The organism is Stutzerimonas sp. NM35 (genome assembly GCF_054604355.1).
This window is the reverse complement of sequence record NZ_CM137728.1, coordinates 3,645,498-3,758,575: the sequence shown is the minus strand read 5'-3', so window position 1 is coordinate 3,758,575 and position 113,078 is coordinate 3,645,498. Positions and strand designations below refer to the sequence as shown.

General features: G+C 63.5%; 107 protein-coding genes and 1 pseudogene (2 of these 108 cut by a window edge). 47 read left to right on the top strand and 61 right to left on the bottom strand.

The window, feature by feature from the left end; all coding sequences use genetic code 11:
- The 6 genes from ACYCFC_RS17375 to ACYCFC_RS17350 form a co-directional block, all read left to right on the top strand.
- Positions 1–1,058, top strand: the 3' portion of a protein-coding gene (locus ACYCFC_RS17375) for an ABC transporter substrate-binding protein (RefSeq protein WP_459652363.1). Its footprint begins 10 nt before the window's first position; only the last 1,058 of its 1,068 coding nucleotides appear in the window; the start codon falls outside the window, past its left edge; its stop codon occupies positions 1,056–1,058.
- Positions 1,059–1,065: 7 nt separating this feature from the next.
- On the top strand, positions 1,066–2,277 hold the full coding sequence (locus tag ACYCFC_RS17370) for an MFS transporter (protein ID WP_459652362.1): 1,212 nt from the start codon (positions 1,066–1,068) through the stop codon (positions 2,275–2,277).
- Positions 2,274–3,107, top strand: coding sequence for an ABC transporter permease (locus ACYCFC_RS17365; protein ID WP_459652361.1), 834 nt, complete (start codon positions 2,274–2,276; stop codon positions 3,105–3,107). Before ACYCFC_RS17370 ends, ACYCFC_RS17365 begins: the two co-directional genes overlap by 4 nt.
- 12 nt (positions 3,108–3,119) lie before the next feature.
- Complete coding sequence (locus ACYCFC_RS17360) at positions 3,120–3,908, top strand: ABC transporter permease (RefSeq protein WP_459652360.1); 789 nt, start codon at positions 3,120–3,122, stop codon at positions 3,906–3,908.
- Between the two features lie 13 nt (positions 3,909–3,921).
- Positions 3,922–4,743 carry an ABC transporter ATP-binding protein gene (locus tag ACYCFC_RS17355; protein WP_459652359.1) on the top strand — a complete coding sequence of 274 codons (822 nt, stop codon included), beginning with the start codon at positions 3,922–3,924 and terminating at the stop codon, positions 4,741–4,743.
- Positions 4,744–4,920: 177 nt separating this feature from the next.
- Complete coding sequence (locus ACYCFC_RS17350) at positions 4,921–5,307, top strand: hypothetical protein (RefSeq protein ID WP_459652358.1); 387 nt, start codon at positions 4,921–4,923, stop codon at positions 5,305–5,307.
- Between the two features lie 119 nt (positions 5,308–5,426).
- Here the strand turns inward: ACYCFC_RS17350 and hemP are convergent, their stop codons facing one another.
- Genes hemP through ACYCFC_RS17325 form a run of 5 tightly spaced genes read right to left on the bottom strand, consistent with a single transcriptional unit; the run spans position 5,427 to position 12,423 of the window.
- Entirely contained in the window at positions 5,427–5,618 is a 192-nt protein-coding gene (gene hemP, locus ACYCFC_RS17345; RefSeq protein WP_459652357.1) for a hemin uptake protein HemP, read from the bottom strand.
- Between the two features lie 14 nt (positions 5,619–5,632).
- Positions 5,633–5,941, bottom strand: coding sequence for a DUF2149 domain-containing protein (locus ACYCFC_RS17340; RefSeq protein WP_202947594.1), 309 nt, complete (start codon positions 5,939–5,941; stop codon positions 5,633–5,635).
- Positions 5,942–5,946: 5 nt separating this feature from the next.
- Entirely contained in the window at positions 5,947–6,480 is a 534-nt protein-coding gene (locus ACYCFC_RS17335; RefSeq protein ID WP_058077657.1) for a MotA/TolQ/ExbB proton channel family protein, read from the bottom strand.
- A gap of 37 nt (positions 6,481–6,517) precedes the next feature.
- Positions 6,518–10,507: a cobaltochelatase subunit CobN gene (cobN, locus tag ACYCFC_RS17330; protein ID WP_459652356.1), complete on the bottom strand. Its 3,990-nt coding sequence runs from the start codon at positions 10,505–10,507 to the stop codon at positions 6,518–6,520.
- The gene (locus ACYCFC_RS17325) at positions 10,507–12,423 is read right to left on the bottom strand and encodes a TonB-dependent receptor plug domain-containing protein (RefSeq protein ID WP_459652355.1); all 1,917 of its coding nucleotides are present in this window, start codon (positions 12,421–12,423) and stop codon (positions 10,507–10,509) included. Before ACYCFC_RS17325 ends, cobN begins: the two co-directional genes overlap by 1 nt.
- 304 nt (positions 12,424–12,727) lie before the next feature.
- Between ACYCFC_RS17325 and ACYCFC_RS17320 the strand changes: the two genes are divergently transcribed.
- The 7 genes from ACYCFC_RS17320 (at position 12,728) to ACYCFC_RS17290 (ending at position 18,527) form a co-directional block, all read left to right on the top strand.
- On the top strand, positions 12,728–13,366 hold the full coding sequence (locus tag ACYCFC_RS17320; protein ID WP_312255733.1) for a peroxiredoxin: 639 nt from the start codon (positions 12,728–12,730) through the stop codon (positions 13,364–13,366).
- Between the two features lie 21 nt (positions 13,367–13,387).
- Positions 13,388–13,981: an NADPH-dependent FMN reductase gene (gene ssuE, locus ACYCFC_RS17315; protein WP_459652354.1), complete on the top strand. Its 594-nt coding sequence runs from the start codon at positions 13,388–13,390 to the stop codon at positions 13,979–13,981.
- A 159-nt stretch (positions 13,982–14,140) separates the two neighbouring features.
- Positions 14,141–15,109 (top strand): sulfonate ABC transporter substrate-binding protein, encoded by a 969-nt coding sequence (locus ACYCFC_RS17310; protein ID WP_459652353.1) that lies wholly within the window; start codon positions 14,141–14,143, stop codon positions 15,107–15,109.
- Between the two features lie 84 nt (positions 15,110–15,193).
- Positions 15,194–16,342 (top strand): FMNH2-dependent alkanesulfonate monooxygenase, encoded by a 1,149-nt coding sequence (gene ssuD, locus ACYCFC_RS17305; protein ID WP_459652352.1) that lies wholly within the window; start codon positions 15,194–15,196, stop codon positions 16,340–16,342.
- A gap of 271 nt (positions 16,343–16,613) precedes the next feature.
- Complete coding sequence (gene ssuC / locus ACYCFC_RS17300) at positions 16,614–17,405, top strand: aliphatic sulfonate ABC transporter permease SsuC (protein WP_459652351.1); 792 nt, start codon at positions 16,614–16,616, stop codon at positions 17,403–17,405.
- Positions 17,402–18,202, top strand: a complete 801-nt coding sequence (ssuB, locus tag ACYCFC_RS17295) for an aliphatic sulfonates ABC transporter ATP-binding protein (RefSeq protein WP_459652350.1) — start codon at positions 17,402–17,404, stop codon at positions 18,200–18,202. The genes ssuC and ssuB overlap by 4 nt, the downstream gene beginning before the upstream one ends.
- Positions 18,203–18,311: 109 nt before the next feature.
- A complete protein-coding gene (locus ACYCFC_RS17290; protein ID WP_181086546.1) occupies positions 18,312–18,527 on the top strand; it encodes a TOBE domain-containing protein in 216 nt (71 codons plus the stop codon).
- Positions 18,528–18,625: 98 nt separating this feature from the next.
- Here the strand turns inward: ACYCFC_RS17290 and ACYCFC_RS17285 are convergent, their stop codons facing one another.
- The 3 genes from ACYCFC_RS17285 to ACYCFC_RS17275 are packed head-to-tail and all read right to left on the bottom strand — an operon-like array spanning position 18,626 to position 24,350.
- Positions 18,626–20,023, bottom strand: coding sequence for an efflux transporter outer membrane subunit (locus ACYCFC_RS17285; protein WP_459652349.1), 1,398 nt, complete (start codon positions 20,021–20,023; stop codon positions 18,626–18,628).
- A gap of 5 nt (positions 20,024–20,028) precedes the next feature.
- Complete coding sequence (locus tag ACYCFC_RS17280) at positions 20,029–23,172, bottom strand: multidrug efflux RND transporter permease subunit (RefSeq protein WP_459652348.1); 3,144 nt, start codon at positions 23,170–23,172, stop codon at positions 20,029–20,031.
- Between the two features lie 20 nt (positions 23,173–23,192).
- The gene (locus ACYCFC_RS17275; protein ID WP_459654021.1) at positions 23,193–24,350 is read right to left on the bottom strand and encodes an efflux RND transporter periplasmic adaptor subunit; all 1,158 of its coding nucleotides are present in this window, start codon (positions 24,348–24,350) and stop codon (positions 23,193–23,195) included.
- 189 nt (positions 24,351–24,539) lie between these two features.
- On the opposite strand from ACYCFC_RS17275, the pseudogene ACYCFC_RS17270 reads away from it, so the two are divergent.
- A pseudogene (locus ACYCFC_RS17270) lies at positions 24,540–25,093 on the top strand (TetR/AcrR family transcriptional regulator).
- Between the two features lie 138 nt (positions 25,094–25,231).
- On the opposite strand, the gene glmS reads toward ACYCFC_RS17270, so the two are convergent.
- From glmS to rpmH, 21 genes are all read right to left on the bottom strand, one after another.
- Complete coding sequence (gene glmS / locus ACYCFC_RS17265; protein ID WP_459652347.1) at positions 25,232–27,082, bottom strand: glutamine--fructose-6-phosphate transaminase (isomerizing); 1,851 nt, start codon at positions 27,080–27,082, stop codon at positions 25,232–25,234.
- Positions 27,083–27,084: 2 nt separating this feature from the next.
- Positions 27,085–27,867, bottom strand: coding sequence for a DeoR/GlpR family DNA-binding transcription regulator (locus tag ACYCFC_RS17260; protein WP_459652346.1), 783 nt, complete (start codon positions 27,865–27,867; stop codon positions 27,085–27,087).
- Positions 27,868–28,023: 156 nt separating this feature from the next.
- Positions 28,024–29,388, bottom strand: coding sequence for a bifunctional UDP-N-acetylglucosamine diphosphorylase/glucosamine-1-phosphate N-acetyltransferase GlmU (glmU, locus tag ACYCFC_RS17255; RefSeq protein ID WP_459652345.1), 1,365 nt, complete (start codon positions 29,386–29,388; stop codon positions 28,024–28,026).
- A gap of 131 nt (positions 29,389–29,519) precedes the next feature.
- Positions 29,520–29,948: a F0F1 ATP synthase subunit epsilon gene (locus tag ACYCFC_RS17250; RefSeq protein WP_181086552.1), complete on the bottom strand. Its 429-nt coding sequence runs from the start codon at positions 29,946–29,948 to the stop codon at positions 29,520–29,522.
- 80 nt (positions 29,949–30,028) lie between these two features.
- The gene (atpD, locus tag ACYCFC_RS17245; protein WP_181086553.1) at positions 30,029–31,405 is read right to left on the bottom strand and encodes a F0F1 ATP synthase subunit beta; all 1,377 of its coding nucleotides are present in this window, start codon (positions 31,403–31,405) and stop codon (positions 30,029–30,031) included.
- 47 nt (positions 31,406–31,452) lie between these two features.
- Entirely contained in the window at positions 31,453–32,319 is an 867-nt protein-coding gene (atpG, locus tag ACYCFC_RS17240; RefSeq protein ID WP_181086554.1) for a F0F1 ATP synthase subunit gamma, read from the bottom strand.
- A gap of 50 nt (positions 32,320–32,369) precedes the next feature.
- Positions 32,370–33,914: a F0F1 ATP synthase subunit alpha gene (gene atpA, locus ACYCFC_RS17235; RefSeq protein ID WP_181086555.1), complete on the bottom strand. Its 1,545-nt coding sequence runs from the start codon at positions 33,912–33,914 to the stop codon at positions 32,370–32,372.
- Between the two features lie 15 nt (positions 33,915–33,929).
- Positions 33,930–34,466 (bottom strand): F0F1 ATP synthase subunit delta, encoded by a 537-nt coding sequence (locus ACYCFC_RS17230; protein ID WP_181086556.1) that lies wholly within the window; start codon positions 34,464–34,466, stop codon positions 33,930–33,932.
- A 12-nt stretch (positions 34,467–34,478) separates the two neighbouring features.
- Entirely contained in the window at positions 34,479–34,949 is a 471-nt protein-coding gene (locus tag ACYCFC_RS17225; protein ID WP_181086557.1) for a F0F1 ATP synthase subunit B, read from the bottom strand.
- Positions 34,950–35,042: 93 nt separating this feature from the next.
- Positions 35,043–35,270: a F0F1 ATP synthase subunit C gene (atpE, locus tag ACYCFC_RS17220; protein WP_003290909.1), complete on the bottom strand. Its 228-nt coding sequence runs from the start codon at positions 35,268–35,270 to the stop codon at positions 35,043–35,045.
- A 70-nt stretch (positions 35,271–35,340) separates the two neighbouring features.
- A complete protein-coding gene (gene atpB / locus ACYCFC_RS17215; protein ID WP_181086558.1) occupies positions 35,341–36,210 on the bottom strand; it encodes a F0F1 ATP synthase subunit A in 870 nt (289 codons plus the stop codon).
- A gap of 14 nt (positions 36,211–36,224) precedes the next feature.
- The gene (locus tag ACYCFC_RS17210) at positions 36,225–36,623 is read right to left on the bottom strand and encodes a F0F1 ATP synthase subunit I (RefSeq protein ID WP_336509730.1); all 399 of its coding nucleotides are present in this window, start codon (positions 36,621–36,623) and stop codon (positions 36,225–36,227) included.
- A gap of 134 nt (positions 36,624–36,757) precedes the next feature.
- The gene (locus tag ACYCFC_RS17205; RefSeq protein ID WP_459652344.1) at positions 36,758–37,630 is read right to left on the bottom strand and encodes a ParB/RepB/Spo0J family partition protein; all 873 of its coding nucleotides are present in this window, start codon (positions 37,628–37,630) and stop codon (positions 36,758–36,760) included.
- Between the two features lie 9 nt (positions 37,631–37,639).
- Positions 37,640–38,428 carry a ParA family protein gene (locus tag ACYCFC_RS17200; RefSeq protein ID WP_181086561.1) on the bottom strand — a complete coding sequence of 263 codons (789 nt, stop codon included), beginning with the start codon at positions 38,426–38,428 and terminating at the stop codon, positions 37,640–37,642.
- Between the two features lie 19 nt (positions 38,429–38,447).
- A complete protein-coding gene (gene rsmG, locus ACYCFC_RS17195; RefSeq protein ID WP_459652343.1) occupies positions 38,448–39,095 on the bottom strand; it encodes a 16S rRNA (guanine(527)-N(7))-methyltransferase RsmG in 648 nt (215 codons plus the stop codon).
- Positions 39,095–40,987 carry a tRNA uridine-5-carboxymethylaminomethyl(34) synthesis enzyme MnmG gene (mnmG, locus tag ACYCFC_RS17190; protein ID WP_459652342.1) on the bottom strand — a complete coding sequence of 631 codons (1,893 nt, stop codon included), beginning with the start codon at positions 40,985–40,987 and terminating at the stop codon, positions 39,095–39,097. The genes rsmG and mnmG overlap by 1 nt, the downstream gene beginning before the upstream one ends.
- A 511-nt stretch (positions 40,988–41,498) precedes the next feature.
- Complete coding sequence (gene mnmE, locus ACYCFC_RS17185) at positions 41,499–42,866, bottom strand: tRNA uridine-5-carboxymethylaminomethyl(34) synthesis GTPase MnmE (protein ID WP_459652341.1); 1,368 nt, start codon at positions 42,864–42,866, stop codon at positions 41,499–41,501.
- A 65-nt stretch (positions 42,867–42,931) separates the two neighbouring features.
- Positions 42,932–44,608 (bottom strand): membrane protein insertase YidC, encoded by a 1,677-nt coding sequence (gene yidC, locus ACYCFC_RS17180; RefSeq protein ID WP_459652340.1) that lies wholly within the window; start codon positions 44,606–44,608, stop codon positions 42,932–42,934.
- Between the two features lie 2 nt (positions 44,609–44,610).
- On the bottom strand, positions 44,611–44,856 hold the full coding sequence (yidD, locus tag ACYCFC_RS17175) for a membrane protein insertion efficiency factor YidD (protein ID WP_181086566.1): 246 nt from the start codon (positions 44,854–44,856) through the stop codon (positions 44,611–44,613).
- Positions 44,849–45,244 (bottom strand): ribonuclease P protein component, encoded by a 396-nt coding sequence (gene rnpA, locus ACYCFC_RS17170; protein ID WP_181086567.1) that lies wholly within the window; start codon positions 45,242–45,244, stop codon positions 44,849–44,851. The genes yidD and rnpA overlap by 8 nt, the downstream gene beginning before the upstream one ends.
- A gap of 17 nt (positions 45,245–45,261) precedes the next feature.
- The gene (gene rpmH / locus ACYCFC_RS17165) at positions 45,262–45,396 is read right to left on the bottom strand and encodes a 50S ribosomal protein L34 (RefSeq protein ID WP_002551315.1); all 135 of its coding nucleotides are present in this window, start codon (positions 45,394–45,396) and stop codon (positions 45,262–45,264) included.
- A gap of 511 nt (positions 45,397–45,907) precedes the next feature.
- Between rpmH and dnaA the strand changes: the two genes are divergently transcribed.
- The 5 genes from dnaA (at position 45,908) to ahpF (ending at position 53,834) form a co-directional block, all read left to right on the top strand.
- Positions 45,908–47,356, top strand: a complete 1,449-nt coding sequence (gene dnaA, locus ACYCFC_RS17160) for a chromosomal replication initiator protein DnaA (RefSeq protein ID WP_181086568.1) — start codon at positions 45,908–45,910, stop codon at positions 47,354–47,356.
- 37 nt (positions 47,357–47,393) lie between these two features.
- Positions 47,394–48,497 (top strand): DNA polymerase III subunit beta, encoded by a 1,104-nt coding sequence (dnaN, locus tag ACYCFC_RS17155; protein ID WP_181086569.1) that lies wholly within the window; start codon positions 47,394–47,396, stop codon positions 48,495–48,497.
- A 10-nt stretch (positions 48,498–48,507) separates the two neighbouring features.
- Complete coding sequence (recF, locus tag ACYCFC_RS17150; RefSeq protein ID WP_459652339.1) at positions 48,508–49,620, top strand: DNA replication/repair protein RecF; 1,113 nt, start codon at positions 48,508–48,510, stop codon at positions 49,618–49,620.
- The gene (gene gyrB / locus ACYCFC_RS17145; RefSeq protein WP_459652338.1) at positions 49,617–52,031 is read left to right on the top strand and encodes a DNA topoisomerase (ATP-hydrolyzing) subunit B; all 2,415 of its coding nucleotides are present in this window, start codon (positions 49,617–49,619) and stop codon (positions 52,029–52,031) included. Before recF ends, gyrB begins: the two co-directional genes overlap by 4 nt.
- A 237-nt stretch (positions 52,032–52,268) precedes the next feature.
- The gene (ahpF, locus tag ACYCFC_RS17140; RefSeq protein ID WP_459652337.1) at positions 52,269–53,834 is read left to right on the top strand and encodes an alkyl hydroperoxide reductase subunit F; all 1,566 of its coding nucleotides are present in this window, start codon (positions 52,269–52,271) and stop codon (positions 53,832–53,834) included.
- 76 nt (positions 53,835–53,910) lie between these two features.
- Here ahpF and ACYCFC_RS17135 read toward each other — a convergent pair whose 3' ends face one another.
- From ACYCFC_RS17135 to glyQ, 5 genes are all read right to left on the bottom strand, one after another.
- The gene (locus ACYCFC_RS17135) at positions 53,911–55,281 is read right to left on the bottom strand and encodes a diguanylate cyclase (protein WP_459652336.1); all 1,371 of its coding nucleotides are present in this window, start codon (positions 55,279–55,281) and stop codon (positions 53,911–53,913) included.
- A gap of 61 nt (positions 55,282–55,342) precedes the next feature.
- The gene (locus ACYCFC_RS17130; protein WP_181085269.1) at positions 55,343–56,092 is read right to left on the bottom strand and encodes a lysophospholipid acyltransferase family protein; all 750 of its coding nucleotides are present in this window, start codon (positions 56,090–56,092) and stop codon (positions 55,343–55,345) included.
- Positions 56,089–56,631 carry a D-glycero-beta-D-manno-heptose 1,7-bisphosphate 7-phosphatase gene (gene gmhB, locus ACYCFC_RS17125; protein WP_181085267.1) on the bottom strand — a complete coding sequence of 181 codons (543 nt, stop codon included), beginning with the start codon at positions 56,629–56,631 and terminating at the stop codon, positions 56,089–56,091. Before gmhB ends, ACYCFC_RS17130 begins: the two co-directional genes overlap by 4 nt.
- Before the next feature lie 4 nt (positions 56,632–56,635).
- The gene (gene glyS, locus ACYCFC_RS17120; protein ID WP_459652335.1) at positions 56,636–58,690 is read right to left on the bottom strand and encodes a glycine--tRNA ligase subunit beta; all 2,055 of its coding nucleotides are present in this window, start codon (positions 58,688–58,690) and stop codon (positions 56,636–56,638) included.
- A complete protein-coding gene (gene glyQ / locus ACYCFC_RS17115) occupies positions 58,687–59,634 on the bottom strand; it encodes a glycine--tRNA ligase subunit alpha (protein WP_459652334.1) in 948 nt (315 codons plus the stop codon). The genes glyS and glyQ overlap by 4 nt, the downstream gene beginning before the upstream one ends.
- 128 nt (positions 59,635–59,762) lie before the next feature.
- Here glyQ and ACYCFC_RS17110 point away from each other — a divergent pair, with 128 nt between their 5' ends.
- Positions 59,763–60,329 carry a DNA-3-methyladenine glycosylase I gene (locus ACYCFC_RS17110; RefSeq protein WP_181085261.1) on the top strand — a complete coding sequence of 189 codons (567 nt, stop codon included), beginning with the start codon at positions 59,763–59,765 and terminating at the stop codon, positions 60,327–60,329.
- A gap of 27 nt (positions 60,330–60,356) precedes the next feature.
- Here the strand turns inward: ACYCFC_RS17110 and ACYCFC_RS17105 are convergent, their stop codons facing one another.
- Positions 60,357–61,952 carry a methyl-accepting chemotaxis protein gene (locus ACYCFC_RS17105; protein ID WP_459654020.1) on the bottom strand — a complete coding sequence of 532 codons (1,596 nt, stop codon included), beginning with the start codon at positions 61,950–61,952 and terminating at the stop codon, positions 60,357–60,359.
- Between the two features lie 518 nt (positions 61,953–62,470).
- Here ACYCFC_RS17105 and ACYCFC_RS17100 point away from each other — a divergent pair.
- Positions 62,471–63,358, top strand: coding sequence for a lysophospholipid acyltransferase (locus ACYCFC_RS17100; protein ID WP_181085257.1), 888 nt, complete (start codon positions 62,471–62,473; stop codon positions 63,356–63,358).
- Positions 63,359–63,374: 16 nt separating this feature from the next.
- Entirely contained in the window at positions 63,375–63,641 is a 267-nt protein-coding gene (locus ACYCFC_RS17095; RefSeq protein WP_181085256.1) for a PilZ domain-containing protein, read from the top strand.
- A 92-nt stretch (positions 63,642–63,733) separates the two neighbouring features.
- On the opposite strand, the gene ACYCFC_RS17090 is transcribed toward ACYCFC_RS17095, so the two are convergent.
- Genes ACYCFC_RS17090 through def form a run of 5 tightly spaced genes read right to left on the bottom strand, consistent with a single transcriptional unit; the run spans position 63,734 to position 68,337 of the window.
- Entirely contained in the window at positions 63,734–64,051 is a 318-nt protein-coding gene (locus ACYCFC_RS17090) for a hypothetical protein (RefSeq protein ID WP_459652333.1), read from the bottom strand.
- Positions 64,052–64,110: 59 nt separating this feature from the next.
- The gene (gene trkA, locus ACYCFC_RS17085) at positions 64,111–65,484 is read right to left on the bottom strand and encodes a Trk system potassium transporter TrkA (RefSeq protein WP_181085252.1); all 1,374 of its coding nucleotides are present in this window, start codon (positions 65,482–65,484) and stop codon (positions 64,111–64,113) included.
- A gap of 31 nt (positions 65,485–65,515) precedes the next feature.
- A complete protein-coding gene (rsmB, locus tag ACYCFC_RS17080; protein ID WP_459654019.1) occupies positions 65,516–66,838 on the bottom strand; it encodes a 16S rRNA (cytosine(967)-C(5))-methyltransferase RsmB in 1,323 nt (440 codons plus the stop codon).
- Positions 66,839–66,843: 5 nt separating this feature from the next.
- The gene (fmt, locus tag ACYCFC_RS17075; RefSeq protein WP_459652332.1) at positions 66,844–67,773 is read right to left on the bottom strand and encodes a methionyl-tRNA formyltransferase; all 930 of its coding nucleotides are present in this window, start codon (positions 67,771–67,773) and stop codon (positions 66,844–66,846) included.
- Positions 67,774–67,830: 57 nt separating this feature from the next.
- Positions 67,831–68,337 (bottom strand): peptide deformylase, encoded by a 507-nt coding sequence (gene def, locus ACYCFC_RS17070; protein WP_181085248.1) that lies wholly within the window; start codon positions 68,335–68,337, stop codon positions 67,831–67,833.
- 148 nt (positions 68,338–68,485) lie between these two features.
- On the opposite strand from def, the gene ACYCFC_RS17065 reads away from it, so the two are divergent.
- From ACYCFC_RS17065 to ACYCFC_RS17055, 3 genes are all read left to right on the top strand, one after another.
- Positions 68,486–69,511 (top strand): LysM peptidoglycan-binding domain-containing protein, encoded by a 1,026-nt coding sequence (locus tag ACYCFC_RS17065; protein WP_181085246.1) that lies wholly within the window; start codon positions 68,486–68,488, stop codon positions 69,509–69,511.
- Positions 69,512–69,594: 83 nt separating this feature from the next.
- Entirely contained in the window at positions 69,595–70,692 is a 1,098-nt protein-coding gene (gene dprA / locus ACYCFC_RS17060) for a DNA-processing protein DprA (RefSeq protein WP_181085244.1), read from the top strand.
- Between the two features lie 49 nt (positions 70,693–70,741).
- Positions 70,742–71,299, top strand: a complete 558-nt coding sequence (locus ACYCFC_RS17055) for an L-threonylcarbamoyladenylate synthase (RefSeq protein ID WP_459652331.1) — start codon at positions 70,742–70,744, stop codon at positions 71,297–71,299.
- Positions 71,300–71,378: 79 nt separating this feature from the next.
- Here the strand turns inward: ACYCFC_RS17055 and ACYCFC_RS17050 are convergent, their stop codons facing one another.
- Entirely contained in the window at positions 71,379–72,356 is a 978-nt protein-coding gene (locus tag ACYCFC_RS17050) for a quinone oxidoreductase family protein (protein WP_459652330.1), read from the bottom strand.
- A 122-nt stretch (positions 72,357–72,478) separates the two neighbouring features.
- On the opposite strand from ACYCFC_RS17050, the gene hemF reads away from it, so the two are divergent.
- Together hemF and aroE are read left to right on the top strand one after the other, a co-directional pair.
- Positions 72,479–73,396: an oxygen-dependent coproporphyrinogen oxidase gene (gene hemF / locus ACYCFC_RS17045; protein WP_459652329.1), complete on the top strand. Its 918-nt coding sequence runs from the start codon at positions 72,479–72,481 to the stop codon at positions 73,394–73,396.
- Between the two features lie 77 nt (positions 73,397–73,473).
- Positions 73,474–74,292, top strand: coding sequence for a shikimate dehydrogenase (gene aroE / locus ACYCFC_RS17040; RefSeq protein WP_459652328.1), 819 nt, complete (start codon positions 73,474–73,476; stop codon positions 74,290–74,292).
- 76 nt (positions 74,293–74,368) lie between these two features.
- On the opposite strand, the gene ACYCFC_RS17035 is transcribed toward aroE, so the two are convergent.
- From ACYCFC_RS17035 to ACYCFC_RS17025, 3 genes are all read right to left on the bottom strand, one after another.
- A complete protein-coding gene (locus ACYCFC_RS17035; protein WP_181085234.1) occupies positions 74,369–74,935 on the bottom strand; it encodes a c-type cytochrome in 567 nt (188 codons plus the stop codon).
- Positions 74,936–75,254: 319 nt separating this feature from the next.
- The gene (locus ACYCFC_RS17030; RefSeq protein WP_181085233.1) at positions 75,255–75,866 is read right to left on the bottom strand and encodes an NAD(P)-dependent oxidoreductase; all 612 of its coding nucleotides are present in this window, start codon (positions 75,864–75,866) and stop codon (positions 75,255–75,257) included.
- 13 nt (positions 75,867–75,879) lie between these two features.
- Complete coding sequence (locus tag ACYCFC_RS17025; RefSeq protein ID WP_181085231.1) at positions 75,880–76,191, bottom strand: DUF883 family protein; 312 nt, start codon at positions 76,189–76,191, stop codon at positions 75,880–75,882.
- A gap of 167 nt (positions 76,192–76,358) precedes the next feature.
- Here ACYCFC_RS17025 and pbpG point away from each other — a divergent pair, with 167 nt between their 5' ends.
- Together pbpG and treS are read left to right on the top strand one after the other, a co-directional pair.
- A complete protein-coding gene (gene pbpG / locus ACYCFC_RS17020) occupies positions 76,359–77,300 on the top strand; it encodes a D-alanyl-D-alanine endopeptidase (protein WP_459652327.1) in 942 nt (313 codons plus the stop codon).
- A 102-nt stretch (positions 77,301–77,402) separates the two neighbouring features.
- Positions 77,403–79,472, top strand: coding sequence for a maltose alpha-D-glucosyltransferase (gene treS / locus ACYCFC_RS17015; protein ID WP_459652326.1), 2,070 nt, complete (start codon positions 77,403–77,405; stop codon positions 79,470–79,472).
- A gap of 76 nt (positions 79,473–79,548) precedes the next feature.
- On the opposite strand, the gene ACYCFC_RS17010 is transcribed toward treS, so the two are convergent.
- Positions 79,549–81,177, bottom strand: coding sequence for a hybrid sensor histidine kinase/response regulator (locus ACYCFC_RS17010; RefSeq protein WP_459652325.1), 1,629 nt, complete (start codon positions 81,175–81,177; stop codon positions 79,549–79,551).
- Between the two features lie 30 nt (positions 81,178–81,207).
- Positions 81,208–81,852 (bottom strand): MEDS domain-containing protein, encoded by a 645-nt coding sequence (locus ACYCFC_RS17005; RefSeq protein ID WP_459652324.1) that lies wholly within the window; start codon positions 81,850–81,852, stop codon positions 81,208–81,210.
- Positions 81,853–82,140: 288 nt separating this feature from the next.
- On the opposite strand from ACYCFC_RS17005, the gene ACYCFC_RS17000 reads away from it, so the two are divergent.
- From ACYCFC_RS17000 to ACYCFC_RS16975, 6 genes are all read left to right on the top strand, one after another.
- Complete coding sequence (locus tag ACYCFC_RS17000) at positions 82,141–82,584, top strand: NfeD family protein (RefSeq protein WP_181085221.1); 444 nt, start codon at positions 82,141–82,143, stop codon at positions 82,582–82,584.
- Positions 82,585–82,599: 15 nt separating this feature from the next.
- A complete protein-coding gene (locus ACYCFC_RS16995) occupies positions 82,600–83,463 on the top strand; it encodes an SPFH domain-containing protein (protein ID WP_459652323.1) in 864 nt (287 codons plus the stop codon).
- A gap of 91 nt (positions 83,464–83,554) precedes the next feature.
- A complete protein-coding gene (locus ACYCFC_RS16990; RefSeq protein WP_181085217.1) occupies positions 83,555–83,866 on the top strand; it encodes an ArsR/SmtB family transcription factor in 312 nt (103 codons plus the stop codon).
- A gap of 27 nt (positions 83,867–83,893) precedes the next feature.
- On the top strand, positions 83,894–84,436 hold the full coding sequence (locus tag ACYCFC_RS16985; protein ID WP_459652322.1) for a rhodanese-like domain-containing protein: 543 nt from the start codon (positions 83,894–83,896) through the stop codon (positions 84,434–84,436).
- 28 nt (positions 84,437–84,464) lie between these two features.
- Complete coding sequence (locus tag ACYCFC_RS16980) at positions 84,465–84,881, top strand: DsrE family protein (RefSeq protein ID WP_181085214.1); 417 nt, start codon at positions 84,465–84,467, stop codon at positions 84,879–84,881.
- Between the two features lie 220 nt (positions 84,882–85,101).
- Positions 85,102–85,602: a DUF4126 family protein gene (locus ACYCFC_RS16975; RefSeq protein WP_459652321.1), complete on the top strand. Its 501-nt coding sequence runs from the start codon at positions 85,102–85,104 to the stop codon at positions 85,600–85,602.
- Positions 85,603–85,618: 16 nt separating this feature from the next.
- On the opposite strand, the gene ACYCFC_RS16970 is transcribed toward ACYCFC_RS16975, so the two are convergent.
- From ACYCFC_RS16970 to ACYCFC_RS16940, 7 genes are all read right to left on the bottom strand, one after another.
- Complete coding sequence (locus ACYCFC_RS16970) at positions 85,619–86,002, bottom strand: hypothetical protein (RefSeq protein WP_459652320.1); 384 nt, start codon at positions 86,000–86,002, stop codon at positions 85,619–85,621.
- A 258-nt stretch (positions 86,003–86,260) separates the two neighbouring features.
- Positions 86,261–87,052 (bottom strand): hypothetical protein, encoded by a 792-nt coding sequence (locus ACYCFC_RS16965; protein WP_459652319.1) that lies wholly within the window; start codon positions 87,050–87,052, stop codon positions 86,261–86,263.
- Positions 87,053–87,310: 258 nt separating this feature from the next.
- The gene (yghU, locus tag ACYCFC_RS16960) at positions 87,311–88,153 is read right to left on the bottom strand and encodes a glutathione-dependent disulfide-bond oxidoreductase (protein WP_459652318.1); all 843 of its coding nucleotides are present in this window, start codon (positions 88,151–88,153) and stop codon (positions 87,311–87,313) included.
- A 177-nt stretch (positions 88,154–88,330) separates the two neighbouring features.
- Positions 88,331–89,248, bottom strand: coding sequence for an amidohydrolase family protein (locus ACYCFC_RS16955; protein WP_181085203.1), 918 nt, complete (start codon positions 89,246–89,248; stop codon positions 88,331–88,333).
- A gap of 10 nt (positions 89,249–89,258) precedes the next feature.
- Positions 89,259–90,539 (bottom strand): TRAP transporter large permease, encoded by a 1,281-nt coding sequence (locus tag ACYCFC_RS16950; RefSeq protein WP_065985908.1) that lies wholly within the window; start codon positions 90,537–90,539, stop codon positions 89,259–89,261.
- Positions 90,536–91,030, bottom strand: a complete 495-nt coding sequence (locus ACYCFC_RS16945) for a TRAP transporter small permease (RefSeq protein WP_065985909.1) — start codon at positions 91,028–91,030, stop codon at positions 90,536–90,538. Before ACYCFC_RS16945 ends, ACYCFC_RS16950 begins: the two co-directional genes overlap by 4 nt.
- A gap of 28 nt (positions 91,031–91,058) precedes the next feature.
- Positions 91,059–92,063: a TRAP transporter substrate-binding protein gene (locus tag ACYCFC_RS16940; protein ID WP_459652317.1), complete on the bottom strand. Its 1,005-nt coding sequence runs from the start codon at positions 92,061–92,063 to the stop codon at positions 91,059–91,061.
- 254 nt (positions 92,064–92,317) lie between these two features.
- Between ACYCFC_RS16940 and ACYCFC_RS16935 the strand changes: the two genes are divergently transcribed.
- Complete coding sequence (locus ACYCFC_RS16935) at positions 92,318–93,928, top strand: amidohydrolase family protein (RefSeq protein ID WP_459652316.1); 1,611 nt, start codon at positions 92,318–92,320, stop codon at positions 93,926–93,928.
- 95 nt (positions 93,929–94,023) lie between these two features.
- Here the strand turns inward: ACYCFC_RS16935 and galE are convergent, their stop codons facing one another.
- On the bottom strand, positions 94,024–95,076 hold the full coding sequence (gene galE, locus ACYCFC_RS16930; protein ID WP_459652315.1) for a UDP-glucose 4-epimerase GalE: 1,053 nt from the start codon (positions 95,074–95,076) through the stop codon (positions 94,024–94,026).
- A 413-nt stretch (positions 95,077–95,489) separates the two neighbouring features.
- On the opposite strand from galE, the gene ACYCFC_RS16925 reads away from it, so the two are divergent.
- The 5 genes from ACYCFC_RS16925 to ACYCFC_RS16905 all read left to right on the top strand — a co-directional run bounded on the left by ACYCFC_RS16925 (position 95,490) and on the right by ACYCFC_RS16905 (position 101,164).
- Positions 95,490–96,674, top strand: coding sequence for a glycosyltransferase family 1 protein (locus ACYCFC_RS16925; protein ID WP_459652314.1), 1,185 nt, complete (start codon positions 95,490–95,492; stop codon positions 96,672–96,674).
- Positions 96,662–97,900 (top strand): UDP-galactopyranose mutase, encoded by a 1,239-nt coding sequence (gene glf, locus ACYCFC_RS16920; RefSeq protein ID WP_181085193.1) that lies wholly within the window; start codon positions 96,662–96,664, stop codon positions 97,898–97,900. Before ACYCFC_RS16925 ends, glf begins: the two co-directional genes overlap by 13 nt.
- A 28-nt stretch (positions 97,901–97,928) precedes the next feature.
- A complete protein-coding gene (locus ACYCFC_RS16915) occupies positions 97,929–99,080 on the top strand; it encodes a beta-glucosidase (RefSeq protein WP_459652313.1) in 1,152 nt (383 codons plus the stop codon).
- Positions 99,077–100,852 (top strand): ABC transporter ATP-binding protein, encoded by a 1,776-nt coding sequence (locus ACYCFC_RS16910; RefSeq protein ID WP_459652312.1) that lies wholly within the window; start codon positions 99,077–99,079, stop codon positions 100,850–100,852. The genes ACYCFC_RS16915 and ACYCFC_RS16910 overlap by 4 nt, the downstream gene beginning before the upstream one ends.
- A 96-nt stretch (positions 100,853–100,948) precedes the next feature.
- Positions 100,949–101,164: a dodecin gene (locus ACYCFC_RS16905; protein ID WP_459652311.1), complete on the top strand. Its 216-nt coding sequence runs from the start codon at positions 100,949–100,951 to the stop codon at positions 101,162–101,164.
- A gap of 156 nt (positions 101,165–101,320) precedes the next feature.
- Here ACYCFC_RS16905 and ACYCFC_RS16900 read toward each other — a convergent pair whose 3' ends face one another.
- The 3 genes from ACYCFC_RS16900 to ACYCFC_RS16890 all read right to left on the bottom strand — a co-directional run bounded on the left by ACYCFC_RS16900 (position 101,321) and on the right by ACYCFC_RS16890 (position 103,301).
- A complete protein-coding gene (locus tag ACYCFC_RS16900; RefSeq protein ID WP_459652310.1) occupies positions 101,321–102,316 on the bottom strand; it encodes an LLM class flavin-dependent oxidoreductase in 996 nt (331 codons plus the stop codon).
- Between the two features lie 15 nt (positions 102,317–102,331).
- Positions 102,332–102,742: a PA0061/PA0062 family lipoprotein gene (locus tag ACYCFC_RS16895; RefSeq protein WP_459654018.1), complete on the bottom strand. Its 411-nt coding sequence runs from the start codon at positions 102,740–102,742 to the stop codon at positions 102,332–102,334.
- A 133-nt stretch (positions 102,743–102,875) separates the two neighbouring features.
- Positions 102,876–103,301, bottom strand: a complete 426-nt coding sequence (locus tag ACYCFC_RS16890; protein WP_181085184.1) for a PA0061/PA0062 family lipoprotein — start codon at positions 103,299–103,301, stop codon at positions 102,876–102,878.
- A 95-nt stretch (positions 103,302–103,396) separates the two neighbouring features.
- Here ACYCFC_RS16890 and ACYCFC_RS16885 point away from each other — a divergent pair, with 95 nt between their 5' ends.
- The gene (locus ACYCFC_RS16885; protein WP_459652309.1) at positions 103,397–104,467 is read left to right on the top strand and encodes an aminopeptidase; all 1,071 of its coding nucleotides are present in this window, start codon (positions 103,397–103,399) and stop codon (positions 104,465–104,467) included.
- A gap of 16 nt (positions 104,468–104,483) precedes the next feature.
- On the opposite strand, the gene ACYCFC_RS16880 is transcribed toward ACYCFC_RS16885, so the two are convergent.
- From ACYCFC_RS16880 to ACYCFC_RS16870, 3 genes are all read right to left on the bottom strand, one after another.
- Positions 104,484–105,128: an HAD family hydrolase gene (locus ACYCFC_RS16880; RefSeq protein WP_181085180.1), complete on the bottom strand. Its 645-nt coding sequence runs from the start codon at positions 105,126–105,128 to the stop codon at positions 104,484–104,486.
- Positions 105,129–105,232: 104 nt separating this feature from the next.
- On the bottom strand, positions 105,233–105,772 hold the full coding sequence (locus tag ACYCFC_RS16875) for a gamma carbonic anhydrase family protein (RefSeq protein WP_459652308.1): 540 nt from the start codon (positions 105,770–105,772) through the stop codon (positions 105,233–105,235).
- Positions 105,773–105,829: 57 nt separating this feature from the next.
- Positions 105,830–106,642, bottom strand: coding sequence for an AraC family ligand binding domain-containing protein (locus tag ACYCFC_RS16870; protein ID WP_459652307.1), 813 nt, complete (start codon positions 106,640–106,642; stop codon positions 105,830–105,832).
- Between the two features lie 85 nt (positions 106,643–106,727).
- On the opposite strand from ACYCFC_RS16870, the gene ACYCFC_RS16865 reads away from it, so the two are divergent.
- The 4 genes from ACYCFC_RS16865 to ACYCFC_RS16850 all read left to right on the top strand — a co-directional run bounded on the left by ACYCFC_RS16865 (position 106,728) and on the right by ACYCFC_RS16850 (position 110,870).
- Entirely contained in the window at positions 106,728–107,726 is a 999-nt protein-coding gene (locus ACYCFC_RS16865) for a bile acid:sodium symporter family protein (RefSeq protein WP_459652306.1), read from the top strand.
- Positions 107,727–107,955: 229 nt separating this feature from the next.
- On the top strand, positions 107,956–108,390 hold the full coding sequence (locus ACYCFC_RS16860) for a hypothetical protein (protein WP_459652305.1): 435 nt from the start codon (positions 107,956–107,958) through the stop codon (positions 108,388–108,390).
- A 159-nt stretch (positions 108,391–108,549) separates the two neighbouring features.
- Positions 108,550–110,598, top strand: a complete 2,049-nt coding sequence (gene prlC / locus ACYCFC_RS16855) for an oligopeptidase A (RefSeq protein WP_459652304.1) — start codon at positions 108,550–108,552, stop codon at positions 110,596–110,598.
- The gene (locus ACYCFC_RS16850) at positions 110,595–110,870 is read left to right on the top strand and encodes a YheV family putative zinc ribbon protein (protein WP_181085169.1); all 276 of its coding nucleotides are present in this window, start codon (positions 110,595–110,597) and stop codon (positions 110,868–110,870) included. Before prlC ends, ACYCFC_RS16850 begins: the two co-directional genes overlap by 4 nt.
- Before the next feature lie 30 nt (positions 110,871–110,900).
- On the opposite strand, the gene ACYCFC_RS16845 is transcribed toward ACYCFC_RS16850, so the two are convergent.
- Positions 110,901–111,971 (bottom strand): acyltransferase family protein, encoded by a 1,071-nt coding sequence (locus ACYCFC_RS16845; RefSeq protein ID WP_181085167.1) that lies wholly within the window; start codon positions 111,969–111,971, stop codon positions 110,901–110,903.
- Positions 111,972–112,175: 204 nt separating this feature from the next.
- Between ACYCFC_RS16845 and ACYCFC_RS16840 the strand changes: the two genes are divergently transcribed.
- Positions 112,176–113,078: the 5' portion of a PA0069 family radical SAM protein gene (locus ACYCFC_RS16840; protein ID WP_459652303.1), read on the top strand. It continues 159 nt past the right edge of the window; only the first 903 of its 1,062 coding nucleotides appear in the window; the start codon lies at positions 112,176–112,178; the stop codon falls past the right edge of the window.

The window sequence follows — 113,078 nt, the reverse complement described above, 5'->3', positions numbered from 1 at the left end:
AGCTGCTTCTCCCCCTCGTCGCCGCCCTCGCCGGCAGCTGGATCGGCATCACCAGCGCCGCCGATCAGCCCGAAGTGATCCGCTTCGGGCTGGCCACCGTCGGCAAGGGTGGCATCCCCTTCGCATCCTCCAGCGTCACCAGCCTGGCCCACCAGCGCCAGGCCATCGAGGAGGAACTCCAGGCCGAGGGCATCAAGGTCGAGTGGACCTACTTCAAGGGCGCCGGCCCGGCAGTCAACGAAGCATTGGCCAACAAGCAGCTGGACTTCGCCTGGCAGGGCGACCTGCCGGCTGCCGTCGGCAAGGCCGGTGGCCTCAACACCCGGCTGATCGCCGCCGACGGCCTGTTGTCCGCCAACTATCTGGTGGTGCCGAGCGATTCTCAGGCCACCACCCTCGAAGACCTCAAGGGCAAGAAAGTGGCGCTGTTCAAGGGCACCAACCTGCAGTTGGCCACCGCCCGCACCCTGAAACAGGCCGGCCTGGGTGATCGCGACTTCCGCACCATCAACATGGACTTTCCCACCGCCGCCGCCGCGCTGGCCTCGAAGGATATCGACGGCGCCTGGCTGGCTTCCTCGGCCTTCGACCTGCAGGCCAACGGCATCGGTCGGATCATCTACGACACCCGCGCGGTGGATGCCCGCCTGACCCGCCAGACCCATGTGCTGGTACGTGGCGAGTTCGAGCAGCAGCACCCGGAGATCGTGCAGAAGGTGGTCAACGGCCTGGTGAAGACCGCCGCCTGGGTGTCGGCGCCGGAAAACGAGGACGCCGCCTTCGAGCTGTGGGCCAAATCCGGCACGCCGGTCGATTCGCTGCGCGCCGAACAGGGCGACCTGCCGCTGGCGCGTCGCTACTCGCCGCGCCTCGACGAGTTCTTCATCGACCGCTACCGCGCCACGGCCAGGGAGTCGAAGGAACTCGGTCTGATCCGTGGCGACATCGACGTCGCCCAGTGGGTCGAACCCAAGTACGTGAACAGCGCCATCGAGCAGCTCGGCCTGCAGTCGCTGTGGCCGCAATACGACACCACCAACCAGCCGCTGGCACGGTAAGCCGCACATGACGCAGAGCAACGCCGGACTGGCGAACGGACGCAACCTGGGCAGCTTCGTCCTGCTGGCCACCCTGGCCGGCATCGGCGTGGGCCTGGCCAAGGTGACCACCGCGCTCTATGCCATCAGCCTGCAGGCCACACCGCTGCAACTGGGGCTGATCGCCGCGGCGCAAACCGCCGGCCTGCTGCTCACCAGCCTGCCGTGCGGCGTGCTGGTCGAGCGCCTGGGGCCGCTGCGCCTGTTCGTCCTCGGCAGCCTGCTGGCCGGAGCCCTGTTCCAGCTGGTGCCACTGGTGCCACATCCGCTGTACCTGCTGGCGCTGACCCTGTTGATCGGGCTGTGCATGCCGTGCCGCTTCGTCTCGCTGAACACGGTGTTCATGCACCAGCTGGTGCAGATGGGCGAGACGCGCGCCGGCTGGTTCCGCGGCTCGCAGATGATCGGCCTGCTACTGATCGGTCCGACCCTGGCGGCACTGCTGGTCGACTGGCGCGGACCCGCCGGCGGCTGGAGCCTGATCGGCCTGGCCTTCGCCGTGCCGATCCTGCTGGCGCCGCTGGTGCTGCGCAGCTACCCGGCACAGCGCCAGGTGGTCGAACGCCTCGGCCTGGCCATGGTCGCGCGCCAACTGGGCCTGCTGCGCGAGGACGCCGAACTGCGCGGCAACTGCCTGCTGGACTTCTGCGTGCAGGCGGTGGCGATGTTCTTCGCCTTCTTCATCGTCGCCATCACCGTGCAGGACTACGGCTGGTCGGCGCGACAGGCCGCCGCCCTGCTCAGTGGCCACGGCCTGGCGTTCATCCTTGCGCTGTTCTTCCTCGGTCGGCGTTTCGGCGCTCGCAAGCAGGCCGGCTTCGCCATCAGCCTGCTGCTGTCCGCCGCAGCCCTGCTGGCGCTGGGCCTGGCTCATCAGGCGCTGCTGCTATGGGTCGGCGGCCTGCTGCTGGGCATCAGCCTGGGCATGCTGCAGGTCACCACCCTGTCCAGCTATGCCCGTCACGGCCAGCGTCTCGGCCACGGGCGTATTGCCGGGCTGGCGGCGCTGATCGGTCCGGCCGGCAGCATGAGCGGTTGTCTGCTCGGCGGCCTGCTCGGTGCATCGCTGGGCCTGCAGACGCTGTTCCTGCTGTTCATTCCGCTGCTGCTCGCCTTCCTGCTGGTGCCGCTGGCGCGCAGCCGTTTTCCCGCCCTGTCCGCCCGGAGGACTTCTCCATGAGTACGACCCAAGCCGCGGGCGTCGCACGTCCGCTTTCGATCCATCCCTGGCCAAGCCTGGTTCAGCCCCTGGGCTGGCTGGGTGGCAAGGCCGTTGCCCTGCTGCTGCCACTGGTCCTGCTGCTGCTCTGGCACACCGCTGTCAGCCGGCAGTGGGTGTCGGCGCTGATCCTGCCGCCGCCGGACCTGGTGCTGCGGACCTTCCTCGATCTCACGCGCAGCGGCGACCTGTGGTTCGAGCTGTCGATCAGCCTGCAGCGGGTACTGATCGGTTCGCTGATCGGCGGCCTGATCGGTCTGGCGCTCGGCCTGCTGATGGGCCTGTCGCGCCAGGTCGAGGCCTATCTGTGGCCGCTGTTCCAGGCCATCGCCCAGGTGCCGGTGCTCGGCTGGATTCCGCTGCTGATGATGCTGGTCGGCATCGACGAGACGCTCAAGTACCTGGTGATCGCCAAGGCGGTGCTGGTGCCGATGACCATCAACACCTTCGCCGGCATCCGCAACATCCCGCAGAGCTACCTGGAAGTGGCACAGGTGTACCGCTTCAACCTGTTGCAGCGCCTGCGCCGGGTGATCCTGCCGGCGGCACTGCCGAGCATCTTCACCGGCCTGCGCTTCGCCCTGACCAAGGGTTGGATCGCTCTGGTCACCGTCGAGCTGCTGGCCTCCAGCGAAGGCATCGGCTACCTGATGGTCGATGGCCGGCAGATGTTCCAGCTTGACCTGGTGATCGTCTCGATGCTGGTGATCGGCCTGGTCGGCCTGCTGCTGGACAAGGGTCTGGCGCTGATCGAAACCCGCTTGCAGCGCTGGCAACGCCAGGCATTCTGAGGAGAAAACAATATGACTGACCTTGCGAAACCTTTATCCAGGCGCCGCTGGCCCGATCTGCGCGGCTGGGTGGTGCCGATCGGCCTGCTACTGCTGTGGTGGCTGGCCACCGCGCTGCAGTGGGTGGACGGTCGAATCGTCGCCAGCCCGCTGGCGGTGCTCGAAGCCTTCTGGCAGGCCGCCGTCAGCGGCGAGCTGTGGCACAACCTCAGCGCCAGCCTGCGGCGCAACCTCTCCGGCTTCGCTCTCGGCGGACTGATCGGCCTGGCGTTCGGCAGCGCCCTGGGGCTGTCGCGCCTGGCCGAGCGGCTGGTCGGCCCGACCTTCCACGCCGCCAAGCAGATCGCCCTGTTCGCCTGGATTCCGCTGCTGTCGGCCTGGTTCGGCTTCGGCGAGCCGGCCAAGGTGACGTTCATCGCCCTCGCGGTGTTCTACCCGGTGGCGCTGAACAGCTTCGAGGGCATCCGCACCACCCGCGCCGAGCTGTACGAAGTGGCCCGCGTGCTCGGCCTGTCGCGCACCCAGCGGCTGTTCAAGCTGGTGCTGCCGTCCGCCGCGCCGGCGATCTTCACCGGCCTGCACCTGGGGCTGATCTACGCCTGGCTGGCGACCATCGGCGCCGAATACTTCTTCTCCGCCGGTCCCGGCATCGGCAACAGCATGATCGACGGTCGCGAGCATTTCGAGATGGACCAGGTGCTCTACGGCCTGGTGGTGGTCGGCGCCGTCGGCCTGCTGCTCAACCGCCTGGCCGCCTGGGTCGAAACCCGCAGCCTGGCCTGGCGCGTGCGCCCTCACTGATTAAGGAAAGACCATGAGCAAGACCGATTTCCTGACCCTCAACGGGGTCGACAAACGCTTCGCGGTCAAGGACGGCGAACTCAGCGTGCTGGAGAACATCTCGCTGAACATCCGCCAGGGCGAGTTCATCAGCATCGTCGGCGGCAGCGGCTGCGGCAAGTCCACCCTGCTGCGCCTGTTGGTCGGTCTCGAGGAGGCCAGCGCCGGCAACCTGCTGCTCGACGGCGTGCCGATTCGCGGCACCGGTCCCGAGCGCGGCATCGTCTTCCAGGACCATCGCCTGTATCCCTGGCTGAACGTGGAGGACAACGTGCTGCTGGCACTGGCCAACTCGTCGCTGAGCAAGGCCGAACGGCTGGACACCGTGCATCGCCACCTCGAACTGGTCGGCCTGCAGAATTTCACCCAGGCCTATCCGGCGCAGCTGTCCGGCGGCATGAGCCAGCGCGTGGCGATCGCTCGCGGGCTGGTCAACCGACCGAAGATCCTCCTGCTCGACGAACCCTTCGGCGCCCTCGACGCCCTCACCCGCGCCCAGCTGCAGGAAGAGCTGGCGCGCATCTGGCTGGCCGAGGGCATCACCACCGTACTGGTCACCCACGACGTCGACGAGGCGGTGTTCCTCGGCGACCGGGTGGTGGTGATGGAACCGCGCCCCGGGCGGATCAAGCGCATCGTCGAGGTCGACCTGCCGCACCCGAGGAGCCGCGACGACTATCGCCTGAACGATCTGCGCAACGACATCCTGCGGGACTTCAGCCATCACCAGGCCTCGCCACTGCTGCATCCGCCGCTTGAGCCACGGGCCTTCCGCAGCTATGCCATAGCCTGGTAAGGACGGTCTGCGCGACGAAGCGCTGACCGGACTCACACATGCTGTAACCCTACTCCTCAAGGGTGACTCCTTTTCCGGGCCAATTGGCCCGGTTTTTTTGGTTATATAACCGCTACCCGTTACACCCTACCCTTCGCACCGCGACCACCCCCTTGGATCGCAACAGGAGATTGCCCCATGTATGAGTTGTTCAATCACGGCCACAAGGGCCTGGCCCTGCTGTCCCTGCTGCTGACGCTCGGCTGGGCCGCCGTGGTGCTGTTCGCGCCGCGCCCCAGCGCCGGTCTGGGAGGGCTGCAACGGCTGTTCTACATCGGCGCGATGGCCGTGACGGGGCTGGCGGGGGTCAGCGGGCTGGTGCTGGTCGCGCTGGCGGTGGGCGCATGGCTGGCGCTGCTGTTTCCCTGGCTGGGTCTGGTGGCTGTCGCCGGCCATGGTTTCGCCGGCGTGCGCAGCCGCAAGGCGTTGGTGGCAGGCAACAAGTCAACGGCAGTGGTGGCGGTGGTGGTGCAGATCCTGCTGCTGGTCGCCGCCTACGGGCTGATGACGGTCAAGCCGTTCTGAGCCCATTGCTCATGGGGCGGCTGGGCTCGCCGTAGGGTCGAACTTGTTCGACCGCTGGGTGCAGCTGGCCGAATGAATTCGGCCCTACGGTCGGGTCCGCACAGGCCCACACCCATACGTCATTTGGTCAGGATCAGCTTGTTCTGCCGGGTCAGGCGCAACACGTATTCGCAGCCTTCATGCAGGATGACCAGCTCGCGAGCGCCCTCGAGCAGCTGTTCGCTGGGCATGGTCCGGCGCGGCGCGGTGGTATCGCTGCGTCCGCTTTCTTCGGCCTCCGGCACCGGCCCGTATCCTTGTTGCAGCTCCATGATCGCGATTCCTCTCATTCCGGCACGTACACCATCGAACCATCCTTGAGCCGATAGGCCACGCCGGCCTTGGCGCCTTCGCCCTGGCCGATGTCGCCGGTCGAGGTGTAGTGCTCCATCGTCTTGCCCTCCTTGACGAAGATTTCCATGTTCGGCTTGCCGGCGTTCTTGATCACCGTGACGTCCTCGTCGCTGGCAAACGGATTGACCGGGTTGTTGGCCACCGCGATCAGCAGCGCGGCGATGATCACCAGAAACACGTCGATCAGGTTGACCACAGAGAGGATCGGGTCGTCGGCATCGGCTTCTTCCAGCAGGCGCAGGCTCATCAGACGGTCTCCACGGTCAACTCGTGGGCAATGCTGGCCGCCGCGCTGTGGCCGTTGCGCTGTTCGTGCTCGATCTGCACCAGTTCTTCGGCGTACCAGCGGCGACGCACGTTGACCACCCAGTAGGTCAGCGAGGCGGCCAGCAGCGAGAGAATCACCGCCGAGAAGGCCACGGTGAGGTTGTCGCTGACCTGGTCGAGCTGGCCGCTGGACAGCCCCTTGAGCGCCGGCCCCATCGGGATCATGGTGGCCACCAGGCCGAGCATGGGCGTGACGCGGGTGACGATACGCGGCACCTCCAGGCGCTTGAAGGCCAGGGTTTCCAGCTCCACCGCGCTCATGCCCGGCGCCTGCCGCCAGCTGTGCAGCAGGTCGAAGCCGCGCGCATCGCCCTGGCGACGCTGGCGCGACTGCCAGAGAAAACCGCCGACCGCATAGAAGGCATAGAGAAACATCAGGATCACCGCCAGCAGCACCGGCAGCATGAACAGTTGGCTGGCGCTGTAGAGCGCCGATTCGACGAGGTATTGCATGGAATCTCCCTGAGTGGCTCAAACTGTAGGGCCGAATTCATTCGGCCGTTTGCGAGTGGCCGAACGAGTTCGGCCCTACGAAGGCGGTTCCTGCCCGGCGCCGGCCCTGTTGATATATACCGGCCAGCAGCGCCAGCGCGATCAGCAGCAGCGCCACCAGTGGCAGCCAGTCGAAGGGCTGCGGCTGGGCCTGCTGTTTCTCCAGTTTCTGGCCCTGCACCTGCTGCATCGGCGCATTGCTCGCCTCACTCTGGGCTTCGGCGGCGTCGCTGACGGGTGCGGCCAGGCCGAAACCGCTGGCCGCCTGTTCGACGTATTCGTTGAACTTCGCGTTGTCGCTGACCACGTCATGCCGCTCGGCCAGGTCCTGCCAGCGCTGCGCCAGTTGCTGCAGGGTCTGGGCGTCGGTGTCCCAGTATTCCTTGCGCGCGGCTTCCAGCAGGCGTTCGATCAGCTGTGCCTGGGCCTGCGGGTGGTGCTGCTCGAACCATTGATTGATGTCCAGATCGAGCTTGTCGTCGACGTAGACGGCCTTGAACTCGTCCCACTGGTCGCTGCGCACGGTCTCCGGCGCGGTGACCTGCCAGCCCCAGAGGTTGTTGGCGGTGCCCAGCACTTCCAGCGCGCCGCTGTAGCCTTCGGCCTGGATCGATTTGATCCAGCCGGGGTGGAAGTAGCGGGCGCGCAGGTCGCGGGCGAGAAAGCCCGCGGCGGTTTCGCTGCGCGGGTTGTCGGCGTCGCGCAGGTTGCTGATGTACAGCTCCGGCGACTGGCCATCCAGATGACGCACCGCCAGGCCCAGGCCGCCCAGGTACTGGAAGGGATCGTCGGTGGTGAGCATGCCGTAGAGGTTGGAGGAGCGCGACAGCACCGCGCCCTGCACGCCGCGCAACTGCTCGGCATAGAGGTTCACCGTGGCTTTCTCGCCCCAGCGCTGGCTGTCCGGGCCGTAGGCGAACTGCATCCGCTCCAGGTACAGCTCGGCCAGCTTTTCCTCGCCGGCGGCGCGGTCCTGGCCACCGTCGCCGGCTTCGCCGAAGCTGTCGCTGGCCAGCGTGGCGTCCTCCAGGCCGGTGCTGTAGGCGCCGGATTCGGAGGAGAAGATCCGCGTGCGCGCCGCCAGCGAGGCCTCTGCGGCGGGCAATCCGCGTTGCAGCAGCGCCTGCTCGATGCGCCGGCTGTTGGCGGCAATCACATTGTCCGGTTCGTCCAGCGTGCTGGCCTGGTCGGCGGCCTGGGCCAGCCAGTGCATGACGTTGGGAAACTGGTCGCGGTAGAGGCCGGTGGCGGAGATCACCGCGTCGATCCGCGGACGGCCCAGCTCGGCGGCGGGAATCGCCTCGATGCCGATCACCCGCCCGGCGGCATCCCACTGCGGCTTGAAGCCCATCACCGCCAGCACCTGAGCTTCGAGCATGCCGAAGTGGCGCATGGTTTCCACCGACCAGAGGGTGAAGGCCAGCTTGCCCGGGTATTCGCCGTGGCCCTCGCGGTGCTGCTCGATCAGCCGCTCGGCGGCGAGCTTGCCGGCTTCCCAGGCTTCGCGGGTGGGGATGCGCGAGGGATCGAAGCCGTACAGGTTGCGCCCGGTGGGCAGGCTCTCGGGATTCTTGATCGGGTCGCCACCGTAGGAACTGGGCACATGGCGGCCCTGCAACGCGGCGAAGTAGCCATCCAGCTCGCTGTCGTTGCCCAGCTTCTGCCAATGGTCGCGGCCGCGCTCCAGCAACTCGCCGATAGCCGCATCGCCCGTCCAGGCCCGGTTCTGCCGGATATGGCTGTCGAGCAGCGACCACACCGGGGTGGCGCGGATTTCTTCATAGTCCACCAGCAGCAGTTCCTCCGGGTCCTCCGGCGCCAGCGCGGCCAGCAGCGGCTTGCCGAGCATCTGCTGCACGGTGAGCAGGCGCAGGTCACTGTCCGCCGGCACGCCGAAGCGGGCCAGGCCCAGCGGCTGCTGTTCCAGCGCCAGGTCGTGCAGTTGCACGTGCAGGGACTCGACGAAGGCGCTGAAGTCGCTGTCGATGGCGGCGGTGTCGATGGCCATGTCCTTGTCGATCTTCAACTCCGTGGTCAGCGCGCGGATGCGCGCGGCGGTGGCGCTGCGCACCTCGCCCTCGGTCATGCTCAGCCATTGGTGCAGCAGATCGTGCAGTTCGTTGAGCGGGCCATGTAGCCCCGCCGGGCCGAACGAGGGCGTGTTGTGGCTGATGGTCACCGCGCGGCCACGGCGCTTGGTTTGCAGCGCTTCGCCGATGTTGTCGACGATATAGGGGTAGATCACCGGCAGATCGCCGAGCACCAGGTAGGGCGCCTCCAGCACGTCCAGGCCGCGCTCCTTGCCAGGCTGCCATTCGGCCGTGCCATGGGTGCCGAAGTGCACCAGCGCATCGACGCCGAAGCCTTCGCGCAGCCAGAGGTAGGCCGCCAGGTAGCTGTGCGATGGCGGCACCTTGGTGTCGTGGTAGAGCGCCTTTTCGCGGTCGCCGGAGCGCTCGCCACGCGCCGGCTGCGGCATGATGACCTGCTTGCCCAGCTGCAGCCGCGGAATGGCGAAAGCACCGGCCTCGGCCAGGTACAGTCCGGCCTGTTGCGGTTCGCCCCAGCGCTCGAGAATTGGCTGGCGCACGTTGTCGGGCAGGTCGTCGAACCAGGCCTGGTAGCTTTCCAGCGGCAGGCGCGCGGCGCGGTCGTTGGCCAGCAGTTCCTCCAGTTTGCCGTCGCGGTAGAAGGGCGCCAGCAGACCGCTCAGCTCCTCGATCAGCCGCTGCTCGTCGGCCTGCTCCACGTCGTAGCCGCGTTCGGCATAGGCGCCGAGCAGGCGCTCCAGGCTGCGCGGCACGTTGAGGAAGGAGGCACCGAGGTTCTTTTCGCCGGGCGGGTAGTTGTAGAACTGGATGACCGTCTTCACTTCCTCGTGGGGCAGCCGTTGCAGGCGCGCCAGGCGCAGGGCCTTGTCGATCACCGCCTGCAGCTGGCGGTCGATGGAGACGATGTCGCCGTCGGTCTTGCGCGTGGCGGCGGCGAACAGCGGGTCGATCAGCCCGGCGAACTCCGGCTGCGCCAGGTAGAAGGGAATGTCCTGCGGATCGAGGCCCTTGGGATCGGCCTCCCAGTCCGCCTGCTCGCCGCCCCGGTAGGGCATGGCCTGCAGCACCGGGATGCCGAGCTGCTCGAACTCGGCCTTGCGTCCGGCGCCGTTGAGCATGATCTGCATGTTGATCAGCGCGTCGGCGCGCGGCTGGCCGGCACTGCTCAGCAGCGTGGTGATCTCGCCGTTGCCCATCGCCGTGGTGTACAGCGGCACGGCGACGGCACCGGCGGCCTCGATGCGCCGCAGCGTATCGTCGACGAAGCCGGTCAGCCCCGAGTCCATGTAGGCCTTGTGGAACAGCACGCCGATCAGCGGCACTTCGCGGCGCAACTCGACGCCCTTCCAGGCGAGGAAATCGTCCAGGCGGGTGAAGATTCGCCCGTTGGCCTGGGGATGATAGATGCCGGCTTGCGGATGGATATCCGGCGCGGGGCAGGCCGCGCCGTCTTCACCGGCGAACTGCGCCTGGAGGCGACAGAAGAAGCCATTGAAGTTGGCCACGCCGCCGTTGCTGTAATACAGATCCAGATCGGCGATCAACGCATCGGGCACCTGCCGGCCACGGCTGCCGTCGCGGCGCAGCCACAGCCAGGGCGCCTGCACGGCATCGAGCAGCGGCCCCAGGCTCATCTGCACGGTGCCCAGCGCGGCGCCATAGGGCGCGTCGATTACCAGCAGATCGTGGGCGTTCAGTTCGGCCATGCTCGGGCTGCCGCTGGCGCCATCGAGCATGCGGTAGTCGAGGGCGAAACCGGCGGCGCTGGCCAGCGGTTTCAGACGCTCGAACTTGCCCGCCTGCACCGGCGCGGCAGCGATGAACAGCAGGCGCTTCGGCGGCTCGGTCTGCGCCTGGATGCGCATGGACAGGCTCATCACCAGCAGACCGCAGGCGAGCAGCATCAGCGTTTTGCCAAGCAGGGCGAGTTCACGCATCAGAAACTGGCCTCCACCGCCAGCCAGCCGGTACGGCCCTGTTCGACGTAGCCGAACAGTTCGGATTTGTCTTCCAGGCGCAGGTCGCTGATGTTCTGCACGCCGCCGCGCAGCATCAGATTTTCCTGCAGCCGGTAGCCGAGGCTGGCATTGACCAGGTTGTAGCCCGGCGCGCGTTCCTGGCCGGTCGCGCCTTCCAGGTACTGCTTGCCGATGTATTCCCATTGCAGCAGGGCATTCCATTTGCCGGTGTTCCACTCCAGCGCCGGCGTGGCGGTGAACTCGGGGCGACCGTTGAGCTTGGCGTCGGTTTTGGCGTCGCGCGCATCCATCCAGTTCAGCGTGGCATTGATCGTCAGTCCGTAGCCCAGCGCCCTGCTCGCGGAGAGCTCCAGCCCCTCGATACGGGCCTCCTCGATATTGTCGTACTGGTAGACGGTGCGCGGCGGGATGCCCGGCTCCATGCGCAAGCGCCGGTAATAGATCAGGTCGTCGATCTCGTTGCGGTAGAGATTGGCGGTGTAGACGCTGTGCTCGTCGTGCCAGTCCACGCCCAGCTCGAAGGAACGGCTGGTTTCCGGCTGGATATCGGCGTTGCCGAGGAAGGTATGCGGGCCTTCGGCGCCGACATAGTTGGGCGAAATCTGCTTCAGGGTCGGCGCGCGGAAGGCCTCGCCGTAGCCGGCCTTGAAGGTCAGCTCCGGCGTGGCGCGCCAGACCAGCCAGGCGCGCGGACTGGTTTCGCGGCCGAAGATCTCGTGATCGTCCAGGCGCGCGCCGAGGGTCAGCGCCCAGTCCTGGCCCAAGGCGATTTCGTCCTGGATGAACACCGCCTGGTGCACCGCCGAATCGGAGCCGCCGATCAGGCCGGCGTTCTCCAGGCGTTCGTCACGATGCTCGCCACCGACCGTCAGCGCATGGCTGTCGCCGAGATGGAAGTTCAGGCTGGCGTCCCAGACGTCGTCACGAATCGACTGCGGGCGGGTCGGCGCGAGATTCTGGGTGCGCGTGTTGGTCACGTCGAACTCCGAGCGGGTGAAGCGCAACTGCGACTGCAGCGCGCCCCAGTCGGCGTTCCAGGCCAGCGAATCCTGGCGCCGATCCAGCTCGTAGGTGTCCAGGTAATAGGGTCGCGCATAGTAGGCGTACTGCTGCTCGCGGTCGCGGGTTTCGTCGCTGCGCAGCATGTCCAGCTTCAGCGTCTGGCCCTGGATCGGGCTGTAGCTCAGCCCGAGGCTGCCGGTCTGGCGGTCCTGGCCTTCCACTTCGGACACGCGCGAGTCCTGCTCCCAGGGCGTCGATTCGCGGCGCACTTCCTCGACGCTCAGCGCCAGGCTCAAACCTTCGGCCAACGGGCCGGATGCCCGTGCGGCCAACCGGTGGCCATTGCCGGTGTCGCCATCGCCCACTTCGCCGCGCAGGGTCACGCCGCCGTGCCATTCGGGCTGTGCCTGGCGGGTGATGATGTTGATCACCCCGCCGATGGCTTCCGAGCCGTACAGCGCGGACATCGGCCCACGCACCACCTCGATGCGCTCGATCTGCTCGATGCCGACCCAGCCGTACTGGTAGTCGGAGTGGCCAATGGTGTCGTCGGTGGAGGAAATGCGCCGACCGTCGATCAGCACCAGGGTGTGACGATCCTCGGCGCCGCGAATGCTGAGGGTCTTGCGACCGCCGACCTGCCGGCCGTTGAGGCTGATGCCGGGCGTGCCGCGCAGGGCTTCGAGCAGGTTGGTGGCGCCGCGCGCCTTGATCTGCTCGGCGGTGATGACGGTCATCGCCGCCGGGGCATCGGCTAGGGACTGCGAGCTGCGGGTGGCAGTGACCACCATCGGGTTGAGTTCGGTCGTGCCAGCGGCCAGCGCCGCCGGAGAAACCATGATGCATGCCATTGCCAGCGCGTGCCTGCGCATGTTCACCCCCAGGAAAGAATGAGACTGGCTGGCTCGGGCATCGCACCCTGGCTGGCTGAAAAGTCGTTGGATTGGTCAGGCGAAGGATATTAATGAGAATTATTAACAAATGCAATTTATGATCATCGCGGACAGAACGCCTTACCAATGTCCTGCCGCCATACCGCTGCTCGGCTTTGACGATGATCAAGGTTTGGCGCGCTTTATATTCGCTATAGTTATAAATTAATTGTTATTTATTCTTTTTAATTTAGATCGTTTCTGAACATAGTGATCGCCGACAACCCTCTCAAGGAGCACCACCATGAGCATCCGTCTCGGCGACATCGCCCCCGACTTCGAACAGGATTCCAGCGAAGGCCGCATCCGTTTCCACGAATGGCTCGGCGACAGCTGGGGCGTGCTGTTCTCCCATCCCGCCGACTTCACCCCTGTGTGCACTACGGAGCTGGGCTTCACCGCCAAGCTCAAGGACCAGTTCGCCCAGCGCAACGTCAAGGCCATCGCCCTGTCGGTGGACCCGGTGGATTCGCACATCAAGTGGATCGACGACATCAACGAGACGCAGAGCACCGCGGTGAATTTCCCGATCCTGGCCGATGCCGATCGCAAGGTCTCAGAGCTGTACGACCTGATCCACCCCAACGCCAACGACACCCTGACCGTGCGTTCGCTGTTCGTCATCGACCCGAACAAGAAGGTGCGCCTGACCATTACCTACCCGGCCAGCACCGGGCGCAACTTCAACGAGATCCTGCGGGTGATCGATTCGCTGCAGCTGACCGACGAGCACAAGGTCGCCACCCCGGCCAACTGGCAGGACGGCGACGAAGTGGTGATCGTGCCGTCGCTCAAGGACGAGGACGAGATCAAGCGGCGCTTCCCCAAGGGCTACCGTGCGGTGAAGCCGTACCTGCGCCTGACGCCGCAGCCCAACCGTTGAGCGAGCAGAAGGATAGCGCCCATGTTGGTCGTCTCTCTCGCCGGTAGTCCCAGCCAGCGCTCGCGCTCCGGCGTGCTGCTGGATGTCGCCGGCGACTGGCTGCGCCAGCGCGGTATCGAAGTGGTGAACTACCAGGTTCGCGATTTCGATGCGCAGGACCTGCTGCATGCCCGTTTCGACAGTCCGCTGGTGCGGCAACTGATCGAGCACGTCAGCCTGGCCGACGGTCTGCTGATCGCCACGCCGGTGTACAAGGCGTCGTTTTCCGGCGTGCTGAAGGCGCTGCTGGACCTGCTGCCCGAGCGCGCCCTGGCGCACAAGGTAGTGCTGCCGATTGCTTCCGGCGGCAGCGTGGCGCACATGCTGGCGGTGGATTACGCCCTGAAGCCGGTGCTCGCCGCGCTCAAGGCTCAGGAAATGCTGCATGGCGTGTACGCCGTCGATGCGCAGATCAGCTATGCCGACGCGGAGCGCCCGGCCAGCCTTGCGCCCGAACTGCGAGAGCGCTTGGAAGAGTCGCTGCAGCAGCTGCATGCGGCGCTGGCGCGACGCCCGCAACCGCTCGACCCGAAGTTGCTGCATGCAAGCCTGACCCGCGCGCGCTGGAGCATTTAGAAGCAGCTTCAAGCTACAAGCTGCAAGTTAAAAGCCCCGCCGAGTCTCAGCTTTGACTTGTGGCTTGCAGCTTGAAGCTTGCCGCTAAGAAAAGCCTTACTCGCCCGCCAACGGGAAAGCAGGTCGTAAACCCAATTTCAGACTGTCAAGGAGAGTGCCATGCGCACCATTACCTTGCGTCGAGGACTGGTCGCCCTGTTTGCCGCGGCCATTTCCTTCGGCGCCATCACCCAGGCACAAGCCGAGACACTGCGTATCGGCTATCAGAAATACGGCACGCTGGTGCTGCTCAAGGCCCGCGGCACGCTGGAAACACGCCTGGCCGATCAGGGCTTCGAGGTGCGCTGGACCGAATTCCCCGGCGGCCCGCAGCTACTGGAAGGGCTCAACGTCGGCTCCATCGACTTCGGCGTGACCGGCGAGACGCCGCCGGTGTTCGCCCAGGCCGCCGGCGCCGACCTGCTCTACGTGGCGCATGAGCCGCCGGCACCTTCCGGCGAGGCGATCCTGCTGCCGAAGGATTCGCCGATCCGCTCGTTGGCCGAGCTCAAGGGCAAGAAGATCGCGCTGAACAAGGGCTCCAACGTGCATTACCTGCTGGTGCGCGCGCTGGAATCGGCCGGGCTGGAGTACAGCGATATCCAGCCGGTCTACCTGCCGCCGGCCGATGCGCGCGCCGCGTTCGAGCGCGGCAGCGTCGATGCCTGGGTGATCTGGGACCCCTTCCAGGCCGCCGCCGAAGAGCAGCTGCAGGCCCGTACCCTGCGCGACGGCCAGGGCCTGGTCAGCAATCACCAGTTCTACCTGGCGGCACGGCCCTTCGCCGAAAACCACCCGCGGGTGATCACCACCCTCATCGACGAGATCCGCGATATCGGCACCTGGGTCGAAGCCAACCCGGACGAGGCCACGGCCCAGGTGGCACCGCTGCTGGGCCTGTCCAGCGCGATCACCCGCAAGGCGGTGATTCGCCAGGGCTACGGCGCCAGGCCGATCACCCCGGCGGTGGTGCGCGCCCAGCAGGACATCGCCGACACCTTCACCGCGCTCAGGCTGATTCCGAAGAAGCTCGCCATCGGTGACGTGATCTGGACGCCGCCCAAGACCATCGCCCAGCACCCCGAATAACCCGTACCCCGAGTAAGCGACAGCGACTTCCCCGGCGCGGCGGACACCCGTCTGCCGCGCTGCACCGCACACGGAGCATTTTTCATGAGTCTGAATATTTTCTGGTTCCTGCCCACCCACGGCGACGGCAAATACCTGGGCACCGCCGAAGGCGCCCGCGCCGTCGACCACGGCTACCTCACGCAGATCGCCCAGGCCGCCGACCGCCTCGGTTTCGGCGGCGTGCTGATCCCCACCGGCCGTTCCTGCGAGGACTCCTGGCTGGTGGCCGCCTCGCTGATCCCGCTGACGCAGCAACTGAAATTCCTCGTCGCCCTGCGTCCGGGCATCATCTCGCCCACCGTGGCGGCGCGCCAGGCGGCGACGCTGGACCGGCTGTCCAACGGTCGCGCGCTGTTCAACCTGGTCACCGGCGGCGACCCGGACGAACTGGCGGCCGACGGCCTCAATCTGAGCCATGCCGAACGCTACGAAGCCGCCGTCGAATTCACCCGCATCTGGCGCCGGGTGCTGGAGGGCGAGACGGTGGATTACGCCGGCAAGCACATCCAGGTCAAGGGCGCCAAACTGCTCTACCCGCCAGTGCAGCAGCCGCGCCCGCCGCTGTATTTCGGCGGCTCGTCGGAAGCCGCCCATGAGCTGGCCGCCGAACAGGTGGAGCTGTACCTGACTTGGGGTGAGCCGCTGGAAGCCGTGGCCGAGAAGATCGCCGACGTGCGCACCCGCGCTGCCAGGCAGGGCCGCACAGTGCGCTTCGGCATCCGTCTGCGTGTGATCGTGCGCGAAACCAACGAAGAAGCCTGGGCCGCCGCCGACCGCCTGATCAGCCACCTGGACGACGACACCATCGCCAAGGCCCAGGCTTCGCTGGCGCGCTTCGACTCGGTCGGCCAGCAGCGCATGGCTGCGCTGCATGGCGGACGCCGCGACAAGCTCGTCGTCGCCCCCAACCTCTGGGCCGGGGTCGGTCTGGTGCGCGGCGGCGCCGGCACCGCGCTGGTCGGCGACGGCCCGACGGTGGCGGCGCGGATCAGGGAATACGCCGATCTCGGCATCGATACCTTCGTCTTCTCCGGCTACCCGCACTTGGAAGAGAGCTATCGCGTCGCCGAGCTGCTGTTCCCGCACCTGGACGTCGCCCAGCCGCAACGCCCGGAAAGCCGCGGCTACGTCAGCCCGTTCGGCGAAATGATCTCCAGCGACATCCTGCCGAAGGCGGTCGCCGCCGGATGACGCTCCACGTGGAACATCCGGCCAGACGTAGGGTGGATGGCCGAAGCCATCCACGCGCAGAAGCGCCGGGACTGACACGGAGTCGATGCCCAGTACGCGTGGAAAATCGTTGCGCGAGTTTTCCACCCTACGGACGGGAAAGTCGGGTTGTGCAGGGAACGCGCGTAAACGCAGGAGCGCACGAGGCCGCAGGGATGTGGCCACTTATCGAGGAAGGCAGGCACCGATTGGTGTCCTGTCCGGTAGGCCAAACGATGATTCGAGGTAGGGCATGAACATCACGATCAAACACCTGGCCCTGCGCCTGGCGCCCTGGGCCTTGCCAGTGGCGCTGCTGCTGGCCTGGCAGAGCGCGGTGGCCTTCGGGCTGTTGTCCACGCGCATCCTGCCGGCGCCCAGCGCGGTAATCGATGCCGGTTGGGAACTGCTGCGCAGCGGCGAAATATGGAGCCACCTGGCCATCAGCGGCTGGCGCGCCGGCGTCGGCTTCGCCATCGGCGGCGGCCTCGGCCTGCTGCTGGGCTTTATCACCGGCCTGTCGAAATGGGGCGAGCGCCTGCTCGACAGTTCGGTACAGATGATCCGCAACGTGCCGCACCTGGCGCTGATCCCGCTGGTGATCCTCTGGTTCGGCATCGACGAGAGCGCGAAGATCTTCCTGGTCGCCCTCGGCACGCTGTTCCCGATCTATCTGAATACCTACCACGGCATCCGCAACGTCGATCCGGCGCTGGTGGAGATGGCGCGCAGCTATGGGCTGTCCGGCTTCGCCCTGTTCCGTCAGGTGATCCTGCCCGGCGCGCTGCCGTCGATCTTGGTCGGCGTGCGTTTCGCCCTGGGCTTTATGTGGCTGACGCTGATCGTCGCCGAAACCATTTCCGCCAGCTCCGGCATCGGCTACCTGGCGATGAACGCCCGCGAATTCCTGCAGACCGACGTGGTGGTGCTGGCAATCCTGCTCTACGCCGTGCTCGGCAAGCTGGCCGACGTCGCCGCCCGTGGGCTGGAACGTGCCTGGCTGCGCTGGCACCCGGCCTACCAGATCAAGGGAGGTGCGCAATGACCGCGCTGCACAGCATCCGTCAGGGCATCCCTTTGGCCATCGAAGGCATCGGCAAGGCCTTCGGCGAATGCGAGGTGCTTCAGGGCATCGACCTGAACATCCCGGCGGGCCAGTTCGTCGCCGTGGTCGGTCGCAGCGGCTGCGGCAAGAGCACCCTGCTGCGCCTGCTGGCCGGGCTTGACCGACCGAGCCGGGGCACCATCGACAGCGCCGGCGAGCGCCTGGCGGACAACCGCGACGAGGTGCGGCTGATGTTCCAAGATGCGCGCCTGCTGCCCTGGAAGCGCGTGATCGAAAACGTCGGCCTGGGCCTTGTCGGCGACTGGCGGCCACGGGCCGAACAGGCGCTGGCCGAGGTCGGCCTGGCCGAACGCGCCAACGAGTGGCCGGCGGCCTTGTCCGGCGGGCAGAAGCAGCGCGTGGCGCTGGCTCGCGCGTTGATCCACCAGCCGCGCCTGTTGCTGCTGGACGAACCTCTGGGTGCGCTGGATGCGCTGACCCGCATCGAGATGCAACAACTGATCGAGCGGCTCTGGCTGCAGCATGGCTTCACCGTGTTGCTGGTCACTCACGACGTCAGCGAAGCGGTGGCCGTGGCCGACCGGGTGATCCTCATCGAGGACGGCGCCATCGGCCTCGACCTCGCCGTGGACCTGCCGCGCCCGCGCAACCGTGGCTCGGCCACATTGGCCGCACTGGAAGCCCGGGTACTCGACCGCGTGCTGCAACGCCCGCCGCTCGCCGAACGCCCCGAACCCATCAACCCCTTGCCCACGCAGTTGCGTTGGGCGCTTTAAAAAGCAGCGGCAAGCTGCAAGCCACAAGCTTCAAGCAAGAGCAGCGCGCTGCTACTTGTAGCTTGCAGCTTGAGGCTTGCAGCTCATTTCGACCCCAGGAGAAATACCAATGACCATCAAAGCCATCAACGTACGCAACCAGTTCAAGGGCACCATCAAGGAAATCGTTCTCGGCGACGTGCTGTCGGAGATCGACGTGCAGACCGCCGCCGGCATCGTCACTTCGGTGATCACCACCCGCTCGGTGAAAGAGCTGGAGCTGGGTGTCGGCAGTGAAGTGATCGCCTTCGTCAAATCCACCGAGGTATCCATCGCCAAGCTCTGACGGAGTGCCGCGGCGGCGGCGACCGACTGGTTCGCCACCGCCGCTGCTGCCGATGCAACCGGGCCTGTTGCAGAGAATCTACCCGCTACGGACAAGGCTCACTCCCGTATCCAACCCCCTCCCAACGCCTTGAACAGATCGACCAGGGCAATCTGCCGCTCGGTGCTGATCTGGATCAGCGTGGACCCATCGGTAAAGGTGCTGCGCTGAGCGTCGAGATAGCGCAGATGATCATCCACACCGCCCTCGTAACGAGCCTTGGCCAAGGCCATGGCCGCCTGGCTGGAATCGGCCAGGGCACGGCGCGCGACTTCCTCACGGCGCAGGGTATCGGTGGCGGCCAGGGCGTCGGCGACTTCGCGGAAGGCGCCTTGAATGGTGCCCTCGTACTCGGCCACTGCGGCGTCCTTGCGTACCTCGGCCAGATCGAGGTTGGCGCGGTTGCGTCCACCGGCAAAGATCGGCAGCGACAGGCTCGGGGCGAACGACCAGGCCCGCGAGCCGCCATCGAACAGCCCGGACAGTTCGGTGCTGGAACTGCCGAGCGAACCGGTCAACGACAGCCGCGGGAAGAACGCCGCGCGGGCCGCGCCGATATCGGCATTGCGCGCCTTGAGGCGGTGTTCGCTGGCGAGGATGTCCGGACGCCGCTCGATCAGCGTCGAGGAGGTGCCGGGGGCGATGTCCTGGAGCACCAGCAGCGAGTCGCGGGGGGCGACCGGCAGCAGTCGTTGCGCATCGGGCGTGCCGATCAGCAGGGCGAGGGCGTTGTCCGCCCGGCGCAGTTGGCGTTCGGTGCTCTCGCGTTCGGCCCTGGCCTGCTCGGTCAGTCCCAGCGCCTCCTGATAATCCAGCGCGGTGGCGGTGCCCGCCTGACGCCGCCGATTAACCAGTTCCAGCGAGTCCTGGCGGCTGTCCAGGGTCTGTTCGACCAGCGCCAGGCGGCGTTGCGCACCGTCGCGGGTCAGGTAGGCCTGGATCACTTCGGCGATCAGGCTGATCTGCGTGGCGCGGGTGGCTTCGGCGGTGGCCAGGTAGCTTTCCAGCGCCGACTCGGAGAGGTTGCGCACCCGCCCGAACAGGTCGAGTTCGTACTCGGTCAGGCCGAGGCCGACCTGATAGGTGCTGGCCACTTCCGAGCGCCCGCTCAGCGACTGGTCGCTCGGCAGGCGCTGGCGGTTGCCACTGGCATTGGCGTTGATCGACGGCAGGCGGTCGGCGCGCTGTACACGGTACTGGGCGCGTGCGGCCTCGATGTCGAGCAGCGCCTGGCGCAGGTTGCGGTTGTTGCCCAGGGCGGCTTCCACCACCTGGCGCAGTTCCGGGTCGAGGATAAAGGTCTGCCAGTCCAGCGCCTCGGCGGTGGCGCCGGCTGGCGTGTTCCAGCTCGCGGCCACGGGCGCCTCAGGGCGCTGGTAGCTGGGTGCCAGGGAGCAGCCGGCAAGGGTCATGGCCAGTACCAGCAGCGCCGGGCGAAACAGAAGGGTCGGTTGCATGCTGATCATTCCTCGATCCGTCCGATGGGGGCATTCTGCGCGGACGATGGCTGCGGCGTGCTGCGCAGCAGCGACAGCACCCAGACGAAGAAGACCGGCACGAAGATCACCCCGAGCAGCGTGGCGCTGAACATGCCGCCGATCACCCCGGTGCCGATGGCGCGCTGGCTGGCCGCACCGGCGCCGCTGGCGATCACCAGCGGCACCACGCCGAGCATGAAAGCCATCGAGGTCATGATGATCGGACGGAAACGCAGGCGCGCCGCTTCGATGGCCGCATCGCGCAGGGAATAACCCTGCCCCCACAGGTCCTTGGCGAACTCGACGATAAGGATGGCGTTCTTCGCCGCCAGGCCGATGATGGTGATCAGGCCGACCTTGAAGTACACGTCGTTGGGCAGCCCCACTGCCGTGACCGCCAGCACCGCGCCGAGGGCGCCAACCGGCACGATCAGCATCACCGCCAGGGGAATCGCCCAGCTCTCGTAGAGCGCCACCAGCAGCAGGAACACCACGACGAAGGCGAGGGCGAAAAGCATCAGCGCCTGACCGCTGGCGACGCGCTCCTGATAGGACAATCCCGTCCATTCGTAGCCGATACCCTCCGGCAGCTCGGCGGCGATGCGTTCCATCTCGGCCATGGCCTCGCCGGTGCTCACGCCGGGCGCGGCATCGCCGGAGATGCGGATCGACGGGTAACCGTTGTAGCGGGCGATCTGCACCGCACCTTCTTCCCATTGCGTGGTGACGAAAGCGCTCAGCGGAACCTGGGCGCCACTGTCATTGGGCACGTGCAGCTTGAGCACGCTTTCCGGGGTCATCCGCTCGGCCTGTTCGGCCTGCACCACCACCCGTTGCTGGCGCCCGGCGTTGGCGAAGTCGTTGATCACCGCCGAGCCGAAGGCGGTGGACAGGGCGCTGCTGATCGACTCGAAACTCACGCCGAGCGCACGCGCCTTGTCGCGGTCGATGAGCAGGCGCAGCTGTGGCGCCTCACCCAGACCTTCCATCATCGCGTAGAGGATTTTCGGGTTGCCGTTGGCCTTGCCCAGCACCTCGTCGCGGGCGGCGAGCAAGGCCTCGCGCCCGAGGTTGGCGCGATCCTGCAGACGCAGGGCGAAACCGCCAGAGTTACCCAGGCCTTCGATCGGTGGGGGCGATACGGCCATGATCGCGCCGTCATCGAGGTTGGCGAAGCGCTGGTTGACCGCGGCGATTTCATCATCCGCCGACTGGCCCTTGCCGCGCACCGACCAGTCCTTGAGCACGGGGAAGGCCAGCGCCGCGTTCTCACCCATGCCGGAGAAGCTGAACCCCAGCACCAGGAACGAGGTGTCCACACTCTCGCGCGACATCAGGAACGCTTCCAGCTCCGCGCCGGTGGCCGAGGTGCGCGCACGGGTGGCGCCCGGCGGCAACTGCACGTCGACGATCATGTAGCCCTGGTCTTCCACCGGCACGAATGATTCCGGCAGGCGCAGGTAGAAGAAGCCCATCAGCACGACGATGCCCAGGTAGATCAACATGACGCGCCCCGCGCGTGGCACCAGCTTGCCGTTGAGCGCGCTGTAGCGCTGGGTCAGGCGGGTGAACAGGCGGTTGAAGGCGCCGAAGAAGCCACGCTTCTCATGATGCCCCTGGGCAATCGGCTTGAGCAGGGTGGCGCACAGCGCCGGGGTGAAGGTCAGGGCGAGGAAACCCGAGAACAGGATCGACACCGCCAGCGACAGGGAGAACTGCTGGTAGATCACCCCCACGGAACCGGCCATGAACGCCAGCGGCAGAAACACCGCCGACAGCACCAGGGTGATGCCGAGGATCGCCCCGGACACCTGACCCATGGCCTTGACCGTGGCCTGGGCTGGCGGCAGGCCTTCCTCGGCCATGATCCGCTCGACGTTCTCCACCACCACGATGGCGTCGTCCACCAGGATGCCGATGGCCAGCACCATGCCGAACATGGTCATCATGTTCACCGAGAAACCCAGCAGGTACATGAAGGTCAGGGTGCCGAGCAGGCACACCGGCACCACGATGCTCGGGATCAGGGTGTAGCGCACGTTCTGCAGGAACAGGAACATCACCAGGAACACCAGCACCATGGCTTCGATCAGGGTGTAGATGACCTTGTCGATGGCCACGTCGACGAAGCGCGAGGTGTCGTAGGGCACCGAGACCTCGACGTTGTCCGGGAAGTTGACCGACAGCTCCGCAAGGCGCTCCTTCACCGCCCTGGCCGTCTGGATCGCGTTGGCCCCCGGCGACAGCTGCACGGCGGCGGCCACCGCCGGCTTGCCGTTCTGCCGCGAGGCGAAGTTGTAGTCCTGGCTGCCCACCTCGATGCGCGCCACCTCGCCGAGGGTCACGCTGGAACCGTCCGGGTTGGCACGCAGCACGATACGCGCGAACTCATCGACATTGTCCAGGGTGCCCTTGACCGCCAGGGTCGCGGTCAGCTCCTGTTCGGTCGAGCCCGGTGTGCTGCCGAAAGCACCGGCTGGCACCTGCACGTTCTGGCCGCGAATGGCCGCATTGACGTCATCGATCGACAGGCCGTAACCGACCAGCTTCTGCGGGTCGATCCAGACGCGCATGGCCGCTTCGGAGGCGAAGAACTGCAGCTTGCCGACACCGGGGATGCGGCGGATCTCGTTGTTGAGGTTGCGCGCGGCGTAATCCGCCAGCGCCGTGGTGTCCTCGTTGCCGCTATTGTCCTTGTAGCTGAGGGCATAGATCAGCAGAAAGCCGGCGTTGGCCTGCTCGGTCTGGATACCCAGGTTGAGCACCGCCTGTGGCATGCGCGCCTCGGCTTTCTTCAGGCGGTTCTGCACATCCACCTGGGCCAGTTCCGGGTTGATGCCCGGCTCGAAGGTCACGGTAATTTCGGCGATGCCGTTGGCATTGCTGGTGGACTCGAAATAGAGCATGCCCCTGGCACCGTTGAGCTCTTCTTCGATGACACTGGTGACCGAGTCGACCAGCACCCTGGCCGAAGCGCCCGGGTAGGTGGCGGTCACGCTGATCTGCGGCGGCGCCACGCTGGGGTACTGGGCCACCGGCAGATAGGGAATGGCCAGCAACCCGGCCATGGAGATGAACAGGGCGACGACCCAGGCGAAGTTGGGGCGTCTGATGAAGAACAGAGACATGGTATTTCCTCGGCTACCGCTTACTGCGCCTGGGACTGCTGATCGGCTTGCGCCTCGGCAGCGGCTTGTCTGGGAACGACCTTGTCGCCTGGGCTGACAGCGCCCAGCGAACTGACGATGACCCGCTCGCCGACCTCCAGGCCTTCGCTGATCTGCCAGCGTGAACCCTGCATGGCGCCGGTCTTGACCGGGCGACTCTCGGCCCTGTCGTCGGCACCGAGCAGCAGCACGCTGGCCTGGCCATCAGCCGCACGCCGCACCGCGCGCTGCGGCAGCAGAATGGCGTCCTGATCCAGCCCCTGGGGTGTGCGAACGCGTACATACATACCCGGCAGCAGCACGCCCTCGGGATTGTCGAAACGTCCGCGCAGGGCGATCTGGCCGGTGCTGCGATCCACCGCTACATCGGTGAACAGCAGGGTGCCGTGGCTTTCGATATCGGTGCCCTCGACCCGCAATGACAGCGCCTTGTCCTCATCGCCGGAGACCCGACCGGCGGCGATGGCAGCACGCAGACGCAGGGCATCGGCAGCCGGCTGGGTGAAATCGGCGTACACCGGGTCGAGTTGCTGGATGCGCGCCAGCAGGGTGGTTTCGCCCTGGCCGACCAGCGCACCTTCGGTGACCTGGGCACGACCGATACGCCCGGCAATCGGCGCACGCACTGCGGCATAGTCGATATCCAGCTGGGCGGTTTCCACATTGGCCTGGGCCGAGCGCCTGTCCGCCTGGGCGGTCTGCAGGGCGGCTTTGGCCGCATCGAAATCCTGCTGGCTGACCGCCTCGATCTTCACCAGCGGCTCATAGCGCCGGACCGTGGCCTGGGCCTGGAACAGTTGCGCCTCGGCCCTGGCCAGTTCGGCCTGGGCGCGCGACAGCGCCGCCTTGAACGGTGCCGGATCGATCTGGAACAGCAGGTCGCCAGCCTTGACGTCGGTGCCTTCCTCGAACTTGCGGCTGAGCACGATGCCAGCCACCCGCGCACGCACTTCGGCCACCCGTACCGGCTCGATGCGACCTGGCAGCTCCGCCACCACGGTGAAGGGTTCGGTCTTGATCGTCAGGATATCGACTTCACGCGGAGCGGCTTCCTCCCAGCCCTGCTCCGGCTTGTCGCAGCCCGCCAGGCTCAAGATGACCAGCAATGAAATCGCCGGAAAAACCAACCGCTCGCGCATCGTACTCATGTGTCACCTGGGCCGAGCCCATCCTGTTCGAAAGGCGCACATGATCCTTGTTTATATTCAAATGAGTCAATATTGACTCATTTGAATCTTTTGTGGACAAAACAGGCAATTCCTTTTAGAAAGTGTGCTTTTTTATGCAGAATGCCCACCACGTTATCCCTGCCGATGAAGAGCGCCCCGATGGATTTACCCGCTGCCGAAGAAAAGCTGCTGAAGGCCCTGGCGATCGCCATCGTTGATCACCCACGCGGCACCTTCAGGAAATCGCCCAGGCCGCCGGAATCAGCAAGGCGACCCTGAACCGCTATTGCGGCACACGCGACAACCTCATCGAGATGCTGCTCAACCATGGCTCGGTGGTGATGGCGCAGATCATCGAGAGTGCCCAGCTGGAACAGGCGCCGCCTCTGGAAGCGCTGCGCCGTCTGGTCAACGACCACCTCACGCACCGCGAGATGCTGGTCTTCCTGACGTTCCAATACCGGCCCGATAGCCTCGATGTGGATGCCGGTGGAAGCCGCTGGCTGCCCTATTCGGAAGCGCTGGACGCGTTCTTCCTGCGTGGGCAGCGGGAAGGCGTGTTCCGCATCGACATCGCCGCGCCGGTGCTGGCGGAGATATTCATTTCATTGGTCTTCGGCGTGGTGGATGCACAGCGGCGGGGCCGTGTGGCACCCTCGGGCATGGCGGCGTTGATCGAGCAATTCTTTCTTCAAGGCGCAGAACGTCGATAACGGCCAATAGAAAAAGCTATCCGCACCGCGACTATCGGAAAGCAACAGGCAGGCTGACAACGGTCAGCCTTGCACGAGCCGGCGCCGGCTCGTACAGGCTTCATTGCTGGAGATCAGCAACTGCCGAGGCGGACAGGCTTATTCCACGGTGACGGATTTCGCCAGGTTGCGTGGCTGGTCCACGTCGGTGCCGCGCAGCACGGCAACGTAATACGAGAGCAGCTGCAACGGCAGGGTGTAGAGAATCGGCGCCAGTGCGTCGTGGATATGCGGCATGTTCACCACAAAGGTTCCCTCGCCGTTTTCCATGGCGGCGGCGCCATCGGCGAAGACGATCAGCTCGCCACCACGGGCGCGGACTTCCTGCAGATTGGACTTGAGCTTTTCCAGCAGCTCGTTGTTCGGCGCCACCGTGACCACCGGCATGTCGGCATCCACCAGCGCCAGCGGGCCGTGCTTGAGTTCACCGGCGGGATAGGCTTCGGCGTGGATATAGGAAATTTCCTTGAGTTTGAGCGCACCCTCCATCGCCACCGGATACTGCGCGCCGCGCCCGAGGAACAGGGTGTGGTGCTTCTCGGCGAAATGCTCGGCGATCTTCTCCACCGTGGTATCCATCGCCAGCGCCTCGCCCAGGCGGGTCGGCAGGCGACGCAGTTCGGCCACCAGTTCGGCTTCCTTGTCTGCCGACAGAGTGCCGCGCACCTGGCCCAGCGCCAGGGTCAGCAGCATCAGCCCGACCAGCTGGGTGGTGAAGGCCTTGGTCGAAGCGACGCCGATTTCCGGGCCGGCCTGGGTCAGCAGGCAAAGGTCGGATTCGCGCACCAGCGAACTGATGCCGACATTGCAGATCGCCAGGCTGGCCAGATAGCCGCCCTCTTGCGCCGAAAGCACCTTGGCATTGCGTAGCGCGGCCAAGGTGTCGGCAGTCTCGCCGGACTGGGAAATGGTGACGAACAGGCTGTCGGGCTGCACCACCACCTTGCGGTAGCGGAACTCGCTGGCCACCTCGACCTGGCAGGGAATACCGGCCAGTTCTTCCAGCCAGTAACGCGCGACCATGCCGGCGTGATAACTGGTGCCGCAAGCGACGATCTGCACGTTGCGCACCCGGGCGAACAGCTCGGCGGCCTGCGGACCGAAGGCCTGCACCAGCACCTGCCTGTCGCCCAGGCGGCCTTCGAGGGTGCGCTGCACGACCTTGGGCTGCTCGTGGATTTCCTTGAGCATGAAGTGACGGTATTCACCCTTGTCCGCCGCCTCCGCGCCTTCGTGGTACTGCACAGCCTCGCGCTGCACCGGCTGGCCGTCGGCATCCCAGATCTGCACGCTGTCGCGGCGGATCTCGGCGATATCGCCTTCTTCCAGGTACATGAAGCGGTCGGTGACCTGACGCAGCGCCAACTGGTCGGAAGCCAGGAAGTTCTCGCCCAGCCCCAGGCCGATCACCAGTGGGCTGCCGCTGCGGGCCGCGAGCAAACGGTCAGGCTGACGGGCCGAAACCACCGCCAGGCCATAGGCGCCATGCAGTTCCTTGACCGCAGCCTTGAGCGCGACGGTGAGATCGCCGAACTCGTCGAGCTTGTGGCTCAGCAGATGCACGATGACTTCGGTATCGGTATCAGAACGGAATTCGTAGCCCATGCCCTTGAGCTGGCTGCGCAGCGCTTCGTGGTTCTCGATGATGCCGTTGTGCACCACCGCCAGGTCATCGCCGGAAACATGCGGGTGGGCATTGCGCTCGCACGGCGCGCCGTGAGTGGCCCAGCGGGTGTGGGCAATACCCAGACGCCCGGTCAGTTCTTCGGCCTGCTGCGCGCTTTCCAGCTCGGCGACCTTGCCCGCGCGGCGAAGCCGTTTCAGCTGGCCGGCGGCATCCAGTACGGCGATACCGGCGCTGTCGTAACCGCGGTATTCGAGGCGTTTGAGGCCTTCGAGAAGGATTGCGCTGATATTGCGCTCGGCGACGGCGCCAACGATGCCACACATGTTCAGTTCTCCAGATCGTTTTCGATGGCCGCGCAGATCAGTCTGACACCACGGGCCTGAATGCTGTTACGCGCCTCGCTGGCGAGGCGTTCATCGGTAATCAAGGTATGGATGCCGCTCCAGGGCAGCTCCAGATTGGGAATGCGCCGACCGATCTTGTCCGATTCGACCATGACGATCACTTCCCGCGCGACCTCGGCCATCACCCGCGACAGGCCCAGCAACTCGTTGAAGGTAGTGGTGCCGCGCTGCAGGTCGATGCCATCGGCACCGATGAACAACTGGTCGAAATCATAGGAGCGCAGCACCTGTTCGGCCACCTGGCCCTGGAAGGATTCCGAGTGCGGGTCCCAGGTGCCGCCGGTCATCAGCAACACCGGTTCGTGTTCCAGCTCGCGCAGGGCGTTGGCCACGTTCAGCGAATTGGTCATCACCACCAGGCCCGGCTTGTGACCCAGCTCGGGAATCATCGCCGCGGTGGTGGTGCCGCTGTCGATGATGATCCGTGCATGCTCGCGAATGCAGCCCACCGCCGCACGGGCAATGGCCTGCTTGGCGGGAGAAACCGGCTGGGTGGTATCGCCAATCAACTCCTGCGGCAGGGACACCGCACCGCCATACCGGCGCAGCAGCAGGCCGTTCTTCTCCAGTGCGGCAAGGTCCTTGCGGATGGTGACTTCGGAGGTCTCGAAGTGCCTGGATAACGCATCGACGCTGACCTCGCCCTGCTCGTTGAGCAACGCAAGGATAGCGTGACGACGTTGTGGCGTGTTGCGCTTGGACATACGCAATGTTTCGATTCGAAAGTTAAGGGTGCGAATCAAAACATAAGCACCCACAGGGTGCAAGCTGGCGTAGAGTGGATGTCGCTTTTTACATCCACCTGGCTCCGCTCGTCGGCTCGGTAAAGCGTGAGCCGACCTACAGCTTTTGCTTCAAGCTTATGACTTCTTTTTCACCGGCCTTTGCCAACCTTCGATATTGCGCTGCCGTCCGCGCCCAAGCGCGAGGTTGTGTGCCGGTATGTCTTCGGTGATCACCGAGCCGGCCCCCGTGGTCGCGCCGTCACCAAGATTCAGCGGCGCCACCAGCGAGCTGTTGGAACCGATGAAGACGTCTTCGCCCATTACCGTTCTGAACTTGTTGGCGCCGTCGTAATTGCAGGTGATGGTGCCGGCGCCGATGTTGGTTCGCGCGCCGATCTCGGCGTCGCCCAGGTAACTCAGGTGACCGGCCTTGGCACCCTCGGCCAGGGTCGCGTTCTTCAGTTCGACGAAGTTGCCCACATGCGCCCTGGCGCCGAGCACGCTGCCGGGACGCAGACGGGCGAAGGGGCCGCAATCGGCGCCTTCGCCGACTTCCGCGCCTTCCAGATGGGAATTGGCCTTGATGATCGCGCCCTTGCGCAGGGTACTGTTGCTGATCACGCAATTTGGCCCGATCTGTACGTCATCCTCGATCACCACGTGGCCTTCGAGAACCACGTTGATGTCGATCAGCACATCGCGCCCCACCGAAACCTCACCGCGAAGATCGAAACGCGCCGGATCACGCAGCGTCACGCCTTGCGCCATCAAGCGCCGCGCCGCACGCAGCTGATAGTGGCGCTCCAGCTCAGCCAGCTGGATACGGTCATTGGCGCCCTGCACTTCCATGGCGTCCCGGGAGTGTTCCGTAGCGACACGCAAGCCGTCGGCCACTGCCATGGCGATCACGTCCGTCAGGTAGTACTCACCCTGGGCGTTGCTGTTGGACAGGCGCCCCAGCCACTCGCCGATGCGATTGCCCGGCACCGCCAGGATGCCGGTATTGCCTTCGCGAATCGACCGCTGCGCGTCACTGGCATCCTTGTGCTCGACGATGGCCTGCACCTCGCTGCGTTCATCACGGACGATACGGCCATAGCCGCTGGGGTCGTCGAGCATCACGGTGAGCAGCGCCAGTTGCTCGGGGCCGACCTTGTGCAGCAGCCGCTGCAGGGTATCGGCTTCGATCAGCGGTACATCACCATAGAGAATCAGCACCCGCTCAGCCGAGAAGTTCGGCAATGCCTGCGCCACGGCATGGCCGGTGCCGAGCTGCTCGGCCTGAACCACCCAGGTCAGATCCTCACCCGCCAGGCGCTCGCGCACCTGCTCGGCGCCGTGGCCGATCACCACCTGAATGCTCTGGGGTTGCAGGGCGCGTGCCGTATCGATGACGTGACCGAGCATCGATTTGCCAGCCACCGGATGCAGGACCTTGGGCAGGGCGGAACGCATGCGGGTGCCTTGGCCGGCGGCGAGAATGACGATATCGAGTGACATGGGTGCTGATCCTGAACGGTATGGGTCGAAGGTAGCGGTGGTTCGACTGTGCCGGCACCGAAAAATTACAGACAAGAAAAAGGGTAGCCAAGGCTACCCTTTTACTCGTGCGCGATGAAGTCGCTGGTCGATCAGTGCCGACCGTACTTCTTGCGCAACTGCTCGATGGTACGCAGCTGGGCTGCGGCCTCGGCCAGACGAGCGGCGGCGGAGCCGTAGTCGAAATCCACGCCTTTCTCGTGCAGTGCCTTTTCGGCAGCCTTGACGGCGGCCTGAGCGGCAGCCTCGTCAATGTCCTTGGCGCGAGTAGCGGTATCGGCAAGCACCTTCACCATGTTCGGCTGCACTTCGATGAAGCCGCCGGAGATGTAGAAGATTTCTTCCTCGCCACCCTGCTTGATCACGCGCACCGGACCGGGCTTGAGATCGCTCAGCAGCGGCGCGTGGCCCGGCAGGATACCGATGTCACCCAGGTTGCCATGGGCGACGACCATTTCCACCAGCCCCGAGAACAGCTCTTCTTCCGCACTGACGATGTCGCAATGGACTGTCATAGCCATACTTATGCCTCGGTAATCTTCCCCTGAGCCGGTCAGCGCCGGTCAGGGGCGGGATCGGCGCCCGCAAGCGGGCGCGCCAGTTACAGTTTGTTGGCCTTCTCGATGGCTTCGTCGATGGTACCAACCATGTAGAACGCCTGCTCCGGCAGGTGATCGTAATCACCATTGAGAATGCCCTGGAAGCCACGGATGGTTTCCTTCAGGGACACGTACTTGCCTGGAGCGCCGGTGAAGACCTCGGCCACATGGAACGGCTGGGACAGGAAGCGCTGGATCTTACGAGCACGTGCGACCAGCTGCTTGTCGGTCTCGGACAGTTCGTCCATACCCAGGATGGCGATGATGTCCTTCAGTTCCTTGTAGCGCTGCAGCACGTACTGCACACCACGGGTGCACTCGTAGTGCTCCTGGCCAACCACCAGCGGGTCCAGCGAACGGCTGGTGGAATCCAGCGGGTCGACGGCCGGGTAGATACCCAGGGAAGCGATGTCACGCGACAGAACGACGGTGGCGTCCAAGTGGGCGAAGGTGGTCGCCGGGCTCGGGTCGGTCAGGTCGTCCGCGGGAACGTATACGGCCTGGATCGAGGTGATCGAACCGGTCTTGGTGGAGGTGATGCGCTCCTGCAGAACGCCCATTTCCTCGGCCAGAGTCGGCTGATAACCCACCGCGGACGGCATACGACCCAGCAGCGCGGATACTTCGGTACCGGCCAGGGTGTAACGGTAGATGTTGTCGATGAACAACAGAACGTCCTTGCCTTCCTCGCGGAACTTCTCGGCCATGGTCAGGCCGGTCAGTGCCACGCGCAGACGGTTTCCTGGCGGCTCGTTCATCTGACCGTAGACCATCGCTACCTTGTCGAGAACGTTGGAGTCCTTCATCTCGTGGTAGAAGTCGTTACCCTCGCGAGTACGCTCACCCACACCGGCGAACACGGACAGACCGCTGTGCGCCTTGGCGATGTTGTTGATCAGTTCCATCATGTTGACGGTCTTGCCCACCCCGGCGCCGCCGAACAGGCCGACCTTGCCGCCCTTGGCGAACGGGCAGACCAAATCGATGACCTTGATGCCGGTTTCCAGCAGGTCGTTGCCGCCTGCCTGTTCGGCATAGCTCGGCGCCGCACGGTGGATGCCCCACTGCTCGTCGCAGGCAACCGGACCGGCTTCGTCGATGGGCTCGCCCAGGACGTTCATGATACGACCCAGGGTGCCGGCACCCACCGGTACCTGGATGGCCTTGCCGCTGTTGTTGACGTCCAGGCCACGCTTGAGGCCCTCGGTCGAACCCATGGCGATGGTACGGACAACGCCGTCGCCCAGCTGCTGCTGGACTTCCAGGGTGGTCTCGGCGCCTTGAACTTTCAGCGCGTCATAGACGTTCGGCACCTGATCGCGTGGAAATTCCACGTCGATGACGGCGCCGATGATTTGAACGATACGTCCGCTACTCATGTTTGGTTCCTCTGACTTTTCAGCCATTGTTAACAGTTGAACCGTTCTTAAACCGCGGCAGCGCCGCCGACGATTTCCGAAATTTCCTGAGTGATCGCAGCCTGACGGGCCTTGTTGTAGACCAGTTGCAGGTCACCAATCAGCTCCCCGGCGTTGTCGGTTGCACTCTTCATGGCAATCATCCGTGCGGCCTGTTCGGCTGCACCGTTCTCAACCACCGCCTGATAGGTCTGGGACTCGATGAAACGAACCAGCAGCGCATCCAGCAGTTGCTGGGCGTCCGGCTCGTAGAGGTAGTCCCACTGACCTTTCTTGACCGGTTCGGCATTCGCTGCCGCCGCCAGGGGCAGCAGCTGGTCGACCGTCGGTTTCTGGGTCATGGTGTTGATGAACTTGTTGGATACCAGGTACAAGCGATCCACCCGGCCTTCCTGGAAGGCATCGAGCATGACCTTGACGCTGCCGATCAGGTCATTGATCGACGGCGCTTCACCGATGTTGCCGATGGCTGCAACCACGTTGCCGCCAAAACTGCGGAAGAAGCTTGCGCCCTTGTTGCCGATCACGCACAGGTCAGCCTCGACCTTCTGATCGTGCCATTCCTTCATGTGCTTGATCAGCGCCTTGAACAGGTTGGTGTTCAGGCCACCGCACAGACCACGATCGGTCGACACAACGATATAACCGACACGCTTGACCGGACGCTCCACCATGAACGGGTGGCGGTATTCCGGGTTGGCACTGGCCAGATGGCCAATCACCTGCCGGATCCGCTCCGCGTAGGGACGGCTGGCAGCCATGCGCTGTTGTGCCTTGCGCATCTTGCTGACCGCCACCTTCTCCATGGCGCTGGTGATCTTCTGCGTGCTTTTGATGCTCGCAATCTTGCTGCGAATCTCTTTTGCGCCTGCCATTTGACACCTATCGGGTTAGCAGGCGGGAACCTTGCGGCTCCCGCTGCGGCTTACCAGCTTTGCGTGGCCTTGAACTTCTCGATACCGGCTTTCAGGCCAGCGTCGATCTCGTCGTTGAAGTCACCCTTCACGTTGATCTTCGCCATCAGGTCGGCGAATTCGTGGTTGAAGAAGGCGATCAGGGCCTGCTCGAAGGCGCCAACCTTGGCCACGTCCACGTCGGTCAGGAAGCCACGCTCGGCGGCATACAGGGACACGGACATGTCGGCGATGGACATCGGCGCATACTGCTTCTGCTTCATCAGCTCGGTAACGCGCTGACCATGCTCGAGCTGCTTGCGGGTCGCTTCGTCCAGGTCGGAAGCGAACTGCGCGAACGCAGCCAGTTCACGGTACTGGGCCAGCGCGGTACGGATACCACCGGACAGCTTCTTGATGATCTTGGTCTGCGCAGCACCACCGACGCGGGATACCGAGATACCGGCGTTGACGGCCGGACGGATGCCTGCGTTGAACATGGCCGATTCCAGGAAGATCTGACCGTCGGTGATGGAAATCACGTTGGTCGGAACGAACGCGGAAACGTCACCGGCCTGGGTTTCGATGATCGGCAGCGCGGTCAGGGAACCGGTCTGGCCCGTCACGGCACCGTTGGTGAACTTCTCGACATACTCCTCGGATACGCGGGAAGCGCGCTCCAGCAGGCGGCTGTGGAGATAGAACACGTCGCCCGGGTAGGCTTCACGTCCCGGTGGACGACGCAGCAGCAGGGAAATCTGGCGGTAGGCCACAGCCTGCTTGGACAGATCGTCATACACGATCAGCGCGTCTTCACCGCGGTCGCGGAAGTACTCGCCCATGGTGCAACCGGCATAAGGCGCCAGGAATTGCAGGGCGGCGGACTCCGAAGCCGAAGCCGCGACGATGATGGTGTTGGCCAGGGCGCCGTGCTCTTCCAGCTTGCGCACCACGTTGGCGATGGTCGACTGCTTCTGACCGATGGCTACGTAGACGCATTTGATGCCGCTGTTACGCTGGTTGATGATGGCGTCGATCGCCATGGCGGTCTTGCCGATCTGGCGGTCACCGATGATCAGCTCGCGCTGGCCACGGCCAACCGGAATCATGGCGTCGACCGACTTGTAGCCGGTCTGTACCGGCTGATCGACCGACTTACGCCAGATCACGCCCGGTGCCACTTTCTCGACGGCGTCGGTAGCCTGGGCATTGATCGGACCTTTGCCGTCGATCGGGTTGCCCAGGGCATCGACCACACGACCCAGCAGCTCCGGACCTACCGGAACTTCAAGGATGCGACCGGTGCACTTGGCGCTCATGCCTTCGGTCAGGCCCAGGTAGTTACCCAGAACCACGGCACCTACGGAGTCCTGCTCCAGGTTCAATGCCATGCCGAAGATGCCGCCAGGGAACTCGATCATCTCGCCGTACATCACGTCGGCCAGACCATAGATACGTACGATGCCGTCAGACACGCTGACGACGGTGCCCTCATTACGGGCTTGAGCAGCGACATCGGATTTCTCGATGCGCTGCTTAATGATTTCACTAATCTCGGAAGGATTCAGTTGCTGCATGCCACGACCCTCAAATCAGGATTTCAACGATTCGGCCAACTGGCTCAGTTTGCCGCGGACCGAACCGTCGACAACCACATCACCGGCGCGGATGACTACGCCGCCGATCAGCGCAGGATTCACGGCCTGCTGGAGGTTGACGGTGCGATCTAGCCGCTTCGACAGGGCGGCAGCCAAAGTTTGCAGTTGCGCGTTGCTGAGCTCGAAGGCAGTTTCGATTTCTGCCTCAAGCGTTTTTTCGGCTTGCGCCTTGATGTCCTCGTACAGCTCACTCACCGTCGGCAGTACCGACAGGCGATCATTCTCGCCAAGGCTGCGAACGAAATTGCGGAAGGCTTCATCCGTATCGTCGCCCAGCAGGCGGACCAGCTCCTGAACCTTGCTTTCACTGGTCAGGCGAGGGTCGCTCAGCAGGGCCGAAACTTCCGGGACTTCAACGGCGATGGCCGACAGGCTCAGCATCTTCGACCAGGACTCGGTCTGTCCGACCGCACTGGCAAACTCGAAAGCGGCTTTCGCGTAAGGCCGAGCAAGCGTCTGGGTATTGATCATCGCTTGCCTCGCTTAAAGTTGGGAGGCCAGTTTTTCGACCAGTTCGTTGTGTACCTTGGCGTCCACCTGGGACTCCAGGATCTTCTCCGCGCCGGCGACGGCCAGAGCCGCTACCTGACTGCGCAGTTGATCCCTGGCACGGTTCACTTCCTGTTCGATTTCGGCGCGGGCACCGGCGACGAGTCGCTCGCCTTCGCTACGTGCCTGCTGCTTGGCTTCCTCGACGATCGCGTTGGCTTGCTTGTTGGCCTGCTCGATGATCTGGGCAGCCTGTTCCTTCGTCTCACGCAGGGTGTTGGTCACCTTGTCCTGAGCCAGTTTCAGGTCTTGCTGCGCACGGCCAGCCGCATCCAGCCCTTCGGCGATCTTCTTCTGGCGCGCTGCCATGGCTGCCGTTACCGGTGGCCAGACGAGCTTCATGCAGAACCAGACGAAGATAGCGAAGGCGATCGTTTGACCGAACAGCGTCAAGTTAATGTTCACAGCGATTTACCTCGTGCTATCTCGTTCAACGCGGGAGTCATTCCACGGCGACGGGGCTCGCCCGGCGAACCCCATCTGAAACCGGATAAATGCTTAACCAGCGACAACGAAGATGAGGTACATCGCGATACCGACACCGATCATCGGTACGGCGTCGAGCAGGCCGGCCATCAGGAAGGTCTTGGTTTGCAGCTGCGGAGCCAGCTCAGGCTGACGAGCGGTGGATTCCAGCAGCTTGCCGCCCAGCAGGGCGAAGCCGATACCGGTGCCCAGGGCACCCAGACCGATCATGATAGAGGCGGCGATGTAGACGAGTTCCATGTAAAGCTCCTGAAGCTAGGGGGGTTAAGGTTTTTCGTTTTGAAGCAAAAGTGTTTCCAGGGGTCTGAGCTTAGTGTGCAGCCTCGGATCCATGATCCTCGTGCGCTGAGCTCAGGTACACCACGGTCAGAACCATGAAGATGAACGCCTGCAGCGGAATCACCAGGATATGGAAGATCGCCCAGGGCACATTCAGGGTCCACTGCACGTAGAACGGCAGCAGCGCGATGAGGATGAATACCACCTCACCGGCGTACATGTTGCCGAACAGACGCAGAGCCAGGCTCAGCGGCTTGGTCAGCAGACCGAGGATTTCGAGGAACAGGTTGAACGGTACCAGCGACCAGTGATTGAACGGGGTGAAGGCCAGTTCCTTGGTGAAACCGCCGACGCCCTTGACCTTGAAGCTGTAGAACAGGATCAGGATGAAGACACCGAGCGACAGACCGAATGTGCCGTTAGGATCGGCGGTCGGTACGATCTTGAACGCCGGCAGGCCGAGCAGATGGGCGATACCCGGGATGTAGTCGACCGGGATCCACTTCAGGCTGTTCATCAGGAACACCCAGACGAAGATGGTCAGAGCCAGCGGAGCGATCAGCGCGTTGCGGCCGTGGAAAGTGTCCTTGACCACGCCTTCGATAAACTCGACGCACATTTCGACGAAATTCTGCAACTTGCCCGGCACACCGTCAGTGGCCACCTTGGCGGCACTGCGGAACAGCAGGATGAAGAGGGCGCCCATCAGCAGCGACCAGCCCATGGTGTCCAGGTGAACGGCCATGAAGCCCATGTCACGTGCTTCGATGCCGGTCTGGGCGATGGTCCAGGTGGCCTGATCGACGACCGAACCGTCTGCGCGAACGTAGCCTGCCGGCAGTTTTCCGTAGGTCAGATTCTGCAGGTGATGCTGGATATATTCCGCCGGGGTACTCGCCATAAACGCCTCAGTGCTCAATGCTTCGGATTAGTTTTCATCAGCAGGAGGGCGCTCGCTCCAGCGCCCAGAACCAGCACGTAACCAGCGAATAAGGCAGCTGGCTCCAGCGGTTCCACTCCCACAAACACCAGCGCAAACAACGCTGCTGCAAGAATCTGTTTACCCATCTCGCCAGCCCAGAAGGACTGCACGATTGCCCTGGCCGAGCGCGCGCCGTAATAGCGAAACGCCTTGAACGCGAAGTAGACATTGGCCAGTAGCGCTATCAGGCCGCCCAGCAACCCGGAGTAGCCGGCGACCATACCAAAAAGCAGACCGCAGAACACAGCGGCAAACAGCCCGGTGAGTGCCTGCACTACCAGCACACGCACGACCGGCAGGCGATGCAAAGGTGTTCTGTTACGTATATTCACCCGTACATCCGTCGCCAGGTAGCGCTGTTGCCAGCAATGACCGCAGTCAAAAAAGCGCGGCGAGTATAGGAGCAGGCCACTTCGCGTTCAACCTTCAGGTAGCCTTTTCCAGCTGCCACTACATCTTTTTTGTATCAGCGAATGTGCGCCAGTACACCCTGCAGCTCATCCAGCGAACTGTAGCGGATAACCAGCTGTCCCTTGCCCTTCTCGCCATGCCTGATTTGCACCGGGGAGCCCAGCCGCTCGGCCAGTCGCTGTTCCAGACGCTGGATGTCCGGATCGCTTTTCGGAGCGCTTTTCGTCGTTTGCTGAGCATTCAGCCATTGCCGCACAAGGGCCTCGGTCTGGCGCACGGTCATTCCGCGTGCGACAACATGCCGCGCTCCCTCTATCTGCCGTTCAGCCGGCAGACCGAGCAATGCGCGGGCATGGCCCATTTCCAGGTCACCGTGAGAAAGCAGCGTCTTGATTTCCTCCGGCAGAGCAATCAGCCGCAGCAGATTGCTGACGGTCACCCGCGATTTTCCCACCGCGTCGGCGACCTGCTGCTGGGTCAGCTGGAATTCCTGCTGCAAGCGCTGCAGCGCCACCGCTTCTTCGACGGGATTGAGATCTTCACGCTGGATGTTCTCGATCAGCGCCATGGCGATGGCAGCCTCGTCGGTGACATCACGTACCAGTGCCGGGATCGTCTCCAGCCCGGCCTGCTGACTGGCACGCCAGCGGCGTTCACCGGCGATGATCTCGTAACGACCACCGCCAATGGCACGCACCACGATCGGCTGCATCACACCTTGCGCTTTGATCGATTGCGCCAGTTCTTCGAGCGTCACCGGATCGATATCGCGCCGTGGCTGGTACTTGCCACGCTGGATCAGATCGAGCGGCAGTTGCTGAAGCTCGCGCACATCGGCCTGAACGGCCTGCTCCTGCATGGCAGTGACGTTGGCACCACCGAGCAGGGCATCCAGTCCGCGTCCCAGGCCTCTTTTCTTGGTCGCCATGAAAATTCCTTATGCGGTTACGCTGCGGGCGGCACGCCGCTGGCGGCGCGACAGTTCGCCGGCCAGCGCCAAATAGGCCAGTGCGCCCTTGGATTGCTTGTCGTAGACCAGCGCCGGCATGCCGTGGCTGGGCGCTTCGGCCAGCCGCACGTTGCGCGGGATGACGGTGTCGTAGAGCTTGTCGCCGAAATGCGCCTTGAGCTGCTCGGTCACGTCGTTGGTCAGGCTGCTGCGCGGATCGTACATGGTGCGCAGCAGGCCCTCGATTTTCAGGCTCGGGTTGAGTGCCTGGCCGATGCGCTGGATCGAATTGACCAGATCGGTCAGACCTTCGAGCGCATAGTACTCGCACTGCATCGGAATGATCACGCCGTCGGCGGCGGTCAGCGCGTTGATGGTCAGCATCGACAGCGACGGCGGGCAGTCAATGAGAATGTAATCGTAATTCTCGCGCACCGGCGCGAGTGCTTCGCGCAGGCGGTTTTCCTTGGCCGGCAGGTTCAGCAGGGCGACCTCGGCCGCCGTCAGGTCACGGTTGGCCGGCAGCAGCTGATAACCACCGTGCTCGGAAAACTGCATGGCGTCGACCAGGCTGCATTCGCCTATCAGCACGTCGTAGATCGAATACTCCAGACTCAACTTGTCCACACCGCTGCCGGTGGTGGCATTGCCTTGAGGGTCGAGATCGATCAGCAGCACACGACGGCGTGTTGCCACCAGCGAAGCGGCAAGGTTGATGCAGGTGGTGGTCTTGGCGACACCGCCCTTCTGATTGGCGATGGCGAATACTTTGGCCATGATCAGTGTCTGTCCGGGGTCATGAAGTGCGGCGCAGTATCAGCAGATGGCGCTGGCCTTGGCAACCGGGAACCTTGAGCACCAGGCAGCGTTCCAGCTGGAAATCCGCAGGCAGGGCCTGCAGTTCGTCATCCGGCTGCACGCCTTTCATAGCCAGCCAGCGGGTCGTGCCATCACTCAGGTGACGCGTCCAGTTGGCGAAATCCTCCAGCGAGCTGAAGGCTCGGGAAGTGATATCGGTAAAGGGCTGCTCGGGTTTGAACTGCTCGACGCGGCTGTGGATAACCTCGACGTTGGCCAGCTTCAGTTCGAGCTTGGCCTGCGTGAGGAAGCGGGTCTTCTTGCCGTTGGAATCGAGCAGGGTGAAGTCGCGTTCGGGAAACAGGATCGCCAGGGGAATGCCTGGCATGCCGCCGCCGCTGCCCACATCGAGCCAGCGTGACCCGCCCGGCTCTGCATGGGGCACCACGCTGAGGCTGTCGAGCAGATGCCGCGAAACCATCTCTGCCGGATCACGCACGGCGGTCAGGTTGTAGGCCTTGTTCCACTTGTTCAGCAGGGCCAGGTAACCCAGCAGCAGCTGCTGCTGGACTTCGCTCAGTTCGATACCCAGCTGCAAGGCACCTTCGCGCAGTTCTGCTGCATGATTTGCCATGTCGGGACTCATCAGGCGCTCTGCTCCAGTTTCTGACCGGCACTGCGCTTTTTCAGATGAATCATCAGCAACGACACGGCCGCTGGCGTGACGCCGGGAATTCTCGATGCCTGCCCCAGGGTTTCGGGACGCGCCAGGGACAGCTTGTGCTGGATTTCCTTTGAAAGCCCAGAGATTGCCGAGTAATCCAGCTCGGTTGGCAGAACGACATTCTCGCTGGCACGCAAACGGGCAATCTCGTCCTGCTGACGCTCGATATAACCGGCGTACTTGGTCTTGATCTCTACCTGCTCGGCCACCTGCGGATCGTCCACCACCACGCCCGTCAGCTCGACCAGGCTCTGATAGTCGATCTCGGGGCGCGCCAGCAGGTTCAGCAGGTTGTACTCATGGGTCAGCGGGGTACCAAAACGGGCCGAAATGGCCTCCCCCTGTTCGGTACCAGGACGCACCCAGGTTTCCTTCAGGCGTTGTTCCTCGCGCGCGATGCCTTCGCGCTTGCGCTCGAATGCTGCCCAGCGGATGTCATCCACCAGCCCCAGTTCACGGCCCTTTTCCGTCAGACGCAGGTCGGCGTTGTCCTCGCGCAGGATCAGCCGGTATTCGGCGCGCGAGGTGAACATGCGATACGGCTCCTGGGTGCCCAGAGTGATCAGGTCGTCGATCAGCACCCCGAGATAGGCCTCATCGCGGCGTGGATACCAGGCGTCACGCCCCTGGGCACGCAAGGCGGCGTTGGTTCCGGCGAGCAGCCCTTGGACACCGGCTTCCTCGTAACCAGTGGTGCCATTGATCTGGCCGGCGAAGAACAGCCCGCCGATTACCTTGGTTTCCAGGCTGTGCCTGAGGTCGCGCGGGTCGAAGTAGTCGTACTCGATGGCATAGCCTGGCCGAACGATATGCGCATGCTCCATGCCACGGATGCTCTGCACGATCTGCAGCTGCACGTCGAACGGCAGCGAGGTGGAAATGCCGTTGGGGTACAGCTCATGTGTGGTCAGGCCTTCGGGTTCGATGAAGACCTGGTGGCTGTCCTTGTCGGCAAAGCGGTGGATCTTGTCCTCGATGGAGGGGCAATAGCGCGGCCCTACGCCTTCGATGACACCGGAATACATCGGCGAGCGATCCAGATTGGCGGCAATGATTTCGTGGGTGCGGGAATTGGTGTGGGTGATCCAGCAACTGACCTGCGGCGGATGCTGCTCGCGGTTGCCGAGGAAGGACATCACCGGCAGCGGTGTGTCACCGGGCTGTTCGATCATCACCGAGAAATCGACGCTTCGACCATCGATGCGCGGTGGTGTGCCGGTTTTCAGGCGTCCCACGCGCAGGGGTTGCTCGCGCAGACGCTGCGCCAAAGCGATGGAAGGCGGATCGCCGGCACGACCGCCGGAATAGTTCTGCAGCCCGATGTGGATAAGTCCGCCGAGGAAGGTCCCGGTGGTCAATACCACCGACTCGGAGAAGAAGCGCAGCCCCATCTGGGTGACCACGCCCCTGACCTGATCGGCTTCGACAATGAGATCGTCCGCCGCCTGCTGGAATATCCACAGGTTGGGCTGGTTCTCCAGCGTTTCGCGAACGGCGGCCTTGTACAGAATCCGATCAGCCTGGGCGCGGGTGGCACGCACAGCCGGTCCCTTGCGACTGTTGAGTACACGAAACTGGATACCGCTCTTGTCGGTGGCAGTGGCCATGACACCGCCCAGTGCATCGATTTCCTTGACCAGATGGCTCTTGCCGATACCGCCGATAGCAGGATTGCAGCTCATCTGTCCGAGCGTTTCCACATTGTGCGTCAGCAACAGGGTTTTCACGCCCATGCGCGCCGCTGCCAAGGCAGCTTCGGTACCGGCATGGCCACCACCGATCACGATGACGTCAAAACGGGAAGGGAAATCCACCACGCACCTCGTGCCTGTTCATAGGGGGGTTCTGGAAACGCGCAAGTATAGGGTTTCACGGACGCTGAAAGAAGGCTTCTGGATAAAAAATAACCAACCCGGTAGGCATGTTTACTGGCAAACAAATATAGAGATAAAGAAAGTAATTCTTTAAAGCTTATTTTTATGTTTATAAATGGTTCGGGTGTTTTCTGTGGATAACCTCTGCAGGCCGTGTCTTTACTGGTCTACAGAAGATCGAAACCCGGTGCTGAAGCTGGGTGGAGACGGTGCGTAGCCCGTGAGCAGCCTGTGTATGGAAACGCTATTTATCCACAGACGTTTTCATGCCCTGGTTTATACCCCTTTTATGGACCGGGATCAGGTGGGCTTGTCCACAGGGCTCAGCATTGAATTTGGCTATGAATATTCCGGAGCGGAATGAAAGGGTTCGGATTTTCAACCAGGCACAGCCTGTCACGCCGTGCTCGTTGAAGCCGGCGTCGAGTTGGATCGATTACTGAGCTGCTGGTTATTTGCCGATACAGAAGCTGGAAAAGATTCGCCCCAGCAGGTCGTCGGAACTGAAGGCGCCGGTGATTTCGCCCAGGGCTTGCTGGGCCTGGCGCAGGTCCTCGGCCAGCAGTTCGCCGGCACCGGCGAGGGTCAGCTGGGCGTGGCCATGGTCGAGGTGCTGGCGGGCTTGGTGCAGTGCATCGAGGTGACGTCGGCGTGCGCTGAAGCCGCTTTCCGAGGTCTGCTCGTAACCCATGCAAGTCTTCAGGTGTTCGCGCAGCAGGTCGAGGCCGTCACTGGATTTGGCTGAGAGGCTGAGGGTGACGTGGCCATCGTTGCAGACCTCCAGCGCCACCGGCTCACCGGACAGGTCGGCCTTGTTGCGGATCAGGGTGACGCGCGCCGGATCGGGACGCTGATCGAGAAATTCCGGCCAGAGTGCAAAGGGGTCAGTTGCTTCCGGGGCGGTGGAATCGACCACCAGCAGTATCCTGTCGGCTTCCTCTATGGCCTTGAGCGCGCGTTCCACACCGATCTTTTCCACTTGGTCCTGAGTGTCGCGCAGGCCAGCGGTGTCCACTACGTGCAGGGGCATGCCGTCGATGTGGATATGTTCGCGCAGGATGTCCCGGGTGGTGCCGGCGATATCGGTGACGATGGCCGCTTCGCGTCCGGCAAGGGCATTGAGCAGGCTGGACTTGCCGGCATTGGGCAGGCCGGCGATGACCACCGTCATGCCTTCGCGAAGCAATGCGCCTTGTCCGGCTTCGCGCAACACTGTGGATAACTCGGCGCACACGCCCTCGAGCAATCCCAGCACGTGGCCATCGGCGAGGAAATCGATCTCTTCCTCGGGGAAGTCGATGGCGGCTTCGACGTAGATGCGCAGCTGGATCAGTCGTTCGGTCAGTTGATGGACGCGCCGGGAAAACTCGCCCTGCAGTGAACGCACCGCATTGCGCGCGGCCTGGGCGGAACTGGCCTCGATGAGGTCGGCAATGGCTTCGGCCTGGGCCAGGTCCAGCTTGTCGTTGAGAAAGGCACGCTCGCTGAATTCCCCCGGACGGGCCAGGCGCACGCCCAGTTCCACGCAACGGCGCAGCAGCATGTCCATGACCACCGGCCCGCCGTGGCCCTGCAGCTCCAGCACGTCTTCGCCGGTGAACGAATGCGGGCCGGGAAAGAACAGCATCAGCCCTTCATCGATGACTTCGCCGTCATCGGCATGAAACGGGCCGTAATGAGCATGACGGGCGATGGGCTCTCGACCGCTGAGGGTGATGGCCAGCGCTTTGGCGCGCGGTCCGGAAACCCGCACGACCCCGATGCCGCCACGACCCGGTGCGGTGGCGACTGCGGCGATGGTTTCGCGATCTTGGCTCATGCGTCTCTCCAGGAACTGAAAAAGCAAAACGCCCCAATCAAGGGGCGTTCTGTTTACTGCGCAAGTCAGGCCGAGGCCGTGACCTGTCTCTCGATCTTGCGCGTAATGTACCACTGCTGTGCGATGGACAGGACGTTGTTGACCACCCAGTACAGGACCAGACCGGCCGGGAACCAGAGGAAGAAGAAGGTGAAGATGATCGGCAGCAGCTTCATCACCTTGGCCTGCATCGGGTCCGGCGGGGTCGGGTTCAGTTGCTGCTGGATGAACATGGTAGCGCCCATGATGATCGGCAGAATGAAGAAGGGATCCTTGATCGACAGGTCGGTGATCCAGAACATCCACGGAGCCTGGCGCATCTCGACGCTTTCCAGCAGTACCCAGTAGAGGGCCAGGAACACCGGCATCTGCACCAAGATCGGCAGGCAGCCACCGAGCGGATTGATCTTCTCCTTCTTGTACAGCTCCATCATCGCCTGGGACATCTTCTGGCGATCGTCGCCGTGCTGTTCCTTGAGCGCCTGCATCTTCGGCGCCACGGCGCGCATGCGTGCCATGGACCTGTAGCTGGCCGCCGAGAGCGGGAAGAAGATCAGCTTGATGATGATGGTCAGCACGATGATCGACCAGCCCCAGTTGCCGAGCAGCGTATGAATGGCGCTCAGCAGCCAGAAGATCGGCTGTGCGAGGAACCAGAGGAAGCCGTAATCGACGGTCAGGCGCAGGCCGGGGGAGAGTTCTTCGAGCCTGTCCTGGTCCTTGGGACCGGCATACAGGGTTGCCGCGATCTCGCCCTGGCTGCCCGGCGCGACGGCAATCGCAGAGCCGGTGAAGCCGATGATGTAGTTGCCCTGGCTGTCCTTGCGGGTCTGGACCTGGTTGGTCTGATCGGGCGAGGGAATCCAGGCGGTGACGAAGTAGTGCTGCAGCCAGGCGATCCAGCCACCCTCGACGGTTGCCCGGAAGTTCTTGTCATCCATGTCGCCCATGGACACCTTGGTGTAGGGCTCATCCTTGGTCCAGAGCGCGGCCCCCAGGTAGGTGGCCGTCCCGGTGGCGGTGCTGGAGGATGGATCGCCACTGCTGTCGCGCTTGAGCTGGCCGAACATGATGCCGGACCAGGGCTTCTCGCTGTGGTTGTCGATCAGATAGCGAACTTCAAGGTTGTAGGTGCCGCGATCGAAGCTGAAACGCTTGATGTAGTCGACGCCGTCTTCGCTGTAGGTCAGATCGACAACCAGGCGATCCTGTCCTTCAGCCAGCTGATACTGCTGCTGTTCGCTGCTGTACAGCGGGCGGCCACTGGCCTTGTCCGGACCATCGCCGATCAGGCCGCTCTGGGCTTCATAGATACGCTCGGCACTGCGCTCGAACAACTGGAAAGGCACATCAGGACGATCCTGGCGGCGTGGAAACTGCGACAGGCGCAGATCGACGATATCGCCACCACGCGGGTCGATTGCCAGCTCCAGCACATCGGTAGTGACGCGGATCAGCTGGGAACTGGCCGGGGTTTCAGGCAGCGCACTGGCTTGCTGTTCGCTGGCTACCACCGGGATGTCGCCTTGGGCGCCTTCGGTGCTGGCAGCGACCGGCATGTCGGATACCTGGGCCGCGGCATTCTGTGACTGGCGTGTCTCGTCAGGCAGGGCTGCCTGACCATAGTCCTGGTTCCACTGCAGAACCATCAGGTAGGCAACGATGGCCAGTGATACAAGCAGGATCGAGCGTTTGATATCCATGATTACTCGGTCATCGAAGATGAATTGGAGGTGTTGTTGGAAGGCACGGGATCATAGCCGCCCGGATTCCATGGATGGCAACGGCCAAGCCTGCGCAGGCTCAACCAGCCGCCGCGCAGCAGGCCATGGTTTTCAATGGCCTCCTGTGCATAGCAGGAGCAGCTTGGATAGAAGCGGCAATGGCTGGCCATCATGGGGCTGATAGCGTACTGGTAGATGCGAATCGGGATCAGGGCAAGTTTACGCATGGACGGTTTTACCCTGTTCTGGATGAACGGCGGCCTGAGAGGGTGTGCGCGACAGCCGTCTCCAAAGCTTGTTGAATTGCCGTGCCAGTTCAGGATTATCCAGATCGGCCAATCCCTTGCGCGCAATCACCACGATGTCCCAACCCGCCAATTCCAGCTGATTGAGACGGAAGGTTTCGCGCAGTTGCCGCTTGATGCGATTGCGTTCGACCGAAAGCTTGACGCTCTTCTTGCCGATCACCAGCCCGATGCGGGGATGAGGCAGGTCATTTTCGCGCACAAGGAGCAGGACATTCCTGCCCGGTAACTTGCCGGAAGGGGAGTCGAAGACTGCCTTGAACTGGCTCGGGGTCAGCAATCGCTTTTCCCGACCGAAGTCCCGACTCACTAGCGATTCCGACGTGTTCAGACTGCCAGACGCTTACGACCCTTGGCACGACGGCGCGACAGGACGGCACGACCGTTCTTGGTAGCCATACGGGCACGGAAACCGTGGGTGCGAGCGCGCTTGATGGTGCTGGGCTGGAAAGTGCGTTTCATGATGCTTTACCTGGTGATCCATTGCGGGCCGGAATGGCCCCCTTTTAAGAGACCGGCGATTGTAGAGAAGCCAGGCTGCCAGGTCAATTTCCAGCCAGTCGATCAGCAAGGAAAGTTTAATAAAGAAAGAAAAGAATAGGTTTTCTTTCTAAAGCGTTTATAGATGGTGAACGCGCATTCTGTGGATAACACGCTGAAAGCCATGACTGGCAAAGCGTTGCTCGAAGCGAAACCCTTGGGGTTGCCCGTGTGTCGAGGGTGGGTATGCGTTGCATAGCCTGTGGGTGAATCCATGACTTATCCACAGAAGTTTTTGTATGCAGGCTATCCACCGACTGATACCCAGCGCTCAGGGGGCGTTATCAACAGGGCTTAGCGAGCCATCTTTCCTGTTCGTGGTGTTATCGGGTCCAGCGTTTTCTGCTGCAAGACGTGGCTCATTTGTGGATAACTGGATGGCGCAGGGCTACAATGACGACCGTTTTACAGCTCGACAGCTTTAGGAGATTCCGTGTCGGTGGAACTTTGGCAGCAGTGCGTTGACCTCTTGAGGGATGAACTGCCAGCCCAGCAATTCAACACATGGATCCGTCCGCTTCAGGTTGAGGCCGAGGCGGACGCGCTTCACGTCTACGCGCCCAACCGGTTCGTCCTCGACTGGGTCAACGAGAAGTATCTGTCCCGTCTGCTGGAGCTGTTGTCCGAGCGTGCGAGCGGCCCGGCTCCGAGTCTGTCGCTGCTGATCGGCAGCAAGCGCCGCGCTTCGGCTACCGGCCTGCCGTCTGCCTCCATGGCGCGTGCCCAGCAGCCGACGCCGGCAGCCGTGGCTCCGACCGTGCAGGAATCATCGCGACGTGAAGAGGCCCCGAGCGGTTTTTCCGAACCTGTAGCTCCCGTGCGTGCAGAGCGCAACGTGCAGGTCGAGGGCGGGCTCAAGCACACCAGCTATCTCAACCGCACCTTCACCTTCGAGAACTTCGTCGAAGGCAAATCGAACCAGCTGGCACGCGCCGCGGCCTGGCAGGTCGCGGACAACCCCAAGCATGGCTACAACCCGTTGTTCCTCTATGGCGGCGTCGGCCTCGGCAAGACCCACCTGATGCATGCGGTGGGCAACCATCTGCTGAAGAAGAACCCCAATGCCAAGGTGGTCTACCTGCATTCGGAGCGTTTCGTCGCCGACATGGTCAAGGCGCTGCAGCTCAATGCCATCAATGAGTTCAAGCGTTTCTATCGCTCGGTGGATGCGCTGCTGATCGATGACATCCAGTTCTTCGCCAAGAAGGAACGTTCCCAGGAGGAGTTCTTCCATACCTTCAATGCGCTGCTTGAAGGCGGGCAACAGGTGATTCTTACCAGTGACCGCTACCCCAAGGAAATCGACGGGCTGGAAGAACGCCTGAAGTCCCGGTTCGGCTGGGGGCTTACGGTGGCGGTAGAGCCGCCGGAGCTTGAGACACGGGTGGCGATCCTGATGAAAAAGGCCGATCAGGCCAATGTCGATCTGCCCCATGATGCCGCCTTCTTCATCGCCCAGCGGATTCGCTCCAACGTCCGCGAACTGGAAGGCGCGCTCAAGCGGGTCATTGCCCATGCCCACTTCATGGGGCGCGACATCACCATCGAGCTGATTCGCGAATCACTGAAAGACCTGCTTGCCCTGCAGGACAAGCTGGTCAGCGTCGACAATATCCAGCGTACCGTCGCCGAGTATTACAAGATCAAGATCGCCGATCTGCTCTCGAAGCGGCGTTCGCGCTCCGTCGCCCGGCCACGCCAGGTTGCGATGGCCTTGTCCAAGGAACTGACCAACCACAGCCTGCCGGAAATCGGCGATGCATTTGGCGGGCGCGATCACACGACTGTGCTGCATGCCTGTCGTAAGATTGCCGAACTTCGGGAACTGGATGCGGATATTCGCGAAGACTACAAAAATCTCCTTCGTACTTTGACAACCTGAACAGACTGCGGCCATTTAATAGGCAAGGGACCGGACCATGCATTTCACCATTCAGCGCGAAGCCCTGTTGAAACCCCTGCAGCTGGTAGCCGGCGTCGTCGAGCGGCGCCAGACCTTGCCGGTGCTGTCCAACGTATTGCTGGTTGTCCAGGATCAGCAACTGTCCCTGACAGGGACCGACCTGGAGGTCGAACTGGTCGGTCGCGTTGCATTGGAAGATGCCTGCGAGCCCGGTGAAATCACCGTGCCGGCGCGCAAGCTGATGGATATCTGCAAGAGCCTGCAGCCCGATGCACTGATCGACATTCGCCTCGATGACCAGAAAGTGGTGATCAAATCCGGGCGCAGCCGTTTTTCCCTGTCGACACTGCCCGCCAATGATTTTCCGGCTGTGGAAGAAGGTCCTGGCTCACTGAGTTTCAGCGTCAACCAGGGCAGCATGCGCCGCATGATCGAGCGCAGCAGCTTCGCCATGGCCCAGCAGGATGTGCGCTATTACCTGAACGGCATGCTGATCGAAGTTTCCAGCGGCATGTTGCGTGCCGTGGCGACCGATGGCCATCGCCTGGCGATGTGTTCCGTGCAGGCCAACATCGATCAGCCGGACCGTCATCAGGTCATCGTTCCGCGCAAGGGGATTCTCGAACTGGCGCGGCTGCTGACCGAGCAGGATGCTGAAGTCGGCATCGTTCTGGGCCAGCATCATATTCGCGCGACCACCGGCGAATTCACCTTCACCTCCAAGCTGGTGGATGGCAAGTTCCCCGATTACGAGCGTGTGCTGCCGCGTGGCGGCGACAAGCTCGTCGTCGGCGATCGACAGACGCTGCGCGAGGCCTTCAGCCGTACGGCGATTCTCTCCAACGAAAAATACCGCGGCATTCGTCTGCAACTGGAAAGCGGCCTGTTGAAGATCCAGGCCAACAACCCGGAGCAGGAAGAAGCGGAAGAGGAAGTGGCCGTCGACTACAACGGCGGTTCGCTGGAGATTGGCTTCAACGTCAGCTACCTGCTGGATGTGCTGGGCGTGATGACCACCGAGCAGGTGCGTCTGATTCTCTCCGATGCCAACAGCAGTGCGTTGGTCCAGGAATTCGACAACGACGATTCCTCCTATGTCGTCATGCCGATGCGTCTGTAACCAGCACTGAATGTCCCTTAGCCGTATTTCCGTCACCGGCGTTCGCAACCTGCAGCCGGTGACGTTAACCCCCTCCCCTCGCATCAATATCCTTCATGGCGATAACGGCAGTGGCAAGACCAGCCTGCTGGAAGCCATCTATCTGCTGGGTATGGCACGCTCGTTTCGCAGTGCTCGTCTGAATCCGGTGATCGCTCACGAACAAACGAGCTGTACGGTTTTCGGTCAGGTGACGCTGGATGAGGAACGATCCAGCGCGCTGGGTATTTCCCGTGATCGTTCGGGCGATGTGCGCATTCGTATCGACGGCCAGAGCGTCAAGAGCGCAGCCGAACTGGCTGATGCACTGCCATTGCAGCTGATCAACCCGGACAGTTTTCGCCTGCTGGAAGGTGCGCCCAAGCTGCGCAGGCAATTCCTCGACTGGGGCGTGTTCCACGTGGAACCGCGCTTTCTCCAGGCGTGGCAGCGGCTGCAGCAGGCCTTGCGGCAGCGTAACTCGTGGCTGCGGCATGGTACACTTGACGTCGCTTCGCAGGCGGCCTGGAGCCGTGAGCTGAGCCTGGCAAGTGAGGAGATCGACGAGTATCGACGGGCCTACATTCAGGCACTCAAGCCGGTTTTCGAGAGAACCCTGGCAGCCCTGCTGGAGCTGGAAGGCTTCCAGCTGAGCTATTACCGAGGTTGGGACAAATCCCTGGCTCTCGCCGATGTACTGGCGGCATCAATCGAACGTGATCGGATGATGGGGCATACCCAGGCGGGACCTCAGCGGGCTGATCTTCGCCTGCGTATGGCAGGCCACAGCGCGGCGGAAACCCTGTCTCGTGGCCAGCAGAAACTGGTTGTCTGTGCCCTGCGCATAGCCCAAGGGCATCTGGTGAGCGAGGCCAAGCGCGGGCAATGTATTTATCTGGTCGATGACCTACCGTCCGAGCTGGACGAAACCCACCGGCTTGCGCTGTGCAGCTTGCTGGAACAACTGAATTGCCAGGTTTTCATCACCTGTGTCGATTCGAACCTATTGCGAGAAGGCTGGCGTGACGATACGCCAATCTCAATGTTTCACGTGGAACATGGAGCGATAGCCCAGGTCCACGGCCCCTCGGGAGTGACGGCATGAGCGAAAACCATACTTACGACTCGTCCAGTATCAAGGTACTCAAAGGCCTCGATGCGGTACGCAAGCGTCCCGGTATGTATATCGGCGATACGGACGACGGCACCGGCCTGCATCACATGGTGTTCGAGGTCGTCGATAACTCGATCGACGAAGCGCTGGCCGGCCATTGCAGTGATATCTGCATCACCATTCACGTCGACGAGTCCATCAGTGTGCGCGACAACGGGCGTGGCATTCCGGTCGATATCCACGAAGAAGGGGTGTCGGCTGCCGAGGTCATCATGACCGTGCTGCACGCCGGCGGTAAGTTCGATGACAACTCCTACAAGGTCTCCGGTGGCCTCCACGGCGTGGGCGTCTCCGTGGTGAATGCGCTCTCCGAGGAGTTGATCCTGACGATTCGTCGCGGTGGCAAGGTCTGGGAGCAGATCTATCGTCACGGCGTTCCCCAGGCACCGCTCGCGGCTGTGGGGGAAACCCAGGATTCCGGCACCGAGATCCACTTCAAGCCCTCGGCGGAAACCTTCCAGAATATCCACTTCAGCTGGGATATCCTGGCCAAGCGGCTGCGCGAACTCTCGTTCCTCAACTCCGGGGTCGGCATTGTCCTGCGCGATGAGCGCAACGCCAAGGAGGAGCTGTTCAAGTATGAAGGCGGCCTCAGCGCCTTCGTGGCCTACCTCAACACCAACAAGACGCCGGTGAACGAGGTTTTCCACTTCAATGTCCAGCGTGATGACGGTGTTGGCGTTGAAGTGGCGTTGCAGTGGAACGACAGTTTCAACGAGAACCTGCTCTGCTTCACCAATAACATTCCCCAGCGCGATGGCGGTACGCACCTTGCCGGGTTCCGCTCGGCACTGACACGTAACCTGAACAACTACATCGAGCAGGAAGGCCTGGCCAAGAAACACAAGGTTGCGACCACCGGCGACGATGCGCGCGAAGGACTGACGGCCATCATCTCGGTCAAGGTGCCGGACCCCAAGTTCAGCTCGCAGACCAAGGACAAGCTCGTATCCTCGGAAGTCAAAACCGCTGTCGAACAGGAAATGGGCAAGCACTTTGCCGACTTCCTGCTCGAGCATCCCAACGAGGCGAAAGCGGTCGTCAGCAAGATGATCGATGCGGCGCGTGCCCGCGAGGCGGCGCGCAAGGCACGGGAAATGACGCGCCGCAAGGGCGCCCTGGATATCGCCGGTCTTCCCGGCAAACTTGCCGATTGCCAGGAAAAGGACCCTGCCCTTTCCGAACTCTACATCGTGGAAGGGGACTCCGCGGGCGGCTCTGCCAAGCAGGGGCGCAACCGCAAGACCCAGGCGATCCTGCCGCTCAAGGGCAAGATCCTCAACGTCGAGCGGGCGCGCTTCGACCGCATGATTTCCTCGCAGGAAGTCGGCACGCTGATCACCGCACTGGGCTGCGGGATCGGGCGTGAGGAATACAACATCGACAAACTGCGTTATCACAACATCATCATCATGACCGATGCTGACGTCGATGGCTCACACATTCGCACGCTGCTGCTGACTTTCTTCTTCCGTCAGCTGCCTGAGCTGGTCGAGCGTGGCTACATCTATATCGCGCAACCGCCGCTGTACAAGGTCAAGCGTGGCAAGCAGGAGCAGTACATCAAGGACGATGAGGCGATGGAGGAATACCGCACCCAGTCGGCTCTCGAGGAAGCCAGCCTGCACGTCAACGAAGGTGCGCCAGGCCTGTCCGGCGAAGCCCTGGAGCGGCTGGTCAACGATTACCGCGCCGTGATGAAAACCCTGCAGCGCCTGTCGCGTCTCTATCCGCAGGAACTGACCGAACACTTCATCTACCTGCCGCGCGTAACGGTCGAGCAGCTGGCTGATCAATCGGCGATGCAAACCTGGCTGGCGTCCTATTCGGCGATGCTCGAAGGTGTCGAGCGCTCGGGCTTGGGCTACAAGGCCAGCCTGCGCGAAGACAAGGAACGCAGCCTGTGGTTGCCCGAGGTGGAAATCATTTCGCACGGCCAGGCCAGCTACATCACCTTCAACCGCGACTTTTTCGCCAGCAATGACTACAAGACCGTCACCACGCTGGGGGATGAGTTGAACAGTCTGCTGGAAGAAGGCGCCTACGTTCAGCGCGGCGAGCGCAAGAAAGCGGTTTCCTCCTTCAAGGAAGCTCTGGACTGGCTGATGGTCGAAGGCACCCGCCGGCATAGCGTGCAACGCTACAAGGGGTTGGGTGAAATGAATCCGGACCAGCTGTGGGAAACCACCATGGACCCGGCGGTGCGCCGAATGCTCAAGGTCACTATCGAAGATGCCATTGCAGCTGACCAGATCTTCAACACCCTGATGGGTGATGCGGTGGAGCCGCGCCGGGACTTTATCGAAACGAACGCTCTGGCGGTGTCCAATCTGGACTTTTGATTCTTCCGCGTCTCTGCAATACCTGCCCCGGCCTCGTGCCGGGGTTCTTGTTTATGGATGGCTGAAAAAGCATGTGTTCCACGTGGAACACAAGACCTGAGAAGTTCCCGATAGTTTTTACTGATTGAGTCTCTTGCATTAATCAATTTTTGAAAATTACCTGGCCCCGGTAGGATTCGCTTATCGAAGCTTTTTCATCTTCCCGGCCAAGGCCAATCTTTGCTTAAGGGGTATTTCATGCTCGACACCAATCTCAAGACCCAGTTGAAAGCCTATCTGGAAAAGGTCACTCAGCCGTTCGAGATCGTCGCGTCCCTCGATGACGGCGAGAAATCCCGGGAAATGCTGAGCCTGCTGCAGGACATCGCCAGCCTCAGCGACAAGATCACCTTGAAGACCGACGGCCAGGATGCACGCAAGCCGTCCTTTGCGCTGAACCGCATCGGTGGCGACATCAGCCTGCGCTTTGCCGGCCTGCCCATGGGCCACGAATTCACCTCGCTGGTGCTGGCGCTGCTGCAGGTCGGTGGGCATCCGTCGGAGACCGCGGCGGACGTCATCGAGCAGATCAAAGGCATCGAAGGCGAATACAACTTCGAGACCTACTTCTCGCTGTCCTGCCAGAACTGCCCGGACGTGGTCCAGGCGCTGAACCTGATGGCCGTGCTCAATCCCAACATCCGCCACGTCGCCATCGACGGCGCGCTGTTCCAGGATGAAGTCGAAGCGCGTCAGGTCATGTCGGTGCCGAGTATCTACCTCAACGGCGAACTGTTCGGCCAGGGTCGCATGGGCGAAGAGGAAATCCTTGCCAAGCTCGACACCGGCGCCGCCGCCCGTGACGCCGGGAAGATGAGCGCCAAGGCCGCCTTCGACGTGCTGGTCATCGGCGGTGGCCCGGCCGGTGCCGCCGCTGCCGTCTACGCCGCGCGCAAGGGCATCCGCACCGGCGTTGCCGCCGAGCGTTTCGGCGGTCAGGTGCTGGACACCATGGCCATCGAGAACTTCATCTCGGTCAAGGCCACCGAAGGCCCGCAATTGGCCCGCGCCCTGGAAGAGCACGTGCGCGAATACGAGGTCGACATCATGAACCTGCAGCGCGCCAGCAAGCTGATCCCGGCGGGCGCCGAAGGCCTGCACACCGTCGAGTTCGAGAACGGCGCACGGTTGCAGTCCAAGACCGTGATTCTCTCCACCGGTGCGCGCTGGCGTGAGATGAACGTGCCCGGCGAGCAGGAATACCGCGGTCGTGGCGTCGCCTACTGCCCGCACTGCGACGGCCCGCTGTTCAAGGGCAAGCGTGTGGCGGTGATCGGCGGCGGCAACTCCGGCGTGGAAGCGGCCATCGACCTGGCCGGCCTCGTCGCTCACGTCACCCTGCTGGAATTCGGCGAGAGCATGCGTGCCGACGCCGTACTGCAGAACAAGCTGCGCAGCCTGCCCAACGTCACCATCCTGACCATGGCGCAGACCACCGAAGTGCTGGGCGACGGCCAGAAGGTCACCGGCCTGGTCTACAAGGACCGCAACACTGACGAACTGCACACCGTCGAGCTGGAAGGCATCTTCGTGCAGATCGGCCTGCTGCCCAACAGCGACTGGCTCAAGGGCAGTGTCGAGCTGAACCGCTTCGGCGAGATCATCGTCGATGCCAAGGGCCAGACCAACATCCCTGGCGTGTTCGCCGCCGGCGACGTGACCACGGTGCCCTACAAGCAGATCGTCATCGCCCTGGGCGAAGGCGCCAAGGCTTCGTTGAGCGCCTTCGATCACCTGATCCGCAGCACGTCGCCGGTTGCCTAACGCAGCGCTGCAACGCAAAAGGGGGAGCAGATTTCGGTCTGCTCCCCCTTTTTCATGCTTTGCTGTGGTGCACCCCTCAGCTTGAGGGCGCCAGTACGCAGCGGTTACGGCCTGTACGTTTGGCTTCATACAACGCCTGGTCGGCGCGGCGCAGAAGATGTTCGTAGTCGGGATGGCCATCGTGAACGGCTACGCCGATGCTGACTGTCACGTTGAGTATTTCACCCTGAGGCAGGCGGAAACGCTCGGAGGCGATGGCGGCGCGCAATTTTTCCGCCGCTTGCAGGACCTTCTGCGCGTTGATGTCCACCAGCACCAAGAGGAATTCTTCGCCGCCGAGACGGAAGGCATAGTCGCCGCCACGGGTATTGTTGGACAGAGCCGTGGCGATTTGCAGCAGTACCTGGTCACCACCGTCATGCCCATAACGGTCGTTGATCTGCTTGAAGTTGTCGACATCGATGGCGAGCACGCCGAAGTTGCCGCCGGACTGACGGCTGTAGAGCATTTCCTTGTTCATCACCACTGGCAGGAACTTGCGGTTGAGCAGCCGAGTGAGCACGTCGCGCCCGGTTTCCAGTTCACCGGCCTGCTCGAACAGGTTGTCCAGCAAGAAGCGAATGGAGCGGGTTTTTTCACGGATGCTATGCAGCGTACCGTTGCCTTGATCCACGCCAACTTCACCAAGGAGCTGCAGCTCTTTGTCGATATTGAGGATGAATTCCAGGATGTTCGCCGCATTGGGCGAACCCTGGAAGGCGTGAGCGGCCTTGTGGCGGAACCACAGACCGAATTCGGAGCCGGTCAGGCGCGGCAAACTGGAGAAGCTGCTACCCACCGCGAGATTGAACATCAGCTGGTTTTCCCAATCCAGCAGGGCTGCACGCTGACGTTCCTTCTCGGCACCCAGATTTTGCGCTACCGAAAACAGCCGATAGGCTTCCTCTGCACGTGAGTTCCGGTCGTGGGACTGGGAATAGGCGAAGCAGATGATTTCCACGGCCAGATCGATGATGTCCGCACCCAGACGGGCGGCGTCGCGGCGCAGGACCTCCTCGGGTACGCGCTGTTCGATCAGGGTGCGTAGCCGGCCCTTGAGATGACGAGCACCACGCAGCACCAGGCTGACCGGGATTTCGATGCGTGCATGGACTTCGCCAATGGTACGCTGCAGCTCGATGAGCGGCTCCAGATTCTCATCGCTAGTTGCTGTGAGTACGCGCTGCACCCAGCGCTGCATGGAATTGCTGAGACGCTCTTGAACCTGTTCATGAGAAAGGAACAGGGCAGCCTGAGGATCGGCCAGCATCTGTTGGTAGAAGTGCGCAGCCAGTTCCTGGCTGTTAGCTTCAGCTACGGCTTTCAGCTCGATGCCGGCCTGGCGGGAAAAACGTTGCAGCAGGCTTTGCCATTCGGCAGCCAGTTGTTCGTTTGAGATGTACTGCACGTAACCAGACTCTCGATGATGTCCGGGGGCGGCATCCCTGCCCTCCCTGCTGACGGGGTGATCAGTTTGCGATACCGGCCCGTTGCTCCAGGATTTTCACCTGTGCATTGATCCAGTCTTCGGCGCGTTGATTGAGTTCGGCAACCGCGCGAGGTCCTTCGCTTTCGGCATGCATGGCCGGACCGATAACCACCTGGATTATTCCGGGGTTTTTGCCCCAACCCGCCTTGGGCCAGAATAGGCCCGCGTTATGGGCGATAGGCAGTACCGGCAGTCCGGCATTGACCGCTAGCGAGGCACCGCTGCGGGAAAATTTGCCCTGCTGTCCGACCGGTACGCGGGTGCCTTCCGGGAAAATAAGCACCCAGGCGCCCTGCTCCAGGCGTTCCTGGCCCTGCTTGGCCACCTGCCGCAGCGCCGCCTTGGGGTTGTCGCGATCGATGGCGATGGGTTTGAGCAGCCACATGGCCCAGCCGAAGAACGGCACCCGTAGCAGCTCACGCTTGAGCACCTGGGTCAGAGGCTCGAAGTATGCTGACAGGAAGAAGGTTTCCCAGGTGCTCTGGTGCTTGGCCAGGATCACACAGGGTTGCGAGGGGATGTTCTCCGTGCCGTGCACCTCATAGCGCAGGCCGACCAGTGTCTTGCCCAGCCATACGGCGCAGCGGCACCAGTTCTGCACCACGAAGCGGTAACGCATGCGGAACGACATGAACGGCGCACAGACCAGGCACACCAGGCACCAGGCGAACGCAGTGAACGACAGCAGGAAGTAGAACAATGTGATACGCAAGGGAAGCAGGGCTTTCATGCGGTGCTCCCCACTAGATGATCGACAACTGCGGCCAGGTCATCGAAGACCTGCGTGCCCACAGGCAGCGTGCCTTCAAGCGTGCGCAAGCCCTTGCCAGTTCTGACCAGATAAGGCTCGCCGCCAAGCAGAAGACCGGCATGCAGGTCGCGGTGGCTGTCGCCGACCACCGGCACGCCTTTCAGGTCAGCCAGGCTGAAATGCTCGGCGATGGTGCGGAACAGCCCGGGCTTGGGCTTGCGGCACTCACAGCCGTCGTCCGGGCCGTGCGGGCAGTGCACGATCAGGTCGATGCGCCCGCCCTGCTCCATCACGAGTTGCTGCATCTTGAGGTGCATGTCATCGAGGGTGCTGGCGTCGAACTTGCCGCGCGCCAGACCGGACTGGTTGGTGGCCACGGCCACTGTCCAGCCGGCTTGGCACAGCCGTGCAATGGCCTGGAGCGAGCCGGGAATCGGAACCCACTCATCCAGGCTTTTCACATAGGCGTCGGAGTCTTCGTTGATGACCCCGTCACGGTCGAGCACGATCAGTTTCACGGGCTTAGCCAAGTGCGGAAATATCGGCGACGCCAAGGAACAGTCCTCGCAAACGGGCCAGCAGGGCATAGCGGTTGGCACGTACCGAAGGGTCTTCGGCATTGACCAGCACCGCCTCGAAGAAGGCATCCACCGGTGCGCGCAGGTGCGCCAGGCGCTCCAGCGATTCGCGGTACTGACGCGCCTCGGCCAGCGGTTGCACGGCCTGTTCGGCCTGCTGCAACGCCGAATACAGCGAGAACTCGGTGGCGTTGTCGAACCAGCGTGGCTCGACGGTTTCCGGCAGCTTCGCCTCGAACTTGCCGAGCAGGTTGGAGACGCGCTTGTTGGCCGCGGCCAGCGCCTCGGCTTCCGGCAGCTTGCGGAACGCCTGCACGGCCTGCACGCGCTGATCGAAATCCAGCGCCGAAGCTGGTGCCACGGCGCGTACCGACAGGTAGGTCGCCATCTCGACGCCTTCGTCCTCGTAGCGCGCACGCAGGCGATCGAAGATGAACTCCAGTACCTGTTCGGCCAGGCCAGCGGCCTTCACCTGAGCGCCGAACTGGCCGATGGAGAACTCCACCGCGCGGACCAGGTCCAGGTCCAACTGCTTCTCGATCAGGATGCGCAGGATGCCCAGCGCCGCACGACGCAGCGCGTAGGGATCCTTGCTGCCGGTGGGCAGCATACCGATGCCGAAGATGCCGACCAGGGTGTCGAGCTTGTCCGCCACGGCAACAATGGCCCCGGTGCGGGTGCTCGGCAACTCGGCGCCAGCGCCACGCGGCATGTACTGCTCGTTCAGCGCCAGGGCGACATCCTGCGGCTCGCCGTCGTTCAGCGCGTAGTAGTAGCCGGCGATGCCCTGCATCTCCGGAAACTCGCCGACCATCTCGGTGGCCAGGTCGCACTTGCTCAGCAGCCCGGCGCGTGCCGCTTGCTGGATGTTGCCGCCTGTATTTTCGGCGATGAATGCGGCCAGCCTTGAAACCCGCACGGCCTTGTCGTAGACGCTGCCGAGCTGAGCCTGGAACACCACGTTCTTCAGGCGTTCGTTGAAGCTCTCCAGGGTCTGCTTCTTGTCCTGCTTGAAGAAGAATTCGGCGTCGGTCAGGCGCGGGCGCACCACCTTCTCGTTGCCGGCAACGATCTGCGCCGGGTCCTTCGATTCGATGTTGGCCACGGTGATGAAGCGTGGCAGCAGCTTGCCGCCGGCATCCAGCAGGCAGAAGTACTTCTGGTTGTCCTGCATGGTGGTGATCAGCGCCTCCTGCGGTACCTCGAGGAAACGTTCCTCGAAGGAGCAGACCAGCGGCACCGGCCATTCCACCAGCGCGGTCACTTCATCGAGCAGTGCCGGCGGCACGATGGCGCTGCCGTTCTGCTCGCCGGCCAGCTGTTCCACGCGCCTGGCGATCAACGCACGACGTTCGGCGAAATCGGCGATCACATGGGCGCCGCGCAGGTCTTCCAGATAGCTGGACGGCTGGCTGATGCGTACCGGCGCCGGGCTGTGGAAGCGGTGGCCACGGGACTCGCGACCGGCGCGCTGGGCGAGGATTTCGCAATCGACGATCTGATCACCGAACAGCATGACCAGCCACTGCGTCGGGCGCACGAATTCTTCCTTGCGCGCTGCCCAGCGCATGCGCTTGGGAATCGGCAGGTCGTTGAGGGAAGACTCGACAATGGCAGGCAGCAACTCCGCTGTCGGCTGGCCGGCGATGGTGCGGCTGAATTTCAGCTTGGGGCCACTGCGGTCGATCTCGGCCAGGTCCACGCCGCATTTGCGGGCAAAACCCAGCGCGGCCTGGGTCGGCTCGCCTTCGGCGTCAAAGGCAGCCTGCAATGGCGGGCCGTCGAGGTTGATGCTGCGGTCGGGCTGCTCGGTCGCCAGCTGTTCGACCAGCACGGCCAGACGGCGTGGTGCGGCAAAGGCCTGTACGCGACCATGGGTGAGTCCGGCCTCTTTCAGGCCCTTCTCGATACCGGCGCGGAAGGCGGTGGACAGCTTGTCCAGCGCCTTGGGTGGCAGCTCTTCGGTGCCCAGCTCGACCAGAAAATCTTGTGCACTCATTCTGCTGCCTCCAGCTTGGCCAGTACTTCGTCACGCAGGTCGGGGGTGGCCATGGGGAAGCCCAGCTTGGCGCGCGCCTGCAGGTAGCTCTGCGCCACGGCGCGGGCCAGGGTGCGCACACGCAGGATGTATTGCTGGCGCGCGGTGACCGAAATGGCCCGGCGCGCATCGAGCAGGTTGAAGGTATGCGAGGCCTTGAGCACCATCTCGTAAGTGGGCAGAGGCAGCTCCAGCTCGATCAGGCGATTGGCTTCGGATTCGTAGAAGTCGAACAGTTCGAACAGCTTCTCGACGTTGGCGTGCTCGAAGTTGTAGGTCGACTGCTCCACCTCGTTCTGGTGGAACACGTCGCCGTAGGTCACGGTGCCGAAGGGGCCGTCGGTCCAGATCAGGTCGTAGACCGAATCGACGCCCTGCAGGTACATGGCCAGGCGTTCCAGGCCGTAGGTGATCTCGCCGGTGACCGGGTAGCACTCGACGCCGCCGACCTGCTGGAAATAGGTGAACTGGGTGACTTCCATGCCGTTGAGCCAGACTTCCCAGCCCAGGCCCCAGGCGCCGAGGGTCGGCGATTCCCAGTTGTCCTCGACGAAGCGTACGTCATGCACCGAGGTATCCACGCCGATGTGGCGCAGCGATTCCAGGTACAGGTCCTGGATATTGTCCGGGTTGGGCTTCAGAACCACCTGGAACTGGTAATAGTGCTGCAGGCGGTTGGGGTTTTCGCCATAACGGCCATCGGCTGGGCGGCGCGACGGTTGAACGTAGGCGGCGTTCCAGGTCTCGGGACCGATGGCGCGCAGGAAGGTGGCAGTGTGGAAGGTACCGGCGCCCATTTCCATGTCATAGGGCTGCAGGACCACGCAGCCCTGCTCTGCCCAGTAGCTCTGCAGGGCGAGGATCAGGTCTTGGAAGGTGCGCACGGCAGGCGTAGTCTGGCTCAAAATTTCACCTGTGCTGGGCTTCGACGGAAAGTTGCGGAGTATACCCGATTCCCGTGCTTTCCCGGCGTTGCCGCGTGCCCGCGAACGCCGTTTTCGATCCACCCCGCCATGCCTTCAGGGAGCCGCCCATGCAACGTTGCGCCTGGTGCAGCGACGATCCGCTGTATGTCCGTTATCACGACCATGAATGGGGAGTGCCGAACCGCGATCCGCAGGTTTTGTTCGAGTTTCTGCTACTGGAAGGCTTCCAGGCCGGGCTGTCCTGGATCACCGTATTGCGCAAACGGGAACGTTACCGCCAGGTGCTGTTCGGTTTCGACCCGCAACGCCTGGCGCGGATGACCGATGCCGAGATCGACGAGCGCATGCAGGACCCCGGTATCATCCGCAACCGGCGCAAGCTCGAAGCCGCACGCAACAATGCCCGTGCCTGGCTGCGGCTGGAGGACCCGGCAGCGTTCATCTGGTCCTTCGTCGAGGGCAGGCCGCTGGTCAATCATTTCCCGACGCACCAGCAGGTGCCGGCCATCACGCCTGAAGCCGAGGCAATGAGCCGCGCACTGAAAAAAGCCGGTTTCAGTTTCGTCGGCCCGACCATCTGCTACGCCTACATGCAGGCTTGTGGCCTGGTCATGGACCACACCACCGATTGTCATCGGTATGTACAGTTGGCCGGGAGCGAGCCGAGCGGTTGAGCGTCTCCGACCATCGTCCGGTCATTTTCAACTGATACGGAAGCATCGGATTTCCTGTTCCAGCAGCCGCGTGGTGCGCTCCAGTGCCTCGGTGGCTCTGGCATTGCCTTGCGTGGCTTCGGAGGTTTCGCCCGACATCAGCGAAATCCGCTCGACGTGGCGGGCGATTTCGCCGATAGCCGTCACCTGCTGTTCGGTCAGTTCGACGATGTGGCGCACATTGCGCAGCGAATCCTGCGACTGGCCGCGGATTTCCTCCAGATGTCCAGCGGCTTCGTTGGCCAGTTCCAGGCCCTGCTGCACCTGCGTCCCGGTTGCCTGCATGGCTGTCACCGCGCTGCGCGTTTCATTCTGGATCAGCACCAGCATCTGTGCGATTTCCTCTGTCGCCTCGGTGGTGCGTTGCGCCAGCTGGCGCACCTCGTCGGCCACCACCGCGAAACCGCGCCCGTTGTCGCCGGCCCGTGCTGCTTCGATGGCGGCGTTGAGCGCGAGCAGATTGGTCTGGTCGGCGATGCCACGAATCGCGCCGGTGATGCCGGAAATCTCCTCGGAGCGCTTCTGCAGGGAGGTGATCTGCTCCGAGGTATCTGTCACCGTGCGGGCCACCACGGCCACTTCGTCGGCCACCGACCTGACCAGTTCCACCCCGGATGCCGACAGCTCCGCGGCTTTTACCGAGTTGGTTTCGGCATGCTGGGTGATCCCGGAGACTTCCCGCAGGCTTTGGAACATTTCCTCCAGGCTGGCTGCGGCAGCGGTAGAGCGTGCGGCCTGTTCTTCGGTGGAGCGCAGCATGTTGCGCGAGGACTCGTTCAGGTGAGTGATCTGCGAACCGATGTCGGAGCCGGTCGTGACGATCTGCATGACCATCTCGCGCAGCTTGGTCTGCATGTCGGCCACTGCCGCCGATATGCTGTGCGCGTAGTCGGTGCGGATGGTCACGCTGAGGTCGCCGTCGGCGATGCGCTGCACCACCGCCGCGACCTTTCTCGGTTCGCCGCCGAGGCTGTGCAGCAGGTAACGCGTGATCATGTAGGCCACGGAGCCACCGATCAGCACACCGATGGCGCAGAGTATGAACATCAGCGAGGTGAAGTTCCCGGCGGTCGCGCGGGTGATGCCGGTCTCATGCTGGCTCTTGCTTTCCTGCCAGTCGATGAAGCGGTTGATGCTTGCCAGCCAGTCGCTGAAGGCCGGGCGGGCGTCCTGCATCAGAACCCGCTCAGCCGCTTCCCGGTCGCCGGCCCGGTAGTGGGCCAGAATACGGTCCAGCATCGGCTGGGTGTGGCGTTCGATGGCCTTGATGGCGTCGAGCAGCGCTCGCTCTTCGTTCCTGCCGCTGGCAGGGTTGGAGAAGATGGCGTCCAGCCGGCGGGCCGACTCCTCGTACATGAGGGTCAGGCGCTGGATTTCCTCGAGGCTCGCCTGATGCTCGCCTGCGTCATGCAGGAGTGCCAGGTCACGGAAGGCGATGGCGCGGTCATGCACGCTGCCACGGAAGTTGATCGCTTGGCGCTGCTTCACGGCGTTGCCGTCGACGATCTCGGTCAGGGTCGAGTTGATGATTCCGACTTGCCAGCTGGCCACTACGGCGATGCCGATCATCAGGATCAGCAGAATGATAAAACCGGTAACGGGCTTGACAGTCAGTAAATCGCCCCTACGCTGGCTGTCCGCTGTCCGCTGTCCGCTGTCCGCTGTCCGCTGTCCGCTGTCCGCTGTCCGCTGTCCGCTGTCCGCTGTCCGCTGTCCGCTGTCCGCTGTCCGCTGTCCGCTGTCCGCTGTCCGCTGTCCGCATTATGTGCTCTCTAAAATTTGGAGCCGAAGTTTGTTTTATCTCCGGCAAATGCGCGTATGACTGTTCCGTCTGTCGGGTCGATTGACGGGCATGCTTCGCTATAAAAATGGCGTCAAATTTATAGCATGTCGTGATGTCATTTTGACTTTGGTCAATGGTTGACAGGCTTTGCTGAAGGGCATTATTTCGGGCCTGCCACAAGTCGAAGCAGTAGGAGCATCCGTAGAAAACGCTTCCTTACCTGCAGCCAGGCCGCTTCATTCGTCGTGATGGCGCGCGCGCCCACGGCAATCGACCCGAAGTGGTTAAACTATTGCCCTTTCGGTTTCTGGAGTATTCCGTGGAAAAGCTCAAAGGTGCCCTGCTGGTCGGTGCTCTGCGATTGTTCGCTCGGCTGCCCTGGCCAATGGTGCAGAGCCTCGGGGTGATGATCGGCTGGCTGATGTGGAAGCTGCCGAACCGCTCGCGCGAGGTGGCGCGGACCAACCTGCAGAAGTGTTTTCCCGAGCTGGACGCCGCAGAGCTGGACGCCCTGCTCGGTCGCACCCTGCGGCAGACCGGCAAGGCCTTTACCGAAAGCGCCTGCGCCTGGATCTGGTCGGCGGAAAAGACGCTGCGCCTGATCAAGGAAGTCGAGGGGCTGGAGGTGCTGGAACAGGCGCTGGCGTCCGGCAAGGGGGTGGTCGGGATTACCAGCCATCTGGGCAACTGGGAAGTGCTCAATCATTTCTACTGCGCGCAGTGCAAACCGATCATCTTCTACCGTCCGCCGAAGCTGAAGGCGGTGGACGAGCTGTTGCAGAAGCAGCGTGTGCAACTGGGCAATCGGGTCGCGCCTTCGACTCGTGAAGGCATCATCAGCGTGATCAAGGAAGTGCGCCGCGGCGGTTCGGTGGGCATTCCAGCCGATCCCGAGCCCAGTGAGAACTCCGGCGTCTTCGTGCCTTTCTTCGCCACCCAGGCGCTGACCAGCAAATTCGTGCCCGGCATGCTCACCGGCGGCAAGGCAGTGGGTGTGTTCCTGCATGCCCTGCGGCTGGAGGACGGTTCGGGCTTCAAGGTGATCCTCGAAGCCGCGCCGCCGGAGATGTACAGCGAGGATGTCGACGTCGCCGTTGCCTCGATGAGTCGCGTGATAGAAAGTTACGTGCGCCGCTGGCCGGAGCAGTACATGTGGACCATGAAGCGCTTCAAGAAGCGTCCTGCCGGCGAGGCGCGCTGGTACTGACAGGGGGAAGGGACTCATGACGAACCAGCGCATGCACCCACGCGCCAGCATGAAATGCCGCATTCGCATCAGCCACGAAACCTTCGGCGATGTGCTGGCGCAGACCCGCGATCTGTCCGACAGCGGCGTTTACGTCAAACACCCGGACCTGGTTTCGCTGCAGCCTGGCACCCTCGTCCGTGGCCAGGTGCAGGACCTGCCGATCCCGGCGCCGGAACTGACGATGGAAGTGATGCGGGTGGATGCCGAGGGCATCGGGCTGCGCTTTATCCTGCCGGACTGACGCTCGTAGGGCCGAACTCGTTCGGCCTTTGCAAGCTGTGGCCGAATGAATTCGGCCCTACGGTCAGGCGCGGGCCGAAACGGCGAGGAAGGTCAGGGGCGCTGCGCCTTGTCCAGCTTGCGCAGGAACACCGTCATCTCCTTCTCGGCCTGCTTGTCGCCATGCGCCTGAGCGGCAACCAGACCTCGCTCCCAGGCGTCACGTGCGCCGGCAGTGTCGCCGCTGATCTGCAACGCCCGGCCCAGCAGTTTCCAGGCGGCGGAGTATTTGCGGTCCTGCTCGACGCAGCGGCGAAAGTGCATGACGGCGCGTTCGGCATCACCGGCATCCAGATAGCCCTTGCCCAGGCCGAAGCGCAGCATGGGGTTGTCCATGCCCTGTGCGAGCATCTTCTCCAGCGATTCAAGCATCGGTTGCCTCCTTGGGGGCAAGTCAAAAGCTCAGCGCTCCGCTCCATCGTACAGGCTGATCAGAAAAACGTCAGGCCGGCCTGGAACAGGCGCTCGACATTGCGCACCTGCTTCTTGTCCACCAGAAACAGGATCACGTGATCGCCGGACTCGATCACGGTCTTGTCGTGGGCGATCAGTACCTGTTCGTCGCGGATCACCGCGCCGATGGTGGTGCCTGCCGGCAGGGCGATCTTGCCGATTTCACGACCGATGACCTTGCTGGAGCGGGCATCGCCATGGGCGATCACCTCGATGGCTTCGGCGGCACCGCGGCGCAACGAGTGTGCGCTGACGATGTCGCCCCGGCGTACGTGAGTCAGCAGGGTGCCGATGGTGGCCAGTTGCGGGCTGATGGCGATGTCGATCTCGCCACCCTGCACCAGATCGACGTAGGCCGGGTTGTTGATGATGCACATCACCTTGCGCGCGCCGAGGCGCTTGGCCAGCAGGGAAGACATGATGTTGGCCTCGTCATCGTTGGTCAGGGCGAGGAAGACATCCACATCGCGGATGTTCTCTTCCAGCAGCAGGTCGCGATCCGAAGCGCTGCCCTGGAGGATGATGGTGTTGTTCAGGGTATCGGAGAGGTAGCGGCAGCGCGCCGGACTCATCTCGATGATCTTCACCTGGTAGCGGTTTTCGATGGCCTCGGCCAGGCGCTCGCCGATATGCCCGCCGCCAGCGATGACGATGCGTTTGTAGTTTTCGTCGAGCCGGCGCATCTCGCTCATCACGGCACGAATATGTGCCCTGGCGGCGATGAAGAAGACTTCGTCATCGGCCTCGATCACGGTGTCGCCCTGCGGCAGGATCGCCTGGTTACGCCGGAAGATCGCTGCGACGCGAGTATCGACGTTGGGCATGTGCTTGCGGATCTGGCGCAGCTCCTGTCCCACCAGCGGGCCGCCATAGTAGGCGCGCACGGCCACCAGCTGCGCCTTGCCATCGGCGAAGTCGATCACCTGCAGCGAGCCGGGATGCTCGATCAGGCGCTTGATGTAGTTGGTCACCACCTGTTCGGGGCTGATCAGCACGTCCACCGGAATCGCCTCGTTGCTGAACAGGCTGGTGCGGGTCAGGTAGGCCGGCTCGCGCACGCGGGCGATCTTGGTCGGAGTGTTGAACAGAGTGAAGGCGACCTGGCAGGCGACCATGTTGGTCTCGTCGCTGTTGGTCACCGCCACCAGCATGTCGGCATCGTCGGCACCGGCCTGGCGCAGCACCGTGGGAAAGGAAGCGTGGCCGACGATGGTGCGGATATCCAGACGATCACCCAGGGCGCGCAGGCGATCGGCATCGGTATCGACCACGGTGATGTCGTTGGCTTCGCTGGCGAGGTTTTCCGCCAGTGTGCCGCCGACCTGACCTGCACCGAGAATGATGATTTTCACGTGGTCACTCCTGAAAAGAGCGCTGATTGGCTTAGGGTGTCCGAGCACCGGGCTGGGCGGCAATCTTGATCAGTTTGGCGTAGTAGAAACCGTCGTGCCCGTCTTCCTGCGGCAGCAACTGGCGGCCGTGGCTCTGCTCGAGCCCGAAACCACCGGCCAGACCCAGCTCGCGTGCGCCGGGCGTGCGGCTCAGGAAGGCTTCGATCACCTCGCGGTTCTCCGTCGGCAGCACCGAGCAGGTGGCATACAGCAGCACGCCGCCGACTTCCAGGGTGGGCCAGAGCGCGTCGAGCATCTCGCCCTGCAGGGTCGCCAGTGGTGCGATGTCGTCCGCCTGACGGGCCAGCTTGATGTCGGGATGACGGCGGATCACCCCGGTGGCCGAACAGGGCGCATCGAGCAGGATGCGCTGGAAGGGTTTTCCATCCCACCAGAGGTGGGTGTCGCGGGCATCGGCAGCCGTGAGTGTGGCCTTGAGCTGCAGGCGATCGAGGTTTTCCTGCACGCGCTGCAGGCGCTTGGGCTCCAGGTCCAGGGCGATGACTTCGCTCAGGCCCGGCTCACGTTCGAGGATGTGGCAGGTCTTGCCACCCGGTGCGCAGCAGGCGTCGAGTACGCGCTGGCCGGGTTTCAGCTCCAGCAGTCCGGCGGCCAGTTGCGCTGCCTCGTCCTGCACGCTGACCCGGCCTTCGGCGAAACCGGGCAATTGCTGCACATCGCAGGGTGCGGTCAGGCGGATGCCGTCTTCGCTGAACTGGCAGGGATGCGCCTCGATTCTGGCAGCCTGCAGCTCAGCCAGGTATTGGTCACGGCTGGCCTGACGGCGATTGACTCGCAGCATCATCGGCGGATGCGCGTTGTTGGCGGCGCAGATGGCTTCCCAGTGCTGCGGCCAGAATGCCTTGAGCGATTTCTGCAGCCAGCGCGGATGTGCCACGCGGATCACCGGGTCGTGCTCCAGTTCCGCCAGCAGCGTCTCGCCTTCGCGCTGGGCGTTGCGCAGCACCGCATTGAGCAGGCCCTTGGCCCAGGGCTTTTTCAGCTTTTCCACGCAACCGACGGTTTCGCCGATGGCCGCGTGGGGTGGAATGCGGGTGTGGAACAGCTGGTAGAGGCCGATCAGCAGCAGCGCCTCGACATCGCGGTCGGCGGCCTTGAAGGGTTTTTGCAGCAGCTTGGCGGCCAGCCCGGCCAGACGCGGTTGCCAGCGTGCGGCGCCGAAGGCCAGTTCCTGCGTCAGGCCGCGATCACGCGCTTCGACCTTGCCCAGCACCTCGGGCAGGCTGCTGCCCAGCGAGGCCTTGCCGGCGAGCACCGTCGCCAGGGCGCGGGCTGCCGCCAGGCGGGGGGTCATCGCCATTATTCGAACACCTTGCCGGGCGCGAACTGCTCACGCCGGCTGTTGTACAGATCGCCGAAGCCCAGCGGCTTGCCGCCCGGCAGTTGCAGGCGGGTGAGCAGCAGCGAGCCCTGGCCACAGGCGACTTCCAGGCCATCCTTGCCGGCGGCGATGATCTGGCCGGGACTGCCCTGCCCTGCGCCAAGCTCGGTCGCATGGATCTTCACCGCCGCGCCATCGAGGCTGGCATGACAGATCGGCCAGGGATGAAAGGCGCGCACCAGTCGTTCCAGCTCGACCGCCGGGCGCGTCCAGTCGATGCGCGCCTCGTCCTTGTTCAGCTTGTGCGCGTAGGTGGCCAGGTCATCGTTTTGATTCTCGCCCTGCAGGTTTCCGGCTGCCAGTGCCGCCACGCCCTGGACCAGCGCCTGCGAACCGAGGCTGGCAAGGCGGTCATGCAGGCTGCCACCGGTGTCCCCGGCGCTGATCGGTGTGCTGACCTTGAGCAGCATCGGCCCGGTATCCAGGCCGGCTTCCATCTGCATCAGGGTCACGCCGGATTCACTGTCGCCGGCCTCGATGGCACGCTGGATCGGCGCCGCACCACGCCAGCGTGGCAGCAACGAGGCATGGCTGTTGACGCAGCCCAGGCGCGGCATGTCGAGCACCGTCTGCGGCAGGATCAGGCCGTAGGCGACCACGACCATCAGGTCGGCCTGCAGCGCTTCAAGTTCTGCCTGGGCAGCAGGATCGCGCAGGGTCTGCGGCTGATACACGGGAATCGCGTGGCCGACGGCGAGCTGCTTGACCGGGCTGGGCATCAGCTTCTGCCCGCGACCGGCGGGTCGATCAGGCTGGGTATAGACCGCCACGACCGTCTGGCCCGCATCGAGCAGAGCCTGCAGGTGTTGGGCGGCGAATTCCGGCGTGCCGGCGAAAACGATGCGCATGGAGAGGTTCCATCAATAAAAAAGGCTTGCTGCGGCAAGCCTTTGGAGTTTCTGGGGTCAAGCCTGCTGGCGGTGGATCTTTTCCAGCTTCTTCTTGATCCGGTCGCGCTTGAGCGTGGAGAGATAATCGACGAACAGCTTGCCGTTGAGGTGATCGCATTCATGCTGGATGCACACTGCGAGCAGGCCTTCGGCCTCCAGTTCGTAGGGTTGGCCGTCGCGGTCCAGTGCCTTGATCCGCACCTTCTGCGGGCGATCGACGTTCTCGTAGAAGCCGGGCACCGACAGGCAGCCTTCCTGGTACTGGTCCATCTCGTCGGTGAGGAATTCGAACTCGGGGTTGATGAAGACCCGCGGCTCGCTCTTGTCCTCGGACAGGTCCATCACCACCACGCGCTTGTGGACGTTGACCTGGGTCGCGGCCAGACCGATTCCCGGTGCGTCGTACATGGTCTCGAACATGTCGTCGATCAGTTGGCGAACGTCGTCATCGACCACTTCGACCGGCTTGGCGATGGTGCGCAGGCGTGGATCGGGAAACTCCAGGATGTTCAGAATCGCCATATACGTTTGTGATGCACTTATGGAATAAATTCAAAAGCCGCTGCTAAGATGCCGGGCAGCTTGTAAACGGCTTAGCGCCGCTTTCCACAAGGATTACCGCGGCGCCAGGGCGCTTTACGTGAAGGCACATCATAAAGGGATTCACCACATGAGGAAATCACTACTCGCCCTGCTGCTGGTGGCGGTCGGCGGTATCGCCCAGGCTGATGTTCAGCTCAAGGCGAATCACCCCGAGCAGTACACCGTGGTCAAGGGCGATACGCTCTGGGACATCTCCGGGCGATTCCTGCGTGAGCCCTGGAAGTGGCCTGAACTGTGGCATGCCAATCCCCAGGTGGAAAACCCTCACCTGATCTATCCCGGCGACAGCCTCAGCCTGGTCTATGTCGATGGCCAGCCACGGCTCATGCTCGAACGCGGGGCATCGCGCGGCACCATCAAGCTTTCCCCCACCGTGCGCACCGTGCCGATGGCCGAAGCCATCCCGACCATCCCGCTGGAAGCCATCAACAGCTTTCTGCTGAGCAACCGCATCATCGACAGTGTGGACCAGTTCAAGGGCGCGCCCTATATCGTCGCCGGCAATGCCGAGCGTGTCATCAGCGGTTCGGGTGATCGTGTCTATGGCCGTGGTGCCTTCGAGGACGACATCCCCGTGTACGGCATCTTCCGTCAGGGCAAGACCTACGTGGATCCGGACAGCCAGGAGTTCCTCGGCATCAACGCCGATGACGTCGGCAGCGCCGAGATTATCGACATGGAGGACGATATCGCCACCATGATGCTGACCCGCGTCACCCAGGAAGCGCGCATCGGTGATCGCCTGTTCCCCAGCGAAGAGCGTGCGATCAATTCCACCTTCATGCCCAGCGAGCCGGAAGATGAAATCAAGGGTGTGATTCTCGATGTGCCGCGCGGCGTGACCCAGATCGGCCAGTTCGACGTGGTCACCCTCAACAAGGGCGCCCGCGACGGCCTCAAGGATGGCAACGTGCTGGCCGTGTACAAGACCGGTGAAACCGTACGCGACCGGGTCACTGGCGAGAACGTGAAGATTCCAGATGAGCGTGCCGGTCTGCTGATGGTGTTCCGCACCTACGAGAAGCTCAGTTACGGCTTGGTGCTGCAAGCCACGCGCTCGCTGGCGGTGCAGGACAAGATCCGCAACCCTTGACAGACAATCGAGCCCCGCTGATGCGGGGCTTTTAGCTTATGCGTGTCGCATGGAGGCGGCACCGGGACACAAGGACGTTTGCCATGCCTGCCCTATCCCCCGCCGAACTCGAAGCGCGCCTGCGTCTGCATCTGTTGCCCGACCTGGGACCACGGCGGCTGCAGCGGTTGTTGGAAGCCTTCCCTAACGCCTCTTCCGCACTCAGCGCACCGGCCAGCGCCTGGCGTTCACTGGGCCTGCCGGCCAGTTGCGCCGAGCCCCGCCGCAGCGCATCGATCCGCGAACGGGCCGCTGCAGCGCTGGCCTGGCTGGAGCGACCCGACCACCATCTGCTGATGTGGGACACCCCTGATTATCCCGCGCTGCTGGCCGAGCTGCCGGACGCCCCGCCGCTGCTGTTCGTCGAGGGTGATCCAGGCTTGCTCGAACGCCCGCAGCTGGCCATGGTGGGCAGCCGCCGAGCATCGCGTGCGGGCCTGGACAATGCGCAGCGTTTCGCGCGCAGCCTGGGCGGGGCGGGTTTCGTCATCACCAGCGGCCTGGCCCTGGGCATCGATGGCGCGGCACATCAGGGCGCGCTGGATGTCGAGGGCTGCACCATTGCCGTGCTGGGCACCGGCTTGCAGCGGCTTTACCCGGCGCGGCACGTCGGCCTGGCGGGCAGGATCGTCGAAGGCGGTGGTGCGCTGGTGTCCGAACTGCCACTGGATTGCCCGCCGCAAGCGTCCAATTTCCCCCGCCGCAACAGAATCATCAGTGGCCTGGCTTTGGGCGTACTGGTGGTCGAGGCCAGCCCTTCGAGCGGCTCGCTGATCACCGCGCGGCTGGCCGCCGAGCAGGGGCGCGAGGTGTATGCCATTCCCGGTTCCATTCATCATCCCGGCGCACGTGGTTGTCACCAGCTGATCCGCCAGGGCGCGACGCTGGTGGAGAGCGTCGAGGATATCCTGCAGGCCCTGCGTGGCTGGCAGCAGGTCGCCCCGTCTGCGCCGGGCAAGATGGCGCCTGAGCGTGAGGAGCATGCATTGCTCGCACACTTGCACGCCTCACCCATGAGCAGCGAAGCCCTCGCATGTGCGCTGGACCAGCCACTGACCCAGGTGCTGGCCGAGCTGACCGAACTGGAGATCGAGGGGCGGGTGGCCTGCGAGCATGGCCAGTGGGTCGCCCGCAGCGGTTGAGTGCCCTGCTCAGGTAAACTGCGCCGGTTTCCCTTCAGCAGAGGTCGCGATGGTCGGCAATTGGCGTATACAGCAGGCGGCGCGTGTGGTGCGGGCCGGGGGCGTGATTGCTTATCCCACCGAGGCGGTCTGGGGCCTGGGTTGCGACCCCTGGGACAGCGAAGCGGTTCATCGCCTGCTCGCGCTCAAGGAACGTCCGGTGGAAAAGGGGCTGATCCTGGTCGCCGGCGATATCGACGACTTCGACTTTCTTCTCGAAGACCTGCCTGAACGCTGGCTGGATCGCCTGGCTGGCAGCTGGCCAGGGCCCAATACCTGGCTGGTGCCGCATCGCCAGCGTCTGCCCGAATGGATCACCGGCCAGCACGACAGCGTGGCGCTGCGGGTGACCGATCATCCGTTGGTGGCCAGGCTCTGCGCATACACCGGCCCGCTGGTGTCCACCTCGGCCAACCCGGCAGGTCGCCCTTCTGCCCGTTCGCGCCTGCGTGTGGAGCAGTATTTTCCACGCCAGCTCGATGCCGTCCTCGACGGCCCGCTGGGCGGGCGGCGCAACCCCAGCACGATCCGGGATGTGCGTAGCGGGGAAGTCATACGAGCCAGTTAGCGGCGCTTGATGCGTAGGGCCGAACTTGTTCGGCCTTCACGAATCGTGGCCGAATGAATTCGGCCCTACAGTTCCAGCTTTACGGCAACAGAATCGTCGAACCTGTGGTGCTTCCTGCAGCCAGCAGGCGCTGGGCTTCGGCGGCTTCGCCAAGTGCGAAACGCTGGCCGATCTCGACGGTGATCTTGCCGCTGGCGATCATCTCGAACAGCTCCGCCGCCATCGCCTGCAGCCGTGGCGCGGTGTCCGCGTAGCCGGCCAGGATCGGTCGGGTGACGAACAGCGAGCCCTTCTGCGCCAGCACGCCGAGGTTGACCCCGGTCACCGCGCCGGAGGCATTGCCGAAGCTGACCAGCAGCCCACGCGGCGCGACGCAGTCCAGCGAGATTTCCCAGCTGCTCTTGCCCACCGAGTCGTAGACCACCGGGCACTTCTGGCCGTCGGTCAGTTCCATCACCCGCTTCACCACATCCTCTTGGGTGCGGTCGATGGTGGCCCAGGCGCCCAAGGCCTTGGCGCGTTCGGCCTTTTCTGCCGAGCCAACCACTCCGATCAGCTTGGCGCCCAGCGCGTTCGCCCACTGGCAGGCAATCGAGCCGACGCCACCTGCGGCGGCATGGAAAAGAATGGTTTCGCCGGCCTGCAGCGGATACACCTGGCGCAGCAGGTATTGCGTGGTCAGGCCCTTGAGCATCACTGCCGCCGCCTGTTCGAAGCTGATCGCATCCGGCAGCTTCACCAGGTGCCGCGCGGGCAGTACGTGATGTTCACCATAAGCACCCAGCGGCCCGGTGGAGTAGGCCACGCGATCACCGACCTGCCATTGCTCGACGCCCTCACCCAGCGCCTCGATCACCCCGGCGCCTTCGTTGCCAAGCCCCGAGGGCAGGCTCGGCGGCGCATAGAGGCCGCTGCGGAAATAGGTGTCGATGAAATTCAGGCCGATGGCGTGGTTGCGCACGCAGACTTCACCGGGCGCAGGCGACGGCACCTCGATCTGGACCTGTTCGAGAACCTCGGGGCCACCGTGCTGGCTGAACTGGATACGCTGCGACATAAGGGCTCCTGGCCGGATGTAAAGGAGCCTATCCAACCGCCCTGGCCGGCATTCGTCAACCGGGCCGATGATATGCTTGCCGATCAGATCGCACCGCCCTTCTTACTTGCCAAGGTGATTTCGTGAACGACCGGACCGAAGCCGTCAAAACCTACCTGCTCGATCTGCAGGATCGTATCTGCGCCGCGCTGGAAGCCGAGGATGGCGACGCCCGCTTCGTCGAGGACGCCTGGACCCGTCCGGCCGGTGGCGGTGGTCGGACTCGAGTCATCGAGAATGGCGGCCTGATCGAAAAAGGCGGGGTGAACTTCTCCCATGTGCACGGCGCCGGCCTGCCGCCTTCGGCCAGCGCCCATCGTCCCGAACTGGCCGGGCGTGGCTTCGAGGCGCTGGGTGTGTCGCTGGTGATCCACCCGCACAATCCCTACGTGCCGACCTCCCACGCCAACGTGCGCTTCTTCATCGCCGAGAAGGAAGGTGAAGAGCCGGTCTGGTGGTTCGGCGGCGGTTTCGACCTGACGCCCTACTACGGCTTTGATGAAGACTGCGTGCACTGGCACCGCGTCGCCCGTGACGCCTGCGCGCCGTTCGGCGCCGAGGTCTACCCGCGCTACAAGGAATGGTGCGACCGCTATTTCCACATCAAGCACCGCAACGAGCCACGTGGCGTCGGCGGGTTGTTCTTCGACGACCTCAACCAGTGGGATTTCGACACCAGCTTCGCCTTCATGCGCGCGGTCGGCGATGCCTACCTGGAGGCCTACCTGCCCATCGTGCGCAAGCGCAAGACCAGCGCCTTCGGTGAGCGCGAACGCGAATTCCAGCTGCTGCGTCGCGGTCGCTACGTGGAATACAACCTGGTCTACGACCGTGGCACGCTGTTCGGCCTGCAATCGGGCGGGCGTACCGAGTCGATCCTCATGTCGCTACCACCGCAGGTCAGCTGGGGCTACGACAAGCATCCCGAGCCCGGCACGCCGGAAGCGCGACTGACCGAATACTTTCTGCAGGACCGCGACTGGCTGAAAGAGCAGCCATAAGCCCCAAGCGGCGAGCCACAAGCCAAGCCGTCGTGCTTGCAGCTTGAGGCTTGCAGCTTGCAACTTGAGGATTCCCCATGGACCGCTACGGCGTATTCGGCAACCCCATCGGCCACAGCAAGTCGCCGCAGATTCACCGGCTGTTCGCCGAGCAGACGAGGCAGTCGCTCAGCTATGAAGCCCTGCTGGCGCCGCTGGATGACTTTCCCGTTTTTGCCCGGCAGTTCTTCGCCGTCGGGCGCGGCGCCAATGTCACGGTGCCCTTCAAGGAAGAGGCCTACCGGCTGGCCGACCAGCTGACCGAGCGCGCGCGCCGCGCCGGCGCGGTGAATACGCTGCACAAGCTCGACGATGGCACGCTGCTGGGCGACAACACCGACGGCATCGGCCTGGTGCGCGACCTGCTGGAGAACGCCGGCGTGGCCTTGCGGGGCAAGCGCATCCTGTTGCTGGGTGCCGGCGGTGCGGTGCGTGGCGTGCTCGAGCCCTTGCTGGCGCAAGGCCCCGGCGCGCTGGTGATTGCCAACCGCACCCTGGCCAGGGCCGAGCAACTGGCCGGCGAGTTCGCCGAGCTGGGTGCGGTGAGCGCGAGTGCCTTCGAGCAGTTGCAGGGATGCTTCGATGTGATCATCAATGGCACCTCGGCCAGCCTCGCGGGTGAGCTGCCGCCGCTGGCCGACGAACTGATCGCCGCCGGCGAAACCTTCTGCTACGACATGATGTATGGCGCAGCGCCCACGCCTTTCTGTCAGTGGGCTGCAGGTCTTGGCGCGCACACCCGCGATGGTCTGGGCATGCTGGTGGAACAGGCGGCGGCGGCCTTCGAACTATGGCGCGGTGTGCGACCGGAATCGGCACCTGTGTTGATGGAGCTGCGCCGCCAGCTCGAAAGCTGAGTGGCGATCAGAAACGAAACTGGATCTGCTGATCTTTTTGTGCTTATCCAGGGCAGCCCGGCAAGGCCTGCCGGGATCAGATTCCGCTCAGGTAGCGGGCAACGGCCTCGATCTCCATGGGTGTCAGTTTGGTGGCAATTGAGCTCATGATGGCGTTTTCGTCGGTCCGTTCGCGTTCGTTGAACTCGCGCAGTTGGCTGATCAGGTAACGCATGTGCTGGCCGGCAATTCGTGGTAACTCATCGGTGCCGGCACCCTCTTCACCGTGACAACTTGAACAGGCTGCGACCCCCGACCATTGGTTGCCATTGTGGTAGATGTATTTGCCGACCGCTGTGAAATCAGGATCGCTGGCACGGTGTGCCTTGACCGGCTTGCTGCTGAAATACTGGCCCAAAGCTACCATCTCGTCAGACTCGAGGTTGGCGGCAATGTCATTCATGGTGCCCTTGCGCCGACCGGCCTTGAAGTCTTCCAGCTGCTTGCTGATGTAGGTCGCGCTCTGGCCAGCCAGACGCGGATAGATGGCACTGGAACTTTCACCATCCGCTCCGTGACACACCTTGCATACCGAATTGACGATAGCCACAGCACGCTCCTCGTCTGCTGCCTGCACTTGAGCAACGACCAGCAAAGCGGTCATGAAAAAGAGTCTGCGCAACATAGGAAATCCCCTGAAGAGTCTTTAAGCATGGCTTTTTGCCTTAATGATACCGGAGCCGGCTGGCCAGTGACGAGGCCGGGCGCAGGCACATCCGTTCCTGCAGGAACAACAACCATGGACACAAGAAGGCATCAATCCACCCAGTTGCGCAATGCCTGCCGAGCCTGATCATTCAGTGGCTTGGCTTGGCTTGGCTTGGTGGAGCAGGTGGCGGTTTTCAAACTAGGGCGCGGGGTGCGCCCGGAGACGGCACAGGGGCTGAAGGCGTTGCGCCGCCAGCTCGAAGGCTGAAAGGCGTTCAGAAACGAAACTGGATCTGCTGATGCAGGTGCTGTGGATACTCCAGCTCATCGACCATGGCGGCGGCGATGCGTCGCAGCTTCACGCGCGGATCATTCCCGGGTAGCCCGTCGATATCGCTGAAGTCCTCGATGGAGAGCGCCTCGCCTGCAGTGCCGGCATCCACCAGAGTCCATTTCAGCGGATGCGAGGCGATAAGCTGCAAGGCTGCGGTCAGCTCCGACTCTTCGGCATGCGCGCTGAAGTCGGCTACCAGCAACAGGCGCTCGACACCGGCTTCCGTCATCCCCGAGAGCAGGGTGTACACCGCCTGATACAGATCCTGTGGCTGGCCCACGAGAGTGGCATCCGGTGCGGTGGGAACGGAAGGACTGTCGAACAGGCAGATCACCCCATGCATGCCGGCAACGCTGCGCGACACGCTGGCCGCATCGAACAGATCGCCGGCCTTGGCGCGCAGCCCCGGTCGGGCGGTGAGCGAATTGAAGTCGTTGACCAGGGCTACTGCCTCGTGCTGCCGGCTCAGCAGTTCGCAGAGCACGGCATTGCCCAGGCTGGAATTGGCCCCGTACAAGGCGAACTTGCGGCGCGGCGTTTCGGCGTTGAGCATGGTCGGGTGTCCTTCAGCGGCGCGTGGCCAGGTAGCCGATCAGTGCCACAGCGCCAGCGGCCAATGCCAGGGTGCTCAAGGGATGCTTGCGCGCGCAATCGCTGGCCATGCGCGTGGCTTCGCGGCTGCGCCGGGACAGATCGTGGCAATGTTCATCCCAGTTACCGTCGTGCCAGAGCGACTCGGCGCGCGAGCGCAGCTCGTCGAGCTTATGACGCGAACCCCGGCGGGCTTCGCGCTTGAGCTCGTCCAGCGCGCTCATCAGATTGTGGATTTCGCGTTCGATCTCGTCGCGGGTGGTGGTTTTGCCGTTGAAACGGGACATGAGAAGCCTCCCCTGGGTTGATATCTGCTGGTTGGACCGCCCGCACGCCTGAAGGTGCGACGATTCTCTTCTACACTCCACCGGCATGAACCCGTCGGGGACGGCTTTCCGTATACTGCGCGCCGCGTGATTCCGTCCATTTCGTCACTTTTTCTCTGGTACTTCTCGTGAAGCTTCGCCATTCCCTTTTCGGCCTGCTGCTGGCCTGCAGCAGCGCCATCATCAGCCCCGCTGCGGTCGCGGCTCCGGCTGTGGTCCAGCAGGAACTCGCCTCCGGCAGCGCCCTGCTGATCGACCTGAAAACCAGTCAGGTCCTGTATTCGAGCAATCCCGATCTGGTGGTGCCCATCGCCTCGGTAACCAAGCTGATGACCGCCATGGTGGCGCTCGACGCCAGGCTGCCGCTCGATGAGCAGCTGTCGGTCACCATTCGCGACGCGGTGGAAATGCAGGGCGTGTTCTCCCGGGTACGCATCGGCAGCGAGATCAGCCGCCGCGAGATGCTGCTGCTGACCCTGATGTCCTCGGAGAACCGTGCGGCGGCAAGCCTGGCCCACCACTATCCGGGCGGTTATGCGGCCTTTGTCCAGGCGATGAACCTCAAGGCCAGCGCACTGGGCATGAGCAGCACCCGCTATGTCGAGCCCACCGGCCTGTCGGAGCGCAACGTCTCCAGTGCCAATGATCTGGTCAAGCTGCTGCGGGCCAGCCAGGCCTATCCGCTGATCGGCGAGCTCAGCACCCTGTCCGAGAAGACCGTGGCCTTTCGCAAGCCCAACTACACCTTGGGCTTTCGCAACACCAATGCGCTGGTGCGCAAACCCGGCTGGGATATCCAGCTGACCAAGACCGGCTTCACCAACGCCGCCGGTCACTGCCTGGTGATGCGTACCGTGATGGACCAGCGTGACGTGGCCTTCGTGGTGCTCGACGCCTTCGGCAAGTACACCCACATGGCCGATGCCAATCGCTTGAAGAAGTGGTTGGAGACCGGCAAGACCACACCGGTGGCGCCGGCTGCCCTGGCCTACAAGGCGCAGAAACAGGCCGAACGCCAGCTGGCCGGGCAGCCGGGCGATGCCGCGACTGCGGTAGCCGGGGCGCGCTGAAAGGGCTCTTCAACGTGTCGATACAGCGCGCAATGCAACGATGCCGGTGCGCCCGACTCAAACGACTACCGTCCCTCAGCGCACCGGGAAACGAACGTCGTTATGAGTACACCAGACAGCACTTACATCGAATGGCTGGAAGACCAGTCCATGCTTCACGCGGCCCGCGAGCGGGCCCGCCTCTATGCCGGCCAGGCCCGGCTCTGGCAGCGTCCCTATGCCCAGGCGCGGCCGCGCGATGCGAGCGCGATTTCCTCGGTGTGGTTCACCGCTTACCCCGCAGCGATCATCACGCCCGAGGGCGGCTCGGTGCTGCAGGCGCTGGGCGATGACCGGCTCTGGAGCGCCTTGTCCGAGCTTGGCGTGCAGGGCATTCACAACGGCCCGATGAAGCGCTCCGGCGGCTTGCGCGGACATGAATTCACCCCGACCATCGACGGCAATTTCGACCGCATCAGCTTCGACATCGACCCCAACCTCGGCACCGAGGCGCAGATGCTGCAGCTCAGCCGCATGGCCGCCGCGCACAATGCCATCGTCATCGACGACATCGTCCCGGCGCACACCGGCAAAGGCCCGGATTTCCGCCTCGCCGAGATGGCCTACGGCGATTATCCCGGTCTGTACCACATGGTCGAGATCAACGAGGAAGACTGGCCGCTGTTGCCCGAGGTGCCGGCGGGGCGCGACTCGGTCAACCTTCCGCCAGCGGTGGTCGACCAGCTCAAGGACAAGCACTACATCGTCGGCCAGCTGCAACGGGTAATCTTCTTCGAGCCGGGTATCAAGGACACCGACTGGAGCGCCACCGGGGTTATCACTGGCGTCGACGGCAAGCGCCGGCGCTGGGTCTACCTGCACTACTTCAAGGAAGGCCAGCCCTCGCTGAACTGGCTGGACCCGACCTTCGCCGCGCAACAGCTGATCATCGGTGATGCCCTGCATGCCATCGACGTCTCGGGCGCGCGCGTGCTGCGCCTGGACGCCAACGGCTTTCTCGGCGTCGAACGCCGCGCCGAGGGCACCGCCTGGTCCGAGAGCCATCCGTTGTCGGTCACCGGCAACCAGCTGATCGCCAGCACCATCCGCAAGGCCGGCGGTTTCAGCTTCCAGGAGCTGAACCTGACCATCGACGACATCGCCGCCATGTCCCACGGCGGCGCCGACCTGTCCTACGACTTCATCACCCGCCCCGCCTATCATCATGCGCTGCTGACCGGCGACACCGAATTCCTGCGGCTGATGTTGCGCGAGGTGCATGCCTTCGGTATCGATCCGGCCTCCTTGATCCACGCCATGCAGAACCACGACGAGCTGACCCTGGAACTGGTGCACTTCTGGACGCTGCACGCCTACGACCATTACCACTACCACGGCCAGACGCTGCCGGGCGGCATCCTGCGCGAGCACATCCGCGAGGAAATGTACGAGCGGCTGACCGGCGAACACGCACCCTACAATCTCAAGTTCGTCACTAATGGCGTGTCCTGCACGACCGTCAGCGTGATCACTGCGGCGCTGGGCATCCGTGACCTGAACGCGATCGGCGCCGCCGAGATCGAACAGATCCAGCGCCTGCATATCCTGCTGGTGATGTTCAACGCCATGCAGCCCGGCGTGTTCGCCCTCTCCGGCTGGGACCTGGTCGGCGCCCTGCCGTTGGAAATCGAGCAGGTCGAGCACCTCATGGGTGACGGTGATACCCGCTGGTTGCATCGCGGCGCCTACGACCTGGCCGATCTCGCACCCGAGGCCGATGCTTCTCCCGAAGGCTTGCCCAAGGCTCGCTCGCTCTACGGCAGCCTGGTCGAGCAATTGCAGAACGCGGGCTCCTTCGCTTGCCAACTCAAGCGCATCCTCAGTGTGCGCCGGGCCTACGACATCGCCGCCAGCAAACAGATCCTGATTGCGGACGTACAAGCGCCCGGTCTGCTGGTGATGGTGCATGAGCTGCCCGCCGGCAAGGGCGTGCAGATCACCGCGCTGAACTTCAGCGCCGAACCGATCAGCGAAACCATCTGCCTGCCCGGCGTTGCGCCTGGCCCGGTGGTTGACATTATTCATGAGCGGGTCGAGGGCGATCTGGCCGAAACCTGCGAGATGAACCTTATCCTCGACCCCTATGAAGGGCTGGCTCTGCGGGTGGTGAGTGCGGCTTCGCCAGTGCTCTGACGGCACGTTGGCGGTATCGCCAGGATTGCTCCGAAGGTTCCGGCTTGTTCGGCAATCGGCGAGTCCCGAGTCGGTTCTAACGCACCGGCCCGGCAGCTGGGCAGGGGCCGGCAATGGCTGCGTCGAGGGCCTCCAGCGAGACCGGCTTGACCAGATGAGTGTCGAAGCCCGCAGTCTTCGAGCGTTCAAAATCCCGGATCTGGCCATAGCCGGTGAGTGCCACCAGACGCAGTTCTTCCTTCGAGAACCTTCCTCGCAGAGCCGCCGCCAGACCGTAACCGTCCATGCCCGGCAGGCCGATATCCAGCACCGCGACATCGGGACGGAACGCGTTGGCGATCTGCAATGCCTGCAGCGGCTCGCTGGTGGCGACGACTTCATGTCCGTGGTGAGCCAGGTAATCACGCAGGCTTTCCAGTGCATCGATGTTGTCGTCGACCAGCAGTATGCGAAGCGCCGCTCCGGCGGCTGCCGGGGCGAGATCGGGCGATGCATGAAGCCTGTTCGGTGAGCTCAGGCGTGGTAGCGAGACCGTGAACGCCGAGCCGCAACCGATGCCCTCGCTGCGCGCCATCACCGAACCTTCGTGCAGCTCGACGAAGGTTTTCACCAGCGCCAGGCCGATACCGAGCCCGCCCTTGCCACGGTCGATGGTGGCCGCGCCCTGTTCGAATATGTTGAATAGCCTGGGAAACAGGGTCGGGCTGATGCCCGAGCCGTTGTCCTGCACGGTGATCGATACCTGTGACTCGGTCGTTTCCATGGCCATTTCGATTCTGCCGCCGCGGTCGGTGTACTTCGCCGCGTTCGTCAACAGGTTGGCGAACACCTGCATCAGTCGGGTCGGATCGCCATACACCCATACCGAGTGTTCGGGCAGGCGTATCGTCAAGGTGTGGCCGCGCTCCTGAAACAGCGTATCGGTGGCCTCGACAGTGCGCTGAATCACGCTGTTCAGATCGAGCGGTTCGCGCTTGAGTTCGACCTTGCCCTGGATGATGCGGGTCGCGTCCAGCAAGTCATCGAGCAGGTTGGACAGATGCTTCGCCTGGCGCTCGATGATCTGATGTTCACGCGACAGTTCCTGCCCTTTGCTGCGCAGCCTGAGCAGGTCCATCACGGTGATGATCGGCGCCAGGGGATTGCGCAGTTCGTGCCCCAGCATGGCGAGGAACTCATCCTTGGCGCGGCTGGCCTGCTCGCGTTCATGGTCGGCCCGGGCGGTCTGCAGGCCTGTGGTCGCCAGCGATGCGGCGGCGCGCAGAAAAGCGAGTTGCGGCTCGCTGGGAAAGTCATGCCGATCGGAGCCAAACCAGATGTTTCCGCCGAACTTGCCGTAGCCCATGCTCAGCCGCACCACGCGCATCGGCTGGCGCGGGGTGAACAGCAGGTGCACACGTCCATCCGGCAGGCGCGTCTGCTTCCATTCACGGGCGGCAGTCTCCCATTCGACACGCTCTGGTGCGTCGATGTATTGCCCGTTCAGGCGTAGCACGCGGTGGTTGGGCGTGTCCGGCAGCAGCTTGACGTCGACCATGGTGAAACGCATCGGCACGATGCGTTCGACGGCTTCGATGGTGATCTGCACAATGGCGGCTCCGTCGCGCCCCGCCCACAAGGCAGGCAGGGCCAGCAGACCCATCAGGTCGCGAATGCTCCGGTCTGCGGTGGCGTTATCCAGGCGTCCTGGCATCGGTTGACTCATCCATTGGCTCGGCCAGCGCAAGGGCTGTGATCAGCCGGCATGGGCGCTATGCAGATGTGTGCCGGTTTCCCTGTTGCGCAGCTCTTCGAGCATTTCGGTTGCAGGGGTGTAGAAGGGGTTTTCCTGCACGATGCCGTTGATCAGTGTCAGGGGATGGGTGCGCAGCAGGTCCATCATCATCGAGCCGTTCAGTTTGGCGATGTCGTAGACGCAAATCGCCGGCTGGCGATTCTGCGACAGCACTTCGTTGACCTCCGCCTCGTAGGCGAGCAGATCCTTTTCCACGGCTGCGCCACGGAACGCCCAGTCCATGTTGCCCATGATGCGTACCCTGGGATAACCCGCCTCGGTCGCCTTCTTGCAGACGGCATCCAGCGTCGCGAGCATGCGATCCTTCTCGAAGGCGCCGTTTTCATCCAGGTAAACGCCCTGCCAGGATTGCAGCTCCAGCTGGCCACAGGCTTCACAGGCGTGGGTATCGATTCCGCCAGCAGTCAGGCGATTCCTGTGCTCCGACAGCGTGGCTGGGTCGAGAATATGGATGCTCTTCTCACCCTGGTCGAGCGCTTCCCTGAAAAAGGGAATCAGCACGTCGTATTCCTGCTCGCGACTATCGAAGAATGCGCAAACATGGAAATGCTCGATGGGAGTGCCTGCCAGTGAAAGGTCGCTCATCAATGATCTCCAGAGTTCAGGCTGCTCTCAAGCAGCCATGAATGTAGCCGGCGGTGACAAGCCTCCGATTCTACAGGCTAAAACAAAGCCGCACCCCTACACTCGGACTCTCTTCGCGATAAGCGGTCGAGACTTTGGTGCTGGGTTGTGGATTCGGCTTCTCTGCGGCAAGGCAATGCATGACAGGCTTCCGGCAAAGCGCAGACAATGGCGTCCATACTTGGCCGCCGATGCCGCTGCGCGGGCGGCACCGGCATGGGCCGGCATCAGTCTGACAATGGAGTCGAAATGGCTATCGAATGGTGGTATTGGGCGGTCGGTGGTCTGCTGCTGATCATGCTTGAGCTGGTGATTCCCTCGTTTTTCGTGATCTGGTTCGGCATGGGCGCGCTGCTGGTCGGGGCGATCTTGCTGTTGGCTGGCGATCTGTCACTGACCCTGCAGCTACTGATCTGGGCGCTGGCTTCGCTGGCCATGGTGGTGCTGTGGTTCAGGGTGTTCAAACCCAGTCGACACAAGACCCTGATCGGCACCGCCGCCGGCGAGGTGATTGGTGAAGTGGGGCTGCTGGTCGGCCAGGTCGAGCCGTTCCAGCGGGGCCGGGTGCGGTTCCAGCGGCCCATTCTTGGCGCCGAGGAATGGGCCTGCGTGGCGGAGCAGAGCATCAGTGCTGGCGAGCGTGTGCGGCTGGTGTCCGTCGAGGGCAGTTATCTGAAAGTTGCCAAAGCTTAATCGAGGAGTTGCGTCATGAATGAGGGACTGATCATTGCCGGCGTGGTGCTGGTTTTCATCGTCATCACCATCGCCAAGGGCGTGCGCCTGGTGGCCCAGGGTGAGGAATGGGTGGTCGAGCGGCTCGGCAAATACCACAGCACCCTGCGACCGGGGCTGAACATTCTGATTCCCTACCTGGACAATGTCGCCTACAAACTGGTGACCAAGGACATCATCCTCGACGTGCAGGAACAGGAGGTTATCACCCGCGATAATGCGGTGATTCTCACCAATGCCATTGCTTTCATCAAGGTCACCGATCCGGTCAAGGCGGTGTACGGCATCACCGATTTCTCCGAAGCAATCCGCAACCTGATCATGACCACCCTGCGCTCCATCGTCGGCGAAATGGAGCTGGACGAGGCGCTGTCATCGCGTGACCGGATCAAGGCGCGCCTGCGCGAAAGCATCGCCGATGAAGCGGTGGACTGGGGCCTGACCGTCAAGTCGGTGGAAATCCAGGACATCAAGCCCTCGGAATCCATGCAGCGTGCGATGGAGCTGCAGGCCGCTGCCGAACGCGAGCGCAAGGCCACCGTGACCCGTGCCGAAGGCGCCAAGCAGGCGGCCATTCTCGAAGCCGAGGCAAGGCTGGAATCAGCCCGTCGCGATGCCGATGCCCAGGTCATGCTGGCCGAAGCCTCGGCCGAGGCGATTCGCCGGGTCAGCAGCGCCGTCGGCAATGAAAGCGGACCGATGATGTACCTGCTCGGCGAGAAATACATCGCCGCGCTGGACCGCCTGAGCCAGAGCGACAACGCCAAGACCGTGCTGCTGCCCGCCGACATCCAGGAAACCCTGCGTGGCGTGGTCGGCAGGCTCGGGGCGCGTGGATAAGCCGCAGGCGGCGCGGCGCATGCGCTTGAAATACGTGCTTGCCATTTATATTAGTTAAATCTAAATTAGATTCAGCTTAATCAGAGGCCCTATGGCATTCAGTGAACAGGAGCTGGCCGTTCTGCAGGACAGTGCGGCCAGGGCGGCGGTCATGCTGCGTGCCGTGGGTAACGAGCACCGGCTGCTGGTGCTCTGCCTGCTGATCGAGCATGGCGAATTGTCAGTGGGGGAGCTGCACCGGTACCTGCCGTTGAGCCAGTCGGCGCTGTCGCAGCATCTGGCGAAAATGCGCGACGAGGGGCTGATTACCTTTCGCCGCGAGGCGCAGACGCTGTACTACCGGATCGGCAATCCCGATGTGAACCGGCTGATCGGCACTCTCAAGGAGATCTTCTGCCCTTGAGAGCCAACCACTCGAGAGGATTGCGCAATGAAGATGCTTGCTGGAGTCATGCTGGGCTGCTTGTTTGCCCTGAACGTTCAGGCCGTGGAGATCGGCATGCCGGCCAAGGAGGCCCAGGCCAAGGTCGAAAGCGGAGAGAAAGACTTTCTGTTCATCGATGTGCGAGATCCTGTCGAGATCATGTTTGTCGGTTTCACCGACAGCGCGCATGTGAATATTCCCTATCTGCTGGTTGACCGCAATGAGGTGAATGAGGAACGCGGAACCTTCAGCGTCAACCGCAACCCGAACTTCGTTGCCGAAGTCGCCGCGGAGCTTGAGCGGCGCGGCCTGCCGGCGGACAGCGAAATCGTCACCCTGTGCCGTTCCGGCAGCGAGCGCGGCGAGCCCAGCGCCCGGTACCTGCGTGAAAACGGCTTCCCCAACGCCCGCTATGTCGTTCATGGTTTCCAGGGCGACAGCATCAAGGAAGGCGAGCAGGCCGGCTTCCGCCTGCTCAACGGTTGGCAGAATGAAGGCCTGCCGTGGAGCCCGAAGATGAACCTGCAGAAAATCTATCGCGGCCAGTAACGGCCAGGCTTAGCAAGGAGATACAACGATGAAGAAGCTGTTGTGTGCTGTGGCGCTGCTGGGTGCCAGTTCAAGCCTGCTGGCTGACGATCGATCGGTTACGGTGATCCTCAGCGATGCCAGCGGCATGACGCAGGGCATGGCGATGGTCCTGGCCAACCAGATGCAGGCGCAGGGTGCCCAAGTGGATATTCTGCTGTGCGATCAGGCTGGATCGTTGGCCCTGAAGGATGCAGGTGGCGAGCCGCTGAAGCCGAACGACGTCACGCCGGCGCAACTGCTTTCCGCCGCGATGGACAAAGGGGCGAGCGTATCGGTCTGTGCCCTCTATCTGCCCAACAGCGGGCACCCGAAAGAGGCCCTGAAGGACGGCGTCGGCGTGGCCAAGCCCGACGACATGGCCCGTTCCATGCTGGAGAGTGGACGCAAGGTGTTCAGTTTCTGAGTTTTATCGTCGAGCGCCATGAGGCCTGTAGGGTCGAATCCATTGACTCGTGATTTACCCAAGCTGAACAAGACAGGCTCTACGGGCCTTGCCACAGCGACGAGAGGGGCTGGAGGAAGACGGCATTAGTCTTTGCGGCCTTGGCTGGCCAGTCCGCTCTCCGCTGAACGTCCCCATTTCGGCCCGGTCGGAATTAGACCGCCATCGGGAGAAAACCAGCATGACCAACTCCAGCAGTCTCTTGTGGGCCGCCCTGGCAATCGGGGCGGTGACGGGCATGCGCAGCATGTTGGCGCCGACGATGGTCAGTCGAGCGTTGAACAGGCGGGATGATCTCGATGGCGCGGGCGAGGCCGCGCAGTGGCTGACGTCTGACGTGGCGCGCACGGCGTTGGTGCCGCTGGCGGCCAGCGAGGTGCTGGGAGACAAGATGCCCTTTGCTCCGGATCGCACGATTGCCCCTTCGATGATGTTTCGTGCGTTCTCGGGCGGTGTGAGTGCGGCGGCGCTGGCGGGTGTGCGGCGCGAGCCGGCACGGGTGCCGGTATTGCTCGGCGCGACGGCGGCGCTGATCGCTGCCAAGATCGGGCTGAGCCTGCGCAAGCCCTATCAGCCGAGACCGCTGCTGAATGCGGCGCTCGGCTTGGCCGAAGACTGCCTGGCGCTGGCGATCGGTAGCGCCGGGTTGCGCCGGGCGTTGGGGCGTGGCCGGGGCGAGTGATGAGGTGCGGGCGCGTTCAGTCCGTTTTGTGCGGGTTGTTTTTCACCAGTCGGGAATAGGCCTCGGGGTAGCGATAGGCGAAGGTTGCATGCTGCTCCGCCAGTTCGGCCTGCATGGCTTCGCGCTCATGGGCCGGTAGCTTGGCCAGGTATTTCCGGGTGATCGCGTACTTGGCCGCCATCAGGGCGTTGTGAGCTTCGCGCTGTTCTCGTTCGAGGGCCTTGGCGCGGCGTTCACGCAGGGCCTGCTGATCGGTGTGCATATTGCCGCCTTCGTGCAGCACAAAGGCGCTCTTGGAGGCACCTTGCGTCTGCTCCATGGCCGGTTGGGCGGCCCAGGCGCTGGAAAATACGGGCAGGCAAACCAGCAGGCAGGACGTGACGGATCTCGACATGTTCATGGCGTGGCTCTCGGCTCGGATGGGCAGTACTCAGCCGCCCCGGAGCGTTCAGAGTACGCGAGGTTCATTATGCCGTTGCCGCGCCAATCGCCGCAGGGGATGGCTTCCGTAAGCACGTAGGGTTTGCCACGAGGGGCGCGCCTCACGATGCGGGCCGGCATCGCTGGTGTTTGAGGCTGCCACTGGAGGCAGGGCGGAGGGGGGCGTCGCTAAACAGCGGGCCGCCTCGCGCGGCCCGCTGTTATGAAGGTGTTGCTGTCAGCTCGGTCGCTGGATCACGCAGATACGGTCACGACTTGCCCCCGTTTGAGTGGTGTCGACGTCCGGAGCGACTCCGGGTGCGTCGACAGGCGTGCCGTGGCCCGTCGTCCCGGCTCCGGTCGGGGCCGTGGTGGCGGTGGTTTCAGGGTAGTCCGTACCGGCGCGTTTGGCGGCGCTACCGATGTCATAGCGACCGGTGTCGGCAGAGCTGCTGGCGTCAGGACGGGTCGAGGACGCATCGGTGGTATGGCATGGGCTCGCTGCGCTTGCGGCTAGATGCTGGTCCGTCGAATGACGCGTGCCGACAAAGTGCTTGTCGAGGTGGCTGTCGCCGCCGGTCGCGCCGGCATAGGGGCTGGTGGGGCCGGGGTAGCCGTGCGCTGCGGCTGTATCGTTGGGGCCGGCGCCGTGCTCGTGGATGTCCAGGGCGCCGTTGTATTCCAGCGCGTCGCGGGCCCTGATCAGTTGGTCCTCGTCGGTTACATCCACGGCGATTACCAGAGCACCCCGGCGTATCGCATCCGGATACGCCGTAGCGTAATGGCGATGGTCTGTGTGGGGTTCGTTGCCGAACAGCGATTGGAAGAAATGCGCGACCCTGGCGTCATGCTGCGTGCGATCCAGAGTGCTGTCGGTGGTGGAGTAGGGTGCGTCGTAGGCGTGGATTTCCGCCATTTCGGCGCCTACGGCGTGGATCTGCTCGCGTGGGATGCCGCGCGCCATCAGGTCGCCGCGAGTGCGGTTGGCATCGGTCAGCGTTGCGAACGCTGCTACCAGTGTATGTCTCATGGTTCACCTCACGTTGTGTTGAACAACCGGGTATGCAGAGCGCTGCGTTGCCCGGCACGACGACGCGCCAGAGGCGGTCAGCCCATGGATGACAGACAGCCAAAAGCAGCACCCATGAAACTTTGGGTGTGTGACTACTGGCAGAGTTCAGCAGGGAAGATCAGCGGTCAGGGGAGTGTGGCAAGACTGCCTGGCATGCTTGTGCGGCTGCGAGGTGGAAAGGATTTGCCGTTTCCACCCGCCGCAGCGTGTAGCGAATCAGTCGAGATCCGAGGCATCGTGGCGCTCGGGCGCCTGTTCCGATTCCTCGCCCCAGGTGCGGTTGACCTTGCGCCCGCGAATCACCGCGGGGCGGGCGGCGATCTCGGCGGCCCAGCGTTGCACGTGCCGGTAATCCTGCACGGAAAGAAACTCCGCTGCCTCGTACAGCTCGCCGAGGGCGAGGGCGCCGTACCAAGGCCAGATGGCCATTTCGGCGATTGAGTACTCATCGCCGGCGATATAGGGCCGTTCGGCCAGCTGGTGATCGAGCACGTCCAGCTGACGCTTGGCTTCCATGGCATAGCGGTTGATCGGGTATTCGTATTTCTCCGGCGCATAGGCATAGAAATGCCCGAAGCCGCCGCCGACGAAGGGCGCCGAGCCCATCTGCCAGAACAGCCAGTTCAGCGTCTCGGTGCGCGCGCGGGGTTCGCTGGGCAGGAAGGCGCCGAATTTTTCCGCGAGGTAGACCAGGATCGAGCCGGACTCGAATACCCGCAGTGGCTCGCCGTCGACGCTGTGGTCGGCCAGTGCCGGGATCTTCGAATTGGGGTTGATCTTGACGAAGCCGCTGCCGAACTGGTCGCCGTCGCCGATGTTGATCAGCCAGGCGTCGTATTCGGCGCCGGCATGGCCGAGGGCGAGCAGCTCTTCGAGCATGATGCTGACCTTGACGCCGTTGGGGGTGGCCAGCGAGTAGAGCTGCAGCGGGTGCTTGCCCACCGGCAGCGCTTTTTCCTCGCGCGCGCCGGCGGTGGGGGCGTTGATGCTGGCGAACTTGCCGCCCGACGGTGCGTCATGTGTCCAGACCTTCGGCGGTGTGTAGCTGGTGTCGCTCATGCGAAGCTCCTTTCCCGGACAGGAAGCGTCCGAAGCTGCTTTTTCGGACAGTTGAATGGCGATATTCGTGCCGGCCGAATCGCATTCGGCCATGGTACGGGCGGACCGTACCATCTACCCGCTTGCAGTGGCAGGGGCTCGATGAACCGTCGGGAATGGGCCTTGATCGACCTGGACCTAGCGCTGTTCGCTGAAACCATAGAGTTTGGCCGGGTTGTCGCTGAGGATGCGCCGACGTGTAGCGGCGTCAGGTACCAGGCGGAGAAATTCGTCCACCAGATCGCCGTCGTTGGGTATCGGGCCGGGTAGCTGCACATGAGGCCAATCGGTGCCGAACAGACAGCGATCTTCTCGCGTCGAGACCAGCTCGGTGACAAAAGCGTCGACATCCTCGAAAGGCGCCTGGCCAAGCGAAGAAACCCGGTTCGGCCCGCTGAGCTTGACCCATGTCCGTCCCGCTTCGAGTAGCGCAAGCAATTGTCTGAAGCCTGGGTCATGGGCGCCCTGGTGGGCCGGGATGTGGCCCATGTGGTCTATCACGCTGTCGGTGGGCAGGCGGTCGAGGCGTTCGGCCAGCCGCTCGATCTTCGAGACGTCTACCAGAAACTGCACATGCCAACCCAGACCGGTCACCCGCTCGGCAAGCGTTTCGATGTCGGAGAAGGGCACGCCGCCGGGGAACAGCAGGTTGATGCGGATTCCACGCACACCCAGTGCATGCATCCGCTCGAACTCGGCATCAGTGATCGACCGGTCAACGACGGCGACACCACGCCATTGGATCGGGTCGTCGTTACGGATCGCCGCGAGCGTGTCTAGCATGAGGCTGTTGTCGGTACCGAACACGCTTGGCTGAACCAGTACGGCACGCTCGAAACCGAGCGTGCCGAGCATCTTCCGATAGGCCGCTTCACCGGCGTCCGGCGGTGTATAGCTGCGATTCGCCTGATAGGGATACCGTTGCTGCGGCCCGAACAGGTGCGCGTGGGTGTCGCAGGCCTTGGGCGGCAGCGCCTCGATGGGTGGTCGAGGGCTGGGGTCCGCGCCGGGAATGGTGGGCTCGCTGAATGTTGACTGTGTGGAATGACCGCTCATATAGCCCGCCTTAGCCAACCAGACCCGGAAGCCACAGGGTGATTGCCGGTACGTAGGCGATCAGCCCAACCAGAGCGATCAGGACCAGCAGGAAGGGCCACAGATGGCGGGACACTGTCTCGATGCTGAGTCCACTGATCGAAGAGGCGACGAACAGCGAGTAGCCGAGCGGCGGGGTGACCATTCCGACCGCAAAATTGATCACCACCATGGCGCCGAGCTGGATCGGGTCGAGTCCTACCTGCGCGCCGACTGCCGTCAGCACGCCGCTGAGGATGACCATGGCCGACACGGTGTCCATGAACGCGCCGAGCACCAGCAGCATGATGTTGAGCAGCAGCAGAATCAGGAAGGGGTTGTCGGTGATGCTCAGCAGCGCCGAGCTGATCTGGGTGGGGATCTGCTCGCTGGCGATGATCCAGGCGAAGCCGTAGGCAACGACGATGATGAACATGATCACCGTGGTGGTGCGCATGGACTGGATGAACAGTGGCCCCAGGGTGCGCCAGTTCAGGTCCTTGTAGACGAACAGGCCGATGATCAGGCTGTACAGCGCGCCGACGAAAGCCGCCTCGGTCGGAGTGAATATACCGCCATAGATGCCGCCGAGAATGACCACCGGAGCCAGCAGTGCCCACAAGCCGTCCCGAAATGCCGCACCTAGCTGTCCGAAGCTGGCGCGTGCTTCCTTGGGAATACCCAGGCGACGAGCGTACAGGTAGCCGACCACGCAGAAGCCGGCGGCTGCGATCAGTCCCGGCACCACGCCGGCCAGGAACAGCTTGGAAATCGACTGCTCCGCCAGCACGCCCCAGATGATCATGGGGATGGACGGCGGGATCATCTGCCCCAGCGGGCCGATGGAGGTCGCCAACCCGGCTGCGTAGCCGCGCGAGTAACCGCGCTTTTCCATCTCGTCGATCATGACCGAGCCGACGGCAGCGGTAGTGGCGGGGGCCGATCCGGAAATGGCACCGAAGAAGGTGCCTGCGGCCACCGTCGCCATCGACAGGCCGCCGGTGAGGTGGCCAAAGCAGACCGAGGCGATTCTGACCAGGCGTCGCGACAGTCCGCCGGCGCTCATCAGGTCGCCCGCGAGAATGAAGCCGGGGATGGCCAGCAGGGAGGAGATATTGCTGCCGGCCACCAGGCGCTGCGCCAGAATCATCGGGTTGAAATCGGCCATCCAGATACCGACCGCGGTGAGGATACCGAGCGTGAATGCGATCGGCACTCCCAGGAGCAACAGTACGAACAGACCACCGATGAGCACCAGGGCGACTTCGCTCATGCTTGCGCCTCCTTGGCCAGATGCTCGCGCGGACTCAGCAGCAGGACGATGGCGTGGAACAGGATCAGCGCGCCGGACACGGGAATGGCCGAGCCCTGTAGCCACAGTGGATAACGAAGGGCGGGCGATACCTGCTGCGCCGTGAAGCCGGCGAAGTTCCATCCAGCCCACAGCATCAACGCCCCGAAGGCTGCCACCAGGAGCAGGTTCAGTCGCTCAAGCATGAATCGCAGCGTGGCCGGCAGCATGCCGAGCACCAGCGTGACACGGACATGAGCGAAGCCGCGAACCAGTACGCTGGCGAACAGAAAGATCGTCCAGCTGAACGCGAGCAGGGCGACCTCATCTGTCCAGGTCAGGGACGCATTGAGCACGTAGCGGTAGAACACGCCCAGCAGGAGCGAAAGGGACATGATCAAGGCGCATGCCGCGCCGAGGGCTGCGGTGACGGCGGCAAGCCGTCTGCTGCCCGTTTCCAGAAGTCTGAACATGGATCTGCGCCCGCTGGGTGTCGTGACGTTATTCGGAGATCAGTTGCAGGGTCTGGTCGACCAGATCTTCTCCGATCTGTGTGCGGTAGCGTTCATAGACGGGGCGGACCGCCTCGCGGAAGGCCAGGGCGTTGGTCACCTCGTTGATTTGCATCCCCTCGGACTCGATCTGTTCGATAAGCGCCTGCTCGTTCTTCGCCACTTCGGCCCGCTGGCGTTCGATGGCTTTCCTGGCTGCCGTGTGGATGGCTTTCTGCTGTTCGTCCGGCAGCCGGGAAAGGGCCTGTTTCGACATCAGCAGTGGCAGCGCGTTGTAAGTGTGGTTGGTCAGCGAGAGGTATTTCACCGCGCTGGCGTATTTGTTCGCATAAATCACTGCGAGCGGTATCTCCAGTCCATCGACCGTACCCTGCTGCACGGCGGTATATGACTCGCTCCAGGCCATCGGCACCGGATTGGCCCCCAGCGCCTGGAAGCTGGCAAGGAACAGATCACTGGGCTGCACGCGCAGCTTGATGCCGCTCAGGTCAGCCGGTGTGTTGACCGGGCGGCGGTTGTTGATCGTGTGGCGAAAGCCCGCCTCAGCGAAACCCAGACCGACGATGCCCTGCTGTTCGAGACGCTGGAACAGTTCCTGGCCAAGCTCGCCATCGAGAATCCGGTGCGCCTGCTCGCGGTCCTTGAACAGAAACGGAAGGTCCAGCAACTGAAAGCTCTTGTTCAGCGTACCCAGCTGTGTACCGGTAATGACGCCAGCATCGAGTGTGCCAAATTGCATGCCTTGAAGCATGTCGGTGTCGTTGCCCAACTGGTTGCTCGGGAAGAATTTCACCGAGAAGGCGCCCGGTGCGACCGCTTCCAGCTCTTCGGCGAAATAGTGAGCGGCGATGGCGTAGGGGTCGACCGCGCTGTCGGCAGTGGTCCAGCCGAGTCGGATGGTTGTCGCCGCACTGGCCATGATCGGCGTGCTCAGCACGGCGGTCATCAGCGCCGAGGTCATCATTAGCTTTGAGAATCTGGACAGGAGCGTCATTACGGCCTTCCTCTTGTTGTTATGGCACGGCTTGTGGAGCTGTGCTCGATGGTGCCTGTGAAACAGTATCGGTTTCACAACTTGTCCTACAAGTTGCAGGCATGAAAACCGGAGTCCTGCGTGCTGTCAAGAGGGGCGCGTCGATGTCGCCGTGAAACTGGCATGGAGAGGACGACCGCAAGCGACGTAACATGCGGCCACCGTGGTCTGGTGTACGCCAGGTCGCTATGGAAATCGACGACAGGATAAAGGCCATGAAAAACCCGGCTTCGGTGGGACGCAGCCAACTCTCGGTGAAAATTTCCCGGTATCTGGAAATGGAAATCGCCGAAGGCCGCCTCAAGCCCGGTGAACGAATTCCCAGCGAGTCGCAGCTGACCGAGCACTTCGGAGTGAGTCGCAACGTGGTACGCGAGGCGGTGGCCCGGTTGAAGTCCGATGGTCTGGTCGAGAGTTACCAGGGGGCAGGTGCTTTCGTCTCGAGCAAGGCGCATCGTCGTAGCTTTCGCATCGATCATGACGAGTTGAGCAGCATGCCCAAGCTGCGCCAGCTCTACGAGCTGCGGTTGGATCTCGAGGTCTCGGCTGCCGGCATGGCTGCGCGGCGCCGCTCGCGCAGCCAATTGGCGGTGATCCAGGCTGCGTTTGGCGTCCTGAGCGAGTCGCTGGCAACGGGACAGCCCGTCATCGAACCAAGCCTGGCGTTCAAACGCGCCATCGCCAATGCCACCGGCAATGAATATTTCAAGAATTTCATGCTGTTTCTGACCGCGCATATTTTCGAGGCTGCATCGTTTGAACAGCGCATCCTCGGCTCCGGGGCGCTGCGCGAAGCGGTGCTGTCGGAGTACGAGTCGATACTGCAGGCCATTGAACTGGGCGATCCTGACCTGGCTCGACGGGCAGCCTGGGTGCAGATCATCAATTCCGCTGAGCGCAACGGTCTGCGCGGCCTGCAAGGCTGGGAAGTAACACGCATGACCTCGCTCGGCGAGACCTACGCCCCTTCGTGCGCGGCGCCGGTATTGGCGGTGCGGTCGCCATCGCGGGTCCTGCCGGCGGATGCTTGCGACTGTCACTTCCATGTCATCGGCGATCCGGCGCGGTATCCGTTCACGCCCCACCGCTCGTACACGCCGCCGCAGGCTTCGCTGGCGCAATACGAAGCGATGCGGCAAAAGCTCGGACTGTCACGTGGCGTGATCATCCAGCCTAGCGTCTACGGCTACGACAACCGGGTCATGCTTCAGGCGTTGCGTGAGGGCGGAAAGGACTATCGTGGCGTGGTGGTCATCAGCGATCAGGTCAGTGAAGACGAGCTGCTCGACATGGACAGGCTGGGCGTGCGTGGCGTACGTATCAACCTCATCTACAAGAGCGGGGTCGAGGTTTCGGATGTCGCCACGCTGGCGCGCAAGGTGGCCCCGCTGGGCTGGCACCTGCAGTTGCTGATCGATATCTCGGAGTTCGCCGATCTTTACGAAACCCTGGCCAATCTGCCGGTTGATGTGGTCATCGACCATATGGGGCACATGCCGGCCAGTGTCGGGGTTGAGCATCCCGGCTTTCAGGACTTGCTGCGCCTGACCCGCGAAGCGAAGGTCTGGGTCAAGCTCTCTGGCGCCTACCGTTTCACCAGTCTGCGCCAACCGCCCTATCCGGACGTGACGCCCTACGCCAAGGCGCTGATCAAAGCCAACCCTGACCGTATCCTGTGGGCCAGCGACTGGCCGCATGTGTGCATTTCCGGTGAAATGCCGGACGATACGGGCTTGATCGAAGAATTCTTTGAATGGACAGGGCGGAGCGAAGCGATCCTGCGCAAGATCCTCGTGGACAATCCGGCTCGGTTGTACGGCTTCTGAGCAAGCGGAGCGCAGCAGCGCTCCGCTGCTGCAGTGACGGTTGAGCCTCCCGCCCCGCGGTCATTGCCACTCAAGCACGGTCGGCCCGAAGTGGTTCAGCTGGCCAATGCCGTAGGCGTTTTCTTCGCCGGGGCCGGCTCGGCGTAGCCGCGAGGGTTGTTGCTCTGCCAGCGCCAGGCGTCGGCGAGCATGGTTATCAGATCCTTTTCCGCGCGCCAGCCCAGTTCCGCCCAGGCCTTGCCCGGATCGGACCAGCACTGGGCGATGTCGCCCACGCGGCGTGGTTTGATCACGTGCGGCAGGGGCCGGCCAGTGACTTCCTCGAAGGCGGTGATCATTTCACGTACCGAATGCCCCTGGCCGGTGCCGAGATTCCAGACGGATACCCCGCGAACCTGCTCCAGGCGATCCAGCGCCTTGAGGTGACCCTTCACCAGATCCACCACGTGGATGTAGTCGCGAATGCCGGTGCCGTCCGGCGTCGGGTAGTCGGCGCCATAGACGCTCAGCTGCCTGCGCCGCCCGACCGCCACCTGGAGCATGTAGGGCAGCAGGTTGTTGGGCACGCCATTGGGGTCTTCGCCGATCAGCCCCGATTCGTGGGCGCCGATCGGGTTGAAGTAGCGCAACAGGCCGATGGACCAGCGCGGGTCGGATTCGGCCAGGCCCTTGAGCACGCTCTCGGCCATCAGCTTGGACTGGCCGTAGGGGTTGGTCGGCACGCCGGTGGGACGGTCCTCGGTGATCGGCATCATCGGCGACTCGCCGTAGACCGTGGCCGAGGAGCTGAACACCAGCCGGAACACGCCCGCCTCGGCCATTGCCTGGCACAGCGCGATGCTGCCGCTGACGTTGGTTTCGTAATAGCGCAGCGGTTCACGCACGCTTTCGCCCACGGCCTTGAGCCCGGCGAAGTGCATCACTGCGCGGATGGGATAGGAAGCGAACAGCGCGGCCAGCAGCGAGCGGTTGCGCACATCGCCCTTGACGAACTGCGGCGCTCGCCCGCTCAGGTGTTCGATACGGTCGAGGGCGACTTTCGAACTGTTGCAAAGGTTGTCCAGCACGAGCACTTCTTCGCCTGCCAGAAGCAGCTCCAGTACTGCGTGTGAGCCGATATATCCCGCTCCGCCAGTGACCAGAATCATCTCTTTCTACCTCCGCAAATGCAATTTATGGACACGCGCGGAACACACCGAGGCTGTCGTCAAGACAGCGCCGTAGAGCATTTCCAGAGTGGGATCGGCCTACCGAGCCGGGCGCAAGAACAGGTTGCGAGCGAAAGCTGGGGCCGAGTCGAAATCAGGCGTCCTGAAGTAGGGACGGGCAGGATGCCGGGCAAGTTCAACCGGCCCGCCGACCGGCAGTTGCCGGGTGGTTCGCGGGTCGGGAAGAGCGAACCGCCGGCTGCTGCGTGTCTTCCATTACCGGCGAACGGTGCGCCCGAAAACGAACTATTGGCCGCGCCGTACGCCTTATGTGTTGCGCAGGGCAGCGCTGACTTAAGCGCGATGCAGCGGATGGGACGCTGACCGCACCGCCACCCGTACCGAGGTTTCTCATGAGCTGGGCTGGCCCCTTTCAGTACGAGATTGGCAAATCCCCCCACAAGTCGGCCGAGCCGGCCGAAGTGGTCTTCGACGAGCAGGTGCCGACGCTGCTGTGCCTGTCCCACCTGCGCTGGAGTTTCGTCTACCAGCGACCGCAACATCTGATGTCGCGCTTCGCCCGGGATTTCAACGTGCTGTTCTGCGAGGAGCCTATCCCCACCGAAGACGCCCGGCCCTGGCTGGAGGTGCGCCCCGAGGAGAATGGCGTGCAGGTGCTGATTCCGCGTCTGCCCGCCGGCTGCGAGGGCGAGGCCGCAGAGCGTGTCCAGCGCAGCCTGCTCGATGGCTACCTGGCCAAGCTCGGCGTCAGCGAGCTGCTGCTCTGGTACTACACGCCGATGAGCCTGGCGTTTTCCGACCATCTGAAGCCGAAGCTGACCATCTATGACTGCATGGATGAGCTGTCGGCCTTTCATGGCGCGCCACCGCAGCTGATCGAGCGCGAGGTGGAGCTGATGTGCCGCGCCAACCTGGTGTTTACCGGCGGCCACAGCCTCTACGAGGCCAAGCGTGAACGTCATGGCAATGCCCATCCGTTCCCCAGCAGCGTCGATGTCGAGCACTTTGCCGCGGCGCGTCGACCACAGGCCGATCCGCCGGACCAGGCGGAAATCCCCAGCCCGCGCCTGGGTTTCTACGGCGTGATCGACGAACGCCTGGATCTCGCGCTGATCGCCAAGGTCGCGGCGCAGCGTCCCGACTGGCAGATCGTGCTGATCGGCCCGGTGGTGAAGATCGATCCGGCCTTGCTGCCGCAACGCGACAACATCCACTACCTGGGCGGCAAGACCTACGACGAGCTGCCGCACTACCTGTCCGGCTGGGACGTGGCCATCATGCCCTTCGCGCTGAACGAGTCGACCCGCTTTATCAGCCCGACCAAGACCCCCGAATACCTGGCCGGTGGCCGCCCGGTGGTGTCCACGCCGATCACCGACGTGATGCGCACCTACGGCGACACCGGCATCGTGCGCATCGCAGGCGATGCCGAGGCCTTCGTCGCGGCCTGCGAGGCCGCACTGGCCGATGCTGAAGACCGTGACACCTTGCTGGCCAGAGCCGACGAAGTCCTCGGTGACATGTCCTGGGACCACACCTGGAGCCTGATGAAGGAGAAGATGCAATGCGCGATATGAACCCGCAAGACCGTCACCCGGAACGTCTCGGCGGGGTCGGCGGCGAGCTGCCGCAGCGTCGCCAGGGCTTCGACTATCTGATTGTCGGCGCCGGTTTCGCCGGCAGCGTTCTGGCCGAGCGCCTGGCCGCCGGGCTGAACAAGCGTGTGCTGGTGGTGGACCGGCGTCCGCACATCGCCGGCAACGCCTACGACTATCATGACGAATCGGGCGTGCTGATCCATCGCTACGGACCGCACATCTTCCACACCAACGCACAACGCATCGTCGACTACCTGTCGCGCTTCACCGAATGGCGCCCCTACGAGCACCGTGTGCTGGCGCAGGTGGACGGCCAGCAGGTGCCGATCCCGATCAACATGACCACGCTCAACAGGCTCTACGGCCTGAACATGGCGACCGAACAGGAGGCTGCGGGCTTCCTTGCCAGCCGCGCCGAACCTGTGGAAAACATCCAGACCAGCGAAGACGTGGTGATCAACGGCATTGGCCGCGAGCTGTACCAGAAGTTCTTCCGTGGTTATACCCGCAAGCAGTGGGGGCTGGACCCCTCGCAGCTGGACAAGTCCGTCACCTCGCGCATTCCCACGCGCACCAACACCGATGACCGCTACTTCACCGACACCTTCCAGCAGATGCCGCTGCACGGCTATACGAAGATGTTCGAGAAGATGCTCGACCACCCCAACATCAAGGTGATGCTCAACACCGACTACCGGGAAATCCGTGACGAGGTGCAGCATGACCACCTGATCTTCTGCGGCCCCATCGACGAATACTTCGATTACCGCTTCGGCAAGCTGCCGTATCGCTCGCTGAAGTTCGAGCACAAACAGCTCGATCAGGAACAGTTCCAGGCGGTCGGTACGGTCAACTACCCGAGCGAGGATGTGCCCTACACCCGCATCAGCGAATACAAGCACCTCACCGGACAGGTCCACCCCAAGACCAGCATCACCTACGAATACCCGTCCGCCGAAGGCGATCCTTACTATCCGATTCCGCGACCGGAGAACGCCGCGCTGTACAAACGTTACCAGCAGCTGGCGGACGAGACGCCCGGCGTGACCTTCGTCGGGCGGCTCGGCACATACAAGTACTACAACATGGACCAGGTGGTGGGCCAGGCGCTGGCGCTGTACAAGCGCATCGAGGAAGCCGAGCGCGGACCGGCACCCGGCGAGAGCGCCGAGCATGCGCGCAGCCTGGCCGAGCAAGCCGGCTGAGCCGCACAATCGATCAACGAGGTAACCGATGCACCACCCCAGCCTGTTCAACAGCTTCTTTCTTGGCGGCTTCGAGTGCTCCAGCCATCGTCGTGCTGACGGGCGCCGGCTCGATCTGCTGGCCGGTACCGGACATGATCGCTGGCCGGCGGAAGATTACGCTGCGCTGCAGCGCTATGGCATCCGCACCGTGCGCGACGGTTTGCGCTGGCATCTGATCGAGCGCCGGCCCGGTGAGTACGACTGGTCCAGCTTTTTGCCGCAACTTCGCGCCGCGCAGGCTACCGGCACCCAGGTGATCTGGGACCTGTGCCACTACGGCTGGCCGGACGACCTGGATATCTGGCAGCCGCGCTTCGTCGAGCGCTTCGCCCGTTTCGCCGCCGCCGCCGCGCAACGGGTGCGCGATGAAAGCACGGGCGTGGCCTTCTATGCGCCGATCAATGAAATCTCCTTCTGGGCCTGGGCTGGTGGCGACAGGGAATTGATCAATCCCATGGCCCGCGGGCGCGGTGCCGAACTCAAGCACCAGCTGATCCGTGCCAGCATCGCCGCCATCGAGGCGATCCGAGGGGTGGATCCGCTGGCGCGCTTCGTCCAGGTCGACCCGGCCATTCATGTGCGTGCCGGCAACGACCGCCCCGGCCCGCAGCGCGAGGCGGAGAATGCCCGTCAAGGCCAGTTCGAGGCCTGGGACATGCTCTGCGGCAAGGCTTGGCCAGGGCTGGGCGGCAGGCCGGAATACCTGGATATCCTCGGCATCAACTACTACTCGAACAACCAGTGGTATCTGGGCGGGCCGACCATCGAGCGTGGCCATCCCGATTACCGTCCGTTCGTCGGCATTCTGTCTGAAATCCACCAGCGCTACGGGCGTCCGCTGCTGGTGGCCGAAACCGGTGCCGAAGGCGACCTGCGCGGTGACTGGCTGCGCTACGTCAGCGAGCAGGTGGGCCTCGCCCAGCAGCGCGGCGTGCCGGTGGAAGGTGTCTGCCTTTATCCGGTTCTCGACTACCCCGGCTGGGACGACGAGCGCCATTGCCCGACCGGCCTGCTGGGCTTTGCCGATGCGGCAGGCCGGCGCGAGGTGCACAGTGGTCTGGCGGACGAGCTGCGTCTGCAGCAAACCCGTTTCGGCGTTCAGGCGCCGCGAACACGTGCGGACCGGGTGATCGCATGAACGCCCCGGCGCGGGCGGATGCCGAGGTGCTGCCCAGCAGACCACTGGCATTCCTCTGGCGCTACGTGCGCGCACGGCCCTGGCATTTCAGCGGCCTGCTGACGCTGGTGGTCAGCGCCTCGGTCTGTGCGGTGGCAGTGCAGTACGGCATGAAGCTGCTGGTCGATGCCATGGCGCAGAGCGGCGGCAACCGTGGCGCGGCCAACGTCTGGCTGCCGCTGTGGTTGTTCCTCGGTCTGATCGTCATGGAAAACGTGTTCTGGCGCCTGGGTGGCTGGCTCGGTTGCCGTACGGTGGTGGCCAGTTGCGTGGACATCCGCGTCGATCTGTTCCAGTACCTCACCGGCCATCCCATGCGTTACTTCAACGAGCATTTCGCCGGCTCGCTGGGCAACCGCATCTCCGCCGTGGGTCAGGCCGCCGGCACCATTTATGGCGGCCTGGCCTGGAAGGTGGTGCCACCTATCGTCGACTTCCTCGGCGCGGTGGTGGTGTTGCTCACCGTGGACTGGCGCATGGCGCTGGCGCTGGTGCTTTTCGTGCTGCTGGTGGCGCTGCTGATCACCGGCTTCGGCATCCGCGGGCGCGGCAAGCATCAGCGCTTCGCCGCCCAGGCTGCGCGAGTCGGTGGTGAGCTGGTGGACGCCGTGTCCAACGTCTGGACCATCAAGGCCTTCTCCGCTCGCGACCGAGAGGCCGAGCGGCTGGCGCAGGAAATCGGCTACGAAGCCCGTGCCCAGCGGCGCAGCTGGATGTACCTGGAAAAGGCGCGGGTGATGCACGACATCTGCCTGTCGCTGATGGCCGGCGGCATGCTGGTCTGGGCGATTCGCAGCTGGATCGGCGGCGAGGTGAGCGCCGGTGACGTGGTGCTGGTCAGCGCGCTGACCTTCCGTATCCTGCACGGCTCGCGCGATCTGGCCCTGGCGTTGGTGGACACCACGCAGCAGGTCGGCGCCATTGCCGACACTCTGCGCATCATCAATCAGCCCCATGGTCTGGAAGATCCCGAGCCGGCGTTGACGCTGGAAGAGGGCGATATCGACTTCGAGCACATCCGCTTCGCCTATCCGGAGCGGGCGCCGGTGTTCGAGGATTTCAGCCTGCGCATTCCTGCCGGGCAATCGGTGGGCATCGTCGGCGCCTCGGGTGCGGGCAAGTCCACATTGCTGGCGCTGTTGCAGCGGCTGGACGACGTGCATGCCGGGCATATCCTCATCGACGGTCAGGATATCCGTCAGGTCAGCCAGGACAGCCTGCGCGAGAAGATCGCCGTGGTGCCGCAGGAAACCGCGCTGTTCAACCGCAGCATCCTCGAGAACATCCGCTACGGGCGCCCCGAGGCCAGCGACGAAGAGGTCTTCGAGGCGGCGCGGCATGCCTTCTGCGACGCCTTTATCCGCGCCCTGCCCGAGGGTTACCAGACCTTGGTGGGCGAACGCGGAGTGATGCTTTCCGGCGGTCAGCGCCAGCGTCTGGGTATCGCCCGCGCCTTCCTCAAGGACGCGCCGATCCTGATCCTCGACGAGGCCACTTCGGCGCTGGATACCCAGTCCGAGGCGGAGATCCAGGACGCCCTGAACCAGCTGATTCGTGGCCGTACCGTGGTGGCAGTGGCGCACCGGCTGTCGACGCTGGCCAACTTCGATCGCATCGTGGTGCTGCGCGACGGGCAGATCGTCGAGGACGGCCGGCCGCACGAATTGCGCCGGCGCGGCGGTGAGTTTGAAGCGCTGTGGCGTATGCAGGCCGAAGGCTTCGAGCGCTCATGAACCCCGCGCCGCTGAACTTCGCCGGCCTCTGCTAGCCTCAATTCAGGCAGGGACGACCTCAATCGAGCGGAGGCTCATCGACCAGAAGGGGGTTTCATGTCGGATCATCACACCTACAAGAAAATCGAGATCGTCGGTTCGTCGCGCAACAGCGTCGACGAGGCCATTCGCAACGCCATCGCCGAGGCGAGCAAGACGCTGGAGAACATCGAGTGGTTCGAGGTCGGCGAGATTCGCGGCCATGTCCAGGATGGCCAGGTGGCGCATTTCCAGGTCACGGTGAAGATAGGCTTCCGCCTGAAGGACAGCTGATTCGCTGCTCATGTGGGAGGGGACTTGTCCGCGAGCTTTTCTGGCCCGCGGGTTGTTTCCCCGCTCAAAGCGCGGACAAGTCCCCACCCACGCCCGCACCCGTAGGGCCGAATTCATTCGGCCAACAGGCCCGCCAGCGCGCACCAGGGCGAGCGTTTACCTCAACCCGGCAAGGATCTCGAACGCACGGTGGCGGTCGGCGGTTTCGTAGAGGTCACAGGTGAAGATCAGCTCGTCGGCCTCGGTCTGCTCCAGCAACACTTCTAGCCGCGCACGAACCTTCTCCGGCCCGCCGATCAACGCCAGCCCGAGGAAATCGCCCACCGCCTGCTGCTCGTGCGGCAGCCACAGCCCCCGCATGCTCTGCACCGGCGGGCGCAGCACCAGGCTCTGACCGCGGATCAGCGAGAGGATGCGCTGGTAGACGCTGGTGGCCAGGTGTTCGGCCTGTTCGTCGCTGTCGGCGGCGATCAGCGGCACGCCGAGTATCACGTAGGGTTTGTCGAGCACCGCCGAGGGTTGGAAGTTCTCACGGTAGAGCTTGATCGCCTGGTGCATGAAACGCGGTGCGAAATGCGAGGCGAAAGCATAGGGCAGACCCTTGGCCGCCGCCAATTGCGCGCTGAACAGGCTGGAGCCCAGCAGCCAGATCGGCACATTGCTGTTCACGCCGGGCATGGCGATCACCCGCTGGTTCGGCTGGCGCGGGCCGAGCAGCAGTTCCAGTTCCTCGACATCGGCGGGAAAGTCCTCGGCACTGCCCATGCGGTCGCGCCGTAGCGCCTGGGCGGTGAACGGGTCGGCGCCGGGCGCACGGCCCAGGCCCAAGTCGATCCGGCCGGGGTAGAGCGCCTCCAGGGTGCCGAACTGCTCGGCGATCACCAGCGGCGCATGGTTGGGCAGCATCACCCCGCCGGCACCCAGGCGAATCCGTGAGGTGTTGGCGGCCAGATAGCCGATCAGCACCGAGGTCGCCGCGCTGGCGATGCCGTCCATGTTGTGGTGTTCGGCGACCCAGAAACGCTCGAAGCCGAGCCCTTCCACGTGCCGGGCCAGCGCCAGGGCGTTGTGCAGCGCCTGGGCCGGCGTGCCGTCGTCGCGAATGGGCGCCAGGTCGAGGGCGGAAAAGCGGACCTTGGAAATGCGGGACATCGTCTACCTCGAAAGTCAGTAACAGTGCTCGGCTTCGGCCTCGACAAGCACGTTGCGCTGCTCGTCGCGCAACCAGCCCTGCGGGGTGAAGCCCAGCGAACGGGCCTGGAACAGGTAACGCTTGCCGGCCTCGAAGTTGTCGTACTGCACCACCAGGGTACAGCGCATGGTCTGGGTGTCGCCGAACAGGCCGAAACCGCCGCTGCTGACTTCGAATTCGTAGCGCGCTTCGAGTTCATGCGCGCCCGGCGGCACCAGGAAGTAGCGACCATCATAGGTGCGTTTGCCATCCAGGCGGTCGGACATGAAGATATCGGTGGTTTGGGCGGCCATGTCCACCCAGGCCATGCCCGGATCATGCGGCGGCAGCGGGCTGGCGCAACCGCCAAGGGCAAGGGCGAGCAGGAAGGCGAGCGGCAGGCGCATGGCGATGGCTCCGAAGTTCATGGAATCGTTGCCCGAGCCTGCGCCAACTACCACTCGTTTTCAACGCCGCCGGCCCGGACGCGATCAAACCTGTAGGAGCGAGCTTGCTCGCGATCACACTGCCCCGCAGGCTTCATCGCTCCGCAAGATTGCCGCAACCCTGTTCCGAGGCCCGCGCCAGCAGCGACTGATGCTGGTCGTAGAGCTTGGCCCAGGGACGGAAGCCATAGCCACCCGCAACCAGGCGATAGCGCGCACCGGCGGTGAAGCGGTCGTATTCCAGGCTCAGCTTGCAGTCGCGCGGCAGTGGCTCGCTGTTCGGGCCGATATCGGCGCCCTCGACCTGGAAGCGGTAGCGCATCTCCAGCGTGCGGCTGCCGGGCTGGACCTGGAAATAGCGGTCGTCATCCAGGTGGCGACCGTCCACCGCCAGCGCCTGCAGGTCCGTCTTCTGATGCGGGGCGAGTTCGATCCAGGCCTGCGCCGGGTCGGGTTTGGGCATCCACAGCGAACAGCCGGCGAGAGTCGAAACGAACAGGATGAGGGCGAAACGACGCATGAAAGAGCTCCGGCTGGAGGAATCGACACGCCGGGATTGCCGCCCGCCGCACCGCTTTGTAGGGTGTTTGCGCCCACTCCCGATACGGTTCCCCGATGCCGAAGCTCAACGCCGCCTTGATCGACCGCCTGTGCCTACGCTGGGTTCCCCTGCTGCTTGCCGTCGGTCTGAATGGCTGCAGTACCTACTACGGCCAACTGGCGCTGGGACAACTGGAACTGCTGCGCCAGCGCCAACCGGTCGAAGCGCTCATCGCCGACCCCTCGCAGGACGCCGCCCTGCGTCAGCGCCTTGCCCAGGCGCTGCAGGCACGTGAATTCGCCAGCCAGGCGCTGGGCCTGCCGGACAACGACAGTTACCGACTCTATGCCGATCTGCAGCGGCCCTACGTGGTGTGGAACCTGTTCGCCACCGAGGAATTTTCCGTCGAGCCGCTGCAGCATTGTTTTCCCATCGCCGGCTGCGTGGCCTATCGCGGCTATTACCGCCAGGGCGCTGCGCGTGGCGAGGCGGCACGGCGGCGCTTGCAAGGTCTGGATACCCATGTCGCCGGGGTGGAAGCCTATTCGACGCTGGGCTGGTTCGCCGACCCGCTGCTCAACACCATGCTGCGCCGCAACGACGAGCAGCTGGCCGCGCTGATCTTCCACGAGCTGGCGCACCAGCAGCTGTACCTGCCTGGCGACACGGCGTTCAACGAGTCCTACGCCAGCTTCGTCGAGCGCGAGGGGCTGCGCCAGTGGCGGGCCAGCCGGGGTCTGGTCGAGCAGGATCAACAGGGCAGGGTTCGTTACCGGCAACTGGTGGAACTGTTGCTGCAGACACGGGAACGCCTGGCCACGCTGTATGCGTCCGAACGCTCGCCAGCGGAGCTGCGCCGCCTCAAGCAGGCCGAATTCATGCGCCTGCGGCAGGACTACCGAGCCCTGCGTGACGGCACCTGGGAAGGCGATCGGCGCTTCGAGCGCTGGTTCGCCCAGCCGCTGAACAACGCTACCTTGCTGCCGTTCGGCCTGTACGACCGCTGGGTACCGGCATTTTCGGCGATTTTCGAGCAGTGCGCAGGCGACTGGCCATGCTTTCACCGGCGCGTCGCCGAACTGGCCCGGCTTTCGTCCGATGAGCGGCAAGCGCGATTGTCCGAAGCGCAGGCGAAACGGCCTTGATGGGCCTCGTCGTGATTCAGGCGAAGGCGTTGCGCAGCTCTTCGAGCGTGGCGTAGTAATAGGCGGGCGATTCGGCCATCAGTTCGGCATGGCTGCCGAAGCCGTAACCGACGGCGGCGGCCTGCAGGCCGTTTTCGCGGGCGCCGATCAGGTCGTGCTTGCGGTCGCCGATCATCAGCGTCTGCGCGGCTTCCAGCTTTTCCTCGGCGAGCAGGTGGGCGATCAGCTCGACCTTGTTGGTGCGGGTGCCATCCAGCTCGCTGCCGTAGATCACCTTGAAGTGATGATCGAAGGCGAAATGCCGGGCGATCTCGCGGGCGAACACCGAGGGCTTGGAGGTGGCGACATAGAGCGTGCGGCCCTGGCCACGCAGGTGTTCGAGCATCTCCAGCACGCCGTCGAACAGCAGGTTCTCGTAGAGACCGGTGACCTTGAAGCGCTCACGGTAATGCCCCACCGCCTCCCACGCGCGCGCCTCGTCGAAGCCATAGAACTGCATGAATGCCTGCAACAGCGGCGGGCCGATGAAAGGCTCGAGCTTGGCGAGGTCCGGCTCGTCGATGCCGAGCCTGGCCAGCGCATGCTGTATCGACCGGGTGATGCCTTCGCGCGGATCGGTGAGGGTGCCGTCGAGATCGAAGAGGAGGGTGGAGTGGTGCATGAGAACTCGTCGTTGCGTTTCGATGGGTGGAATTATATAGGGCGCAGCGTAGGACCGAACTTGTTCGGCCAAGGGGGTGCGGTGGTGGCCGAACAAGTTCGGCCCTACGACGTCCCTTCCGCCATATGCAGATTTTTCAACTTCACGTAATTGCCGGCGGTATAGCTGAAGAAGCTGCGCTCCTTCTCGGTCAGCGGGCGGGCCTGTTTTACCGGGCTGCCGACGTAGAGGAAGCCGCTTTCCAGCGTCTTACCCGGCGGTACCAGGCTGCCGGCGCCGATGATGACGTCGTCCTCGACCACCACGCCGTCCATGACGATCGAGCCCATGCCCACCAGGATGCGGTTGCCCAGGGTGCAGCCGTGCAGGGTGACCTTGTGGCCGACGGTGACTTCGTCGCCGATGGTCAGCGGGAACCCGTCCGGGTTGAACGGGCCGGCGTGGGTGATGTGCAGCACGCTGCCATCCTGGATGCTGCTGCGCGCGCCGATGCGGATGCGGTGCATGTCGCCGCGGATCACCGTCAGCGGCCAGACCGAGCTGTCTTCGCTGATCTCGATGTCGCCGATCAGCACGGCGCTGGGGTCGACGAATACGCGCTCGCCGAGCTTCGGCGTGTGGTTCTGGTAGGTGCGGATGGACATGGCTGACTCCAGTGATGAATGAACGCCAAGCAGAGCAGAACCTTCTTGGCGTGAAGCTTATGGTTGATTCTCTCGCCGGGCATCGCGAAAGAACTCGCCGGGCGTGGCGCCGAACTGCTCGCGAAACGCCGCGATGAAGGCCGACAGCGATTCGTAGCCGCAGCCCAGCGCCACATCGGTGACCCGCTCGCCACGCTCCAGCGCCGGCAGTGCACTGAGCAGCCGCAGGCGTTGCCGCCAGGCACGGAAGGTCAGGCCGGTTTCGCGCAGGAACAGCCGGCTCAGGGTGCGTTCCGAGACACCCAGCGTCTGGCTCCAGTCGGCCAGGCTTTCGCGGGAGTCGGGGTGGTTCTGCAGGCGTTTGCACAGCTGGCGCAGGCGCGGTTCGGCCGGCAGCGGCAACACCAGTTCGATCTCCGGCGCGCAACCCAGCTGATCCAGCAACACCTGCACCAGACGGCCTTCCGGGCCATCCTCGGCATAGGCTTCGGGCAGCGTGCTGAAGTGCTGGATCAGTTCACGCAGCAGCGGGCTGATCTGCAACACGCGGCAGCGCTCGGGGGCGTCGCCGACCACGCTGCGGTCGATGTACAGGCTGCGGATGCAGGTATCCGCCGCGCAGAACACCTGATGGATGATGCCGGCCGGAACCCATACCGCGCGCAGCGGCGGCGCGATGAAGCGGCCACGGTCGGTACGCACCTCGAGCACCCCTTCCACCGCATGGGACAGCTGCACCCAGGGATGGCTGTGGCGATAGCCAAGCTTGAGGTTGGGCGGCGAATCGAGCTGGCCATAGACCGACCGTGGCAATTGCCGGAGCTCACCGAGGCGGGCGATCAGCGCAGCCTCTTGTCCGATTGGCGACATTTAGTGCCTGCCTGGCGTTAGTCGGAAAATTCCGATCACGATAAGGTCGCGGCCTGTTGTCTGCAAGCTACAAGGATTTTTCGCCATGGCCCATCTGCGCCTGCTGTTCGATAACTTCACCCTCGCCCTGCTGGCGGTTATCGCCATCGCTACCTTCCTGCCCTGCGAAGGCCAGGGCGCGGTGCTCTTCGGCTGGGCCACGACCCTGGCCATCGCCCTGCTGTTCTTCATGCACGGCGCCAAGTTGTCGCGCGAAGCGATTCTCGCCGGTGCCGGCCACTGGCGCCTGCACCTGCTGGTCTTCGCCTGTACCTTCGTGATGTTTCCGCTGCTGGGCCTGGCGCTCAAGCCGCTGCTGACGCCGCTGGTCGGCACCGAGCTGTACCTGGGCATCCTCTACCTCTGCGCCCTGCCCGCCACCGTGCAGTCGGCGATCGCCTTCACCTCGCTGGCGCGCGGCAACATCCCGGCGGCGATCTGCAGCGCGGCGGCCTCCAGCCTGCTCGGCATCTTCCTCACGCCGATCCTGGTGATGCTGTTGCTGGGCGTTGAAGGCGAAGCCGGATCGACGCTCGATTCCATCGGCAAGATCGTGCTGCAGCTGCTGGTGCCCTTCGTCGCCGGGCAGTTCGCGCGGCGCTGGATCGGCGCCTGGGTGACGCGCAACAAGGGCTGGCTGAAAACCGTCGACCAGGGCTCCATCCTGCTGGTGGTCTACACCGCGTTCAGCGACGCGGTGGTCGAGGGTCTCTGGCAACTGATACCGCTGTCGCGACTGCTGGCGCTGACGCTGGTCTGCTGCCTGTTGCTGGCCATCGTACTCTGGGCCACGCATTTCCTCGGCAAGCGGCTGGGGTTCAATCTGGAAGACCGCATCACCATCCTCTTCGCCGCCTCGAAGAAGAGCATGGCCACCGGTGTCCCCATGGCGCAGGTGCTGTTCGCCACCAGCGCGGTGGGCACCATCATCCTGCCGCTGATGATCTTCCACCAGATCCAGCTGATGGTCTGCGCGGTGCTCGCCCAGCGGTATGCGCAGCGAGAGGAGGAGCCGGTGGCGGGTTCGGAAGCTGCTGTTCGATAGGTCGACCGTTGAACAGCTGCTGCAAAAAACTACTGCGCTCGATTGGCACCGCAGCCGGCAGCGCGAGGTGCACAATCGTCGCACTCGTACAGCATCATCCGTGAAAACGAACCGAGTGTGTGGTCGGAGCTTGCGACCTAAGTAGCTGTCAGGTTGCCGTCAAGTTGCATGGCTGCGGGAATCTGCGCCATTCAACATTGAGGAAACACACCGGTACGGGGGTAGATCCATGAACAGCTTTGATGTGAGCCAGATTTACTGGAGCCAATTACCCGGCTTCGAGAATTTCTCATACAGCATCCTGAATGTCGATCAGCCCAATCAACTGGTAGACGTGATCTTCCACTTTCGCGCACACGACCCCATAGTGCTGCACCGTCACTGCGCGCTGAACCACACTTTTGTGGTGAGCGGAGAGCACCACATTTATCACGCCAACGGTGAACTTAAGGAAGTTCGACCTACCGGCAGTTACACGGTCAGCCATCCAGACTCTACACCGCACCGTGAGTGCGGCGGCGATGGCGGTACTGTAGTGCTGTTCAGTATTCGCGGTACTAGCGGCGTGATGTACGAGATTCTGGACGATCGGCAGAACTTGGTTGCTGCGCTTGGTATGGCGGAGTTCGCCAGTCTCTACGAGACAAACCGCCAAATTGCTTGAAGGACGCCGTGGCGCAGCGCGCTTAGGCCGAGCCACCGCGCATTGTCCTTAAAGGCGCTGCTAGTGCCATAGTCCTGCACTATCGGTCCGATCCCCAGCTGCGCGGTCAGGCATTTGTCTTTAACATGCGGGGCATATTCATCACAAAGGGCCAATGCCGTGACCGCCACCAATCCGCTGCTTCGCGATTTCGACCTGCCGCCCTATTCCGAGATCCGCCCCGAGCACGTCGAGCCGGCCGTGGACAGCATCCTCGGCGACAACCGCGTCGCCTTGCAGGAACTGCTCAGCCGCCCGGCGGAAAGCCTCGACTGGTCGACACTGGTGGTCGGCCTGGATGAAATGAACGAGCGCCTCAGCCGTGCCTGGGGGCCGGTGAGCCACCTCAATGCGGTGTGCAACAACCCCGAATTGCGCGCCGCCTACGAGGCCTGCCTGCCCAAGCTGTCCGCCTATTCCACCGAGCTGGGGCAGAATCCCGAGCTGTTCGCCGCCTACCAGGCGCTGTCGCTGAGCCCCGAGGCGGACGGCTTCGACGTGGCGCAGAAGACCATCCTCGAACATGCCCTGCGCGACTTCCGCCTGTCCGGCATCGACCTGCCGCCGGCCGAGCAGCAGCGTTTCGGCGCCATCCAGATGAAGCTGGCCGAGCTGGGCAGCACCTTCTCCAACCAGTTGCTCGATGCGACCCAGGCCTGGACCCGGCACGTCACCGACGAAAGCCTGCTGGCCGGTATCCCGGATTCGGCCAGGGCGCAGATGGCCGAAGCGGCCAGGGCCAAGGAACTCGATGGCTGGCTGATCAGCCTGGAATTCCCCAGCTACTACGCGGTGATGACCTACGCCGATGACCGCGCGTTGCGCGAGGAAGTCTACGTCGCCTACTCCACCCGCGCCTCGGACCAGGGGCCGAATGCCGGCCAGTTCGACAACGGCCCGGTGATGGAAGAGCTTCTCGATCTGCGCCAGGAACTGGCCAGGCTGCTGGGCTTCGGCAACTACGCCGAGCTGTCGCTGGCCACCAAGATGGCCGAAAGCACCGAGCAGGTGCTGGGTTTCCTGCGTGACCTGGCCGTGCGCAGCAAGCCGTTCGCTGAGCGCGACCTGCAGGAGCTGCGTGCCTTCGCTGCCGACCATGGCGTGACCGACCTGCAGAGCTGGGACCTTGGCTACTTCGCCGAGAAGCTGCGCCAGCAGCGCTACAGCCTGAACCAGGAAGAGCTGCGTGAATACTTCCCCATCGACAAGGTGCTGTCGGGGCTGTTCGCCATCGTCCAGCGTCTGTACGGCATCGAAATCCACGAGCTGGAGGACTTCGACAGCTGGCACCCGGACGTGCGCCTGTTCGAGATCCGCGAGAACGGCGAGCACGTCGGGCGCTTCTTCTTCGACCTCTACGCCCGTGCCAACAAGCGCGGCGGCGCCTGGATGGACGGTGCGCGCGACAAGCGCCGCACCTGCCTGGGCACCTTGCAGACGCCGGTGGCCAACCTGGTCTGCAACTTCACCCCGGCGGTGGGCGAGCGCCCGGCGCTGCTGACCCACGATGAAGTCACCACCCTCTTCCACGAATTCGGCCATGGCCTGCATCACCTGCTGACCCAGGTCGAGCATGTCGGCGCCTCGGGCATCAACGGTGTGGCCTGGGATGCCGTCGAGCTGCCCAGCCAGTTCATGGAGAACTGGTGCTGGGAACCGGAGGGCCTGGCGCTGATCTCCGGCCACTACCAGACCGGCGAACGCCTGCCCCAGGACAAGCTGGAGCAGATGCTGGCGGCGAAGAACTTCCAGTCCGGCATGATGATGGTGCGCCAGCTGGAATTCTCGCTGTTCGACTTCGAACTGCACGCCAGCCACGGCGACGGTCGCAGCGTGCTGCAGGTGCTGGAAAGCGTCCGCGACGAGGTCTCGGTGATGCGTCCGCCGGCCAGCAACCGCTTCCCCAACAGCTTCGCGCACATCTTCGCTGGCGGTTACGCGGCCGGTTACTACAGCTACAAGTGGGCCGAAGTGTTGTCGTCCGACGCCTTCTCGCGCTTCGAGGAGGAAGGCGTGTTCAACCCCGAGACGGGCCGCGCCTTCCGCGAGGCCATCCTGGCCCGTGGCGGCTCGCAGGAGCCGATGGTGCTGTTCGTCGATTTCCGTGGCCGTGAGCCGTCCACCGACGCGCTGCTGCGCCACCTGGGCCTGGCGGAGAAAGTGGCATGAGCGAGGAGTCGAAGGTCACCACCAAGCGCTTCATCGCCGGCGCCGTGTGCCCGGCGTGCAGTGCCACCGACAGCATCAAGATGTGGGATGTGGACGACGTGCCGCACCGTGAATGCGTGGTCTGCGGCTATGCCGATACGCTCAACGCCCAAGGCCAGTCAGTGCCCTCGGAGCTGGGCACGCGAGTCAATCAGACCAAGCCGAAAGCGCCTGAGGCGCAGGTGCAGACCGTGCAGTTCTTTCCCAATCCGAAGCTGAAAAAACCGGAGTAGGGTAAGCCTGCGCGGGGCGGCGTGAGCGGCTCATTTCACCACTTCCGGCGCCGTGGCGGTTACCTGCGGCGCGCGGGCGAACAGGCGCTTGAGCCGCATCGCCGGTTCTTCGATGTAATGCCATGAAAGCGCCGCCAGCAGCAGGGTCGGTACGAAGCTGATCAGTGTCAGCCAGAACACGCCGATTTCGTGCCCCAGCGAGTAGACCGTCAGCTGCTGCAGGGGAAAGGCGTAGATATACATGCCGTAGGAAAAATCGCCGTATTTGCCGAACCCTGCCAGCCAGGGGATCGGCGCGTAGGCGATGTAAATGACCAGATAGGGCAGCGCCAGGGCGTAGACGAAGGGACCGCTGGCGGTGTGGAAGGTCAGCACCAGCGCGCCGACCAGCAGCGCGGCGATCCAGGCGCGCCACGGAATGCTGTCGCGATACAGGTACAGCGCCGCGCCGCTGTAGTAGAGCAGGCCGAGCTTGAAGATGTTCTTGAGCAGGAAGGAGTCGATCCCGAGCCTGCCGATCAGCCAGAAGTGGCACACCGCGAAGAAAGCGATTGGCAGCATGATCAGGCGTTGGCTGAGAATGCCGGTCAGCCCCATCACCAGCACGCCCAGGTACATCATGACTTCCAGCGGCAGGGTCCACAGCGAGCCATTGACCACGTCGGGGTAGATGTTCTGGGTGAAAACGCCCGGCAGCTCGTACTGGGTGGCCAGCAGGATGTTCAGCAGGTAGGTCCAGGTAGTCGAGGAGGCGAAGTAGTTGCCCAGGCTCTCCTGCGTGACCAGGGGGCCGATGATGAAGGCCGACAGCAGCACGGTAAGTACCAGCGCCGGCAGGATGCGCAACGCCCGCTTGATCAGAAAGCTCGTCGTGCTGCTGCTGTTCAGCCAGGACGAAGTGATCAGGTAGCCGCTGATGACGAAGAAGATCGCGACGGCGAACTCTCCGCCGTTCTCGTAACCGGTCAGCAGCTCGATAGGTTCGTCCGGGCGTCGTCCGGTCAGTGGATAGCTGTGAACGACCAGCACCAGCGAAGCTGCAAAAAAGCGCAGGAAATCGAAGTTGTTTTGCCTCGACGGCAAGGATGCACCGCGCTGCATGGTCGCTCTCCCTAAAGGCCATGAGCAGGCCTGGTTGTTATTTTTCTGCAGAGGCTTCGTTCATTGCGTAACCGAATCGTTCCGCTTTTCCGACCAGCGGCTGTGGAGCGCTGGCACGTTCTTTTCTCCTTGCGTTCGTCGGAAGGCGCGGCAGAAGCTTGGTGGCAACATATACTGTATGCATGAACAGTAATGGATGCAGCCATGAGCCAAAACCTCTCCACACCCCGCGGTCGCGGTACTGCCAGCAGCCCGCACAACCGCTTCGCACCGACCTTGAGCGAGGCCTATGACGATGGCTGGGAGCAAGAGGTGCCGCCCACCCGCGCCACCGAAGTGCGCCGTGAGACGGCCAAGACCGTCATCACCCGCAATCAGTCGCCGGATGTCGGCTTCGATCGTTCGGTTAATCCGTATCGGGGTTGCGAACATGGTTGCATCTACTGTTTTGCGAGGCCCAGCCATGCTTATTGGGACCTGTCGCCGGGCATCGATTTCGAGACCCGGCTGATCGCCAAGACCAATCTGGCCGAATGCCTGGAGCAGGAGCTGAGCAAGCCCGGCTACGTGCCGCAACCCATCGCGCTGGGCGTGAACACCGATGCCTATCAGCCGCTGGAGCGCGAGCAGCGGTTGACTCGCCAGGCGCTGGAAATCCTGCTGCGCTACCGGCATCCGGTGCACATCATTACCAAGGGCTCGCTGGTGCTGCGCGATCTGGATCTGCTGGTGCCCTTGGCCGAGCAGCGGCTGGTCAGCGTCTCGGTCAGCCTGACCACGCTGGATGACGAGCTCAAGCGCATCATGGAACCCCGCGCCGCCTCGCCCGCGGCGCGTCTGCGCGTATTGCGCACCCTTCACGGGGCGGGCGTGCCGGTCAGTGTGATGTGCGCGCCGATGATCCCGATGATCAACGACATGGAGCTGGAGCGTCTGCTCGAAGCCGCACGCGAAGCCGGTGCGGCGTCGGCGGGTTACGTGCTGCTGCGCCTGCCCCATGAGCTGGTGGAGCTGTTCGAGGGCTGGCTGGCCGAACACTTTCCCCAGCGCGCCGGGCATGTGATGAGCCTGGTGCGCCAGTCACGCGGCGGCAAGGATTACGACAGC

Coding starts and splice junctions, on each gene's coding strand:
- ACYCFC_RS17370 (WP_459652362.1), top strand. CDS start 1,066: ATGACGCAGAGCAACGCCGGACTGGCGAACGGACGCAACCTGGGCAGC.
- ACYCFC_RS17365 (WP_459652361.1), top strand. CDS start 2,274: ATGAGTACGACCCAAGCCGCGGGCGTCGCACGTCCGCTTTCGATCCAT.
- ACYCFC_RS17360 (WP_459652360.1), top strand. CDS start 3,120: ATGACTGACCTTGCGAAACCTTTATCCAGGCGCCGCTGGCCCGATCTG.
- ACYCFC_RS17355 (WP_459652359.1), top strand. CDS start 3,922: ATGAGCAAGACCGATTTCCTGACCCTCAACGGGGTCGACAAACGCTTC.
- ACYCFC_RS17350 (WP_459652358.1), top strand. CDS start 4,921: ATGTATGAGTTGTTCAATCACGGCCACAAGGGCCTGGCCCTGCTGTCC.
- hemP (WP_459652357.1), bottom strand. CDS start 5,618: ATGGAGCTGCAACAAGGATACGGGCCGGTGCCGGAGGCCGAAGAAAGC.
- ACYCFC_RS17335 (WP_058077657.1), bottom strand. CDS start 6,480: ATGCAATACCTCGTCGAATCGGCGCTCTACAGCGCCAGCCAACTGTTC.
- cobN (WP_459652356.1), bottom strand. CDS start 10,507: ATGCGTGAACTCGCCCTGCTTGGCAAAACGCTGATGCTGCTCGCCTGC.
- ACYCFC_RS17325 (WP_459652355.1), bottom strand. CDS start 12,423: ATGCGCAGGCACGCGCTGGCAATGGCATGCATCATGGTTTCTCCGGCG.
- ACYCFC_RS17320 (WP_312255733.1), top strand. CDS start 12,728: ATGAGCATCCGTCTCGGCGACATCGCCCCCGACTTCGAACAGGATTCC.
- ssuE (WP_459652354.1), top strand. CDS start 13,388: ATGTTGGTCGTCTCTCTCGCCGGTAGTCCCAGCCAGCGCTCGCGCTCC.
- ACYCFC_RS17310 (WP_459652353.1), top strand. CDS start 14,141: ATGCGCACCATTACCTTGCGTCGAGGACTGGTCGCCCTGTTTGCCGCG.
- ssuD (WP_459652352.1), top strand. CDS start 15,194: ATGAGTCTGAATATTTTCTGGTTCCTGCCCACCCACGGCGACGGCAAA.
- ssuC (WP_459652351.1), top strand. CDS start 16,614: ATGAACATCACGATCAAACACCTGGCCCTGCGCCTGGCGCCCTGGGCC.
- ssuB (WP_459652350.1), top strand. CDS start 17,402: ATGACCGCGCTGCACAGCATCCGTCAGGGCATCCCTTTGGCCATCGAA.
- ACYCFC_RS17290 (WP_181086546.1), top strand. CDS start 18,312: ATGACCATCAAAGCCATCAACGTACGCAACCAGTTCAAGGGCACCATC.
- ACYCFC_RS17285 (WP_459652349.1), bottom strand. CDS start 20,023: ATGCAACCGACCCTTCTGTTTCGCCCGGCGCTGCTGGTACTGGCCATG.
- ACYCFC_RS17280 (WP_459652348.1), bottom strand. CDS start 23,172: ATGTCTCTGTTCTTCATCAGACGCCCCAACTTCGCCTGGGTCGTCGCC.
- ACYCFC_RS17275 (WP_459654021.1), bottom strand. CDS start 24,350: ATGCGCGAGCGGTTGGTTTTTCCGGCGATTTCATTGCTGGTCATCTTG.
- glmS (WP_459652347.1), bottom strand. CDS start 27,082: ATGTGTGGCATCGTTGGCGCCGTCGCCGAGCGCAATATCAGCGCAATC.
- ACYCFC_RS17260 (WP_459652346.1), bottom strand. CDS start 27,867: ATGTCCAAGCGCAACACGCCACAACGTCGTCACGCTATCCTTGCGTTG.
- glmU (WP_459652345.1), bottom strand. CDS start 29,388: ATGTCACTCGATATCGTCATTCTCGCCGCCGGCCAAGGCACCCGCATG.
- ACYCFC_RS17250 (WP_181086552.1), bottom strand. CDS start 29,948: ATGGCTATGACAGTCCATTGCGACATCGTCAGTGCGGAAGAAGAGCTG.
- atpD (WP_181086553.1), bottom strand. CDS start 31,405: ATGAGTAGCGGACGTATCGTTCAAATCATCGGCGCCGTCATCGACGTG.
- atpG (WP_181086554.1), bottom strand. CDS start 32,319: ATGGCAGGCGCAAAAGAGATTCGCAGCAAGATTGCGAGCATCAAAAGC.
- atpA (WP_181086555.1), bottom strand. CDS start 33,914: ATGCAGCAACTGAATCCTTCCGAGATTAGTGAAATCATTAAGCAGCGC.
- ACYCFC_RS17230 (WP_181086556.1), bottom strand. CDS start 34,466: ATGATCAATACCCAGACGCTTGCTCGGCCTTACGCGAAAGCCGCTTTC.
- atpE (WP_003290909.1), bottom strand. CDS start 35,270: ATGGAACTCGTCTACATCGCCGCCTCTATCATGATCGGTCTGGGTGCC.
- atpB (WP_181086558.1), bottom strand. CDS start 36,210: ATGGCGAGTACCCCGGCGGAATATATCCAGCATCACCTGCAGAATCTG.
- ACYCFC_RS17205 (WP_459652344.1), bottom strand. CDS start 37,630: ATGGCGACCAAGAAAAGAGGCCTGGGACGCGGACTGGATGCCCTGCTC.
- ACYCFC_RS17200 (WP_181086561.1), bottom strand. CDS start 38,428: ATGGCCAAAGTATTCGCCATCGCCAATCAGAAGGGCGGTGTCGCCAAG.
- rsmG (WP_459652343.1), bottom strand. CDS start 39,095: ATGAGTCCCGACATGGCAAATCATGCAGCAGAACTGCGCGAAGGTGCC.
- mnmE (WP_459652341.1), bottom strand. CDS start 42,866: ATGAGCCAAGATCGCGAAACCATCGCCGCAGTCGCCACCGCACCGGGT.
- yidC (WP_459652340.1), bottom strand. CDS start 44,608: ATGGATATCAAACGCTCGATCCTGCTTGTATCACTGGCCATCGTTGCC.
- yidD (WP_181086566.1), bottom strand. CDS start 44,856: ATGCGTAAACTTGCCCTGATCCCGATTCGCATCTACCAGTACGCTATC.
- rpmH (WP_002551315.1), bottom strand. CDS start 45,396: ATGAAACGCACTTTCCAGCCCAGCACCATCAAGCGCGCTCGCACCCAC.
- dnaN (WP_181086569.1), top strand. CDS start 47,394: ATGCATTTCACCATTCAGCGCGAAGCCCTGTTGAAACCCCTGCAGCTG.
- recF (WP_459652339.1), top strand. CDS start 48,508: ATGTCCCTTAGCCGTATTTCCGTCACCGGCGTTCGCAACCTGCAGCCG.
- gyrB (WP_459652338.1), top strand. CDS start 49,617: ATGAGCGAAAACCATACTTACGACTCGTCCAGTATCAAGGTACTCAAA.
- ahpF (WP_459652337.1), top strand. CDS start 52,269: ATGCTCGACACCAATCTCAAGACCCAGTTGAAAGCCTATCTGGAAAAG.
- ACYCFC_RS17130 (WP_181085269.1), bottom strand. CDS start 56,092: ATGAAAGCCCTGCTTCCCTTGCGTATCACATTGTTCTACTTCCTGCTG.
- glyS (WP_459652335.1), bottom strand. CDS start 58,690: ATGAGTGCACAAGATTTTCTGGTCGAGCTGGGCACCGAAGAGCTGCCA.
- ACYCFC_RS17110 (WP_181085261.1), top strand. CDS start 59,763: ATGCAACGTTGCGCCTGGTGCAGCGACGATCCGCTGTATGTCCGTTAT.
- ACYCFC_RS17095 (WP_181085256.1), top strand. CDS start 63,375: ATGACGAACCAGCGCATGCACCCACGCGCCAGCATGAAATGCCGCATT.
- ACYCFC_RS17090 (WP_459652333.1), bottom strand. CDS start 64,051: ATGCTTGAATCGCTGGAGAAGATGCTCGCACAGGGCATGGACAACCCC.
- rsmB (WP_459654019.1), bottom strand. CDS start 66,838: ATGACCCCCCGCCTGGCGGCAGCCCGCGCCCTGGCGACGGTGCTCGCC.
- fmt (WP_459652332.1), bottom strand. CDS start 67,773: ATGCGCATCGTTTTCGCCGGCACGCCGGAATTCGCCGCCCAACACCTG.
- def (WP_181085248.1), bottom strand. CDS start 68,337: ATGGCGATTCTGAACATCCTGGAGTTTCCCGATCCACGCCTGCGCACC.
- ACYCFC_RS17065 (WP_181085246.1), top strand. CDS start 68,486: ATGAGGAAATCACTACTCGCCCTGCTGCTGGTGGCGGTCGGCGGTATC.
- dprA (WP_181085244.1), top strand. CDS start 69,595: ATGCCTGCCCTATCCCCCGCCGAACTCGAAGCGCGCCTGCGTCTGCAT.
- ACYCFC_RS17055 (WP_459652331.1), top strand. CDS start 70,742: ATGGTCGGCAATTGGCGTATACAGCAGGCGGCGCGTGTGGTGCGGGCC.
- ACYCFC_RS17050 (WP_459652330.1), bottom strand. CDS start 72,356: ATGTCGCAGCGTATCCAGTTCAGCCAGCACGGTGGCCCCGAGGTTCTC.
- aroE (WP_459652328.1), top strand. CDS start 73,474: ATGGACCGCTACGGCGTATTCGGCAACCCCATCGGCCACAGCAAGTCG.
- ACYCFC_RS17035 (WP_181085234.1), bottom strand. CDS start 74,935: ATGACCGCTTTGCTGGTCGTTGCTCAAGTGCAGGCAGCAGACGAGGAG.
- ACYCFC_RS17030 (WP_181085233.1), bottom strand. CDS start 75,866: ATGCTCAACGCCGAAACGCCGCGCCGCAAGTTCGCCTTGTACGGGGCC.
- ACYCFC_RS17025 (WP_181085231.1), bottom strand. CDS start 76,191: ATGTCCCGTTTCAACGGCAAAACCACCACCCGCGACGAGATCGAACGC.
- treS (WP_459652326.1), top strand. CDS start 77,403: ATGAGTACACCAGACAGCACTTACATCGAATGGCTGGAAGACCAGTCC.
- ACYCFC_RS17010 (WP_459652325.1), bottom strand. CDS start 81,177: ATGAGTCAACCGATGCCAGGACGCCTGGATAACGCCACCGCAGACCGG.
- ACYCFC_RS17005 (WP_459652324.1), bottom strand. CDS start 81,852: ATGAGCGACCTTTCACTGGCAGGCACTCCCATCGAGCATTTCCATGTT.
- ACYCFC_RS17000 (WP_181085221.1), top strand. CDS start 82,141: ATGGCTATCGAATGGTGGTATTGGGCGGTCGGTGGTCTGCTGCTGATC.
- ACYCFC_RS16995 (WP_459652323.1), top strand. CDS start 82,600: ATGAATGAGGGACTGATCATTGCCGGCGTGGTGCTGGTTTTCATCGTC.
- ACYCFC_RS16990 (WP_181085217.1), top strand. CDS start 83,555: ATGGCATTCAGTGAACAGGAGCTGGCCGTTCTGCAGGACAGTGCGGCC.
- ACYCFC_RS16985 (WP_459652322.1), top strand. CDS start 83,894: ATGAAGATGCTTGCTGGAGTCATGCTGGGCTGCTTGTTTGCCCTGAAC.
- ACYCFC_RS16980 (WP_181085214.1), top strand. CDS start 84,465: ATGAAGAAGCTGTTGTGTGCTGTGGCGCTGCTGGGTGCCAGTTCAAGC.
- ACYCFC_RS16975 (WP_459652321.1), top strand. CDS start 85,102: ATGACCAACTCCAGCAGTCTCTTGTGGGCCGCCCTGGCAATCGGGGCG.
- ACYCFC_RS16970 (WP_459652320.1), bottom strand. CDS start 86,002: ATGAACATGTCGAGATCCGTCACGTCCTGCCTGCTGGTTTGCCTGCCC.
- ACYCFC_RS16965 (WP_459652319.1), bottom strand. CDS start 87,052: ATGAGACATACACTGGTAGCAGCGTTCGCAACGCTGACCGATGCCAAC.
- yghU (WP_459652318.1), bottom strand. CDS start 88,153: ATGAGCGACACCAGCTACACACCGCCGAAGGTCTGGACACATGACGCA.
- ACYCFC_RS16955 (WP_181085203.1), bottom strand. CDS start 89,248: ATGAGCGGTCATTCCACACAGTCAACATTCAGCGAGCCCACCATTCCC.
- ACYCFC_RS16950 (WP_065985908.1), bottom strand. CDS start 90,539: ATGAGCGAAGTCGCCCTGGTGCTCATCGGTGGTCTGTTCGTACTGTTG.
- ACYCFC_RS16945 (WP_065985909.1), bottom strand. CDS start 91,030: ATGTTCAGACTTCTGGAAACGGGCAGCAGACGGCTTGCCGCCGTCACC.
- ACYCFC_RS16940 (WP_459652317.1), bottom strand. CDS start 92,063: ATGACGCTCCTGTCCAGATTCTCAAAGCTAATGATGACCTCGGCGCTG.
- ACYCFC_RS16935 (WP_459652316.1), top strand. CDS start 92,318: ATGAAAAACCCGGCTTCGGTGGGACGCAGCCAACTCTCGGTGAAAATT.
- galE (WP_459652315.1), bottom strand. CDS start 95,076: ATGATTCTGGTCACTGGCGGAGCGGGATATATCGGCTCACACGCAGTA.
- ACYCFC_RS16925 (WP_459652314.1), top strand. CDS start 95,490: ATGAGCTGGGCTGGCCCCTTTCAGTACGAGATTGGCAAATCCCCCCAC.
- glf (WP_181085193.1), top strand. CDS start 96,662: ATGCGCGATATGAACCCGCAAGACCGTCACCCGGAACGTCTCGGCGGG.
- ACYCFC_RS16915 (WP_459652313.1), top strand. CDS start 97,929: ATGCACCACCCCAGCCTGTTCAACAGCTTCTTTCTTGGCGGCTTCGAG.
- ACYCFC_RS16910 (WP_459652312.1), top strand. CDS start 99,077: ATGAACGCCCCGGCGCGGGCGGATGCCGAGGTGCTGCCCAGCAGACCA.
- ACYCFC_RS16905 (WP_459652311.1), top strand. CDS start 100,949: ATGTCGGATCATCACACCTACAAGAAAATCGAGATCGTCGGTTCGTCG.
- ACYCFC_RS16900 (WP_459652310.1), bottom strand. CDS start 102,316: ATGTCCCGCATTTCCAAGGTCCGCTTTTCCGCCCTCGACCTGGCGCCC.
- ACYCFC_RS16895 (WP_459654018.1), bottom strand. CDS start 102,742: ATGCGCCTGCCGCTCGCCTTCCTGCTCGCCCTTGCCCTTGGCGGTTGC.
- ACYCFC_RS16890 (WP_181085184.1), bottom strand. CDS start 103,301: ATGCGTCGTTTCGCCCTCATCCTGTTCGTTTCGACTCTCGCCGGCTGT.
- ACYCFC_RS16885 (WP_459652309.1), top strand. CDS start 103,397: ATGCCGAAGCTCAACGCCGCCTTGATCGACCGCCTGTGCCTACGCTGG.
- ACYCFC_RS16880 (WP_181085180.1), bottom strand. CDS start 105,128: ATGCACCACTCCACCCTCCTCTTCGATCTCGACGGCACCCTCACCGAT.
- ACYCFC_RS16875 (WP_459652308.1), bottom strand. CDS start 105,772: ATGTCCATCCGCACCTACCAGAACCACACGCCGAAGCTCGGCGAGCGC.
- ACYCFC_RS16870 (WP_459652307.1), bottom strand. CDS start 106,642: ATGTCGCCAATCGGACAAGAGGCTGCGCTGATCGCCCGCCTCGGTGAG.
- ACYCFC_RS16865 (WP_459652306.1), top strand. CDS start 106,728: ATGGCCCATCTGCGCCTGCTGTTCGATAACTTCACCCTCGCCCTGCTG.
- ACYCFC_RS16860 (WP_459652305.1), top strand. CDS start 107,956: ATGAACAGCTTTGATGTGAGCCAGATTTACTGGAGCCAATTACCCGGC.
- ACYCFC_RS16850 (WP_181085169.1), top strand. CDS start 110,595: ATGAGCGAGGAGTCGAAGGTCACCACCAAGCGCTTCATCGCCGGCGCC.
- ACYCFC_RS16845 (WP_181085167.1), bottom strand. CDS start 111,971: ATGCAGCGCGGTGCATCCTTGCCGTCGAGGCAAAACAACTTCGATTTC.